The organism is Pseudomonas sp. StFLB209, assembly GCF_000829415.1.
In the GTDB taxonomy this organism is placed as follows: domain Bacteria; phylum Pseudomonadota; class Gammaproteobacteria; order Pseudomonadales; family Pseudomonadaceae; genus Aquipseudomonas.
In genome coordinates, this window is record NZ_AP014637.1 from 5,213,903 (window position 1) to 5,329,245 (window position 115,343).

Below are 115,343 nucleotides of genomic sequence, written 5' to 3' on the forward strand. Positions count from 1 at the left end.
ACCGGGGTCTGCGGGTCGGGCTTGAGCACCACCGCATTACCCACCGCCAGCGCCGGAGCCACCGAGCGCAGCGACAGAATCAACGGAAAATTGAACGGCGAAATCACCCCCACCACCCCATGGGGCTGGCGCCGCGCATACGACAGCCGCCCGGCCGCGCTGGGCAGCACCAGACCGTGGGGTTGCGACAACAGGCCTGCCGCCTGATGCAACAGGACAATCGCCTCACGTACTTCATGCTCGCCTTTGAACAACGCCCCGCCAGTCTCCCGCGCCACATACAGCGCCAGTTCAGCGAAATTGCCTTCGGCCACCTCCGCAGCCTTGCGAAAGATCTGCGCCCGCTCGCGAGGCCCGAGTGCCGCCCAGGCCGGCTGCGCCAAGGCAGCGCTGCGACAGGCAGCGGCGACATCATCGGCATCGGCCATGGCGCAGTACATCAGCGGCTCGCCAGTGGCCGGCTCGACAACCGGATCAACCAGACCGGACCCGCGAATCCAGTCACCGTTGAACAGGCATCCGGGCACCAGCGCCGGTTGCAGCAAAGAGGGGGTGTGTGACTCTGACATGGCAACTCCTGATTCTTATGATTGTGTTCGGCTGCGCCGCACCAGGGTCAGAGCAAGGGCTGTGCCGTGTTGCTCAGCACCTTCACGTATAAATGCCCAAAGGCTCTGCACCAAGGCTTTGCATGCAGCGGCCCTGCTGCACAGTGCAAAGCGGCTGCCGGGGCATCAGCGCGCGGACTTGTTCATTTGATAAAGTTATGTTTAATAACTATCTGCGTAGTTGCTCATATCAAGCACTCAGCCATCCAGGGGCATAACAATGACTAATCCCCGCAGCGCCCAACCCGTTACTGCTCCACCGCGTGGTGACAGCCGCCAGTTAAGCGCCAGCAGTTCGCCCACTACCGCGGAACTGACCGATTGTTTGTTTTTCAGTCCTGAAGACGGACGGATCTGGCTCAATGACCAGCGCATGCTGTTGCTGCACAGCTCATCGTTCGGCGCGCTGCGCAGCGAGGTGATCGCCCGGTTGGGGCTGGAGCAGGCGCGTGGGCTATTCACCCGCACTGGCTATGCCTCGGGCCTGCGCGATGCCCGGCTGATCCGCGAGCGCTGGCCGCAGGCCGATGCCGCTGCGGTGTTCCGTGCCGGCACCCACCTGCACACCCTGGAAGGCATGACCAAGGTCGAACCGCTGTATTTCAAGTTCGACGCCGAATCGGGTTTCTACGAAGGCGAGTTTCTCTGGCACCACTGCTGCGAAGCCGATGAACACCTGGCCGTGCACGGTGTCGCCCAGGACCCGGTGTGCTGGACCGAAACCGGTTACGCCATGGGTTTTGTCAGTGGCTTGTTCGGGCAAATGGTGATTTTCCGCGAGGTGCAGTGCCGCGGCATGGGCCACGCCAGTTGCCGGGTGATCGGCAAGACCGCTGCGCAGTGGAACGATGCCGGGCAAGACCTCAGCTACCTGAATGTCTCGTCGAGCTTGAGCCATCCTGATCCGGCCCCCGCGCCTGTGCCACACGCCGCGGTCGGCCCGCACCCGCCGCTGATCGGCGCCAGCGCGGCCTTCAATGCTGCCACCCAGGCTCTGCAGCGGGTCGCCAAAACCCCGGCCAGCGTGCTGATCAGCGGTGAGTCGGGGGTGGGCAAAGAGTTGTTCGCCCGCCAGTTGCACCAACTCAGCCAGCGTCGCAACGGCCCGTTCGTGGCGCTGAACTGCGCAGCGATTCCGGACAACCTGATCGAAGCCGAGTTGTTTGGTGTCGAACGCGGCGCCTACACCGGGGCCACCCATTCAAGACCCGGACGCTTTGAACGGGCCGCCGGCGGCACGTTGTTTCTCGATGAAATCACCTGCCTGAGCCTCGCCGGCCAGAGCAAGCTGCTGCGCGCCCTGCAAGAGCGGGAGATCGAGCGGGTCGGTGGCGTGCACGGCATCAAGGTCGATGTGCGGGTGGTGGCGGCGACCAATATCGACCTGCGCAAGGCCGTGGCTGACGGCAGCTTTCGGGAAGACCTGTTCTATCGGTTGAACGTCTACCCGATTGCCTTGCCGCCCTTGCGCGAGCGCCGTGATGACATTGCGCTGCTGATCGACGCCTTCCTGACCCGCTTCTGCCGGGACTATGAGCGCACCCCGGCCGGCCTGACCATGCGTGCCCTCAAGGTCCTGCTGCGCTATGACTTTCCCGGCAATGTGCGGGAACTGCAGAACCTCATCGAGCGCGGCCTGATTGCCAGCGATGAAGGTCAGCCCATTGATCTGGTGCATCTGTTTCGCAATGAGCCGCTGCCCGGCGACCCGTATGGGGTGGATGATCACGGCAGCCTGTCCAACAGCATGCCACCTGCCCCAACAGCAGCAGTTGCCCCGCCGCTGCTGGAAACCCTTGGGCAACTGGACCCGGCTTTTACCCTGCACGGCCTCGAATCACGGCTGATCAACGAGGCCTTGCAGCGCAGTGCAGGCAATCTGGCGGCAGCGGCCAGGCAATTGGGCCTGAGCCGGGCGCAGTTCGCCTATCGCCTGAAAAAGCACCAAGCGCCTGACTGAGCCGCTACGGCGCAGCCTTAACGCCTTTATTTGTCGCTGTACCTGGCTCACGGCTTTTGAACACCAGCAGGAAGCACACCAGCACGACCGTCGCAAAGGCCGCCGGGAACAGCCAGATGCCCTGCCAGTCATGGCTGCCAGCGCCGATGGCGTAGTGATCAGTCACTCGCCCCGCCACCCAGAAGCCGATCAGCATGCCCAGGCCATACGTGGCCAGGGTAATCAGGCCCTGGGCGGAACTCCTGAACCGCTGCGGCGCCCTGGCGTCGGTGTAGATCTGCCCGCAAACAAAGAAGAAGTCGTAGCAGATACCGTGCAAGGCGATGCCGATGAACAGCATGAACGCCAGCTCGCCGTTATTGCCGTAGGCAAACAGCAGGTAACGCAGCGACCAGGCCAACATGCCCACCAATAGCGCGAGCTTGATCCCGAAGCGCTGGATGAACAACGGCAACAGCAGCATGAACAGCACTTCAGAAACCTGCCCGATGGCCATTTTTGCGGTCGGGTTGGCCATGCCGGTCTGGGCCAGGAACGGGTTGGCGTTCTGGTAATAGAACGCCAGCGGAATGCAGATCAGGATCGAGACGATGAAGAACACCAGGTAGTTGCGGTCCTTGAGCAGGCTCAAGGCATCCAGCCCCAGGTTCTGGCGCACGCCGGCATTGCCTGCCGTGGCCTGCACCGGCGGCGTGCTCGGCAAACTCAGGCTGTACAGCCCCAGCAGCAGCGAAGCCAGTGCCGACATCAGGAAAGTGTTGCGCAGCGCGCCGGACGCGATCGCGCTTTGGGCGTCCCAGGCGAACACGAAGCTGATCAGCAGACCGGCCACGATCCAGCCGACCGTGCCCCACACCCGGATGCGCGAAAACTCCAGCGCCGGGTCGCGCATCTGGCGGAAGGCAACCGAGTTGACCAGCGCCAGGGTCGGCATATAGACCATCATGTAGGCCAGCACATAGGGGTAGAAGCTGCTGAAGTCTTCTGCCCGGTACAGTTGCAGCAACAGCACTGCACCGAGCAGATGCAGCACCGCAAGAATGCGTTCGGCGTTGAAGAACCGGTCGGCGATCAGGCCGATCACAAAGGGCGCGATGATCGCGCCCCAGGACTGGGTGGCGAACGCCATGCCGATCTGCCCGCCCGAAGCCCCAAGGCTGCTGCCCAAAAAGGTGCCCAGGGTGACGAACCAGCCGCCCCAGATAAAGAACTGCAAGAACATCATTACGCTCAGTCGCGCATTCATTCTGGTCATGACAGTACCGCCTTATTGTTGTTGTAGGTTTGCCAAGCAGCGTGCCGGCCTCAGGCCTCGGGCAAGCCCAGCAGGCGCCGATTGGACGCCGCATCGGCGGACACGCCGGCAAAGTCATCGAACGCCTTGCGGGTCTTTTCAATCATGTGCCGCTCGATAAATGCCACCCCCTCGGCGGCGCCCTGGCGGGCGTCCTTCAGGCAGCACTCCCACTCCAGCACCGCCCAGCCGTCGTAGCCGTACTGGGTGAGTTTGCTGAAGATCGACTTGAAATCGATTTGCCCATCGCCCAGCGAACGAAAGCGCCCCGGCCGCTGCACCCAGTCCTGATAGCCGCCATACACCCCGGAGCAGGCATCGGGGCGGAACTCGGCATCCTTGACGTGGAACATGCGAATCCGCGGGTGGTAACGGTCGATAAAGCCCAGGTAGTCCATCTGCTGCAGCAGCAAGTGGCTGGGGTCATAGAGGATCGCCGCCCGCGGGTGGTGATTGACCGCCTCCAGAAAGCGCTCAAATGACGCGCCGTCGTGCAGGTCTTCGCCGGGGTGAATCTCGTAGCACAAATCGACCCCGGCCTGCTCGAAACAGTCGAGGATCGGCAGCCAGCGTTTGGCCAGTTCGGCAAAGCCCAGCTCGACCAGCCCGGCCGGGCGTTGCGGCCAGGGGTAAACAAACGGCCAGACCAATGCCCCGGAAAATGTCGCGTGAGCGGTCAGGCCCAGGCGCTGGCTGGCGCGGGCGGCCAGTTTCAGTTGGTCAATGGCCCAGGCCGTGCGCTCGGCCGGTTTGCCGCGCAAATGGGCCGGGGCAAAGTCATCAAACAACTCATCGAAGGCCGGATGCACCGCCACCAGTTGGCCCTGCAAGTGAGTCGACAACTCGCTGATCTCGACACCAGCCTCGGCACACACCGCCTTGAGTTCATCGCAATAGGCCTGGCTTTCGGCAGCGCGCTGCAGGTCGATGAAACGCGCATCCAGGGTCGGCAACTGAATCGCCTTGTAGCCCAGTGAAGCCGCCCACTGCGCGATATTGGCCAGGTTGTCGAACGGCGCTTGATCGGCGATGAACTGCGCAAGAAAAATTCCTGGCCCGCGCAGGCCGTCAGAGGTTTTGAGTGAATCAGTCATGGTGTGCTCCGTTGCGGCAGCTCGCTCCACTTGGCCGTGCCGTGATGGTTGGCGATAGCGGTCTCGATAAAGGCCATGCCGCGCAGGCCGACCTCGATACCCGGTACACCGGGAACCTGATGACCGCTCACGTGGCTACGAATCGCCGTGGCGAAGTCGCCGTACAAATTGGCCATGGCTTCGAGATAGCCTTCTGGGTGCCCGGCCGGCAGGCGCATGCGCTGTAGCGCCGCTGCGCACAACCATGGCTGGCCAAGGCCGGCGCGCAGGATGCGTATGGGTTGGTCCAGCGAGCGCTGAATCAGGCTGGCCGGGTTTTCCTGCTGCCACTCCAGCCCGCCCAGCTCGCCGTAGACGCGGATTTTCAGCGGGTTCTCTTCGCCGGCGCAGACCTGGCTTGCGATCAACACGCCGCTGGCGCCATCGGCCATGCGAAATAGCATCGCGGCGTCATCGTCCAGTTGCCGGCCCTCAATGTGGGTGCCGAGCATCGCGCTCAACTGACGGATTGGCTGGTCAGCAACAAACTCGGCCAGCGCAAAAGCGTGGGTGCCGATGTCGCCAATGCAGCCGCCCAGCCCGGAGTGCTCCGGCTGGTCGCGCCAGGCCGCCTGCTTGTTACCCTGCCCGGCCACATCCTGACTGAGCCAGCCTTGCGGGTACTCGACCAGCACCTTGCGGACCTTGCCGATAGCCCCGCTGCGCACCATCTCGCGCGCCTGCCAGACCATCGGGTAACCCAAGTAGGTATGCGCCAGGCCGTACAGACGGTTGCTGCGTTCGGCCACCTGCTTGAGCGCCAGCAACTCGTCGAGGTTCAGCGCGGCGGGCTTTTCACTGAACACATGAAAGCCCGCCTGCAGCGCCTGGCTGGCGATTGGCGCGTGCAAGTGGTTAGGGGTGACGATCACCAGCAGCTCCATGCGCTGTTCGGCAGGCAACGCCTGTTCGGCCAGCAACATCTGCTGCCATTGGTCGTAACACCGCGCAGCCGCCACCCCCAACACCGCGCCCGTGGCCTGATTGTTGGCCGGGTCGCGGCTGAATGCACCGCACACCAGTTCGAAACGGCCATCGAGCCCGGCGGCCTGACGATGCGCCTGAGCGATGAACGCCCCGGCACCGCCACCGACAAAACCCATTCTTACTTTCGGCACTGCAGTGTTCATCCATTCTCCGTTTGCAGGGTGTGGCTAGACTATTGAGCTCGTAACGCACAAAATGTAACCGGTTACATTGATGCAGAAATCTAGGCCCGTCATGCCGGTCTGTCAATGCTCGCCTTAACGACCTGAGCGTTTCAGGCTAAAGGCCAGCTGCGGTAAGCTCGCAGCCTACGCGTTCTGAAAGAGGTGCTCGTGTCCAATATCCGTGAAGTCGCCCGGCTCGCCGGGGTCTCTGTCGCCACCGTGTCCAGAACCCTGAAATACCCCGAGCGCGTGCTCGCCCAGACCCGTGACAAGGTCAACGCGGCAGTCAAACAGGCCGGCTACCGGCCCAACCAGATGGCAGTGCAATTTCGTTCACGCAAGACCGGCAATCTGGTGATTCTGGTGCCGACCATCGCCAACACCTTCTTTGCCCGGGTCATCAGCGGCGCACAACAGGCGGCCCAAGCGGCCAACTACCGCTTGTTGCTATGCGACACCCAGGGCCGCGAGGCCGTCGAACGCGAGTTCGCCGAGCTGGTGTACGCCCACCAGGCCGACGGGGTGATTCAGTTGCGCGCCTACGATCCCTATCAACAGCCACTGCCCGGTGTCGAATTACCGCCCATCGTCAATGCCTGTGAAGTCGACGCCCAAGGGCGTCATCCGACCATCAGCCTGGACAATCGCGCCGCCGCCAGGGCCGTAACCCAACACCTGATCGAGCTGGGCCACCGGCGCATCGGCCTGATCAAGGGGCCAAAAAGCAGCCCGCTGACCCGCGAACGTGTGGCCGGTTATCAGGATGCCGTGCACCAGGCCGGCATCGCGCCAGACCCGGCGCTGATCTGTCATGGCAACTTCAGCCTGCAGGCCGGCTATGACGGCGCGGCGAACCTGCTGCAACTGGCCGAGCGCCCGACCGCGCTGTTCTGTGAAAACGACGAAATGGCGATTGGCGCGCTCAAGCAGATCAAACAACAGGGCCTGCGCGTACCCGAAGACATCTCGCTGGTCGGTTTCGACGACATCCCGTTCGCGGCCTACTGCGACCCGCCGCTGACCACCATCGCGCAACCGGCAGAAGCCTTCGGCCAACTGGCGGTCGAAATGCTCATCGCCCTGATCGAGAAGAAGCCGCTGACCGCCCAGCACGTAACCCTGCCGTTCGAGCTGACACTGCGGCAAAGCACAGCGCCGCCTTCAAGCTGAACGAAGCGGGTCGAGAATGCTCTAGAACAAGCATCTACATCCGGGTGCCTCTAAAAACGTAGGCGAGGCAGTCAGCGCTAGGCGAAATCAGGCGAGAAAGCGGAGTTTACGGGTTGTAAATGAGCATTTTGAGCCTGATTTCAACAACGCGATGGCAACGCAGGTAGTTTTTAGAGGTGCCCACATGACGGTGCGGGCCTGATGCCGTATGGTGCCCGGCCTCGCTGTCTTGCGTACCACCGTTGTAATGAGGTTCATCCGTGTCAACAAGTCATGAAAATACCCCCTCCTCCGGCATGCGCCTGCTGATTCTGATCGCCCTGTCGATGGGCAGTTTCGCCATCGGCACCAGCGAATTCGTGATCATGGGCTTGCTGCCGGAAGTCGCCCGAGGGCTGGCCATCACTGAGCAACAGGTCGGCCATCTGATCAGCGCCTATGCCTTGGGCGTGGTGATCGGCGCCCCGGTGCTGGCGATTCTCGGCAGCCGCCTGAAACGCAAAACCCTGCTGGTGGCGCTGATGCTGTTTTACGGCGTCGCCAACCTGGCCAGCGCGATGGTCAGCGATTACCACGGCGCGCTGCTGGCGCGCTTTATCAGTGGCCTGCCACACGGCGCCTATTTTGGCGTCGCCGCCCTGGCTGCAGCGGCCATCAGCCCGTTGCACAAACGCGGCGCGGCGGTCAGTGCAGTGATGATGGGCCTGACCCTGGCGATCCTGATCGGCAATCCGCTGGCCACCTGGCTGGGGCAGATCCTCGACTGGCGCTACGCCTTTGTAGTGGTGGCGGTGATTGCCGGGCTGACCAGCATGCTGGTGTACGCCCTGCTGCCGGGCGGGCCGAAACCTGAAGCCAGCAGCGTGCGCGGTGAACTCAAAGCCTTCTTCCAGCCGCAGATTGGCGTCTTGCTGCTGATCGCCTCGGTCGGCTTTGCCGGTATGTTCTGCGTGTTCAGCTACCTGGCGCCCACCTTGCTGCAGGTCACCGGCGCTTCGCCAAACTGGATTCCGGCAGCATTGGCCAGTTTCGGCGCCGGCGCGGTGCTGGGCAATATCGTCGGCGGGCGGTTGTTCGACCGCTACGGCGTGCAGGCGATCGGCATCGTACTGGTCTGGTCGATCGTGGTGATGCTGGCTTTCCCGTTGGCGGCGCAGTCGATCTGGACCCTGCTGCCGGGCATTGCCTGTGTCGGCACCATGATCGCCCTCGGTCCGGTGCTGCAAACCCGCCTGATGGACATCGCCAAGGGCGCGCAAACCCTCGCTGCGGCCTCCAACCATGCCGCGTTCAACCTGGCCAACGCGCTGGGGCCATGGCTGGGCGGCATGGCCATCGCCGCCGGCTGGGGCTGGACCTCGACCGGCTTCGTCGGCGCTACCACCGCGCTGCTGGGCTTGCTGGTGTATGTGGCGGCGGTACGCGGCAAGACGGCCGGCTAAGGGGGAGTTGACGACACCGCTCATGGCCGCGACCATGAGCGGCTTGCCAGCGTTGATATTCAGCGTAACGATTCATCGTCTGGCAACTTTCCAACCCCGCAGCGGAAGCCCCGGCAATGACCACCTCACACACCTGCGACCTCTCCTCGCCCACCCAGGCGGCAATCATCGACGGCAAGCGCTTTGCCGAGCAGGTGCGTCAGGAAGTCGCCGAGGGTGCCCGAGCGTTTCGTGACACTTACCAGCGAGGACCGGGCCTGGCCGTGGTGCTGGTTGGTGACGACCCGGCCAGCCAGGTTTATGTAAAAACAAAAATGAAAAAGGCCGCCGAGCTGGGCATTGAGTCGTTCCCTCACCTGTTACCGGGCAGCACGCCTCAGCAAGAGTTGCTGGCACTGATCGACATCCTCAACCATGACCGCAGCGTGCACGGCATTCTGGTGCAATTGCCGCTGCCCGCCCATATCGATGAAGCCCGAGTGATCGCCGCCATCGCTCCGGCCAAGGACGTCGACGGCTTTCACCCGGTCAACGTTGGCCGCCTGGCGCAGGGCAAACCCGGCCTGACGCCCTGCACACCGTTGGGCTGCCTGATGCTGCTCAAGGACCGACTCGGCGACCTGACCGGCAAAAAAGCCGTGGTGGTCGGGCGCTCGAACATCGTCGGTAAACCCATGGCCAGCCTGCTGTTGCAGGAAAACTGCACGGTGACCATCGTTCACTCGCGCACCCAGGACCTCAATGCCGAGTGCCGTCAGGCCGATATCCTGGTAGTCGCCACCGGCCACGCCGAACTGCTCGGTGCCGAGGCCATCAAGCCTGGCGCTGTGGTGATCGACGTCGGTATCAACCGCATCGAACGCAACGGCGCGCCGGTACTGGTAGGCGATGTGGACTTTGCGGCTGCCAGCCAGGTGGCCTCGGCCATCACCCCGGTGCCAGGCGGCGTCGGGCCGATGACCGTGGCCTGCCTGATGAAAAATACTCTGACGGCAGCGCTGGCGATTGAGGCGGCCGTTTAAGATTGATGCTGGTCAGTAGCGCTAATGCCAGATCTTTCGGCCGAGCTTGGTTCTAGTGGGAGGGGCCGGCCGGCTCCCTCCCACCGAGTCCGCAGTGCTTATCTGAACAGTAGTCGGTAAACATCAATCAGATCGATATTAACCTTCGTCCCATTCGATTCGTTAATAGTCCGCGCGCACAACAGAATCCGCCCCATCACCCTTTTTACCTGCGGCGGATTCTCCATGGCTCAGTCACTTCACTTTTTGCGCTACCCCTTAACCGCACTGGCCATGGTGGTACTCACCGCCTGTGGTCGCGCCCCGGAAGCCACTCAGGCGCCAGCCGCCCCCAAGGTCAGTGTGGCCAAGGTGCTGGAGCAGCCGATCAACGAGTGGGACGAATTCACCGGGCGGCTCGAAGCGCCGGAAACCGTTGAGGTCCGTCCACGAGTCTCCGGCCAGATTGATCAGGTGGCCTTCACCGACGGCGCGCTGGTCAAGAAAGGCGACCTGCTGTTCCAGATCGACCCGCGTCCATTCCAGGCTGAAGTGCGCCGTCTCGAAGCCCAACTGCAACAGGCCCGGGCCGTGGCCAGCCGTAGCGAGAACGAAGCCGAGCGTGGCGACCGGCTGCGCGCCAACAACGCGATTTCTGCCGAACTGGCTGATTCGCGGACCACTTCGGCACAGGAAGCCAAGGCCGGCGTGGCAGCGATTCAGGCGCAACTGGACCTGGCGCGCCTGAACCTGAGCTTCACCAAGGTTACCGCACCGATCAGTGGCCGGGTCAGCCGCGCCGAGATCACCAGTGGCAACATCGTCACCGCCGACGTCACGGCCCTGACCAGCGTCGTTTCCACCGATAAGGTCTATGCCTACTTCGACGCCGACGAACGCGTATTCCTCAAGTACAACGAACTGGCCCGTCAGGGTCAGCGCGGCCAGAGCACCCCGGTGTATCTGGGCCTGTCCAACGAAGCGGATAACCCGCACCTGGGCCAGATGAACTTCGTCGATAACCAGGTCAACCCGCGCACCGGCACCATTCGTGGCCGGGCAGTGTTCGACAACACTGACGGGCGCTTCACCCCTGGCCTGTATGCGCGCCTGAAGCTGGTGGGCAGCGGCACCTACTCGGCAGTGCTGATCCAGGACGAAGCGGTCGGCACCGACCTGGGCAAGAAGTTCGTGCTGGTCATGGACCAGAACAACACCCCGGCTTACCGCGCCGTGGAGCTGGGTCCAAAGCTTGAAGGCCTGCGCATCGTGCGCAGCGGCCTGGCCAAGACCGACACCATCGTGGTCAAGGGCCTGCAACGTGTGCGTCCCGGCCAGCCGGTGGACCCGCAGGTCACGCCGATGGCCAGCGACCAGACCCTCGCGGCCCTGCGCCAACAACGTGAGGCGCTGGAAGCCAGCAACATGACGCCTGTCAGCACCAAGACCACCGTCAAACTCGCCAGCGTCACAGCGCCACGCGGTTAAGGGATACGACCGATGAACTTCTCGACATTCTTTATATCCCGGCCGATCTTCGCCGCCGTGTTATCGCTGCTGATCCTGATCGCCGGTTCCATCTCGCTGTTCCAGTTACCGATCAGCGAATACCCGGAAGTGGTACCGCCCACCGTGGTGGTGCGCGCCAACTTCCCCGGTGCCAACCCCAAAGTGATCGGCGAAACCGTGGCCTCGCCACTGGAGCAAGCCATCACCGGCGTGGAAAACATGCTCTACATGTCGTCCCAGGCCACCGCCGACGGCAAGCTGACCCTGACCATCACCTTCGCGCTGGGCACCGACCTGGACAACGCCCAGGTGCAGGTGCAAAACCGCGTGACCCGCACCGAGCCCAAGCTGCCCGAGGAAGTGACGCGCATCGGGATCACGGTGGACAAGGCCTCGCCCGACCTGACCATGGTCGTGCACTTGACCTCGCCGGATGACCGCTACGACATGCTCTACCTGTCGAACTACGCGGTGCTCAACATCAAGGACGAGCTGGCGCGCCTCAATGGCGTGGGCGATGTGCAGTTGTTCGGTATGGGTGACTACTCGCTGCGGGTCTGGCTGGACCCGAACAAGACCGCTTCGCGCAACCTGACCGCCACTGACGTGGTCAACGCGATCCGTGAACAGAACCGCCAGGTCGCCGCCGGCCAGTTGGGCGCGCCACCGTCGCCGAATGCCACCAGCTTCCAGATGTCGATCAACACCCAAGGCCGCCTGGTCAGCGAGGAAGAGTTCGAGAACATCGTTATCCGCTCTGGTGCCAACGGTGAAATCACTCGCCTCAAGGATGTGGCGCGCATCGAGCTGGGTTCGAGTCAGTACGCGCTGCGCTCACTGCTCAACAACAAACCTGCTGTCGCCTTGCCGATCATGCAGCGCCCCGGCTCCAACGCCATCGACATTTCCAACCAGGTCCGGGCCCGCATGGCCGAACTGAAGAAGGAATTCCCGCAGGGCATGGACTACGAGATCGTCTATGACCCGACCATCTTCGTCCGCGGCTCCATCGAGGCGGTGATCCACACCCTGTTTGAAGCGCTGATTCTGGTGGTGCTGGTGGTGATCCTGTTCCTGCAGACCTGGCGCGCTTCGATCATCCCGCTGGCGGCCGTGCCGGTGTCGCTGATCGGCACCTTTGCGGTCATGCACATGTTCGGCTTCTCGTTCAACGCCCTGTCGCTGTTCGGCCTGGTGCTGGCGATCGGGATCGTGGTCGACGACGCCATCGTGGTGGTAGAGAACGTCGAACGTAACATCGAGCTGGGCCTGGAACCGGTGGCTGCCACCCACAAAGCCATGGGCGAAGTGACCGGGCCGATCATCGCCACGGCGCTGGTACTGTGCGCGGTGTTCGTGCCGGCGGCGTTCATTTCCGGGCTGACCGGCCAGTTCTACAAACAGTTCGCCCTGACCATCGCGATTTCCACAGTAATCTCGGCATTCAACTCGCTGACCCTGTCGCCGGCCCTGGCGGCGGTACTGCTCAAAGGTCACAACGCACCGAAAGACCGCTTCTCGCGCCTGCTTGATCGTCTGCTGGGCGGCTGGCTGTTCAAGCCGTTCAACCGAGTGTTCGAAAAAGCCAGCCATGGCTACGTGGGCACTGTGGCGCGGGTGATCCGGCGCAGCGGCATTGCCATGGTCGTGTATGCCGGGCTCATGGCCCTGACCTGGCTGGGCTTCTCGACCACCCCGACCGGCTTCGTGCCCAGCCAGGACAAGCAATACCTGGTGGCCTTCGCGCAACTGCCGGACGCAGCGAGCCTGGACCGCACCGAAGAGGTGATCAAACGCATGTCCGATATGGCCCTCAAGCAACCTGGGGTGGCCAATGCCGTGGCCTTCCCCGGCCTGTCGATCAACGGCTTCACCAACAGCCCGAACAGCGGCATCGTATTCGTGACCCTGAAGCCCTTTGATGAACGCAAGGACCCGAGCCAATCGGCCAACGCCATTGCCGGTGCGCTGAACGGCCAGTTTGCCTCGATCCAGGAAGCCTACATGGCGATCTTCCCGCCACCACCGGTGATGGGCCTGGGCACCATTGGCGGCTTCCGCCTGCAGATTCAGGACCGTGGCAACCTCGGCTATGACGAGCTGTACAAAGAAACCCAGAACGTCATCGCCAAGAGTCGCAGCGTGCCGGAACTGGCCGGGCTGTTCACCAGCTACACGGTGAACGTGCCGCAGGTCGATGCCGCCATCGACCGTGAGAAAGCCAAGACCCACGGCGTGGCGATCAGCGATATCTTCGACACCCTGCAGGTTTATCTGGGCTCGCTGTATGCCAACGACTTCAACCGGTTCGGCCGTACCTATCAGGTCAACGTCCAGGCTGAACAGCAGTTCCGTCAGGATGCCGAGCAGATCGGTCAGCTCAAGGTCCGCAATAACCTGGGCGAGATGATCCCGCTGGCGACCTTCGTCAAGGTCAGCGACACCGCAGGTCCCGACCGGGTGATGCACTACAACGGCTTTATCACCGCTGAAATCAACGGCGCGGCCGCCCCCGGCTACAGCTCCGGCCAGGCCGAAGCGGCGATGAACAAGCTGCTGCGCGCAGAACTGCCCAACGGCATGACCTACGAGTGGACCGACCTGACCTATCAGCAGATCCTGGCCGGCAACACCGCGCTGTTCGTGTTCCCGCTGTGCGTGCTGCTGGCGTTCCTGGTACTGGCGGCACAATACGAGAGCTGGAGCCTGCCGCTGGCGGTGATCCTGATCGTACCGATGACCCTGCTGTCGGCGATTGCCGGGGTGATCATTGCAGGGAGTGACAACAACATCTTCACCCAGATCGGCTTGATCGTACTGGTCGGCCTGGCGTGCAAGAACGCAATCCTGATCGTCGAGTTCGCCAAGGACAAACAGGAAGAAGGCCTCAGCCCGCTGGACGCGGTACTGGAAGCCTGCCGCCTGCGGCTGCGGCCGATCCTGATGACCTCCTTCGCGTTCATCATGGGCGTGGTGCCGCTGGTGCTGTCCAGCGGCGCCGGTGCCGAAATGCGTCATGCCATGGGCGTGGCGGTGTTCTCCGGGATGCTCGGGGTGACCTTCTTCGGCCTGTTGCTGACCCCGGTGTTCTACGTGCTGATCCGTAACTTCGTCGAGCGTCGCGAGGCCCGCAAGGCGGCCCGCATCGCCCAACAACCGACTCACTCCGTGGAGGCGCATTGATGAGTGCCCTGAAACTCTTCGCCCCTTCCTTGCTGGTGCTGGCGCTGGCGGCCTGCGCCGTCGGCCCGGACTACAAGGCCCCGACCACAGCTGACGCCAGCGCCCAGGCCGCTGGCGCCCAGGCGGCCTATGACCGCAGCCGCAGCGCCGCCAACTGGTGGCAGCAGTTCGACGATGCGACCCTGAACAAACTGGTCGAGCAGTCTCTGGCCGGCAACCGTGACCTGCGGGTGGCGTTCGCGCGCCTCAAGGCCGCCCGGGCGATCCGCGATGACGTCAGCAACGACGCCATGCCGGTGATCACCAGCCGCGCCAGCAGCCAGATCGGCAAGGGCCAGGTCCCCGGCCAGACCGAAGACCGGGTTAACAGCGAACGCTACGATCTGGGCCTGGACATGGCTTGGGAAGTCGACCTGTTCGGTCGCATCCAGCGCCAACTGCAAGCCAGCGATGCCGACCAGCAGGCGGCCGAAGCCGAGCTGTACCAGTTGCAAGTGACCCTGATCGCTGATGTGGTCGATGCCTATGGCCGCCTGCGCGGTGCCCAGCTGCGTGAAGCCATTGCCCGCGACAACCTGAAAAACCAGCAGGACTCGCGCAACGTCACCACCCAACTGCGTGACGCCGGGGTGGGAAATGAACTGGACGTGGTGCGCGCCGATGCACGCCTGGCCGCAGTCGAGGCCAGCGTGCCGCAACTGCAGGCCGAACAGGTGCGCCAGCGCAACCGCATCGCGACCCTGCTGGGCGAACGCCCCGATGCACTGAGTGTCGATCTGAGCCCGGCCGGGCTGCCAGCGATCAGTAAAACCCTGGCCGTCGGTGATCCGACCCAGGTGTTGCGCCAGCGGCCTGACGTCTGGGCCGCCGAACGGCAACTGGCGGCGTCCACCGCACGCATTGGTGTGGCCACCGCCGACCTGTTCCCACGGGTAAGCCTCAGCGGTTTCCTGGGGTTTACCGCCGGGCGCGGTTCGCAGATCGGTTCTCAGGCGGCCAAAGCCTGGAGCCTGGGCCCGAGCATCACCTGGGCGGCCTTCGACCTGGGCAGCGTCCGTGCCCGGATTCGCGGTGCCGACGCCGACGCCGAAGGCGCGCTGGCCAGCTACGAGCAGCAGGTATTGCTAGCCCTTGAAGAGTCGCAGAATGCGTTCAGCGATTACGACAAACGCCAACAGCGCCTGCTCGCCCTGCTGCGCCAGAGCAACGCGAGCCGCGAGGCGGCCCGTCTGGCCTCGGTGCAATACCGCGAAGGCACGGCGGATTTTCTGGTCCTGCTCGACGCCGAGCGTGAGCGCCTGGCTGCCGAAGACGCCCAGGCTCAAGCGCAGATCGAGTTGTATGAAGGCATCGTCGCCATCTACAAAGCCCTGGGCGGCGGCTGGCAACGGGCCTGATGGCCCGGCTTCTTGTTTTTGCTGCTCGAACCGAGATAGTACTGACACCGCCGAACGCGACTTGGGTGCAGGCCGAGGGTAGGCGTCGATTCGGGGGAGAAACCGACATGGATGTCGGTTTCAGGTGCGCTGGGCAGGACGCCCATCGCGCCGGCCCCCGAATCGGCGCCGGACGGAGGGAAGTCTGCCCGCAGGGCAGACCCAAACCAGGAGCAAGCGGTTTTCCCCTATTTTGCCAAGCACAAAATAGGGTCGCCCGTCGGGGCGAAACCCGCAGTTCAGACAACCGCGGCAACGATCCTTACATTGGACCCAGCCATTGGCACGAAAAGCCACACGGTGGCTTACCGCGCCGCCGTCAAACCCACCGGCGCCGGCACCGCTCTGGCCTTGGCCTGCAACTGGGTCTGAAAGCGCTGCCATTCGCGGTTGATTTCCGAGTACGGCATGAAAATGCTGACCTGGGCTTGCGCCGGCAAGTCGGCGCGTTTGAGCGCCTGCAGGTCGTCGCCTTCCAGATAGGCCACGCTGATGCCCACCGCCTGACCATCGGCGGCAAACACCGGTCCGCCCGACATCCCCTTGACGGTAGGGCCATTGTGGGTGGCGTACATCACTCCCCCATCATTGGCATCCAGACGCACCATGGCACTGAGCGCATGGCCCTGCCCCTGAGTCGGAAGATACATCGAGTTGAAACCCACCGCGGTGACTTGCTCACCCGGTTTGTACTGGCGCCATACCGGCGCCTGTTCAGCCTTGTGGCGGAAAAACTGCACATCGCCACGGCCCTGGAATACCGCGCCCGGTAAATACGGCAAGTGTTTTACCGTAACGGCATAGTCATCGTTCCACTGCACTGCGGTACCGAGCATCAATAATGACAACGGCCCGCCAGCATGGACGAGAAATGCCTGTTCTTGAATGGGATCCTTGGTTAACGCGGTGGACATTCCATTGCAACCACCCAGCAGCATGCATGCTGCCAATAGAGGCTTGCAGGAAATCATTTTGACTCACGGCAGGAGATGAAGACGGCGCAAATATGTCACTGTGCTACCATCAAATCAATATGCCATCACGCGCCGCTGGTCGGCTGTGTCAATTGCCGTCTGGCCTCATCAGGCAAACCGCCGGGGCCACTGGTAACACGCTCTGGCGGGTGCGTGGAAGCTTACAAAAAATGACTGAAAAGGCGACAAACGGTAAGCCGGACACTGTGCCCGGACGTCATCCGGGGCTTTCCTGGAGTACCAGATTCACCAACATAAATCGGTAATGCACTTTGCTGTAAGGTGTAATAACCCCAACTAAACATGGAAAATTACAGCCCCCCACTGAAACTAGCGAAGACCAAAAACGCTATGCTTAGAACCTTTAAATGAGTAATACCGGCACAGAAACGGTTATGCTGTTGTTCCGCGCCTTGAGCACTTACCCCCCTGTTAGAAGGACCTGCCTATGTATCCTCTGCCCGAGAAGTCTCTGGCCATGCATGACGTCGTGCCCCGTCCCGCCTGTTCCCAATCTACGCGCATGGGTCAGGCTGATCGCGCGCACTAATCACGACACTTGTAACTCAGGGATGAAACGATGAATTCACGTGCGCTGTTCCCTCACCTCGGCAAGGTCATTGCCAGTACCGGCAGCCGGCATTTTCCGCGCATGCTGCATGATCTGATCCACAGTCATCTGGCCATCGATGCCACGCACATTCGCCGCCTGCCACTGGACCCGGTGCAACAGGCCAGCTCCCCCGATGAAATCGACTTCTGCGCTTCGGCCCATGCCGAGCAGACGCCAACCGCGTCGCACACAGAGGCCGCGCAACTGCATCTGAGCCGCCACAAGGACGGTTTCCGCTACGAAATTTCCTTGTACCGCAGCCGCGAGCCGCAGGGCTTTTCGGCCCAGGAGCGCACGCTGCTGCAGGATATCTCGCCGCTGTTGCTGCCCATGGTCGAAAAACACATCAGCGCCGTGCAACCGGCCGATACTCAAGCGCCAGTCGATGACAGCAGTGAACCGCAAACGCTGCGCCTGCGCTTCATCGAACGCCTGCAGCAAAGCGGCCTGAAACTGTCGGCCCGCGAGATGGAAGTCTGTGTCGGCCTGCTGGCCGGGCGCACCGCACCGGAGCTGGCTGTTCAGCTGGACCTGAAAGTCAATACCATCGAAAGCTATCTCAAACGCGCCTCGATCAAACTGGGCATCAGTGGCCGGCATTCACTCAAACGCTGGATGTACTCGGCAGACGACACACCGCTCGCTGGCGAGCGGTACGTTCAATAACGCTGCCGCCTCTGCGCCGCGCTCTCGCGCAGCAAACACGGACCCCGTAGGACCGGCCGGGCGGCGATCCGCTTTAGCCGGGAAGCCTTCGCTGCTGAAGCAGCTCCTACGGAATAACCATTAAAAATCAATGGTTTGTAATGTTGTTTGATGAGAGCCGCTTTAGCGGCGAAGCTTTCGCGGCCAAAGCGGATCGCCGCCTGGCCGCTTCTGCCAAACAGCATTCGATCAATCCCGCGCCAGCGCATCAATCGGATCCAGGCGCGCCGCGTTGCGCGCCGGGACGAAGCCGAACACCACACCAATCAGGGTCGAACAGGCCACTGCGGTGATGATTGCCCCGCCCGAAAACACCATCTCCCACTCCTTGATGAACACCGTAAACAGATGCCCGAGCCCGTAGGACAGCGAGATACCAATCGCCCCGCCCAACAGGCAGACCATCACCGCTTCGACCAGAAACTGCTGGCGGATGTCTGACTGACGCGCGCCGACTGCCATCCGAATGCCGATTTCCCGGGTCCGCTCGGTCACCGACACCAGCATGATGTTCATCACCCCGATACCGCCGACCAGCAACGAGATCACCGCAATCAGCGACAACAGCAGCGCCAGGGAGCGGCTGGTCTTCTCCACGGTCTGCATGATGCTGTCGAGGTTATTGGTAAAGAAATCCTTGGTGCCGTGGCGCTGCTGCAGCAACTCGGTGACTTTCTCTTCGACCAGCTTGCTTGGCTGACCATCGCGGATGCGCACGCTGATGCTGTCCAGGTGGCGCTGGCCCAGCAGCCGGCCGGCGGCGGTCTGGTAAGGCACCCAGACGTTCAGGGCCTTGCTGGCGGCGAACATGTTCTTGTTGTCGGCGGTGACGCCGATCACCGTCACCGGCAAGTTGTCGATCAGGATCACCTGGCCCAAGGGGTCGATCGTGTTGCCGAACAACCGCTGGCGCGCGTTGTGATCGATCACAACCACCTGGGCCTGACGCCGGGCGTCGCTTTCACTGAAGGTGATGCCCGCCTCCATCTTGATCCCGCGCACCTGGAAATAACTGTCGCTGACCCCGTTGACCTGGGCATCGAGGTCGATATTGCGATAGCGCAGCAGCAGGTTGCGGTTGACCACCGGCGTTGCGCTGTCCACGTAATACAACTGCCCCAGCGCCTGCACGTCCGAAAGCTGCAAGGTCTCGATGGCCGCCGCCCGGCTGTCGCCAAAGCTGGCGCCGGGGTACACATCAATGGTGTTGCTGCCGATCGCCTGGATGTCCTTGAGCACGTAGCGCTTGGCACCTTCGCCGATGGCCGAGATCGACACCACCGAGGTGATGCCGATAACGATGCCGAGCATGGTCAGCAAGGTCCGCATGCGATGCGAGATCAGCGCCACCCAGGCCATGCGGAACGCTTCCTTGAACAAACCGACGCTGGCCACCATGCGCCGTGCAACCCCCGCCGCTGGCTGCTCCGTCGCCGGTTTGTCATGCGCCGAAAGCTGAGCATCGTTGCGCCGGTCGCTGATGATCACCCCGTCGCTGACCTCAATGATCCGCTCGGCATTGGCGGCCACCTTGGGGTCGTGGGTCACCAGAATGACCGTGTGCCCGGCAGCATGCAGCTCCTGGAGGATCGTCATGACCTCCTTGCCGCTGGTGGTGTCCAGTGCGCCAGTGGGTTCGTCCGCCAGGATCACCTCCCCGCCGTTGACCAGCGCCCGGGCGATACTCACCCGCTGCTGCTGGCCGCCGGACAGCTGGCTGGGGCGATGATGCACATGGCCGCTCAGGCCCAGTCGTTCGAGCAACCGCCGGGCCCGGCTGTGCCGTTCTTCGGGCGCGGTGCCGGCATATATCGCTGGCATTTCGACGTTGTGCATCGCGCTCAGGTGCGGCAACAGGTGATAGCGCTGGAAGATGAAACCGAAGTAGTCACGGCGCAATTCGGCCAGTGCCTGATCATCGAGCTCACGGGTTTCCTGGCCATTGATCCGGTAGCTGCCGGCGCTGGGTTGGTCCAGGCAACCGAGGATGTTCATCAGCGTCGATTTACCCGACCCCGAGGCACCGATGATGGCGACCATTTCGCCAGCATGGATGCTCAGGTCGATGCCCTTGAGGGCAATGAACTCACGGTCGCCGGCCATGAAGCTGCGGGTGATGCCTTTGAGGTGCAGCAAAGGTTGCTTGCCGTGCGCCATGCTCAGGTGTCCTTGTTGGCGTTGATCGGGTCGCCAATGACCACCCGATCGCCTTCAGCCAGGCCGGATTTGATCTCGACCCTGACGTTATTATTGATGCCGGTCTGGACGCTGCGGCTCTGGGCCAGGCCTTTGCCGTCCAGCACCCGCACGTTGTAGCTGCCATCGGCGCTGCGCGCTCCGAGGGCGGCCACCGGCACGTTGAGTACCGCCTTGGCGGTGTCGAGCACGATATGCACCTGGGCAGTCATGGCGATGCGCAGGCGGTGGCCGGGGTTGGGCACGTCGAACAGGGCGTTGTAGAACACCGCGACGTTCTGTTTGGCGCTCTCGCTGTCGGCCTTCTGGAAGTCCTGCGGGGCCGGTTCGATACCGCGCAAGGTGGCGTAGTAGCGTTTGTCTTCACCAAGAATGGTGAAGTACACCTGCTGGCCGGGGCTGATGTGGATGACGTCGGCCTCGGAGACCTGAGCCTTGACGGTCATGGTGTCGAGGTCAGCAAGTTTGAGCAGGACCGGTGCCAGTTGGTTGGCAATGACGGTCTGGCCTTCCTGGGTGACGATCGCGACAACATCGCCGTCGATGGGCGCGTTGATGCGGGTGTAAGCCAGGTTGATTTTGGCCGTATCGATCTGGATCCGCGCATCTTTGATCTGGGCCTTGAGCGATTGCAGGTTGGCCTGCTGCACTTCGTGGTCGGATTCGGCGTTCTCGAATTCCTGGCGAGAGATGGACGAGCCGCTTTCAAGAATGGTGTAGCGTTCAAAAATGCGTCGGGTTTTCTTCAGTTGCGCTTCGGTCGCGCGCAGTTGGGCCTGGAGGTTTTCTTCGGCAATCTGCGCTTGTTGCAGGGTATTGCGCAGGATCTGTGGGTCGATTTCAGCGAGCCACTGGCCTTTCTGGACTTTGTCGCCGAGTTTGACCTTGAGGGACTTGAGCTGGCCGGAGACCTGGGCACCGACGTCAACCTGTTTGATGCCTTCAAGGGTGCCGCTGGCCAGCACAGCGTTTTCGATGTCGCTGCGTTCGACCGGGGCACTGAGGTATTGAGGGGCGTCGGCAGGTGCTTGTATGGCGTACAGAGCCAGGCCAGCCGCTACGGCAAGGGCCAGGCCAAGCGCGGTTTTGCGCAATGTTGAAGTTTGCATAGATCACTACCGTTCCAGGCTTTGCATGGGTGTTGCTGGGGTGTTGTGGGTTTGTTTGCTGATTGCTGATTGGTGGTCTTGCGGTCTTGTGATTGATCCGAAATACCGGTGCCTGAACCTCGGGTTCCGCCCCGACGGGCGGGTTACTTTGTTGCGGCAAAGTAACCAAACCGCTTGCTCCGGGTTTGGCCCCTTCGGGGTTCCCTCGCGCAGGCGCCATTCCAGGGGGGCGCCGCAATGGGCCATCCATGGCCCGGTGCGGCTAAACCGGCATCCATGCCGGTTTTCCCCCTTCCATGACACCTGCACTCGGCCAGCACCAACGTCGCGTTCGGCGGCGTCTGTGAGATCCCGGTTCGAAGAGCAAGAGCTGGCGTCAACACTGTCCGAATAAACACCGCGAACCCGGTGGGAGCGAGCTCTGCTCGCGAAGGGGCCAGCAAAAGCGGCACATCTGCTGTGGATGTCACCCTGTATCGGTCGTGGTCCGGCATCCCGGCAAGCCAACTCCCATCGGGCTACCAGAACAATGCTGGAGCAAGAATGGATTCGCATTCCAGGTTTCATGACAACACCTCACCTTCGGTGACGGTCTGTCCATCGTGCCACCAGGCGGCGAGGCTATAGACGTTGGGGGTTTTGAGGATGGTGAAGTGGTTGCCGGGGCCGTACCAGACGGCCAGTTCCGGGGTGAGTTTTTCCCAGCCGTTGAGCATGTTGGTTTGCTCGCGCTGGTTGCCGGCGCTGTCCAGCACCGGGTCGTCGACCAGCACCAGGCGCAGCGGGCCGTCGTAGCGTTGGGTCGGGCGGTAGCGGGTTCGCAAAGCGCTGGCGTAGGTGCGCGCCGGGCCGTGCATGGCGTCGGGAGCCGAGTGGCGCGACAGCACGCCAGCGCTGACCAGGCCCTGGTGCAAGAGCTGCAACTGGCTGGCGTCGTCGGCGTCGGCAAACACCTGCGGGTCAATGCCCAGCGACTTGCCCGAGGCCAGTTGCAAGGCTTCGATCAACCGCTGCAAGGCGGCGGTGGTGGTGTAGGACCGCCCCGCCACACCGCTGCTGCCGGGCGCTTCGCTGTCGATCAGGGTCAGCGAGGTGATTTCCCGGCCACGGCGTTGCAGTTCGGCCGCCATTGCGTAAGCCACCCAGCCGCCGAATGAATGCCCGACCAGGTTCAGCGGCCCGTGCGGGTAGACCTGTTCGATGGCTTGCACGTAGAAGCGCGCGGCCGCTTCGACTCGGCTGTGGGGCACCGAGGTACCGTCCAGGCCACGCGGTTGCAGACCGTGGATCGGCCATTCCGGACCCAGCGCTTCGCTCAGGCCAATAAAGCTGGTGATGCTGTCGCCGGCGCCCGGCACGCAGAACACCGGTGCATGGCTTGGCTGGCCGCTCTGGATGGTGACCAACGGCTGGTACGCCGCAGCCTGTGGCTGCCCGGCCCGCGCCTGCTGCGCCCGGCTCATGGCAGCGCTCAGCGCCTGGCCCAGCACCTGCACATGGGGTGCCTGCATCATGCTCTGGTGATCGCCCGGCACCTCGATGCAGCACAATTGCCCGGCCGCCAGTTGGGTTTCCCAGCCCAGGCTCGGGCTGCGCTGCGACAGCGGGGTCGGCCGCTCGGCGGCGCAGAACAGGTGGACCGGCAGGTTGATCGGGTTGATCCGGTAATGCGCCAGCGCATGCCCGTGGGCCACTTCCCGGGCCATGAACTGTTGCAGGTCCGCTGCACTGGCAGCGGCCAGGTCCGGATACAGCAACTGCTGGTCGCGGCAGCGTTGCAGCAGTTCGTTGAACTCAAGCCCCGCCGGTAACCGATCAAGGTCCTGCAACGGCTGCCGGCCAGCCTCGCCCTGGCTCAGCCAATGCATGCGGCAGTGCAGCAGCAGTTGTTGTTGCAGCACATCGACGCCGGACCAGCGCGCCTTGCCCTGGTCGGTCCAGCGCGGCACATAGGTGTCGAGCAGGCCGAGGAACTCGACCTGCTGGTCCATGCCCAGCAGTTGCAGGGCGACCTCAAAGGCCAGCACCCCACCGAATGACCAGCCGGCCAGACGATAAGGCCCTTCAGGCTGGGCGCTGCGGATCACCGTCACCAGCCGTGCGGCCAGGCATTCCATGGTCTGCAGTTGCGGCTGGCCCAACGCGATACCCGGCAGGCCGTAGATCGGGAAGTCGCCGTCGATGTGCCGGCCCAGCGCCGGGAAATACACATCCAGGCCGCTGAACTCATGAACCAGAAATAACGGCGTGCCGCTGGCCCCGCCGCGCACGGTAATCAGCGCCTGATTCTGCTCCGGCAAGCCGCTGCGTTGCGCCAGCAAGGCGGCCACAGACTCGACACTGACGTGCTGGAACAGCTCGGCCAGGGTGATACTCAGCCCGGCCTGCTGCAATTGGTTGACCAGCCGCACGGCCAGCAATGAATGACCGCCCAGCTCGAAGAAACTGTCATGGCGGCCCACTTGCGGCACCTGCAACACTTCGCGCCAACAGGCCGCCAGTTGCTGCTCCAGCTCGCCTTGCGGGGCCTCGAAAACGCGGCTGACAAAGGCTTCCGGGGACGGCATCGGCAATGCCTTGCGGTCGACCTTGCCGTTGTTGGTCAGCGGCAACTGGCTCATCCGCACCCAGGCGGCCGGCACCATGTACTCCGGCAGACGCGCCTGCAGCCAGGCCCGCAGCGCAACGTTATCAGGGCATGCGCCGGGCTGCTCGGCCACGGTGTACCAGGCAACCAGCCGCAGGGTGCCAGGTTCGATCTGGCGGGCCAGCACCACCACGTCCTTGACGCCCGGACAGGCGGCCAAGCGTGCTTCGATTTCGCCCAGCTCGACACGGAAACCACGAATCTTGACCTGATCGTCATGCCGACCGATGTATTCCAGCTGGCCGCTCTCCAGCCAGCGGACCTGGTCGCCCGTGCGGTACATCAGCGCGTCGGCCTGTGGGCTGAATGGGTCACGGAGGAATTTCTCGGCGGTCAGCTCAGGGCGGTTCAGGTAACCGCGCGCCACCCCGTCGCCGCCGATATACAACTCACCGGGCACCCCCAACGGCACCGGCTGCTGCCGCGCATCCAGAACATAGACCGTGCTGTTGGCAATCGGCCCGCCGATCGGTACGCCCTGGGCGTGCTCATCCACCGCCTGCACCTCGTAGGTGGTGGCGTAGGTGGTGGTCTCGGTCGGCCCATAGCAATGCACCAGTCGCAGCTGCGGCGCCACGGCCAGCAGCCGCCTGAACATCGCCGGCTCGGCCCGTTCACCGCCACACAGCAGAATCCGCAGCCCGGCCAGTACCTCGGGCATCAACTGCACGTACTGATTGAACAACGCGGTGGTGACGAACAGGATGCTGACTTGCTGCTCGCGCAGGCAATCGGCGAAGCGTTGCGGGTCGAGCAAGGTGGCGTGGTCGACCACCACCACGCAGCCGCCGTTGAGCAACGCCCCCCATACGTCCATGGTGCTGGCGTCGAATGCCGGGTTGGAGGCGAAGGCCACCCGGTCTTGGGCGTTGAAGTCGGCATAGTTGCTGTTGAGCACCAGCCGGGTGATGCCGCGATGGGCGATCAGCACGCCCTTGGGCGTGCCGGTGGAGCCGGAGGTGTACATGATGTACACCGGCGCAGCCGCGTCCTGCGCCAGTTGCGGGTTATGGACCGATTGGTCGGCAAGTGGCAACTGGTCCAGATCCAGGCGCCGGGCCGGGTACTCCAGCGCGGTGTCGCTGCGGGTCAGCAACGCCACGGCCTGGCTGTCCTGGACGATAAACGCCTGGCGCTCGGCCGGCGCATGAATGTCCAGCGGCACATACACCGCCGCGCATTTGCTGATCGCCAACTGGCTGACCAGCAAGTCGATGCTGCGTGGCAACAGGATTGCCAGATGATCGCCGGGTTTGACTCCGATACCGATCAGGTAATGCGCCAGGCGGTTGGCACGGGCGTTGAGTTGCTCGTAGCTTAAGGTCTGCGACCCGTCCACCACCGCCGTGGCCTGCGGTTGCTGCGCGACCTGCCGTTCAAACGCCGCATGGGCCGTCAGTTCGCGTGGGTAGTCACGGGCGCTGGCATTGAAATCCACCAGCAAGCGTTGGCGTTCAGCCGCTGGCAGCGGATCCAGCGCCAGCAGCGCCGACTGCGGTGCCTGCTCCAGCGCCAGTGTCAGTTGCTGCAAGACCTCAGCCATTGCCCCGCACACCCGGCTGGCATTGATGCCCGGCGTGGTCAGGGCGGTCAGGCTCAAGCCGCTGCCCAGATCATCGACACTCAAGGTCAGCGGGTAGTTGGTGCGTTCTTCACTGTGCAGCACTTCGATGCCTTGCCAGGCCTGTCGGCCCTGGCTGGCCGCATCGGCCGGCTCGGCGCTGTGCCGGTAGTTGAGCAAGGCGCTGAACAGCGGCGTGCCGGCGGCCAGGCCGCTGCAGCGCTGGGCCAGCGCCAACGGCGCGTGTTCGTGGCGCAGCAAGCGGGTCAGCCCGGCGTGTACTGCGCGGGCGGCGACCTCGACGCTATCCTCGGCAAGCCTGACGCGCAGCGGCAGGGTATTGATGAACACCCCCAGCGCCCGTTCGGCACCCTCGCCGCCCTGCAGACGCCCCAGCAACACGGTGCCAAACAGCACATCATCCCGCCCCGCTAGCTGCCCCAGCAGCCGTGCCCAGGCCAGATGCACCAGGCTGGCAGTGCTGACGCCCAGCCGCCGGGCCTGCTCGCGCAGGCGCACACTCAAGCCGTCGTCGACCCGCTGCTGTGCCCGGCCGGTCGGCCCGGCGGCAAGCTGCGCGATACCGAACGGCAAGGTCGGCTCATCGACATCAGCGAGCATCTCGCTGAACAGCGCACGGTGTTGTTCCTCGCCCAGCCCCTGACGGCTGAGCGCGACGTAAGTGCGATACGGCACCGGGGCCGGCAGGCTCGCTTGCTCGTGCACCAACAGCGCCTGCATTTCATGGCGCAACACCTCCAGCGCCACGTGGTCCATGACCAGATGATGGAATAGCAGCAAGGCCACTACTCGCTGGCTGCCCGGCTCTTGCGCCTGCACCAGACGCAGCAGCGGCGCCTGATCCAGCGGCATGCGGTAGCTGTGGCTGGCGTAACGGGCCTGCAACTGTTGCAACAGCCCGGCCTCGCCCGGCGCGGCGTGGAATGTTTCGCGAATCAGCGTGGCCTGGCGCCAGACCACCTGCACCGGCTCCGCCAGAGCGTCCCAGAACATCGAACTGCGCAGGATATCGTGGCGATCGATCACTGCCTGCAAGGCCTCGGCAAACGCATCGAGACGTTGCGGGTCGGCAAACGCGAACTGCGCCTGCAACACATAGGGGTCGCCCTCACCGGCGGCCAGGTGGTGGTAGAGAATCCCGGCCTGCAACGGCGCCAGCGGATAGATGTCCTGCACATTGGCAGCGCCGCCAGGGACGCTGGCAACGATGCGGTTGATATCGCTCTGTTGCAGCGCCAGCAGTGGTAACAACTCGGGGGTGATCTGGGTGCAACCTGCCGGGATCCGATTGGCCGGTACATCAGCCTGCGGGCCACGGCTCAGGGTCGCCGCCAGCGCCGCCAGGGTCGGCTGGCCAAACAACACCTGCACATCCGTGGCCAGCCCCAACCGGCGCAGGCGCGCCACCAGGGTCACGGCCAACAGCGAATGCCCGCCCAGCTCAAAGAAGTGATCCTGGCGTCCGGCCCGCTCCACCCCCAGCAACTCGGCCCACAGCCCGGCCAGGGTGATTTCCAGCTCGCCCTGTGGCGCCTGGTATTCACGCACCGCCAGCGATTGCGCATCCGGCGCCGGCAGGGCCTTGCGGTCCAGCTTGCCGTTGGGGCTCAGCGGCAAGGCCGCCAAGTGCACGAACTGCGCCGGAACCATGAACTCCGGCAGGCTTGCCAACAGGTGCGCCCTCAAGGTGGCGATTTCCAAGGCATGGGCAGCGGTGTAGTACGCCACCAGACGCTTGTCGCCCGGCACGTCTTCGCGGGCAACCACGACTGCTTCATTAATTTCAGACTGATCGGTCAGGCGTGACTGAATCTCGCCCAGCTCAATCCGCAGACCACGGATCTTCACCTGGTCGTCATTACGCCCCAGATATTCGATGGTGCCATCGGCCAGATAGCGTGCGACGTCGCCGGTACGGTACATGCGGCCGTCCGCAAACGGGTCATTGAGGAAACGTTCGGCATTCAGCTCCGGGCGGTTCAGGTAACCGCGCGCCACCTGCACGCCACCGATGTACAGCTCACCGACCACACCCAGTGGCACCGGTTGTTGCTGGCTGTCGAGGATGTACATGCGGGTATTGGCAATCGGCTGGCCGATCGGCGTGTTGTCCGGGGTCTGCTCCAGCGGCCCGGCGCAATCCCAGGCGGTGACGTCCACTGCCGCTTCGGTGGGGCCATACAGGTTGTGCAGTTCGCTGTGCGGCAACTGCGTCTTGAAGCGCCGCACCAGGTGGCCCGGCAGGGCTTCACCGCTGCACACCACGCGCTTGAGCGACGTGCAATCGCCCGCCTCGCCATGGGCCAGGAACACCTCCAGCATCGAGGGCACGAAATGCAGGGTGGTGATCTGCTGCTGATCGATGATCCGTTTCAAATAGGCCGGGTCTTTATGGCCCTCCGGCTTGGCCATGACCAGTTGCGCGCCAGTGATCAACGGCCAGAAGAACTCCCACACCGAGACGTCGAAGCTGAACGGGGTCTTTTGCAGCACACGGTCGCCAGCCGTCAGACCGTAAGCGTCCTGCATCCACAGCAGGCGGTTGACCACCGCAGCGTGCTCGTTCATCACCCCTTTGGGCTTACCGGTGGAACCGGAGGTGTAGATCACATAGGCCAGATTTGAGGCCGATGCATTCGCGAGCAAGCTCGCGCCTACAGGTGCTCCAGCGACAATTGTCTCCAGATTGATGACCGGGATGCCGCTGACGGGCAACAGATTGCGGGTCGCTTGATGCACCAGCAACACCACCGGCTCGCTGTCTTCGAGCATGTGCTGCAGGCGCTCCAGCGGATACGCCGGGTCCAGCGGCACATAGGCGCCACCGGCCTTGAGAATGCCCAGCAAGCCGACCACCATCTCGACACTGCGCTCGACACAGATCGCCACCCGCGCATCGGGCTGTACGCCCTGCTCAATCAGCACCTGAGCCAGGGCATCGGCCCGCGCCTCCAGTTGCGCGTAGCTGAGCACCTGCTCACCGGCCTGCAATGCCGTAGCATTCGGGGTGCGCTGCACCTGGGCAGAGAAAAGCCCGTGCAGGGTCTGCTCAAGATCGTAAGGTACGGCGGTGGCATTGAAGCCTTCCAGCAACTGCCAGCGTTCCTCGGCCGTGAGAATGTCGGCATATTCCAGCGCAGCCTGCTCGGCATCCAGCATGGCCTGCAGGGTGCGCTGCAAGTAGCCGGCATAACGCTCGATGGTCGTGGCATCAAACAAGGCGCTGGCGTATTCCAGATTGCCGCCAATACCGCTGGCGGTTTCGCCCAGGTTCAGTGACAGGTCGAACTTGGCCACCTGGCTGTGCTGGGCAATACCTTGCAGATGCAACTCGCCCAGCATCGGCTGGCCATCGGCGCTACCGTCCAGCCCGCCATCCAGCCCCGAGTCCCAGCTCAGCAAGGTCTGGAAGATCGGGCTGTAAGCCAGGCTGCGGGCCGGGCGCACAGCCTCGACCACCTGCTCGAACGGCAATGCCTGATGCGCCTGGGCCTGCAATACCCGGTCCTTGACCCGTGCCAGCAGGGTCCGGGTGTCAGGCGCGTCGCTGATGTCGATGCGCAGGGCCACGGTATTGACGAACAACCCGATCAGGTTATCGATTTGTGCAGGATCACGGTTGGCCACCGGCGAGCCGATCACCACCTCTTGCTGACCGGACAAGCGCCCAAGCAACTGTGCCCAGGCACTGAGCATGACCATATACAGGGTCACCCCGTGACGCCGGGCCAGGGCCTTGAGCCCGGCGCTCAGCCGGGCATTGAGTTCGAACGGCACACTGGCGCCGCTGTAGTCCTGCTGCGCCGGGCGTGGGCGGTCGGTGGGCAGCAGCAGTTGCGCCGCAGCCCCGGCCAGGGTCTGACGCCAGTAGTCGGCCTGCTGGCTGAGCACTTCACCGCTGAGCCAGCGCCGTTGCCACACGGCGTAGTCACCATATTGCAGCGCCAGAGGCGGCAACGGGTCGGCCGCCCCCTGGCTGAAGGCTTGATACAAGGCGGCCAGTTCACGGGTCAGCACGCCCATCGACCAGCCGTCAGCGATGATGTGGTGCAAGGTCAACAACAGCACATGCTGGTCGTCGGCAATGCGCAGCAGCTGACCACGAATCAGTGCGTCGTGCTGCAAATCGAAAGGCCGCGCCGCCTCCTCACGCATCAGCGCATCGATATCCAGCCCCTGCGCGTCACTGACGCGCAGCAGCGCCCCGCCTTCGGCCGGGCTGATGTGCACCCGCGGTTCATCGTCATGGGCGACAAACCGGCTGCGCAACGTCTCATGGCGGGCCACGATACGGCTCAGCGCGCGTTGCAGGGCATGCTCATCGAGCCGGCCACTCAGGCGCAGCCGTACGGCAATGTTGTAGGCCGCACTGGCGCCCTGCATCTGGGCGAGGAACCACAGCCGCTGCTGGGCAAACGACAACGGCAGCGGCTCATTGCGCGCCACCGGCATAATCTCTGGCTGGCTGCTGCGGCTGGCGCGGCTCAGCGATTGGGCCACGGCAGCAAGCTCGCCATTGGCGAATAGCTCGCCCAGGCTCAGCTCCACCCCCAGCCGCTGGCGCACCTGGGCAGCCAGACGCATGGCCAGCAGCGAATGCCCGCCCAGTTCGAAGAAGCGATCATGGCGGCTCACTCGCTCCACGCCGAGCAACTCGCCCCAGATCTGCGCCAGCGCGGTTTCCAGTTCGCCCTGCGGCGCCTGGTAACCGTGGCTGAACAAGGCACTGCGCTGCGGACGCGGCAAGGCACGGCGATCGACCTTGCCGTTGGCGGTCAGCGGCAGCGCGTCAAGGCTGACAAACGCCACCGGCACCATGTACTCCGGCAATACGCCGAGCAGTTGCTCACGCAACACAGGCGGCTCCATGACCTGGGCAGCGGTGAACCAGGCCACCAGCCGGCTCTGGCCGGGCTCGTCTTCCAGCGCCAGCACCACCGCCTCTTTGATGCCCGGTACGTGCGCCAATGCGCTTTCAATCTCGCCCAGCTCGATGCGTACCCCGCGAATCTTCACCTGATCGTCATTACGCCCCAGATATTCGAGGTTGCCATCGGCCAGCCAGCGCACCAGGTCGCCGGTGCGGTACATCCGCCCGCCATTGAACGGGTCAGTCAAAAAGCGTTCGGCGGTCAGGTCTTCTCGGTTCAGATAACCGCGCGCCACACCGGCGCCGCCGACATACAGCTCACCGACCACACCGATTGGCACCGGCTGCTGTTGCTCGTCCAGCACGTAAGCCCTGGCATTGGCCATCGGCTTGCCGATATGCAGCAGCTCACCCACCTGCATCACCCCAGAGGTCACCACCACGGTGGCTTCGGTCGGGCCGTAGTTATTGACCACCGCGAAGCCCGGATCACGCTGGAACTGGCGCAGCCGGTCGCCACCGATCAACAGGGTCTTGAGGGCCGGATGCGGCTGTTGCTGGCTGAAGGCGTATTCGGCCACCGGGGTCGGCAGGAAGCTGACGTCCAGCGGCTGGGCACGCCACCAGTCGAGCAAGGCTTCGATGTCCTGTTCGCCGTCCTGGGTCGGGGCCAGATGCAAGGTCGCGCCGCTGCACAGCGCCGGCCAGATTTCCCAGGCCATGGCATCGAAACCGAAGCCGGCCAGGCTGGAGGTATGCTTGCCCACGCCAAGGTCAAAGGCCTCGCAGTGCCAGTCCACCAGGTTGTTCAAGGTCTGGTGCTCGACCATCACCCCTTTCGGCAAACCGGTGGAACCAGAGGTGTAGATCACGTAGGCCAGGTTATTGACCGTGGCCCGTTGAGTCAGCTCGCCGTTCAGTTGCGCTACAGGCAGACGGTCCAGCTCAATCACCGGCACCGACAACACCGGCAGCCGGCCAGCCAGCTCACTCAAGGTCAGCACCACCTTGGGCTGGCTGTCACTGAGCAGGTAAGCCAGCCGCTCGGCCGGGTGCGCCGGGTCGACCGGCACGTATGCGCCGCCGGCTTTGAGCACCGCCAGCAACCCCACCAGGGTGTCGAGGCCACGGCGGGCCACCACGGCCACCCGCTCATCGGGCTGCACGCCCTGCGCCAGCAGTTGGGCCGCCAGGCCGTTGGCGCGTTGCTCCAGTTGCCCGTAGCTCAGGCTCTGGCCCTGATACACGGCGGCTACGGCGTCGGGCCGTTCGGCAGCCTGCGCGGCCACGCGCTGGTCAATGGTCAGGTGCTGCGGATAATCCGCGGCCGTGGCGTTGAAGCCATTCAATAGCTGGCGGCGCTCAGCCGCCGGCAGGATCGGTAAGCTATCAATGGCGATCTGCGGGGTCAGCTCCAGCGCCTGGACCAGTTGCTCCACGGCGCAGAGCATGTACTGGCAGACTCGCGGGCCGTCGATGCCCGCCGTGCTCAGCAGGCTGAGACTGAACTCACGACCCAGGTCATCGACGCTCAGGGTCAGCGGGAAGTTGGTGCGCTCGCGGCCATGACGGGTGTCGATGCCCTCCCAGGCCGCCAGCGCCTCGGCATTGGCGCCGGCCACGGTGCCGCTGGCGCTGTGTCGGTAGTTGAGCAACGCGCTGAACAGCGGCGCCGGTGCCGCCACGCCGCTGCAGCGTTGGGCCAGGGCCAGCGGTGCGTGCTCGTGGCGCATCAGGCTGATCAGCCGGGCATGGGTGGTTTTCAATGCCTGGTCGGTGGCCGCGCCGTCGATATCCACCCGCAATGGCAAGGTATTGATGAAAATGCCCAGCGCCCGGTCAGTGGCTTCGGCGCCTTGCAGGCGGCCCATCAACACCGTGCCGAACACCACCCGGGCCTGGCCACTGAGCACGCTCAACACCCGCGCCCAGGCCAGATGGAACAGGCTGGCGGCGCTGATACCCTGCTGGCGCGCCTGTTCACGCAGGCGCAGGCACAGTGGCGGCGGCAGGTTCAGGCCGGTCTCGCGGGTCGCGCTGCCGTCGCCTTGCAGGTCATGCAGACCGAACGGCAAGGTCGGCTCGTGGACCGCACCGAGCATGTCGCGGAAAAACGCCTCGTGATCGGCCTCACTGGTGCCCAGCCGGGCCTGGGCCACGTAATTGCGAAATGGCACCGGCTTGCCCAGTTTGCCGCCCTGGCCACTGAGAAACGCCTGCATTTCATGGCGCACGACATCCAGTGCACTGTGGTCCAGTGCCATATGGTGAAACAGCAGCACCGCGCTGATCGTGCCGTTTTCTGGGTGACGGCTGAAGCCCAGTTGCAGCAGCGGCGCCCGGCTGACGTCCAGCCGCAAACGGGTCGGCTCGAAGTGCGCTTGCAGCGCCGCATCGGGCGTCTGGCCGGGTGCAGCGAGCACTTGCTGCTGAATCAGAAAGGCCTGGCGCCAGACCACTTGCACCGGTGCTGGCAGGCCCTGCCAGAGCACCGCGCTGCGCAGAATGTCGTGGCGGTCGATCACCGCCTGCAAGGCCAGCACAAAGGCGTCCAGGCGTTGTTCGCTGGCAAACACAAACTGCGCCTGGAGCACATAAGGGTCACCGCCACTGGCGCTGACATGGTGATAAAGAATGCCCTCCTGCAGCGGTGCCAGCGGGTAGATGTCCTGCACATTGGCCGCCCCGCCCGGCACCGTGGCGACGATGGCGTCGATCTGGGCCTGGTCCAGGCTTACCAGGTTAAGCATCGCCGGGGTGATCCGGGTGGTTGCTTCGGTAATGGCATTGGCCGGCACCGTGACCTGGCCGGTGTTGCCGGGGTCGTATAGCCCTGCGCGAATCAGCTCCAGCAACGCCGGCTTGTGCGCGCGCAATATCGCCAGCATGCCCGGCTCGCTGAGCGCCTGCCGGTTGCCTTGCACCACCAGTTGGTCATCCTTGAGCGCCAACTGGATGTCCTTGGCCTTCAGGGCCGCCAATACGTCATTCAGGCTCACAGGACGATCTCCATTCTTTCCGTAATTGCCGCGTAGCCGGCCAGGGTCGGTTGCTCGAACAACGCCCTGACATCGGCCTCGATTCCTTGCTGTTGCAGACGGCCGATCAGGGTCACCGCCAATAACGAATGCCCGCCCAGCTCGAAGAAGTGATCCTGCCGTCCGACCCGCTCCACCCCCAGCAGCTCGGCCCACAGCCCGGCCAGGGTGATTTCCAGCTCGCCCTGTGGCGCCTGGTATTCACGCACCGCCAGCGATTGCGCATCCGGCGCCGGCAGGGCCTTGCGGTCCAGCTTGCCGTTGGGGCTCAGCGGCAAGGCCGCCAAGTGCACGAACTGCGCCGGAACCATGAACTCCGGCAGGCTTGCCAGCAGGTGCGCCCTCAAGGTGGCGATTTCCAGGGCATGGGCAGCGGTGTAGTACGCCACCAGACGCTTGTCGCCCGGCACGTCTTCGCGGGCAACCACGACTGCTTCATTAATTTCAGACTGATCGGTCAGGCGTGACTGAATCTCGCCCAGCTCAATCCGCAGACCACGGATCTTCACCTGGTCGTCATTACGCCCCAGATATTCGATGGTGCCATCAGCCAGATAGCGTGCGACGTCGCCGGTACGGTACATGCGGCCGTCCGCAAACGGGTCATTGAGGAAACGTTCGGCATTCAGCTCCGGGCGGTTCAGGTAACCGCGCGCCACCTGCACGCCACCGATGTACAGCTCACCGACCACACCCAGTGGCACCGGTTGTTGCTGGCTGTCGAGGATGTACATGCGGGTATTGGCAATCGGCTGGCCGATCGGCGTGTTGTCCGGGGTCTGCTCCAGCGGCCCGGCGCAATCCCAGGCGGTGACGTCCACTGCTGCTTCGGTGGGGCCATACAGGTTGTGCAGTTCGCTGTGCGGCAACTGCGTCTTGAAGCGCCGCACCAGGTGGCCCGGCAGGGCTTCACCGCTGCACACCACGCGCTTGAGCGACGTGCAATCGCCCGCCTCGCCATGGGCCAGGAACACCTCCAGCATCGAGGGCACGAAATGCAAGGTGGTGATCTGCTGCTGATCGATGATCCGCTTCAAATAGGCCGGGTCTTTATGCCCTTCGGGCTTGGCCATGATCAGTTGCGCGCCGGTGATCAACGGCCAGAAGAACTCCCACACCGAGACGTCGAAGCTGAACGGGGTCTTTTGCAAGATCCGGTCTTGCGCCGTCAGGCCATAGGCGTCCTGCATCCACAGCAGGCGGTTGACCACCGCCGCGTGCTCGTTCATCACCCCTTTGGGCTTACCGGTGGAACCGGAGGTGTAGATCACATAGGCCAGATTTGAGGCGGATGCATTCGCGAGCAAGCTCGCGCCTACAGGTGCTCCAGCGACAATTGTCTCCAGATTGATGACCGGGATGCCGCTGACGGGCAACAGGTTGCGGGTCGCTTGATGCACCAGCAACACCACCGGCTCGCTGTCTTCGAGCATGTGCTGCAGGCGCTCCAGCGGATACGCCGGGTCCAGCGGCACATAGGCACCGCCAGCCTTGAGGATGCCCAGCAAGCCGACCACCATCTCGACACTGCGCTCGACACAGATCGCCACCCGCGCATCGGGCTGTACGCCCTGCTCAATCAGCACCTGAGCCAGAGCATCGGCCCGTGCCTCCAGTTGCGCATAGCTGAGCACCTGCTCACCGGCCTGCAATGCCGTAGCATTCGGGGTGCGCTGCACCTGGGCAGAGAAAAGCCCGTGCAGGGTCTGCTCAAGATCGTAAGGTACGGCGGTGGCGTTGAAGCCTTCCAGCAGTTGCTGACGTTCTTCGTTGTCCAGCACCGGCAGGGTATTGACCGACCGCCGCGGCTGCTGCTCAAGAGCCTCGACCAGCTCGCTCAGGGCCTGCTGCATGTAGCCGCACAGGCGCTCGGCACCGATGCTGGCCGGCGTCAAGACAGTCAGTCTAAAACCATCACCCAAATCGTCGGCATTCAGGGTTAGCGGGTAGTTGGTGCGCCCTTCATGCTTGAGGGTGACGATGCCTTGCAAGGCTTGTTGCTGGCTGGCGTGGTTCTCGCTGTGACGGAAGTTGAGCATCGCGCTGAACAGCGGTAGCGGCGCGGCCACCCCGCTGCAACGCTGGGCCAGGGCCAACGGCGCGTGTTCATGCACCAACAGCGCACTGAGCCGGGCATGGGTGCTTTTGAGCGCGTCACGCACACCGGCGCCGTCAAGGTCGACCCGCAGCGGCAAGGTATTGATGAACATCCCCAGGCCGCGATCAGCGCCGGCACCGCCTTGCAGGCGGCCAAGCAACACGGTGCCGAACACCACGCTGTCCTTGCCGCTGGTGGCGCCCAGCACCCGTGCCCAGGCCAGGTGGAACAGGCTCGCCGCACTGACCCCGGCCTGTTGCGCCTGACTGCGCAGGCGGCTGGCCAGGCTGGTCGCCAGCTCCAGCTGGAATTGTTCGATATCGGCGCCGTCACCCTGCACGTCACGCAGGCCAAACGGCAGGGTCGGCTCGTCGATGTCGCCAAGCATGTCGCGGAAAAACCCTTCATGCTCCTGCTCACTGACCCCATGACGGGCCTGGACCACATAGTTGCGATAGGGAATTGCCTGGCCCAGCGAGGCGTCCAGGCCCAGCAGGCTGACCTGCATTTCCTGGCGTACCACCTCCAGCGCGGTATGGTCCAGCGCCAAGTGATGGAACAGCAGGATCGCGACCACCCGCTGATTGGCCGGATCATTGGCCAGCACCAACTGGACCAGCGGCGCCTGGCTGATGTCCAGGCGGTAATCGCGGGCGTCGAAGCGCGCTTGCAACTGGGTCAGCACATCGCCGGCGGCCGGGTTGAGCTGCACTTCCAGCAACGGCAATGGCGCCTGGCGCCAGACCACTTGCACCGGGGTCGGCAGCCCCTGCCAGAGCACCGCAGTGCGCAGGATGTCATGCCGGGCGATGGCCGCGCGCAGCGCGTCAGCAAAGGCCAGCAGGCGTTCATGGCTGTCGAACGCCAGGCACGATTGCAGCAGGTACGGGTCACCCTGGCGGGCACTGATGTGGTGATAGAGGATGCCTTCCTGCAACGGCGCCAGCGGGTAGATATCCTGCACATTGGCCACGCCGCCCGGCACGCTGGCGACAATATGGTCGATGGCTGACTGATCGAGCTGCACCAGCGGCAGCAGGTCGGGGGTGATGCGTTGCGTATCAAGCGTGATCAGGTTGGCCGGCACCGCCACTTCACGGCTGTTGCCCACGGCGGCGGCCAGCGCGGCCAGGGTCGGCTGGTTGAACAGCACCCGCACATCGCTGGCCAGCCCGGCCTGGCGCATGCGCTCGACCAGCGTGACCGCCAGCAACGAATGCCCGCCCAGCTCAAAGAAATGATCGAAACGCCCGACCCGCGGTACCTTGAGCACCTCAGCCCAGATCGCTGCCAGGGCCGTTTCGGTCTCGCCTTGCGGCGCCTGGTACTCACGGCTGAGCAACGCCTCCTGATCCGGGTCCGGCAGCGCCTTGCGGTCGAGCTTGCCATTGACGGTCAGCGGCAGGCTGTCGAGCTGTACCCAGGCTGCCGGTATCAGGTAATCGGCCAACCGGCCTTGCAGGTAATCACGCAGCGCCTGCAGGTCCACAGGCTGTGTGGCAGTGAACCAGACCACCAGTTGCCCGCCGCGTACCAGCGCCACCGCATCCTTGACGGCCGCATGGCTGCTCAGTGCGGCTTCAATCTCGCCCAGCTCGACCCGCACCCCGCGAATCTTCACCTGGTCGTCATTACGGCCCAGATATTCCAGATTGCCATCGGCCAGCCAGCGCACCAGGTCGCCGGTGCGGTACATCCGCCCGCCATTGAACGGGTCAGTCAAAAAGCGTTCGGCGGTGAGGTCTTCACGGTTCAGATAACCGCGCGCCACACCGGCACCGCCGACATACAGCTCACCGACCACACCGATTGGCACCGGCTGTTGCTGCTCGTCCAGCACGTAAGCCCTGGCATTGGCCATCGGCTTGCCGATATGCAGCAGCTCACCCACCTGCATGACGCCGGAGGTCGCCACCACCGTGGCTTCGGTCGGGCCGTAGTTATTGACCACCGCGAAGCCTGGATCACGCTGGAACTGGCGCAGCCGGTCACCGCCGATCAACAGGGTCTTGAGGGTCGGGTGCGGTTGTTGCTGGCTAAAGGCGTATTCCGCTACCGGGGTCGGCAAGAAGCTGACGTCCAGCGGCTGAGCCCGCCACCAGTCGAGCAAGGCTTCGATGTCCTGTTCGCCGTCCTGAGTCGGGGCCAGATGCAGGGTCGCGCCACTGCACAGTGCCGGCCAGATTTCCCAGGCCATGGCGTCGAAACCGAAGCCGGCCAGGCTGGAGGTGTGTTTGCCCACGCCAAGCTCGAAGGCTTGACAGTGCCAGTCCACCAGGTTTTTAAGGGTCTGGTGCTCGACCATTACACCTTTGGGCAGGCCGGTGGAGCCGGAGGTGTAGATCACGTAGGCCAGGTTATTGACCGTGGCCCGTTGAGTCAGCTCGCCGTTCAACTGCGCTAAAGGCAGACGGTCCAGTTCGATCACCGGCACCGACAACACCGGTAGCCGGCCAACCAGCTCACTCAAGGTCAGCACCACCTTGGGCTGGCTGTCACTGAGCAGGTAAGCCAGCCGCTCGGCCGGGTGCGCCGGGTCGACCGGCACGTATGCGCCGCCGGCTTTGAGCACCGCCAGCAACCCCACCAGGGTGTCGAGGCCACGGCGGGCCACCACGGCCACCCGCTCATCGGGCTGCACGCCCTGCGCCAGCAGTTGGGCCGCCAGGCCGTTGGCGCGTTGCTCCAGTTGCCCGTAGCTCAGGCTCTGGCCCTGATACACGGCAGCTACGGCGTCGGGACGCTCGGCAGCCTGCGCGGCCACGCGCTGGTCAATGGTCAGGCGCTGCGGATAATCCGCAGTCGTGGCGTTGAAGCCGTCCAGCAGCTGTTGGCGCTCAGCGGCCGGCAAAATCGGCAACTGCTCCAGCGTCTGCGCCGGATCAGCCCGCAGCGCCTCGCTCAATTGCTGTACGGCCGCCTGCATATAGCCGCAGATGCGCTCGGCGCCGATGCTGCTGGCAGCCAGCACGGTCAGGGCAAAGTCTTCGCCCAGGTCATCGACACTCAAGGTCAGCGGGTAATTGCTGCGCTCTTCACCGCCCAGCAGTTGCACGCCTTCCCAGATCCCCTGGCCGTCGCGCGGCTGGTGTTCGACGGCGCTGTGCCGGTAGTTGAGCAAGGCGCTGAACAGCGGCGAACCCTTGGCCACGCCGCTGCAACGCTGGGCCAGCGCCAGCGAGGCATGTTCGTGACCGAGCAAGGCGGTCAGGCGTTGATGGGTGGTCTTGACCCCGTCACGCAGCGCCGCACGGGTGTCGACCCGCAGCGGCAGGGTATTGATGAACACCCCCAGCGCCCGGTCGGCGCCCTCGCCGCCCTGCATGCGGCCGAGCAATACGGTGCCGAACACCACGTCACGCCGGTTGGCCAGAACCCCCAATACACGCGCCCAGGCCAGGTGCATCAGGCTCGCGGCACTGACCCCGAGCTGACGGGCCTGCTCGCGCAGTTGGCGGCTCAAGGACGGCGCCAACGGCAGGCGCGCCTCCTCGATGCCACGCCCGTCGCCTTGCACGTCCTGCAAGCCAAACGGCAGGGTCGGCTCGTCGATATCGCCCAACAGCTCACGGAAGAACAGCTCATGCTCCTGCTCGCTGGCGCCAAGCCGGGCCTGGGCCACGTAATTGCGGTATGGCACAGGCTGGCTCAGCGACTGGGCCTGGCCGAACATCAGCGCCTGCATTTCCTGACCGACCACCTCCATGGCGGTATGGTCCAGGATCAGGTGGTGAAACAGCAGAATCGCGACCACCCGCTGGTTGACCGGGTCATCGGCGTAAACAATGCGCAACAGCGGCGCCTGGCTCAGGTCGAGCCGGTAGTGGCGGGCGTCGAAACGCGCCTGCAACTGGTTGAGCACATCACCGTCCTGCGCCGCCAGCGGCACGTGCTGCACCGGCAGCTCGGCGTGGCGCCAGACCACTTGCTGGGCGGCGGGCAAGTCCTGCCAGAGCACCGCAGTGCGCAGAATGTCATGGCGGTCGATGACCTGCTGCAACGTCGCGGCGAAGGCCTGTAGACGTTCGACACTGTCAAACGCCAGACGCGACTGCAACAGGTACGGATCGCCGCGTTCGGCGCTGATGTGGTGGTACAGAATGCCTTCCTGCAGCGGTGCCAGGCCGTAGATGTCCTGCACATTGGCCGCACCGCCCGGCACGCTGCTGACGATCCGGTCGATCGACGGCTGGTCCAGCACGGTCAGCGACAACTGCTCCGGGCTGATATGTTCAGCGCCGCGCGCAATCAAGTTGTCCGGCACCAGAACTTCCCGGCCACTGCCCACCGCTGCCGCCAGCGCCGCCAGGCTTGGCTGGCTGAACAGCGCACGCACGTCGCAGCTCAGGCCGATCTGGCGCATGCGCTCGATCAGCGTCACGGCCAGCAGCGAATGCCCGCCCAGCTCGAAGAAGTGATCGAAGCGCCCAACCTGCTCGACCTTGAGCAACTCGCTCCAGATCGCCGCCAGGGCAATCTCGGTATCGCCCTGAGGCGGCACGAACGCGCGGCTGACCAGCGCCTGCTGGTCCGGGGCCGGCAAGGCGCGGCGGTCGAGCTTGCCGTTGCGGGTCAGTGGCAGACTATCGAGCTGCACATAGGCAGCCGGCACCATGTAATCGGGCAACTGGCTGTGCAGATGCTCATGCAGTTCGGCCAGCAACGGCGCAGGCGCGCCGGCCTGAATAGTGAAGTACGCCACCAGGCGTTTGTCTCCCGGCGCGTCCTCGCGCACCAGCACCGCCACGTCGCGCAATGCCGGCAGCGCCGCCAGCCGCGCTTCGATCTCACCCGGCTCGATACGGAACCCGCGAATCTTCACCTGCTGGTCGTTACGGCCCAGATACAGCAGGGTGCCATCGGCCTGCCAACTGACCAGATCGCCGGTGCGGTACAGCTTTGCCTGGGGCTGGTCGCTGAACGGGTCGGCAATGAAACGCTCGTCAGTCAGTTGCGGCTGGTTCAGGTAGCCCTTGGCTACGCCGTCACCGCCCACGTACAGCTCGCCCACCGCACCGACCGGCAACAACTGCTGGCGCGCGTCGAGCACATAAACCCGGGTGTTACCAATCGGCCGACCAATCGGGATGCTGCCCGGCCCGGCCTGGGTGATGAGCTCAGTGGTGGTAAAGGTAGTGGCCTCGGTCGGGCCATAGCCGTTGAGCAGGTGCTGCGGCGCGCCGTCGCGCAGGACCCGGGCGATCACCGCCGGGTCGAGCACGTCACCACCGACCATCAGGTAGCGCAACCGGCTGAACGCTGGCAGCAAGTCTGCGGCGTATTGATGAAACAGCCCGGCGGTCAGCCACAGGACACTGATGGCCTGCTGCTCCAGCAACGCGGCAAAGTCCTGGCGCGACAGCACGGTGTCCTGGCCGACCACCACCACACAACCGCCGTTGAGCAGCGGCGCCCAGACTTCCAGGGTGCTGGCGTCGAACGCCGGGTTGGAGGCAAAGGCCACCCGGTCCTGCGCGTTGAATTCGGCAAAGCCGTTATTGAGCACCAGCCGGCTGATGGCCCGGTGCGGCACCAGCACCCCTTTGGGCGTGCCGGTGGAACCGGAGGTGTACATGATGTAAGCCACGCCTTCGGCTGATTGCATCAGATGCGGATCGTGGGCCGGGTAATCGTGCAGCACCTGCTCGTCGAGATTCAGGCGCCGCGCCGGGTAATCCACGGGCTGACCGCTCTCGGTCAACAACAGCACCGCCTGGCTGTCCTGAACCATGAACGCCTGGCGTTCGGCCGGGGCGTTGACATCCAGCGGCACGTACACCGCCGCGCACTTGCTGATTGCCAGTTGCGCCACCAGCAGCGGCAACGAACGCTCCAGCAACACCGCCACGCTGTGCCCGGACTGCACGCCCAGGCCGAGCAGATGATAGGCCAGGCGGTTGGCCTGCTCATTGAGCTCGCGATAGCTCAACTGCTGCGCGCCATGCACCGCCGCCACCGCCTGCGGCTGGCGGGCAGCCTGCAGCTCGAACAGCCGGTGCACGGTTTGCTCGCGGGGATAGTCACGCCCGGTCAGGTTGAAACCGCTCACCACCCGCTCGCGCTCGGCCGCCGACAGCACCGAAACCTTGTGCACGGCACGGTGCGGGGCCTGCTCCAGAGCCAGAACCAGGTTGTCCAGCGCCGCATGCAAGGCTTCACAGACCCGCACCCCGTCCACGCTGGCCAGCGCTTGCACGGTCAGGCGCAGGCCGCTGCCGAAATCATCGACGTTGACCACCAGCGGGTAGTTGCTGCGCTCCCGGGAGCTGAGTACGTCAATGCCTTGCCAACCGGCGGCGCCGCTGTCTGGCGTGGTGCTGTGGCGATAATTGAGCAAGGTGCCGAACAGCGGCTGGGCCGCCGGCACCGCGCTGCAACGCAGCGCCTGGGCCAAGGATGCCTGCTCATGACCGAGTAACTCGGCCAGGCTTTGATGGGTGCTGCGCAGCGCCTGCAATACCGGGGCGGCATTGACATCAATGCGCAGCGGTAAGGTGTTGATAAACATGCCCAGTGCCCGGTCCGCGCCCTCGCCGCCCTGCAAACGGCCCAGCAGCACGGTGCCAAACACCACCTGCTCGCGCCCGGACAGGCGCGCCAGCACCAGTGCCCAGGCTTGATGCACCAGGCTCGCGATACTGATGCCCAGGTGCCGGGCCTGCTGACGCAGGCGTGTATCCAGTGCAGCATCGACCGGCAGGTGGCTGTCGACAATGGCACTGCCGTCGCCGTGAACATCCTGCAAACCATAGGCCAGGGTCGGTTCGTCGATGTCACCGAGCATGGTCCGGAAGAACGCTTCATGAGCCTGCTCATTGGCACCCAGTCGTGCCTGGGCCACGTAGTTGCGGTATTGCGCTGGCGGCGCCAGCGGCTGGGCAACCCCGGCAAGCGCCGCGCTGATTTCGGTAACCAGGGTTTCGAGCGCCGTGTGGTCGAGGATGATGTGATGCAGCAGCAAAATCCCGACCCAGCGCTGGTTGGCCGGGTCGCGGGTATAAGCCAGCCGCAGCAGCGGCGCCCGGCTCAGGTCCAGGCGGTAATGACGGGGGTCGAAACGCGCCTGCAATTGCGTCAGTACATCACCCTGCAAAAGCGCTTCGTCGATTCGCTCAAGGGCCAGTGGCGCACTGCGCCATACCACTTGCACCGCTTCTTCGAGCCCTTCCCAGACCACGCTGCTGCGCAGAATGTCATGACGGGCAATCACCGTGTTCAGAGCGGCGACAAAGGCTTTGATCCGCTCGATATCGACAAACGCGAACTGCACCTGCAACACGTAAGGGTCACCGGCAGCGCTGGCAAGGTGGTGGTAAAGAACCCCCGCCTGCAACGGTGCCAGGGCGTAGATGTCTTGCACATTGGCCGCGCCGCCCGGCACGGTGGCCAGCACTTGGTCGATCTGGGCCTGGCTCAGGCTGGCCAGCGGCAGCAGGTCCGGGGTGATGTGCTGCGCATCGGCGGCAATGCGGTTGGCCGGCACCGCGACCTGCGGCGCAGCGTACTGTGAATCCCCCACCGCCGCTGCCAGCGCAGCCACATTCGGTTGGCCGAACAGCACCCGCACATCGGCGTGCAATTCGTGCTGGCGCATGCGCTCGACCAGCTTGACCGCCAATAACGAGTGACCGCCCAGCTCAAAGAAGTTGTCATGCCGCCCGACCCGCTCGATCTGCAGCAGGTCCTGCCAGAGCCCGGCGATCAGTTGCTCGACCTCACCTTGCGGGGCCTCGAACTGCTGGCGGGCAAACGCTTCGCTGTCCGGGCGCGGCAGCGCCTTGCGGTCGAGCTTGCCGTTGGTGGTCAATGGCAAGGCATCCAGGCGCACAAACGCACCGGGCACCATGTAGTCGGCAAGGTTTGCCAGCAATTGCTCGCGCAGTTCAGCGACCGTCGGCGCTGCACCCTCGGCGGCGATCCAGTAAGCCACCAGACGCTGGTCGCCGGGATTGTCCTGGCGCGCGATCACCACCGCGTCACGCACGCCGGCACAGGCGGCCAGCCGCGCCTGGATTTCGCCCAGTTCGATACGGAAACCGCGAATCTTTACCTGATCGTCATTGCGACCCAGATAGTCTAGGTCGCCCTCGGCATTCCAGCGCGCCAGGTCGCCGGTCCGGTACAAGCGGGCCTGCGGGTCGCTGCTGAACGGATCGTTGATAAACCGTTCGGCACTCAGTTGTTCGCGGTTCAGGTAGCCGCGGGCCACCCCGGCACCGCCGACGTACAGCTCGCCCACCACGCCGACCGGCAGCGGCTGGCGTTGCTCGTCCAGCACATACAGTTGCAGGTCGGGAATCGCCCGACCGATCGGGCTGACCCCGATCAGTTGCGCGTCGGCCGCCTGCAACGGCCGGTAGGTAACATGCACGGTGGTCTCGGTGATGCCGTACATGTTCACCAGCCGCGTGCCGGCATTGCTCAGATTGGCGTACCAAGGCTTGAGCATGCCCGGTTCCAGCGCCTCGCCACCGAAGATCACCTCACGCAGCGAATGCTTGAACGGGCTGCCCTGCTGGGCGGCGATCAGCTGGCGGAACGCGCTGGGGGTCTGGTTCAGCACGCTGACGCCGGCCTCGCAGAGCAAGGCGTAACACGCCTGCGGCTCACGGCTGATACGTTGCGGCACGATCAGCAACTGACCGCCGTAGGCCAATGCCCCCCAGATTTCCCAGACCGAAAAGTCGAAAGCAAAAGAATGGAACAGCGCCCAGACATCCTGCTGGTTGAAGTCGAACCACTCACGGGTGGCCGAGAACAGCCGGGTGACGTTGCGGTGTTCGACCATCACCCCTTTGGGCAGGCCGGTGGAGCCAGAGGTATAGATGACGTAGGCCAGATGCTGGCGGCCCAGGCCGACGACCTGCGGATTACTGGTAGGCTGGCTGGCAAGCCCGGCGTCGCCCAGCTCAATGATCGGCAGGCCGGCTGAGGTGACTCGCTCACGGCTGTCGCCCTGGACCAGCACTGCCAGCGGCGCGCTGTCTTGCAGGGTGAAGACGATGCGTTCCTGCGGGTAAGCCGGATCGATGGGCACATAGCCAGCGCCGGCCTTGAGCACCCCCAGCAGGCCGACGATCATTTCCACGCCACGCTCGACACAGATCGCCACCCGTTGATCCGGCCCGGCGCCCAGCGCCAGCAGATGATGGGCCAACTGATTGGCGCGGCTGTTCAATTGGCCATAACTGAGCCGCTGCCCCTCGAAAATCAGCGCCGTGGCCTGCGGCCGGGCTGCGGCGTGGGCTTCGAACTGCTGATGGATCAGTGGCAGGTCGGCAAACTGCTGCGGTGCCGGGTTCAGACCGTGCAGCAAATGCTGGCGCTCTTGGGCCGGCAGAATGTCCAGGTCATGCAGCGCGCTGTCCGGCTGCTGCTCAAGGGCCTGGCTCAGGCTGTGCAGCGCGGTCTCCAGGTAATGGGTGAACCGCTCGGCGCCAATGCGGGTATCGGCCATGGCGGTGATGCGCAAGTCTTCGCCAAGGTCGTCGATGTTCACCGTCAGCGGGTAATTGGTGCGCTCTTGGGCCCCGAGAATCTGGATGCCTGGGGCGACGTCGATGATCTGCGCGCCGTCGACGGCATCGCTGTGCCGGTAGTTGAAAATCGCGCCGAACAACGGGGTCGGCACGTTCACCGCACTGCAACGCTGGGCCAGCGCCAGCGATGCCTGTTCATGGCCGAGCAAGGCGGTCAGCCGCTGATGGGTGGCCAACACCGCGTCGCGCACGCCCTGCCCGCCAACATCAACCCGCAGCGGCAGGGTGTTAATGAACATGCCCAACGCCTGCTCGGCACCGGCGCCGGCGTCCATGCGGCCAAGCAGCACGGTGCCGAACACCACCGCCTCGCGGCCGGACACCACGCCCAGCACCCGGGCCATGGCCAGGTGCATAAGGCTTGCCACACTCACCCCGGTCTGGCGAGCTTGCGCACGCAGCGTGCGGCTCAGGCCGGCGTCGAGCATCAGCCTGGATTCTTCGATGTCCTTTACATCCGCTTCCTGCAAACCGAACGGCAAGGTCGGTGCATCAATGTCGCCGAGCATGGCAGCGAAAAATTGCTCTTGGGCGCCAATGTCGTTATTGAGCCGCACTCGAGCCAAGGCATCGCGAAACGGCACGGCCGCCGGCAACTGATCGGCCTGGCCGGCGAGCACCGCCTGAATCTCGCGCCGCACCACGTCCAGCGCGGTGTGATCCATAACCATATGGTGGAACAGCAACAAGGCCACCACCCGCTGATTGGCCGGGTCCTCGGCAGAAACCAGCCGCAGCAGCGGCGCCTGGCGGACATCCAGACGCAACTGCCGCGAGTCATGCCGGGTGCGCAGTTGCTGCAATACATCGCCGTCAGTGGCCAGGCTCAGCGTCTCAAAAGCCAGGGTTGCCCGGCGCCAGACCACCTGCAGCGGCTCGTCGAGCCGGTCCCAGACGATGGCGGTGCGCAGGATATCGTGGCGATCGATCACCCATTGCAGCGCCTGGGCAAAGGCTTGCAGGTGCTCGGCACTGGCAAAGGCGAACTGCGCCTGCAGCACGTAAGGGTCGCCCTGCCCGGCAGCCAGGTGGTGATAAAGCATGCCCTCCTGCAACGGCGCCAGCGGGTAGATGTCTTGCAGGTTGGCCACACCACCGGGCACCGTCGCGACGATGCGGTCGATGGCCGCCTGATCCAGCTGCACCAGCGGTAGCATGTCCGGGGTGATCCGGTAGGCCGGGCTCAGCCAGTTGCCACCGCGCAGGGCGAGCATGTCCAGCAGCCCGGCCTTGTGTTCGGCCAGGCTGTCCCACAGCGCATCGTCTAGCGTTTCATCGTTGCCCAGCAACATCAGATCGGCGCCTTCACGTTGCAGACCGATCGCGTGGGTGGAAAGAACAGCCATTAATTCGCGCAAATGCATGGGAAGAACCTGCCGTGAAATCGTTGACGGAAACAGCCGGGCGGGCGTTTTCCAACTGCAAAGCCAACGCGAGCCATCCTGGCCCGCTACCGGGGGAGAAAACTAAAGCATCCGGCAGTGGCACTCTGACAGGGGAAGCAGGGACAAACCGCAGGATTGGGTTGAACGCATCGGGCCAGAGCGGTTCGTGGCCTTTGGGGCGGCATGGGCGGCGGGTGATTGGCCGCGAAAAAAAGCCCGCCATCAAGGCGGGCAAGCTCGCACATCCGTTCGGCTTACTTTTTATTGGCCATCTTGGCGGCCTGAGCAGCACCTTGTTCGGCAATCACGGTGAGCTTTTCGTCGGCGCCCTTTTCCTCGACCAGAGTGTCCTTAAGCAGCTTTGCCGCCTCGTCGAACCCCAGTTGCCTGGCCATGGCGATCAAGGTGCCGTAGCTGGCGATCTCGTAATGCTCGACCTTCTGCGCCGCGCCGATCAGGGCGGCATCGAGTACTTCGCCCTTCTCGATTTCTTCGAGCAGGTCTTTACTCTCTTCAACCAGCCCTTCCATCGCGACGCACTTGATGCGCTTGAGCTTGAGCCCGGTGACCTCGACCAGTTGATCGATCCGTTCGATCTGGCCACGGGTTTCTTCCAGGTGCGTTTCAAAGGCCTCTGCCAGTAACGGGTTTGTGCAAGCGCGTGCCAGGCGTGGCAGCGCTTTGGTGATCTGTTTTTCTGCGCTGTAAACATCGGAAAGTTCGTGCACAAACAGATCCTGAACCGTAGTACGGGTAGCTTTAGACATGACAATTCTCCAATAAAAATACGATACAACCGATAAACACCGGCTCACCTTAGTTACAAATACTCAGCCACTGCCAATAAAACACCTGACAGCCCATCACTGTTTAGCGCGTGCATCAACACCGGGTTTAGCCGCAAAAAAAAACAAGTACACAGGCTCAGTAAAAGTGCCGTCAAAAAAGCCAGGCGAGGCAAGCATTGCAAGGTAAATACTGGCCGCAATGGACTACCTGAATTCGCTCACACGCAATGCGCTGTGTTTAGTTACGACCGAAGCTGACCGGCGAATCGTTCATCTTTCGATATTTATAATGACGGACGGCAAGACAAGCGGCGCCTTGGTCAATTGAACAGTGTCCAGTGGCAAAAGCCCACTCACCAACAACTGTCTATTTCAACTTTAATAACGGCCTGAAAGCCTGAAAAAGTTAAGCGGACAGCCCGGTTGGTTACGTGAATACCCCCGGCTCAGCTTTCCTTGCGCCAGCTCTCCAGGGTTCCGTGATGCTGTTGAGTCAGCTCCTGCTTGAGCTGGAACACCAGATCCACGATGGCCCGACTGGTGGTCAGACTGGAGGCGTCAATCTCATGGGCAATGAACGATGGGTGGCCCTTGCCCGACTGGTAGACCGAAACGGTCATTTTCTGGTTGTTGTCGATGGTGCAGATGCACCTCAACGGAAGAAAGCCAGACTCGATGATCTGGCGAAGCTCTAGGGGCGACATCACGGCTGCTCTCCCGGACGGGTGGATGATCCATAAGCAGTCGAAAGGAAATGTGCAGTGTTTGTTCCATGAACTGGACAGGCGGGCGCTGATTCCAGCAAACACCGGATTGCAGGACTAATTCGCGGCTGAAGCCGCTCCTACCCGGACCGCCCCCCCCGGCGCGAACACGCTCAGGACGGAAACCGCTCGCTGCAATACGCTGCGAGCATGTCACGCAGCCAGGGGGTCATCATCTGCTTGCCCAGCGCATCGCCCAGCAAGCCCATGTCATCGGACACGCAGGCAGCGATCTCGGCATTACGAGTAATACGAAAACAGCTTTTGAACACGTACTCGCGCAACTGTCTGACCTGCTCAGCCGCCTCTGGCGAAACATGTTCATGGCAATCGACCATGGTGCAGGCCTGCACCCAACTGCTGTCGAACGAAGCGCTGTCGCGCAGGTCAAGCACGGCATCCCAATTATCGATATTGCCCAGCAGGCGCTGGAAAAAATCGTCCTGGCGCACGACAGCCGTGAGCTCGGCAAGGCTTTGCATAATCAGTGCATCGCTCCATCAGAGGGCAGGATTCAGCCCTTGCCCGCCAGCAACTCCAGCACCTGCGCGTGCAGCGCCGGATCACCGCAAGCCACCACTGGGCCGCCATGCTGCGCCGTGCCGCCGGTCCAGCTGGTCATCACGCCACCCGCGCCTTCGATGATCGGCATCAGTGCCTGCACGTCATAAGGTTTGAGGCTCGCTTCGATGATCACATCGACATACCCGCTGGCCAGCATGCAGTACGCATAGCAGTCACCGCCCCAACGCATCAGGCGGGTCTGGCTGGCGACCCGATCAAAGGCTGCACGCTGCGCTTGATCGAACATGTCTGGCGTCGTCGCCATCAGCGTCGCTTGCGACAGGCTCGCGCAACGGCGGGTCTTCAGCGGCGCGCCATTGCACCAGGCGGCGTCGCGGGTGCCGACATAACGCTCGCGGGTGAACGGCTGGTTCATGACGCCCAGCACCGGCTGCTCGCCGTCATTCAACGCAATCAGCGTGCCCCACAGCGGCAGCCCGGTAATAAAGGCACGGGTGCCGTCGATCGGGTCCAGTACCCAGGTCAGGCCGCTGCTGCCGGCCACCGCCTCTTCTTCTTCACCGAGAATGCCGTCGTGCGGGTAACGGGCCTGGATCAGCTCGCGCATCACCCGCTCTGCCGCCTTGTCGCCCTCGGTCACCGGATCGAACAACGCCCCGCCCTTGTCTTGCACCGCCAGCGGCGCACGGAACCACGGCAAAATCGCCAGGCCCGAGGCATTGGCCAGTTGGTGGGCGAAAGTCAGGTACTCCTGGAGTTTTTCTTGCGGCAAAGACATGAGCGATTCCCGGGCTTGATGCGAATAACGGGGGCAGATTCAGACACGCCCGCCATGACAGGCGCGCATCATAGCCCGAGCGCATCAGGAATGCAGGCCCGGCGTCTTATCCGAGCGGTTCCACGGATACCCCTTGGCCATCAGCAGCATCTCTTTGGCCTGATCGAGAAAATCACTGATCAGCCACGGCTTGGGCATGAACCGCGCATTGGCCGGCAACTCGTCATTGCGCACGGCGCGATGTCCGGATGTCACCAACACCGGAATCTGCGGCCAGCATTCAGAAATCAGCCAGGCCAGCTCGAACCCGTCGATCTTGCCCGGCATCTTGATGTCGGTGATGACCAGCCCGATGTCGGGGTGCTCCTGAAGAATCTTGAACGCTTGGTCGGCATTGGGCGCACCCAGTGCCTTGATCTCTCCAAGCTCAAGAATCTCCTGGGCCAGTTCCAATAACACCGGCTCGTCTTCCACTACTAATACGTACTGTTCCATAGACTCGGCTCCATCAGTTGTTACCCATGTGAAGCCTTGACTGGACAAACGGTTCAGAGAATTTTGCCGAACGGTCGTGACCGTGGGTTTGGGCAAAGGTGGTGGTGACGGGCGTGGATTCCGATGAGTGGATAATGGCCTGATGCCTGGTCTTTGAGATGCTCAATCATGCCTGAACAGTCCCGATGGTTCCTGTCGGCAAGAACCATCGGCCGTCACGCGCCTTGACTAGAACGCATACACCAGTATGGCCGTGGCGCTGCGCGGGGTGCCATACCAGCCACGTGAACCAATCGCGGTGTAGTATTTCTCGTCAAACAGATTATTGAGGTTGAGCGCAACACTGGTTTGCGCGGTGAACGCGTATTGCGCCATGACGTCGACAATGCTGTAGGCATCCTGGCCGAATGTTTCGTCATTGGGGCCGGCGCCCTTGTAGTACTCCGCCCCTTGCCAGCGCACACCGCCACCCACTTTCAGTTGTGGCATTGACTGCAGGCGATAGCTGGTGAACAGCTTGAGGGTATCCCTGGGCACTTCAGTGCGCAGGCGCTGGCCATCCGAGTCCTCAATCACCGCGTAGGTGTAGCTGGCAGACACTTGCCAGTCAGGAAGGATTTCGCCAGCCATTTCCATCTCGAAACCACGGGTCTTGGTACCAGACTCGGCACGGTAGGCCTGATTGCCGTCCGGCGCCAGGTTGCTGCCGTCGGCCACCGCGAGGTTGTCCTGGCGGACCTCGAACACACTCAAGCCTGCGGTCAGACGCTTGTCCCAGAACTCGCTCTTGAGACCCAGCTCGTAATTCACGCCCTCTTCCGGATCAAGGTAGCTGCCAGTGACCGTCCTGTTGCTTTGAGGCTTGAAGATCGTGGTGTAACTGGCGTAGGCCGACCAGTTCTCGGACAGGTCATAGACCAGCCCCAGATAAGGCGTGACCACCCCGCTTTCGCCACGTGAAGTGCGGGTGACACTGCCGGTCGACAAGCGTTGGGAGAGGTCGTCACGTTGCCAGTCGATCACCCGTGCTCCGGTAATCAACGCTAGATCATCGGCCAGGCTCCAACGCACCGAAGCCACCAGCCCGGTCTGGGTTTCGTCCTGCGCCGTGCGCGAAGAGCGGGTATGGATCGCGCTCGGGGTCGCCAGCGAACCGTCCCATGTATAGATGTTGTCGATGGTCTGAAACGACCACAGCGGGTAACCGTAACTACGGTAGTAGGCTTTGTAGTGGCTGGCTCCGAGGTAGAGCTGATGCTCGCGGGACAACAACTGGAACGGGCCGGACGCCGACAGTTCGAACGAGGTCTGGCGCGGCTCCCCTGCCCAGCGGCCAGTCCAGGTACTGATGCCGCTGCCATCGGGGTTGACAGTACCGCTGGCAGCGGTGGCAAAGGCATCGTCATAGCTGCGGCGGCTATGCTCGGCGTTGAGTTTCAACTGCCAGCCATTTCCGAGCTCATGGTCCAGGCTGGTGAACAACGTCTTGCTCCGACGTTTGTGGTAGCTCCAGTCCGACGCCGAGTTGAACGAGCGCGAAGGCTTGAAATGACTGCCATCAGTGTTGTACATCGGGAAGCCGTGATTGCCGGCGCCTTCGTTGTCCATTTCCTGGTATTCAGCCCCCACGGTCAGCATCGTGCTGTCAGTCAGGTCCCACTCCACCACCCCGTAAGCCACCTGCTTTTCCAGGGACTGGCGGTCGACATGGCTCTGGCCATCGCTGGCCGAGGCAACCAGGCGCCCGCGCACATGACCGCTGTCCGATAGCTTGCCGGACAGGTCCAGCTCAGTGCGGTAGGTGTCCCAGGAACCGGCTTTGAGGGTCAGCGAACGCTGCGGTTCGAAGGTCGGCTTCTTGCGAATCAGGTTGACCGTCGCGCCGGGGTCCCCGGTTCCGGACATCAGCCCGGTGGCCCCTCGCACCACCTCGACCCGGTCATAGCTGACCATGTCGGCAAGGTCGTCGCGAAATCCGAAGGTATCCGGGCGGTTGAAACCGTCAACCTGAATACTGCCGACCTCAAAGCCGCGCACATAGATATGGTTGGCGTCGCTGCCAGCCGGCCCCATGCTGTCGACGACCACACCGGGCGTCTGCTCCAGTACCTGAGTAACATCGGTCAGGTTCTGGTCGTCAATCTGCTGGCGGGTGACCACACTCACCGACTGCGGTGTCTCGCGTGCCGACAGGCGCAGCCCGGTCGCGGTATTGGCAGAACCTGTGGTGTAACTGCCAGTGCCTTCAGTGGTGGCCCCTAACTGCACGCTCGATACAGTGGTCGCGCCCAGCTCCAGGTGCGGGTTGGGCCAACAGGTAACGCTTGTCTGCGGCGCGCTGCATCTGCAGCCCACTGCCCTGCAGCAGGCGCGCCAACCCTTGCTCGGGCTCGTAACTGCCCTGCAACCCCTGACTGCGCAGGCCGGCGGTTTGTTCGTTGCTGAAGCTGACCGTCACCCCGCTGACGGTGGCGAACTGGTTGATGGCAGCGGCCAGCGAACCCGCCGGGATGCTGTAGGCGACCGGGTCTGCCCAGGCATTGACCCCCACCAGCATCGCACCTGAAAGGCCCGCTGCCAGGGTGGCCTGACGAACACTGATGGCGAGGGGAGAAAAACAAGCGGACATCCATTGACTCCTGTTCCGTGGACGTTCGATTACCAATGCGAAACGCATCGATAACGAGAATCCTTCGCATGAAAGGGGCGCAATGTTCTGTAATGTTTTGCTGGTTTGTCAACTGGCGATCAGGATTTTGCCACTTGGCAATATGCCACCACGAAGTGTCTGGTTCGGGGTTATCGCAGACTCCGGCGACCGTTACTGCTGACCTATGCGGTCCAGCTCGTGCTTGAGCTTCTCCGCTGTGAGGGCCGAATGATCCAGGCGCAAGAATGCTTCTAAACGCTTTTTGATCTGGTCGACTGTCGCGTCAAATGCGGCCTGAACATCGCTGTCTGATCCTTGCACGGTAGAAGGATCGGCAAGGCCCCAGTGGCTTTTGACAGCGGCTGCGAAATAGACCGGGCATGGTTCGCCTGCGGCCTGGTCACACACGGTGATCACCACATCCGGTGGTGAATCCGAAAAAACCTCTGAGCCTTTGCTGTAAAGACCGGTGGTGTCGATACCCAGCGCCTGTAGCGTGCTGACGGCGCGAGGATTGAGCTGGCCGCTTGGCAAGCTGCCTGAACTGACCGCAGTCAATCCACTCGGAGCCAGGTGGTTGAACAGCCCTTGCGACAGAACACTGCGGCAACTGTTGGCCGTGCACATAAACAACACTTTCATGGCTTTCTCCTAGGGGATGCTCAGCCGCAACGCCAGTGCCGCGAGCGTTACCAGCAAGATAGGGAGGGTGAGGATGCTGCCAACTTTGAAGTAGTAGCTCCAGCTGATACGGATGTTCTTTTGCGCCAGGACATGAAGCCACAGCAGTGTGGCCAAGCTGCCGATGGGGGTGATCTTCGGACCCAGATCGCAACCGATGACGTTGGCGTAGATCATGGCCTCACGCACCAGCCCCGTAGCGTTGCTGCCCTGGATGGACAGAGCGCCGATGAGCACACTCGGCATGTTGTTCATGATCGACGACAGCAGCGCAGCGGTAATGCCCGTGCCCAAGGTGGCCGCCCACAGTCCATGCCCGGCGAACGTATCAAGCAACCCGGTGAGGGCGTCAGTGAGTCCTGCATTGCGCAGGCCATAGACCACCAGGTACATGCCCAGTGAAAACACCACGATCTGCCAGGGCGCGTGCCTGATGACTTTTTTTGTCGAGATGATGTGGCCTCTTGCAGCGATAGCCAGCAGGATTACCGCACACCCTGCAGCGACGGCGCTGATGGGGATGCCTGATGGCTCCAGGGCGAACAGCCCGAGCAACAGCAGGCCAAGCACCCACCAGCCAGCAATGAAGGTCGCCCGGTCACGAATAACCGCCTCTGGTGCCTCAAGCTGACCCACGTCGTAGCGGGCGGGGATGTCCTTGCGATAGAACATCCAGAGCATCACCAGCGTCGCCGCCACCGCCACTAGATTCACCGGCCACATGACTGACGCGTACTCTGCGAAACCCACGCCAAAGAAGTCGGACGAAACGATGTTGACCAGATTGGACACCACCATGGGCAGACTGGCGGTATCGGCGATAAAGCCTGCGGCCATCACAAACGCGAGGGTCGATGCAGGACTAAAACGCAGCGCCGTCAGCATCGCTATAACGATGGGGGTGAGGATCAGTGCGGCGCCATCGTTGGCAAACAATGCCGAGACGCTTGCCCCGAGCAGGATCATCAGCGCAAACAGACGCCCGCCTCTGCCGCCCCCCCAGCGGGCGACGTGAAGCGCTGCCCATTTGAAAAAGCCTGCCTCATCAAGCAGCAGACTGATGATGATCACGGCAATGAAGGTCGCGGTGGCGTTCCAGACGATGTGCCATACAACCGGCACATCCTCCCAACTGACCACACCCGTCAGCAATGCCAGACAGGCACCCGCTGCTGCGCTCCAGCCGACGCCCAAGCCCCTTGGTTGCCAGATAACGAGCACCAGCGTAACCACAAAAATCGACGCAGCGATAAACATGGGGATGTTCCAGATCAAGAGGTCAGCAGCAGGAGGTTTGGCGTACGGGCCTGTCGTGCATCGAAGCCAGCCGTCCTTGCTGGTCTTTGACCCAGCGCTGGTGGGCGTGCGTTGTGACCTTCAGAACATCCAGCGCCCACTGTTCAAGCTCGGGGTGCAGCCGGTAGTAAACCCACTGACCCTGCCTGCGGTCTGCGAGCAAGCCACAGGCACGAAGTTGGGCCAGGTGCCTGGATACCTTCGGCTGATTGTCATCCAGCGCCCAGATCAGCTCGCACACGCACAGCTCACCCTCAGCGCAAAGCATCAGCATGATCCGCGCGCGGGTTTCATCCCCCAGGCATTTGAAGAACGTGTGTGGTGCAAGAATCATCGGCGAGCAGCCTGCATATGCGGATAAACGAATATGCGGATGTAATCACATTTGACCCGTTTGTACAAATGCCTGGCGAAGATAATTATCGGCCACGTCCGGGATGCTCGGTCAGGCCAGCATTGAGACTGGCTACAACGCTTATAACCGGTGCGACTCGTCACTCTCCTTTGCCAACCGCGCTGCCCCGGCCCTTTCCATCACGGCCAGCCCGAGCACAGCGATCGAAAACACAATCAACAACCACACGACAGAGTTTTCAATCGATTGAAAAGGCGATTCGAGCAGTTCCATGGCGTTATTCCTGTTCCAGGGCTGGGGTATTGCGACGCGCCTTGGTTCAGGTAGCCCGCGAAGTGAGATGTACGGCGACGGCTCAAATAGAGCCTTCAGGCCACCGGACCCGGCCATGATGACCAACCCCGTATATTTCCAAAAAGAATTATTGGTTATTTTTAAATAACCGAAATTTACTCCCCGCAGTAAATCCGAAATGGCATAAAAATCCAATTTTTGATTCTTTTTCAAATTTTCCCGCATCAGGCACAGTACTTCCCCACTCTTCTTGTTACCCGCCAGGAGCCGCCCTGCCCCATGCATCTGGATCTGCGTCAATTGCGTCATTTCATCGCTCTGGTCGAATACCGTAACTTCGGCCTGGCCGCGCAGGCGTCGAATATCTCGCAGTCGGCGTTCAGCCGCAGTATTCAGGGGCTGGAGCAGAGTTTCGGGGCGCGGTTGATTGATCGCACGCGCAATCTGGAGCCGACCAAGAAGGGCCTGATTGTGCTGGAGCATGCGCGGTTGATGGTGGGCAATGCCCATGATCTGCTCAATGCCGTGCGTCAGTTCAATGAGCGTGAGGCCGGTGAGTTGTCGTTTGCCTGCGGCCCGGCGCCCGCGGCGTGGTTGATGCCGCAGGCGCTGGGGTTGTTTACCCGGCGGCTGCCGAAGGTGCGGCTGCGTTTTCATGTCGATAACTGGCAGGCGCTGGGGCAGCGGTTGCTGGCGGAGGAATGCGAGTTTTTCGTCGCCGATGCGCGTAATTTCGAGCATGACCCGGATTACCGGGTGGAGCTGCTCAGTTCGCATCGCTGGGGCTTTTGCTGCCGCAGCGATCATCCGCTGGCGGGGTTGGAACAGGTGACGGTGGAGCAGTTGTTCAGTTATCCGCTGGCAGGTTCGGTGCGCCCGCCCAACCTGCGCAAGGCGCTGGTGGAATTGAGCGGGCGGCCGGATTTTCAGACCAGTATCGAGTGCGACAACGGCTATAGCCTGATCAGTGTGATTCAGCATTCCGATGCCATTGGCACCACCAATGTCAGCAAGAGCAATCCGTACCTGCGCCAGGGCTTGAAGATTCTCGATGTGCAGGGGCTGGATCCGCAGTTGCCGGAGTTTTATACCCACTACGGGATCGTCAGCCGGGCCGGTTACAAGCTGTCCTTTCTGGCCCAGACCTTGATCGAGTGTTTCCATGAGGCGGATCGGGCGATGCAAGTGTTGGAAGCTGAAGAGCACCTCTAAAAACTACCTGCGTTGCCATCGCAGCGGCGGCTGCCTCGCCTACGTTTTACAGGCACCCTGTAATAATGCGATTACACACAACCCCTCGAAATGCAGGGTGGCGCTTTGCCCGACACCCATTTAAACTTGCAATAAAAACTGCGCACTATCGGCATACCTACTTTCATCCCTTGTACGCGCAAATGAAAAAAATGCTTCAGAACCCAAGCAAAAAGGAATTTTTGATTGAACAAGTCATTCGTGGGACTCGCAGCAATCGCGATAGTGGTCGCCTATCTTATTTATTCTTTAATTCTCAACCCTATCCGTTACGGGTCAAGCAATCCATTCTCACAACTTCACGACCTTATATCTTTATCCAGGCACACCACTCACACGTCACCCGACAAAGACCTTCCCGACCCGTACAAAAATAAAAATAATGAAGCCCCGCAAGTTACCGTGTTTTATGGAACCAATCGAAAATCAACAGACCAAGCCTGTAGTTTTGGTGCAGAACGGTCGAAACACAACGTGATTACTTATGGCTCTTGCACGATTTCCATACCTCCAGACCATCGGATGGGTGTCATTGAGGCACCCTCCATGCTCTGGGGAAAGGAACGGCCTGAAAAGCACGTCATGCTGGTGAGCGGACAGTCACTGAATCGGTCCGAGTTCAGGGCCATGGTTTCAAATCTGAGCAAAGACTCAGGAGCATCGCTGGTTTTTGTGCATGGTTACAACGTTCCATTTCTGGACGCTGCCAAGAGAACCGCGCAAATGACGTACGACCTGAAATTCCAGGGGGCGCCTGTCTTTTTCAGTTGGCCTTCAGCGGGATCAGAGGGGGCCTACATGGCCGATGAAGCAACGGTGGAATGGTCATACCCCTCGCTTTACACATTTCTGAAAGACTTATTGGATGACGAGAACACCAGGAACGTCTACCTCATCGGCCATAGCATGGGAACCCGTGCTCTGACCCATGCGCTCACCCGCCTCTATACAGAGCAACCCAAACTGGCAGAGAAGCTACGAGAAGTGATCCTGGCAGCCCCGGATATTGATGCCGCTACTTTTATAGATAACATTGCTCCGTCAATCGTAAAAAAAGGGGCTCCCGTCACCTTGTACGCATCCTCTAATGACCGGGCGCTCCAGGCATCAAAAACATTTCATTCTTTCAGAAGAGCGGGTGATTTCGCCACCCCCGTGACATTGATCGACGGGGTTGAATTAATAGATGCAAGCCCCATAAAAACAGATTTTATTGCGCACTCCTATTACGGAGACAGCTCATCGATAATTGCAGATATTTATGAAACACTGCAAGGCAAGCGACCCTCACATCGATTTAACCTAACTACCATAAAAGTCTCTGAAGGCAGCTACTGGAGAGTTAGGAACTAATTCATATAACGTGATCACCCCACATGTCGGGCCGCGATATTGTTTTCAAATCTCAATCACCCTGAAGCGGCTGATGGCCTGGCGTGACCAGACCGAGCGAAAGCCGAAGTAGCCGTCTGTGGATCGCCCGTCCAGCGCTTGCTGGAACATCAGCCGGTCATCGACCCAATAGGCGGTCTTGTCGGCGCTGACTTCAACCCGAATGCGGTAAATGCGTCCGGCTTCGAGCAGGTAGTCGGGTTGCAGGTGTTCGCCCAGCAAGTGACGCTCGCCGCTGCCGTCGTACCAGCGAAAGCGCGTGGTGCTGTTGCCGTTGCCGCCCATGCCCACGTACCAGCTGGCCATGTTGTCGTAGGCTTCCAGCACGCCGTTGCGTCGCGCCAGGCGCAAGTGCCCGTCTGGCAGGTCCGGTTCGTGGGCGCCCCAGAACAGGTTCATGTCACTGAGGCGGTCGTTGGCCTGGCCGGCCACCAGCACCTGGCGCAGAAATTCGATGCGGTAGGCACCGCGCAGCGGCCGGTCGAGCCAGACGGTCATGCCGGCGCGGGTGTCCATGATCAGCCGTTGTTGCTCGACGTACACCGCCGAGCCGGCTGGGTCCTGGGTTTCGATGCGCCAGCGCTGGGGGTCCAGTGCGCTGAAGTCATCCTGCTCGATGGCCGCGGCCGGTTGAGCGATCTGGGAAAGCATGGTTACGCCCTCTGAACGGGTAGATAGGTCAGGCATCGTGGTTAAAGGCCAGCAGGGCCATGGCGGTAAGACCCCATTGCGCCACGGCATTGGTCGACAGGTTGGCCGCTGCGGAGGTGCCAGCCTGTTCGTCGATCCGCGACACCGGGTCCGGTTCATCGAGCGGGTACAGGTAGGCCGGCACCTCGACGCGGTTCAGGCGCTCGTTGGGTTGGGGGATGCCGCCTGAGCCGGCGAAAAACTCCTTCCAGGCCCGTTCACGCAGGCCGCTATCGTTGAGCCGCCAGCCAGCGAACGCGGTCAGCCGGGCATGCCCTTGGGCCAGGTTGAGGTGGGCCAATGGCTGGCCGAGCGCCTTTTGCTTGTCAGCCGGTGCCGCGTTGTAGAGCCGGCAGTAGTCGAGCCAGGCTTTTTCGAAGCCGGCCGAGGGCAGCAGTTGCAGTAGTTCGCTGCAGATTTCTGCCAGGCCGAACACGGCTGACAGGTGCGAGACGCTGAGCTTGCCAGTGGTGTTGGACTCGAAGCGGCCACTGTCGAGGTGCATGCTCGCCACGCCGGTAAAAAACCCGTGGGGCTGGGCGGCGATGGATTCCATGCTGGTGAGCAGGCGTTTGCCGATGGCCGGGTCGCCGCTGCGCTCCCACTCGGTGAGCCAGGCGGCGGCGATGGCGCCCCAGTCAGTGCCAAAGCTGATACTGGCGTAGCCTTCGCGCGGCTCCGCCTGCTGACCAATCTTGCGCCCGGGCACCACTTCGCGCAGGGTGCGCAGCGCCTCGTTCTGCTCGCGCAGCAGGTCGCCGACCCGCTCGTCAGCGGTCAGGTAATAAAGAAAACGCCGGTTGGCGGCGGTGGAGATGCGCAGTTGCTTGGCGCTATCGCCCCAATGCTGGACGTTGTGCCGCGAGCCCAGTGGTGCGAAGCGGCCCAGGTGGTGCACATCGACTTCACCGGTGTGCCGAGTCATGGCCTCGGCCATGCGGAACACGTCGTGGCGGCCGCTGCGCAAAAAGTAGTACCACAACCACAGATCGGTGCTCAGTTCCGAGTTGTCCCAGGCGTAGCCGCCGACGTCGTAGCGCCACACGTGGCGATGCTCGTCGTAGGTGTGCATGACATCGCCGTAGTCCCAGAAGCCGTACCATTTGCGCTGTTCGACTTCGTTTTTGTAGAAGTCGAAGTACCAGCCCAGTTGCGACTCAAGCTGTTGCTCGCGTGCCCCGCCCTTGCCCGCCGGCGCCCAGCCGGGGCCGAACACCTGTGCGGCGTGCAGGTGCTGCGGGCTGGCCAGCAGTAGCGGCGGCTCCTGAATACGCCGGGCGATCTGCTGCAATTGGCGGTTGCTGGGGGTGGCAGCGACCAGTTGCAGTTCCAGCTCACTGGTGCGCGCCACGCCCAGTGGCGTGTTAAAGCCCGGTTCGTAGTCTTCGTAGGTGATTTCCAGCGCTTCACGCTGTTTGACGAAGCTGTCCTGGCCTAGGCCGTCGTGGTACGGGCGCAGGTCCATGGCGCTGGCCTGGGGCGCCCACAGCCAGAGGGTGATCTGCGCCTGCTCGGTGTGCGCATCACTGATGTCCAGTTGTGCCGGGTAGCTCTGCCAGAAGTTGCGCAGGCCGAACACCACCCCGCCGCTCGGCGAGCCGAGGTAACCGACTCCTGCAGCACGCTGGCCACTGGCGCTGTGCAGCCAGCTGCGACCGCTGGCGGTGCGTTTGCTGATCTGGAAGCCGTCCGGGTGCGCCTGTACCAGCCGGTAGCTGCCGAACGCCGGAATGTAGTGCAGACGGTTGCCGACCTCCGGGGCGAACTGCTCCACCGGGCCGGTGCTGCGGCCTTCGACCTGGGCGCGCAAGATCGCCTCGCCGGCGTCGCGGCGCAGGCCGGTGAGGCCGCGCACCGCTTCGCTGAACACCCCGCCGTTGGCACCGACAAAGCGCACGTGGCGGTCATGCAGCGGCGCTTGCTGAGGGCTGTCGAAACGCAGCCCCACGCCCTTGATGAAGTCCTGTTGCGCATCGCCGTCGAACACCAGGGTGTGCAGGATGCGCAGGCTGTCACTGTTGGCGTAGGCATACAGGCGCACCACGAACGGCAGCAGGCTGCCCTCGCCGCCCTGTAGTTGATGGGTGCCGTGCAGCGCGACGACGGTGCGCAGCGGACCGTTCTGCTCCAGCAGCACGCGCTGCACCTGGCTGCGGTAGTGACGCAGCGCGCCGCCGGGCTGGTCCGGGTCGCTCTGCACTTGCAGCAGCAGATGGCCGTTGCGCAGCAGGGCCTGGCCTTGGCGTTGCACGTTGGCGAGCAGCACGTCGCCCTGGCGCGGGATGACGCAACGTAACAGGCCGGTGTCGATCACGATGCTGCCCGGCTGCTCATCGGCCAGTGGTTTACCGGCCGGTGCGCCACGGGCCGGGCGCAGCTCGAACTGCTCAGCCAGTGGTGCGCCGGGTGCCAGAGCATGGGCGGTCCATTTCAGGCTGCCATCCGGCCAGTAAGCCAGCGGCCAGCTCTGTACAGCGGTCGAGCCACTGCCGTGAGCGTGCAAGGCGAACTGGCTACCGGCCGGCACTTGCCCACGCGCCCACGGCGTGCCCCAGGTCACCCCGGCAAAGGCGTCCGGGCGCAGGCCGCCCAGCCAGGCCAATGGCGCCGACGCGGGCGCCAGCGCCGGGTTGGCGGCCTGCGCCTGAGCAAGCAACGGTGCGGCGCCGGCCAGTATCGCGCTGGCCTGGATGAAGCGGCGGCGGTCAATCAGCGGGCCGCGCATCAGAAGTCATAACCTACGGTCACACCCAGGGTGCGCGGCTCGCCGAGCACACCAAAGGCCGAGCCATAGTCACCGGCGCTCATGCTGCGGTAGTAGCGCTTGTCGGTGAGGTTGTTGGCCCACAGTGAGGCATTCCAGGTGCCGTCGGCGTATTTGCCAGACAACCCGGTAGACAGGTTGAGCAGGCCGTAGCCGGGAATCCGGGTGAACGCCGAGTTGTCCACCGAGCCGTAGGCCCAACTGCGGTACGACCAGCGCGCCTGGGCGAACGCCTGCAGGGCGGCGAAGGTCTGCCACTCGTAGCGGCTGGTCAGGTTGTAGGTGACCTTGGGCGAGCGGAATACCCGTTCGCCGTTCATGTTGCACGAGGACGGCGCATTGGGCGCCAGGGTGATTTCCGCCGGGCAACGGCCGTCCGCGAAGTCCAGGTACTTGTTGTCCAGCAGCGTGCCATTGAAGTTGAGGCTCAGGCCGTCCAGCGGCTTAAGGGTGATGTTGGTCTCCAGCCCGCGCGAGCGCATGGTGCCGGCGTTGATCAGGTAGCTGCTCTGACTTTCCAGGTCATAGGCGGTGGTCTGGAACTGCTCGACCTGCGACCAGAACAACGCCGCATCGATGCTCAGGCGCTGGTCCAGCCACTGGCTCTTGAACCCCAACTCCGCGCCACGGGTGCTTTCCGGTTCCAGCAGCAGGCTGTCGAAACCGGCTCTGGCCGCCGCGCCCGACGACACGTTCATGCCGGGGGATTTCTCGGCGTAGGCCAGCGTGGCGTAACCCTGCAGGGTCGGAGTGAAGTAGTAGGTGGCGTTGAGCATCGCCGCGGGCAGCACCTCGTACTGGTTCAGCTCGCCAGAGTCGAAGTCGTTCTTGTTGACCCGGCGGAACGAGCCGGATTTTTTCTCATAGGTGGCGCGTAACCCGGCGGTCACATCCAGTTTGGGGCTCAGGTGCCAGGTGCCCTGGCCAAATACCGAGAACATCGTGTCGTCGATCTGGCCCCAGCGCTGCACCAGCTTGCCAGTATTGCTGGTGTTGCCGTAGTACTGGGTGACCTGAGCGCTGCTGCCATAGTAGTCGTGGGCGTAAGTGTCGAGGTTTTCGCCCCAGTACACCGCGCCCAGGGTGTAGTCGAAGAACTCGCCCTTGGGTGAGTCCAGACGAATCTCCTGCGACCACACCCGGTCGCGCACATCGGCACCGCTGCCGGCATACAGCTTGATGTCAGTGCCGTCGGTGTTGTTCGGCTGGTAGCCGAAATAGCGGTAAGCAGTGGTCGAGCGCAGGTTGTAGCCGCCGTCAAGCTTCCAGTTGGCCTCGACCGACAACCCGCCCTGATTGACGTAGGCGCGGTTCTCGTCGTCGGTATTGACCCGATAGCCGCCGCCCACCACCCGTGCGCCGACCAGGTTGGTGCGGGTGATGTAAGGCACGCTGCCGTTGATGCTGTGCGCCGCATCGAGCACCTGCACCGGGTAGCTGGTGGCCTTGTTGTAGTCGGCGATCACCCGCAGGCTGAAATCATCGCTCGGCACCCACAGCAACTGGCCGCGCGCGCCGTCCTGGTTGCTGCCGCCCAACTGGTGGCCGCTGTACTCGTTCTTGATGTAGCCGCCCTTCTCGGTGTGCGACACGTTGATGCGCCCGGCCAGGGTTTCACTCAGCGGGCCTGAGAACATCCCTTGGGTCTGGGTGTAGCCACGCTGGCCGAGGGACTGGCGAATCGAACCCTCGGGGCTAAAGGTCGGTTTGCGGGTATAAATGTCCACCGCGCCGCCGGTGGTATTGAAGCCGCGCAGGGTGCCTTGCGGGCCGCTCATCACCTCGGCGCTTTCGATGTCCAGCAGGTCATTGGAGAGCATGCCGGGGCGGCTCAGGTACACGTTATCGAGAAACAGCCCGACACTGCTGGGCATGCCGATGTTGATCTCGCTGCCGCCGCCATCGCCGACGCCGCGAATGGTCATGCGCGTGTCGAAGGCGTCGACAGTCGCCACGTCCAGGCCGGAGGCCACCTGTTGCAGGTCTTCAAGGCGATAGACGCCCTGCTGCTCCAGGGTCTTGCCGCTGAGTTTGCGCACCGAAGCCGGCGGTTGCTGAGCGTCGGCCTGGCGCTCGCCCTCCACCTGTACGGTCGACAGCGTGACCGGCTCGGCCAGGGTCAAGGCCGGGGCCAGCACCAGCGCGCTAAGCCAGGGAAGGTGTTTGTACTGCGGTAGAAGGTTCATGGCGGTTTCCAGAGGACGAGTTCAGGCCAGCCGGCCGCTCGGGGCGCCGGCACAGGAATGACGAAACTATTGGGCGGAGCTGTTCAAAAAGCGTGGCTCAAGCCACTGCTGCAGATCGATATCGCGACGAATCAGGCGCGCTTCTTTGGCACTGTCGATGGCCTGGCGCAGTTGCGCGACGAAGGCCGGATCCAGCTCCGGCGACAACAACTGCGAAAGCGGCGGCGCACCCTCCAGGTCACTGCGCAACAGGTCGATGGGGTAATCGGCCTGCTCGCTGAGCAGTTGCAGGTAAGCTTCGCGATGGTCCGGGGTACTGGCCCAGGTGGCGGCCTCACGCTGCACCTGGACGATGCTCTGCACCCAGTCGGGGTGTTTTTCCAGCAAGCGCCCGGAGACCAGCACCAGCCCGGCCAGCTCACCGGCGCCACCGAGGCTGCGGGTCGACACCGGTATCTCGGCCAGGCCGCGCCGTTTGAGGGCCAACACGTTGGCGCCGCCCCAGGTGGCGTCAATCTGCCTGGCCGCCAGGGCCGCGCTGGCGGCGGCGAAGTCCAGGTTCACCACTTTAAGGTCCTGCTCGGTCAGCCCGGCGGTGCGTAGTGCGCCAATCAACGACAGTTGGGCGGCGGTGCCGCGAAACACCGCGACGCGCTTGCCCTTCAAGTCGCCCAGCGAATGAATGTCCGAACCCGGCGCCACTGCTAGGTGATGCGCGATGCCGCGCGCCGCAACCGCCACCACGCGGGTGTCCAGCCCGCCGGACTTGCCGACGATGCTGCCCAGGTCTCCGAGGTACGCCATGTCGATCTGGCCGTTGGCGAACGACTCGTTGATCAGTGGTGCGGCGCCCTTGATGAAGTGCCATTTGACCTGCACGCCCTTGGGCGCCAGAGCCTTTTCCAGGCGTTGTTGGGCATGGATCACATCCACCAGCGCGCCGCCGGCCGGCTTGCCGCCGGCACCGATATCGGACACTGCAACATTGAGCTGCAGGGCTTCAGCCATGGCAGCTGGACTGCTCAGGCCAAGGCTGAACATGAGGGTCAGGGCTATGCGGAAAACAACAGACATCTTCGGCTCCGGATTCAATCGCCAGCACACAGGCTGGCTGCACGGCGCCTTTTAATCACGGCGCAATGCCTGCCGCTAAATACCTAAAGCGCCCTTGCTTATGCCCTGATGGCATAAACGGCTTAATCCGTGGTGCGCAGCGGTTATGTGCAAAGCGCAAAAAAATCTTGATGAAAACGCATTGGCCGTCCGTACAAGAAGCGGGTTTACTGCGCAGCCCTCGTGCCCAATGGACGCCGCGTACACGCCAGGCAGTTGCTGCTGTGTTGAAACCCGTCGCGGGCGAACGGTGCTGCTCACATTTAGGCTCATCGCCTTTTTCATCTGATGATCAATCGCCCATGACAGCACTGCCTGCCTTGACCCAGCCCGCCAACCGCGTCTCCCCGCTGCTGATCACCATCGCCATGGCTCATGCCATCAACGACCTGTTCCAGGCCGTGCTGCCATCGCTGTATCCAGTGCTGCAGAGTCAGTACGGCCTGAGTTACGCGCAACTTGGCCTGCTGACGCTGATGTTTCATCTCATCGGCTCGCTTTGCCAGCCGCTGGTGGGCTGGTACACCGACCGCCGCCCCTGCCCCTGGCTGCTGCCCTGCGCCATGTTGTGCATGGGCGCGGGCATGGTGCTGCTGGCCTACGCCGAGGGCTTTACCGGCTTCATGCTAGCGGCGGCCCTGGTCGGCCTGGGCTCATCGATCTTCCACCCCGAAGGCTCCCGCGCTGCACGGGCCGCTTGCGCTGGCCGGCCGGGACTTGCGCAGTCGGTGTTCCAGTTGGGCGGCAACCTTGGCTCGGCGGCCGCACCACTGTTGCTGGCCACAGTCCTGCTGATGCCGATTGCTCAGTTAGGCTGGTGGATGGCCGCCCTGGCGGTGGCCGGCTGGTTGCTGTTGCGCAGCGTGGTGCGCAGCAATAGCAATGCCCGCCTGATGCCGGTAAGCCCACCCTCGCCACTGGGGTTGCTGCCAGCCAGACGCAAGGTTCAGGCGCTGAGTTTGCTGGTGGTGCTGGTGCTGTCCAAATATGTTTACCTGGCCTGCATCGCCAACTTCTATACCTTCTTTCTCATCGAGCGCTTCGCCATGGACATTCGCCAGGCGCAGCTGTACCTGTTCGCCTTTCTGGCCGCCATCACCCTCGGCAGCCTGCTCGGCGGGCCGCTGGTGGATCGTCTGGGCCGGCGCAGGGTGATTGTGCTGTCGATACTCGGCGCCTGCCCCTTCGCCTTGGGCCTGCCCTTGGCCACGCCAGGGCTGGTACTTGGCCTGTCGCTGCTGATCGGCGTGATCATTGCCTCGGCCTTCGCCGCCATTTTGCTGATGGCTCAGGACCTGCTGCCCGGCCGCATCGGCCTGGTAGCGGGCGCGTTCTTCGGCCTGACCTTTGGCATCAGCGGCATCGGTGCAGCAGGGCTGGGGGTGATGGCTGACCGCTGGGGCGTGATTGCCATCTTCGGTTACGCCAGTTGCCTGCCACTGCTCGGCCTGCTGGCTCTGGGGTTGCCCAGGGACGACGATGAGAAACCGCTTTTTATATTCCGGGATGGAATCAGCTAGAACGCTAAAGCCTTTCACCCTGCCATCAAGGCTGGTTATAAAAAATGCTGTTAATACTTTTGGCAATCATCAGGAGCCTGTAACCATGAGCCTGCAGCTCTACGTAGTACGCCACGGCCAGACGTGGGCCAACCGTGAGGGGCGCTACCTCGGCGCACTGGATGCAGAATTGACTGAAGAAGGCCGCCAACAAGCCGAGACCTTGCGCAACGCGTTACCCGCGCAGATCGACGTGCTGGTCAGTTCGCCGCTGTTGCGGGCACGGCAAACCGCCGAGATTCTCAATCAGTCGCTGAGCCTGCCCCTCAATGTGGATAGCCACTTTCGTGAGCGTAACGTCGGCGTATTCGAAGGGCTAACCCAGGCTGAGGCCCGGACCCGCTATCCGCAGTTGTGGGCGCGCAATATCACCCGGCAATGGCAGCAAGCACCCGATGGCGGCGAGACCATTGCCGAGGTGGTCGAGCGGGTACGGCTGGGCCTGAATGGACTGGTCGAGCGCCATGCGGGCGGCACCGTGGTGCTGGTGGCACATGGTTTCGTGGGCAAGACCGTGCGGGCGCTGGTGCGCGGGGACTTCTCGGATTTCTTCGACTGGCAGCTTGAAAATGGGCAGCTGCTGGCATTGGAGAATGTGGGCGGTATTGCTTTGCCTAATGAAGCGTTGACATCCTCCCCGGCCTGAAGGCCGGAGATTCCTGCGGCGCTCAGGCGCGGCATCGAGCCGCCCCCGAGTCGCTTCGGTGGGTTCCTGCTGCTGGCGCCATGACCTCTGCGCTCACTTCACAGGCTAACCGGGCGTGTCCCGCCCTTAGTACATTCATCGCGCCGACCACATCGGCGTTGCCTTCGAAACCACATCCCACGCACCCGAACAGCGCTTGCGTCTGGCGGTTGGCCGCCGACACATGGCCGCAACAGGGGCACGTGCGGCTGGTATTTTGCGGCGGCACGGCAATCAGCCAGCCACCGCACCACGCCAACTTGTAGTCCAGTTGGCGACGGAACTCGAACCAGCCCTGATCGAGGATGGCCCTGTTCAGGCCAGATTTGGCCCGAACGTTTCTTCCCGGTGCCTCGGCCGTACCTGCCGCCGATCTGGACATATTGCGTACCTGCAAGTCCTCGATACACACCATCGCGTGGTTTTGGCTGATCGTGGTGGAGCACTTGTGCAGGTAGTCGCGGCGGGCATTGCCGATGCGCGAGTGAATGCGCTGGACGCGGGCTTTCGCTTTCTTCCAGTTGCGGCTGAATCTGACCTTGCGGCTCATCGCCTGCTGCGCTTTGCACAGCGCGGTTTCATGGCGTTTGAAGCTGTTCAATGGTGCGTAGAACGAGCCATCCGAAAGCGTGGCGAAGCGGGCAATGCCCATGTCGATGCCAACTGCCGCACCCTGTGCCGTGGGCTGCTCATCGATCTGGCGTTCGGTCTGGATACTCACGAACCACTTGCCACACGACTGGCTCACGGTGATGTTCTTCACAGTACCCAGCGTCTCGCGGCTGTTGCGGTAGCGCAGCCAGCCCAGCTTGGGCAGAAACAGGCGACTGTTGGTCTGGTCGAGCTTGATCTGTTTCGGGTCGGGATAGCGGAAACTATCGCGCTGCCCCTTCTTCTTGAGTCGGGGAAAGTCGGCTCGTCTGGCGAAGAAGTTGGTGTAGGCCCGTTCCAGATCCTTGAGGCTCTGTTGCAACGGGTGAACAGGCGCATCGGCCAGCCATGCGGTTGGCGGGCTATTGCGCCATTCGGTTAGCAACTTGCACAGGCCCGCATAGCCGAGCTTGTTCTCGCCTTGCTCGTGACGTTCCTTCTGCAACGCCAGCGCCTTGTTGAATACGAAGCGACAGGAGCCCGCAAAGCGGCGCATTTGCCGCTCCTGTCGGCCGTCTGGCATGAGTTCGTACTTGAAGGCTTGAAGTCGTTGCATGTTGCTCTTGAGCCATGAGCAATGAAGACGCCATTAGGCGCGGACGGCACGGTGTTTTCAAGCTGCATGCCCATGGGGTCTTTGTAACGAAACATCGCCGCAGAAGGGCATCTGTGTCGCCATGTTACTGCGCATCATCCTGTGGCGGTGCGTACACCGAACAGCAGCAGACACCCCACTGCAACCAGGGACGGCTACGCCGTCCGCGCTATCCTTCCCCGCCCTGAACGGCGGGGCTTGTCGCGCCCCGATGGTCATTTGAAATCGACTGAGCGCTTTTGCAGCCCATTCGCCAGCAGAACTTGCCTCCCACCCGTCCTGCGTCGTGCCTACTGCTTGAGCTCGACACGGCCCCGGTGGGAGATTCTATGGTTATGAGCAAGCCCGTTACTTCAGTTTTGAATGCAGCATCGCATTCGTCGGCTGAGCCGACTCCCACCAGTTCGGCGTAATGCCTACTTCTTGAGCACGACACAAAACCGGTGGGAGTGGCCGACCGGCGCTCCGGTTGCCGACGAATGCTCTTCAACCGGCAAAGAACCGGTTCTGAGGCCTCGGCAACCCCAGGTTCTCGCGCAAGGTCTTGCCCTCGTACTCGCGGCGGTAGATCCCGCGACGCTGCAGCTCTGGCACGACCTTGTCGACAAAGTCCTCCAGGCCGCCCGGCAGCCACGGGAACATGATGTTGAAGCCGTCGCTGCCGCCTTCTTCCAGCCATTGCTGCATTTCATCAGCAATGCTTTGCGGTGTGCCGACAAAGGCAAGGCCGGCGTAGCCGCCCAGCCGCTGGGCCAGTTGACGCACGGTGAGTTGTTCGCGGTCGGCCAGGGCGATCACCCGTTCGCGGGCGGTCTTGCTGTCGTTGGTTTCAGGAGTCGGCGGCAGGTAACCGTCGGGGTCGAAGCGTGATGCGTCGGTGCCCAGGGCGATGGACAGCGAGGCGATGGCGCTCTGTTCATGCACCAGGCTGTCGAGCCGGGCGCGAATGGCCCGGGCCTGTTCGAGGGTATCGCCAACCACGACAAAGGCTGCCGGCAAGATTTTCAAATGCTCGGGGTCGCGGCCCAGCCCTTTCATGCGGCCTTTGACGTCGGCATAGAATGACTGCCCTTCTTCCAGGGTCGAGGGCGCGGCAAAGATCACCTCGGCAGTTTCTGCCGCCAGTTGCCGGCCCGGCTCGCTGGAGCCGGCCTGGACGATCACCGGCCAGCCCTGAACCGGACGGGCGATATGCAGCGGCCCCTTGACCGAGAAATACTCGCCCTGGTGGTTGAGGGTGTGCAGGCGCTGCGGATCGAAGAACTCGCCGGTCTCAACGTTGCGGATAAAGGCGTCGTCGGCCCAGCTGTCCCATAGCCCGGTCACCACGTCATAGAACTCCCGCGCCCGTGCATAGCGCTGGCCATGGTCGAAATGCTGTTCCAGGCCGAAGTTCAGCGCGGCATCGGGGTTGGCGGTGGTGACGATATTCCAGCCGGCCCGGCCCTCGCTCAGGTGGTCCAGCGAGGCAAAACGCCGGGCCAGGTTGAAGGGTTCCTCGAAAGTGGTCGACGCCGTGGCCACCAAACCAAGATGCTCAGTGACCTGGCTGAGCACCGACAATAAGGTCAACGGTTCGAACGAGGTCACGGTATGGCTGCGCTTGAGCGCTTCCAGCGGCATGTTCAGCACCGCCAGGTGGTCGGCCATGAAAAACGCATCAAAGCGCCCCTCTTCGAGCTTGCACGCCAGTTGCTTGAGGTGCTGAAGGTTGAAGTTGGCATCCGGCCACGCACCGGGGTAGCGCCAGGCGCCAGTGTGGATACTGACCGGGCGCATGAACGCGCCCAGTTTGAGTTGACGCTGAGTGCTCATCAGGCAGCCTCGTGAAGAATTTGCCTGTCAGCATCTGGATTGGCGACTGGTTGGTCCAATAACCAATCGATCGATGTTATGCGCTTGGGCTATATAGCGATCAGGCTATCAGTACGCACTGGCAGTATCCTCAACGAAAGATGCCGCCAGTAATTCTCGGGTGTAGGGGTGCTTGGGCGCAGAAAAAAGCTGCTCGGTAGCGCCTGCTTCCACCACGACACCATTTTTGATTACCAGCACCTCATGGGCCAGAGCGCGTACCACCGCCAGATCATGGCTGATGAACAGATAGGACAGGCCGTGTTCTTGCTGCAAACGGCGCAACAAGTTAACCACTTGCTTCTGCACGGTCCGGTCCAGAGCCGAGGTCGGCTCGTCCAGCAGAATCAGTTCTGGCTTGAGTACCAGCGCCCTGGCAATTGCAATACGCTGGCGCTGTCCTCCAGAAAATTCATGAGGATAACGGTGGCGCATCGACGGTTCCAATCCCACATCGACCAAGGCATCGATAACCTGCGACTCACGTGACTGAGCATCAAGATCAGTATGCACGCGCAAACCCTCTTCAAGAATCTGCTGCACGCTCATGCGGGGACTGAGACTACCGAACGGGTCTTGAAAGACAACCTGCAGCCGGCGCCGCCAAGGACGCAACGCCCTGCCTTGCAAAGCGTCCAGTGCCTGGCCCTGAAAGCGGATGCTGCCCCGCGAACTGATCAGGCGCAATATGGCCTGGCCCAAAGTGGACTTGCCCGATCCAGACTCACCGACAATGCCCAGCGTGCGGCCCGCTTGCAGATTCAGATCGACACCATCCACCGCTTTTATAGGCGGCCGGCGGCGCAGCAGTCGGCCTTGGGCAAACCAGACTTTCAGACCTTTTACCTCTAAAAGGGTCTGGCTTTCAGCTAATGGCAGCGCTTGGCCCTGCGGTTCGGCATCCAGTAACTGGCGACTGTACGGATGCCGGGCAGCGCTGAACAGTTGGGCACAATCAGCCTGTTCAACAATTTCTCCGGCGCGCATCACAGCGACGCGCTGGGCAATGCTTCGCACCACATTCAGATCGTGACTGATCAACAGCAGGGCCATGCCCAGGCGTTGCTGAAGTTGCTTGAGCAACATCAGGATGCGCCGCTGCACGGTGACATCCAGTGCAGTGGTCGGCTCGTCGGCAATCAGCAATTGTGGCTCGCACGCCAGAGCCATGGCGATCATCACGCGCTGGCGCTGGCCACCGGAAAGCTGGTGAGGGTAGGCTTGCAAACGCTGTCGAGGCTCACCAATACCAACCAACTCCAGCAGTTCGACTACCCGTTCGCGGGCTTCACTGCCCACCAGTCCCTTGTGCAGTAGCAGTGTCTCTGCCAACTGACGCTCGATGGTGTAAACGGGATTGAGAGAAGTCATCGGCTCCTGGAACACCATCGCGATTCGGTCACCGCGAATCTGTTGCAAACGCTGCGGATGTGCCCCGATCAGTTCCTCGCCCTGATAACGAATGCTGCCACGGCTCTGGGTCAGATGGGCAGGCAGCAGTTGCAGGATAGAGTGGGCTGTCACCGACTTTCCCGAGCCAGACTCCCCGACCAGCGCCAGGCATTCGCCGGGCAGAATCTGCAGATCGATGCCGCGCACGGCCTGATGGCCTTCGAAGGCGACGTGCAGGTCACGTATTTCAATCAAGGGTTCAGTCACATCAAGCTCTCGGATCAAAGGCATCCCGGCAGGCTTCGCCGATGAATACCAAAAGGGACAGAATCAGCGCCAAGGCAAAGAACGCCGTCAGGGCCAGCCAAGGGGCCTGTAAATTGTTTTTGCCCTGGCTGATCAGTTCACCCAGCGAAGCGCTACCCACAGGCATGCCAAAGCCCAGGAAATCCAGAGCGGTGAGTGTCGATATGGCGCCGGTCAGGATGAACGGCAGGAACGTCAACGTGGCATTGAGCGCATTGGGCAAGATATGCCGCAGCATGACGTGGATATCGCTGACGCCAAGTGCTGTGGCAGCCTTGACGTATTCCAGGTTGCGCCCGCGCAAGAATTCGGCACGTACTACATCCACCAGGTTCAGCCAGGAAAACAAGGCCATGATCCCCAGCAGCCACCAGAATCCAGGCTCCACGAACCCTGAAAGGATTATCAGCATGTAGAGCACCGGCAGTCCTGACCAGACCTCCTGTAACCGCTGCCCCAGCAAATCGACCCATCCGGCATAAAACCCTTGCAGCGCACCGGCAACAATGCCGACCAGTGCGCTGACTGCGGTCAGTGCCAAAGCAAACAGTAAAGAAACCCGCGTGCCATAAATCACCCGGGACAGTACATCCCGGGCCTGATCGTCGGTGCCTAGCCAGTTCTCACGGGTCGGGGGGGTCGGTGAAGGTCGCGTGAGGTCGTAGTTCACAGTCTCGGCGCTGAACGCAATCGGTGCAAAAAGCAGCCAGCCGCCCTGCTCTTCGATCAATGCCCGGACATGGCTGTCCCGGTAATCGGGCTGGAATGGCAGTGCCCCGCCAAAATCCCGTTCGGTGTAGCGCTGCACAACAGGGAAATACAACGACCCCTTGTAAGAAACCAGCAAGGGCTTGTCATTGGCGATCAACTCACCGCCCAGGCATAGAACCAGCAACGCGACCAGTATCCACAATGACCACCAACCTCGGCGGTTGCTTTTGAAGCGTTTCCAGCGACGCTGGCTTGGCGCAGTAAGTACCTGCATCACAACGCCCTCGTATTGAAGTCCAGGCGCGGGTCCACCAGCCGGTAACACAGATCGCCCAGCAGCCTGATCAAAAGACCCACGAGGGTGAAAATGAACAGCGTGCCAAATACGACGGGATAGTCGCGTGACACAGCCGCTTCATAGCTGAGCCGCCCCAGACCGTCGAGAGAAAAGATCACTTCAATCAATAGCGAGCCGCCCAGCAACAAAGTGATCAGTGCTTGTGGCAGGCCTGCGACAATCAGCAGCATGGCATTGCGAAACACATGACGCTGCAGCACATCCCGCTCGCTGAACCCTTTGGCGCGGGCGGTTACCACGTACTGTCGGGTGATTTCATCCAGAAAGCTGTTCTTGGTCAGTATCGTGAGCGTGGCGAAACTGCCGATCACCAGCGACGCGACTGGCAAAACCAGGTGCCAAAAATAATCGACAACCTTTGCCGCTACCGACAGCTCGGCAAAGTTTTCCGAGACCAGCCCGCGCACCGGAAACCAGCTCAGCAGGCTACCGCCACCGAACACCACAATGAGCATCAACGCGAAAAGAAACGCGGGCATGGCGTGGCCGATGATAATGACCGCGCTGCTCCAGATATCAAAGCGGCTGCCGTGCCGAACCGCTTTGGCAATGCCCAGAGGGAGGGAAATCAAATAGGTCAGCAGCATGGCCCAGAATCCTAGCGACAAGGTTACCGGCAGCTTTTCAAGGATCAGGTCGGTGACCTTCGCACCACGAAAGAAACTCTCGCCAAAATCCAGACGGGCATAGTTGCCCAGCATCAACCACAAGCGCTCATTCAAGGGTTTGTCGAAGCCGTACTGGCGCTCGATCTCGGCGATCAACGCCGGGTCCAGGCCACGTCCTGCGCGTGACTCGCCACCCACGGTTTCCACTGCCGCACCGCCTGGAGCGCCCATGCCGCCAATCCCTTGCAAGCGGGCCATGGCCTGCTCTACCGGACCACCAGGCGCGGCCTGAACGATGAAAAAATTGACCAACAGAATGCACAACAAGGTCGGCACCATCAGCAGCAAGCGCCGCACGCTATAAGCCAGCATGAGCAGACTCCCGATTCAAGCGAAGGGCTTGTGCAGTACTCAGCGCGGTGGCGCTGATTTCCCACCAGGTATCGATGCCTACATCATTGCGTGGAGCAATCGCAGGTCGCCCAAACCGGTTCCACCACACCGTCGATGTTCCTGGCGGGTAGTAGTTGGGAATCCAGTAGTGTCCCCATTGCAGAACCCGATCCAGCGCGTGAGCATGAGCGACCATGTCTGCGCGATCATTGGCCCGCACCAGCCCTTCGATCAGTGCATCGACCGCAGGGTTGCGCAGCGCCATGTAGTTGTTGGAACCCGGGTCATCAGCACTCTCTGAGCCATACAAATTCATCAACTCCCGGCCCGGTGACGGGTTGACCGGATACCCGGTCACGATCATGTCGTAGTCTCGGGCGCGCAGCCGATGGGTGTACTGGGCGGAGTCGATCATCCGGATATGCAGCCCGATACCGATTTGTGCCAGGTTGCGTTTGTACGGCAACAGCAAACGCTCGAAGCCCTTCTGGGTCGCCAGAAAGGTGAACACCAGCGGCTCACCACGGGCATTGACCAACCGGTCGCCCTGCGCTCGCCACCCCGCTTGCTCCAGCAACGCCAGCGCCTGTAATTGCTGACTGCGAACATTGCCGCTGCCATCACTGGCCGGGGGGGCGAAAGCCTTATCGAACACCTCATCGGGGATCTGCCCGCGCCAGGGCTCCAGCAACTGCAGCTCACGTGTACCTGGCAAGCCCTGGGCGGCCAGTTCACTGCGGGAAAAGAAGCTGCGTTGGCGGATGTACATGCCCTGCATGATTTGCCGGTTGGTCCACTCAAAGTCCCAGAGCAGAGTCAGGGCCTCACGCACCCGACGGTCCTGGAAAACCGGCTTTTGCAGATTGAACACAAAACCTTGGGTACCCTGCACAGCCTGAGGGGCAAGGTGTTCGCGTTGCAGGCGTCCGTCGCGCAAGGCATCGGCGTCGTAGCCCACGGTGTAGTGAGTTGCCGAAAACTCGCGGTTGTAGTCATAGCCCCGCGCCTTGAGGATTTGCCGTGATACATCCGTGTCACCAAAAAACTCCACGCGCAGGCTATCGAAGTTGTACTGCCCGCGATTGACCGGCAAGTCTTTGGCCCACCAGTCCTTGACCCGCTCCAGAGTCACGCTGCGCCCGTTGTCGACGGCGCTGATCCGGTAAGGCCCGCTGCCCAGCGGCGGCTCGAAACCTGCCCCGTTGGCGAAATTGCGCTGTCGCCACCAATGCGCCGGCAAGACCGGCAACACGGCGATATCCAACGGCAAGGTACGATTGTCGGTTCGGGCAAAGACAAACTTCACTTGCCCAGGCGACTCGACGATGACCTCTTGCACATCGGAAAACTGCTGGCGGTACTTGAGGCTGCCCTGGGTCATCAGTAACTCGAATGTGTAGCGCACATCTTCTGCCGTCACCGGACTGCCGTCATGAAAGCGTGCCCGTGGGTCCAGGTTGAAGCGCAGCCAGCTACGATCGCTGGCCAGCTCCATTGATTGCGCCAGCAGCCCATACACGGTGTAAGGCTCGTCCTTGGAGCGGTACGCCAACGGGATGTAGAGCCAGCCATCGAGTTGGGTAATCCCGATACCTTTGTCCACATAAGGAATCAAATGGTCAAACTGGCCGTTCTCCATGGACGAGCGGCGAAAACTGCCGCCTTTGGGGGCATCAGGGTTCACATAGTCAAACTGCTTGAAGCCAGGTGGGTATTTGGCAGCCTCGCCATACACCGTCAAGGCATGGACCGGTTGCGCCGACGCGCCAGTCGCCCAGCCACTCAGCACCGCCACCAGCACAATCAAACGAAACAACATCACGAAAAACACTCCTTGCCCGCATTCGAGCACAACCAGGTCAGCAGCCAATCAGCTGCCGAGCGGGCCGTGATCATCAGAAGTTGTAAGTCACCCGGCCGTACAGGGTGCGTCCGAAGGGGTCGGAGTAGCGCGGGTCATAGCCGCTCTGGAAGGTGGTGGTCTGATTACTGAAAGGCGGCTCGCGGTCGAACAGGTTTTGTACACCCAGCGTGAGTTGTGCGGTGTCACGCCAGGTGTAGGTGCCTGCCAGGTCCCACACGTTCCATGAACCTACCCGACCATGGCTGTCTCGGTCAGCGTCATGGTACCCACTGGTGTAGCGATTAGTGAGCGAAGCCCCCAAAGGCCCCTGGCTCCAGGTTCCGGTCAACGAGTGGCGCCAGCGAGCAACGGCGCCTGCGGAAGAGAAACTGCCACCGCGGAAATCACCGACCTTATCCAGATACTCACCGTCCAGTTGCTGCTGGAAGTCGTAGCGATTGACGTAAGTGCCTTGCAGGTTCAAGCCAAACTGCCCCAGTGCGGAGACTGGAAACCGGTAATCGACGCTGACATCCACGCCATTGGTCTTGACCTTGCCAAGGTTCGCCAACCCGGTGACAACATGATCAATAGAGCCATCGGCGTTGCGCACGATGCGCTCAGGGTACAGATCCGGTCTGGCAAACACTTCAGACTCGGGGAACTCGGCAATCTGATTGGCGATCTTGATCCACCACAGGTCAAGGCCCAACGACAGATCAGCCACCGGCTGGTAGACAAAACCGAAGGTCAGATTGCGAGCGGTTTCAGGATTGAGATCAGGATTACCGCCATTGCGGCTGAAGAACTGTTGTGCACAGTCGCGGTTGGCAATACCTCCGTTACTGGGCGTACCGCCCGCGCATAGCCGCGGATCGTTGTAGTTGGCAACGGTAAAGGTGGTGGCCGTGGGGTTATACAGCTCATACAGTGAAGGCGCACGGAATCCCTCGCTGTAGGCACCGCGTACCACCAGCTCACGAAAAGGCTGGAAGCGGAACGAGTACTTGGGGTTGGTGGTGCTGCCAAAGTCGCTGTATTGGTCATGGCGTATGGCCGCCGACAACTCAAGGCTGTCGAGCACCGGCACGTTAACCTCGGCGTACTGGGCCTGTACCGAGCGTGAACCGGCGACACGGGCTGCCGGGTCAACGCCCAGGCTTTGCACGTTGGACGCAAAGTCGGCGAAGTCTTTGTGGAAATCCTCCTTGCGGTACTCGCCGCCTACGGCCAGTGCCGCAGGCCCTGCGCCGAACCAGTCGCCAATTTCACGACTGGCTCGCCCGTCGATGGTCTTGACCCGACCGACAGCGCTGCCGTAATCGCCGGTGACCGCGTTGGCGCCCAACAATGCCGCCCCGGCACTGGACTGTGCTCCGAAGGGATTGATGATGCCATTGGCAATGCCGTTGGCCACGGCGCGATCGTCGACATAACCGCCCAGAATGGTCTGCACCACTTTGTTCTGGTTCCAGGAAGCGCCCAGATTGTAGTCCCAACCGCCCAGTGTGCCGTCAAAGGCCAGCAGCAGACGCTGACTGACGTTGTCATCTTCGTGGCGGCGTGCGCCAACCTCGCTTTCACGCCAGTTCACATTGACCGGCTGACTCGGGTCCAGGGCAAACCCGGTAGGCCCTGGGGTGATGCCGTTGCCTGGATAAAACGCTGTGCCCGGGTTGACCTGCAGTCCGGTCAAAAGCCCAGGGCCAATTTGGGTAATGTTCTTGTTGCGTGCCAGGAAGTACTCAAAGCTGACGTTGTGGTCATCGGCCAGTTTGCCCGTGGCTTTGCCGAAGAACGAGGTTTTCTCGGTTTCCGGGACCAGGTCCAGATAATTCCATACGCTCTGGCGGCAGATGCCACTGCGTGAAATCAGGCCTGGTGCGTCACAGCCCGTGGCCGCCAGTGGATTGGTGGCATTGGAGCCTTGACTCCAGTTGGCAGGAGACGCTGTACCCGAGGAGTAATCCAGCCCACGTCCGGGCTGATAGTTATAGGTGTAGTCGCGGTCTTTGGCTTTAAGGCTTTGCTGCTTTTCGTAGCTCAGTACCCCGAAGATATTGAAGCGGTCGTTCTCCAAGTCACCGAATCCCCAACTGCCGCTGAGGTTGGTGGTATCACCGCCGCCATCATGGGTGGGGGTACTGCCACCCAGATTCAGCTGGCCGTCGGTCAGGCTCTTTTTGGTGATGAAGTTGATCACACCGCCAATGGCATCGGTGCCATATAGCGCCGAGGCACCATCGCGCAGGATCTCGACCCGTTCGATTGCTGCAAAAGGAATGGTATTGAGGTCGACACCGGAACCATCGTTGGCGTTGTTGCTTAAACGGCGCCCATTGAGCAGCACTAGCGTCTTGTTGGCACCGATTCCGCGCAAGTCAGCAAAAGCCGCCCCGCCACTGCTACTGCCTACCGAGCGGCCAGAGCCTACCGAAGACTGGTTGGCTGCAATACGGTTCACCAATTGCTCAGTGGACGTCACGCCCTGCTTTTTCAGCTCTTCGGCACGCAATACGGTGACCGGCACCGCGGTTTCGGCATCCACCCGGCGGATCGCCGTACCCGTCACTTCGACCCTTTGCAACTGGGGTATGGCACTGGCGTTCGAGGCGCTGGCCGGGGCTGCGCTCGCCACCGTCCCTGGCTGGGCTGTCAGCACGATGCCGCCCTGCTGTTGCTGCTCACGCAGGTGAGTGCCCTCAAGCGCCAGCTGCAGAGCCTGCTGCTGGGTCAGCTCACCCTTGATGGCAGGTGCCTGGTAACCCGCTACCAGGCTTTGATCGAAGGAAATCGGCTGACCGCCCTGGCGAGTAATGCTCAGCAACGTCTGATCCAGCGGCCCGGCCGGAATATCGAAACTGCTGGCGCAAGACAGGCCGCTGACAAGACTGGCAGCCAAGGTCATGACCAGCCGGGTTGACTCCACTTTTCTAATTCGCATTGCCTCGATCACTCCCTATCAGATTCATGCATCTGCCAGGTTGTGCGGCGAAGCTCGCGATTTTATAGGGCTTTTTTTAGAACGTTGCTTTATTAGCTTATGCTTCTTCAGCCGCCAAAATGGTAGCTGACGTCCAGCCATACCTGGCGGCCATAAGGGTCGTAATTACCCGTGGGGTAATTGGGCCAGCCCGCTGAATCGTCTTTCTTGACCTTGTCGAGCACGTTGTTGACGGTGAGCCCTACGGTAGCCTGCTTGTTCAAGCGATAACGTGCACTTGCATTAAACGTCGTCCAGGGTGTCAGTCGCCCATCCCCTGCCGAATTGGTCACACTGCCATAACGTACGCCCAGCAGCGTGGCGGTAAAGTCCTGATAGTCCCAGGTCAGGCTGGCGTTGACCTTGCTGCGCCAATCATAGTTGTTGCTACTGGAGCGCAGGTTATCGGTTTCGGCCTCCTGCGACTCCTTGTAATAATGCGACAGCACCAGGCTGTAGCCCAGGCTGGAACTGAACGCTCCGTAACGCCCAGCCCCCCAACGGATGTTGCTGCGCAGGTCCAGACCACTGACCCGCTCGCTGGCCGCATTGATTGCGTTGATCTGCACCCGTTGCAAACGATTGGGGTCGACAGCTGCACTGCCTGCATTACGCTGGATGCGCGCCAATACCTGCTGGCAAGTGGACGAATCAAGCTGCCCGGTGAGGCATTGATCTTCCTGTTGGAGCAGGCGATTGATATCCAGGGTGGTCAAAAGGTCGTCAATCTGGACCCGCCAGTAATCTGCGGAGAAATCAAACTGGCTGGAAGGCGACCAGACAAACCCGTAAGTCCAGGACTTGCCACGCTCTGAAGCCAGGTCCGGGGTGCCGCTTTGGGTGTAGTCGACACGCCCCCGCTCACAGGCGCTCTCCACCCCTTGCCGGCAACCGTAGTAATCGACTTGGGCCGGTGTATAGCCATTGGTGTCGGCCTGATACAGGTAATTGAGGTCCGGGGCACGGAAACTGGTGCCATAACTGCCACGCACCAACAGGCTCGACACCGGGCGCCACTCAAGCCCGAGGTTATACGTCTTTTGTTGCTCGGTACGGCCACTGAAACGGTACTGGTCCCAGCGTCCGGCAGCTGAGGCCAGCAGGCTGTCGTTTATCGGGATGCTCAGTTCGGCCCCTGTCGCATAACGATCTCTTGAGCCTCCAGCGTCGGAGGCTGGCGAGGTGGCGTAGAAACTGCCATCGCTGAGCCCGTCATCGACGTTGACCTGGTAAGACTGCTTGCCCACTTCCGCGACCCCGGCAAAGCCTACCGGGCCTGCTGGCAAATCGAACAACTCGCCATTGAGACTGGCACTGAATGTCTGTGACACTGACTTGCTTTTCTGCACCAGGCTGCCGCGTAACCGCTGCCACTCATCTTCGCTCAATGGCCGGTCCAGCCGCGAGGCATCCGGTGCATACACCGGATAACCATCCTGCGTGCCCAGTTGCGGCCCGAGATAAAAATCACTGATGCTGCTCAAGGGCGTATAGCGCGTGGTCCGATTGCTGATGTATTCGGAACGGTTGGCTGCGACCTGGTAGCTCCAGCCACTGTCCCCGATGCTGTCCTCCAGCCCCAGCGTACCGGTCCACGAAACCTCCCGCCATTTGCTGTTATTGGTGCTCTTGCCGCCAATCTCTTCACTGGCAAAGCTGCGATACCAACGCTCCAGATCACCGGTGTTCTGGTTGATGAAGTCAGGCGAGGTGAAGCTTGGACCACGAGTATTGTTCTGGGTATGGTCAAAACCGAACATCAGGTCGGCAAAGACCTTGCCGGTGTCGCTGAAATGCCAGGTACCCCGGGTATAGCCATCGTAGTTTTCCTTCTGTGTCTGGAGTGTCCAGTAATCGTTGTAATACTGATCGGTGGTGCAACGCCCGCCGCTGCCAGTCAACTGACCATTGAAAATTCCGCCATAGCCAGCACAACCTGGCCCCAGATACTGGCCCGTGCTCAGGTTGCGACGGTAGCCCACATCACGTTGCGCACTACGGTCCATGAAGTCGCGCTGGTTGCCCCAGATTGGCTGGCGCTTGGTCAGTTCCAGACCGAAGATGCCATCGAAGTCGCCCCAACTGTCACCACCGGTAATCTGTAACCGTTGATTGTCACCGCCACCGCGTTCGACATAGCCACCGCGCAGGTTGACATCCACGCCCTGGGTCTTGTCCTTGAGAATAATATTGACTACCCCGGCGATGGCGTCAGAACCATAGACCGCCGAGGCCCCGCTGCTGAGGATCTCGATCCGCTCGATCATCATCGAAGGGATGTTCGCCAGGTTGGTAAAGTTGACGCTGCCGCCATAAGCGGTGGGGTAATCTGCGACCCGTCGGCCGTTGATCAGCACCAGCGTATGATTAGGACCCAAGCCACGCAGATTAAGCGCGCTGGCCGCAGGCTGAAAGGTATTGCCGTAGTCCTCGCCCTGGGTCATGCCGGTGTTCTGCGTCTGAGACGCGACGGCATCATAGACATTGCGATAACCCCGGGCCGCGATTTCCTGGCTGCTGATAACCGTCACCGGTGAAGGCCCTTCGTTCTGCGCGCGCGGAATCCGCGATCCGGTGACCGTTACCCGCTCCAGTTCGACATCCCCAGGGACCTGAGGGCGCTGGCTGGATGCCGAGGAATTGGACGGGCTGGCCGCTGTCCGACGCAACACCCAACCACCCTCACCCGGCACAGCCTCCAGACTGGCGCCGTGCAATGCCTGGCGCAGCGCCTGCTCGACCGTCAGGACGCCATGCACAGGCTGGCTGCCGACCCCTTGTACCAAGGTTTGGGAAAACGACACGTTCACGCCGCTTTGCCGGGAAATGCCGAGCAAGACCTGATCCAGAGGACCACCAGCAATATCGAAATCGTAGGTCTGTGCCTGGTAGGCAGGCGCAGCAGGTGATGATGCCTTGGTCTGCGCCTGCAACCCACTGGCCTGCCCGGCAGCAACCAGCCCGACCGCCAGCGCCAGTGCTGCATATGCGGTATCGCGAGATATTTTTTTGGTCATGCCTGCAAGCTCCCCATCGTTAGAGTGTTCGATGGGAATGAGCAATCAGAGCAGTGATTTTATAGGGCAACCGTTAGATTGATCGGCTCTGTGCTTAGAACAGGTATCTGCTCATTTGCTGTGACTCAGATGCGCTCCACGGCCAGTTTCTACTCAACCCGCTTGCCTGACTGTCAACCCGTTTCAGTTGACAGGCCTCTACGATTACCCAGTACTCAAGAGTCGTTAGTCCTTCAGCAGATCGATACTGACCCAATAGGGCGTGTGGTAATCCACCCTGATCGGCAGCGAGCGTTGCAACAGTCGCAACGACAAGTCGGTATCGTCCAGCGGGTAGATCCCGCTCAGGCGTTGGGCAGAGGCTTCGGGGCTGACGCGGATGATGCCGGGGCGGTAGTTGCGCAAGGTTGCGATCACTTCGCCCAACGGCCGGTCGCGCACTTCCAGCAAGCCGTTGGTCCAGGCTGCCTCGTCGCCCGCCGCCGGCGCCAGATGCAGGATTCGCTCAGCGTCGAATGTCGCCCGCTGGCCCTCACGCAACAGCTGCACCGTGCCGTGACGGGTGGTGATTTCGACTTCGTTGTGAAGCATGACAATGTGCGTGCGCTGCCCATCCTCGCGGACCAGAAAGCGCGTGCCCAAGGCGCGCATCTGCCCTTGTGCGGTCTGTACCACGAAGGGCCGAGCCGGGTCCTTGGCCACATCAACCCAAAGCGCCCCTTCGAGCAGTTGCAGGCTACGCAGGTTTTGGTCGAAGCGTGTCAGCACACTGCTGCGTGCGTCGAGGGTCAGCGCACTGCCGTCGGCCAGGGTCAGGCTCGTACGTTGCCCCGTGCCGGTGACGAGCCTGTCAGGTTGCAGCCAACTTGCGGGGAATCGGGTCACCAGACATGCGGCGACTGCCAGCCCTGCCAGGGCCAGACTGTTGCGCAGGAAGCGACGACGCCCGGAAGGAGCGTTGAGCGTGTGCAGCAAACTTTCGCGGGACATGCCACGCACTTTAGGGCTCTGCAGAACAGCGATACCCGCCCCCATGCTATCGAAGATCTCGGCGCGGCGTGGATCCTCACGCCACTGGTTGAATGCCTGAAACTCCTGTGGGCTGACATGCCCAGACTGCAACAAAGCCATCCACTGGGCGGCCTCATCAATGATGACTTCATCCACGAGCGAAGCTTTCATCCTGACAAGCGGGCCATATAGCAACGCTTGAAGCCCTCTGCCATGTACTGCTGCACGCGACTGGTAGAGACCTGCAACAACTCGCCAATCTGTGCGTAAGTCAGCCCGTCCAGTTGGTGATAGAGAAATGCCGCCCTGGCCTTGGCGGACAGTCCACTGAGCAACCGGTCAATTTCCAGCAGGGCCTCAATCAGCACCAATCGCTCTTCCGGCGAAGGGTGCAAAGCTTCGGGGGCGTGAGCCAAGGTCTCCAGGTAGGCGCGCTCGAGGTCCTGTCGCCGCCAGCCTTCGTACATCAGACGCTGAGCGATGATAGTCAGCATCGCCCTCGGTTCCTTGATTGCCGAGGGATCCGCCAGGTCAAGAACCCGTACGAAGGTTTCCGAGGCGATGTCCTGAGCGCCATGCGGGCAGCCCATCGCTCTCGCGACTCTGGCGCAGAGCCAGCGGTAATCACTTCTGAACATCTGATCAATCAGACCATAGCGCAGGTTCTGATCAATGCCCATCGAATGCTTCATACCAGCGCTCAACTGCAATCTGTTTGCGATGGAGTTTTCCATTCGCTTGAACGGCGCACTGTGCATGAAGACTGGAAGTCAACGGAAGTAATAAAAGATTACTTCCATATACAAAAAATGAATATCAGCATAAACGCTACCGCGCCTCACTGATGGCCGAATCAGGCAATCCCGTTCGGCCCATCCAGCACCTGCCGGACCTTGCGCGCCAGGTCGTGGGGCATGCACGGTTTGGACACCACATCGAACTCCGAGCCGCCAATGTCGGTGCGCTCGATGGAGTTTTCCGCGTAGCCGGTGGTGAGCAGGACCTTGACTCCCGGATAACGACGCCTCACCTCGCGGGCCAGCATCACGCCGTTCATGCCGCCGGGCATGATCAGGTCGGTAAACAGCAGATCATAGCGGGCGCCGGATTCGAACTTGCTCAACGCTTCGCGGGCGTTGTAGACGATTTCGGTGGTGTAGCCGTAGTCGTCCAGCACCATACGCGCCAGTTCTGCGACGTCCGGGCGGTCTTCGACGATCAGGATGCGTTCGCTGCCCTGGCGCCGCTCGGGCACGTAATGGACTTCATGGTGAGCGACGCTGGCCTCATCGACCGGGAAGTACAGACGCAAGGTGGTGCCAACGCCCTCTTCGGTGTAGATGCGCGCGGCACCGCCGGACTGTTTGGCAAAGCCATAGACCATCGACAGGCCGAGGCCCGAGCCCTTGCCTTCGTCCTTGGTGGTGAAAAACGGGTCCATGACCCGCTCACGGATGCTGGCCGGCATGCCGATGCCGTTGTCGGTGATCGCAATGCTCACGTAATGCCCCGGCAGCAGACCGTCATGGGACATGCCGGCCAGGTCATGAATTTCCAGGTTGCGGGTTTCGATGAAGATTTTCGGCTCAGGCCTGCCGACCAGCGCGTCGCGGGCATTGGCGAAGATGTTGAGCAACGCGACTTCGGCCTGGGTCGGGTCGATCCGGCAATTGCCCAAGGTCGGGTCAAGATCGGTTTCCACCTGCACATCGGCACTGAAGGTGCGCTCGATCATCGGTTGCATGGCGCCCACCAGGCCATTGAGGTTGAGCACCCGACCATGCAGTTTCTGCTTGCGGGCGAAGGCCAGCAATTGCTTGGTCAGGGTGCTGGCGCGCTCCACGGCGGCCTTGGCGTGGTAGACGCTGCGCTGCACGCGCTGGCTGTCAATCTGAGGTTTCTCGGCAGCGCTGCCGATCAGATCGATGTAGCCGCCCATGACCTGCAGCAAGTTATTGAAGTCGTGAGCAATGCCGCCGGTGAGTTGCCCGAGGGCTTCCATTTTCTGGGACTGGCGCAGCGCGTCTTCGGCATCACGGCGGCGGCTGACATCCAGTTGCGAGGCGAAGAAATAGATCAGGTCGCCGTTCTCGTTAAAGATCGGCGAAATAAACAATGCGTTCCAGAAACTCGAACCGTCTTTGCGGTAGTTAAGAATCTCGGTCGACACGTCCTTGCGCTGAGCAATCGCCTCGCGCACGCTGCGGACCATTTCAGGGTCGGTTTCAGGCCCCTGCAGGAAGCGGCAGTTGTGCCCCAGCACCTCCTCGCTGCTGTAGCCGGTCATGTTCAGGAAGGCTTTGTTGGCAAACAGGATCGGATTGTCCGGCCGGTTCGGGTCAGTGACGATCATCGGCATGCGGGTGGTTTCCACGGCAGCGAAGAAGATGTTCTTGCCCAGCTGGGATATGTCCCCGGTGGCCGCATTGTCGACCCGTATCTTGTTGTCCGCCACGCTGTGTTTCCCCGATGTCTGTTCGTCTTACTGGCTACGACTTGTCGAGCAGTAAAAGAGTTCGCTCAAGTGCCAGCATGACGTGACGCCAGCCGCCGGCCCGGCATCGAATGACCATCCCTTTTTAGTTTATTGTCCCAAGGAACCCTGCGATGCGTGTGCAGCCTGCCCTTCCCCTTGCGCTCAGCGCCACGTTGCTTGGCGCGCCTTGCGCACTGGCGGCAGAGGGTGCCGTGACCCTGTCGGGCATTGCCGTCAATGCCACGGCCGCCAGCCCCGTCGAAACCGCCCAGGAGCAATTGCGCCAGGTGGCGGGCGCCACCAATGTGGTGGACATGAGCCAGGTCGATCAGGGCCGGGTCAGCAGCAGCGAAGATGTGTTCCGCTATCAGCCGGGCATCTATGCGCGCACCGCGCATAACGAAGGCAGCAAGATTTCCATTCGTGGCTCGGGCCTGAACCGTGCCCCTGGCGGCCATGCCTCGGGGCTGTTCGAGATGCTCGACGGTCTGCCGCTGACCGGCCCCGGCGGCACCCCTTATGAACTCAAGGAACCGCTGTGGCTGAGCCGGGTCGAGGTGTATCGCGGCGCCAACGGTTTCGACCAGGGCGCGCTGTCGCTGGGCGGTGCGATCAACTATGTAACCCGCACCGGCCGTGATGCTTCGCCGCTGCAACTGCGCTACGAAGTTGGCAGCCATGGCTACAGCAAACGGCAGATCAGCTCCGGTCAGGTGCTGGGCGATCTGGATTACTACGTCAGCCTGACCGACTCCAGCACGGACGGTTTTCAGGACCAGACCGCAGGTGGCAGCAAGGGCATCGCCGCCAACCTCGGCTACCGGCTCAGCCCGAACCTGGAAACCCGGTTTTATTTGCGTTACCGGGAAAACGACTACGAGACGCCAGGACGCCTGACCCGCGAGCAGATCCGTCACGACAGCCGCGCGGCCAGCCCGCTTAATGTGGCCCGCGACAACAAACGTATTCAGCCGGGCAGCACCTGGCTGGCCAACAAGACCACCTATTACATCGATGACAGCTCACGCATCGAGGCCGGGCTGGTCTATCACGACTACCCCATGGACCTGCGCGAAGGCACCAACCGCCTCAAGGTGGCCTACACCGACATCAGCGGCACCCTGAACTATGTACGCCAGGACACGCTGCTGGGCATGGCCAGCCAGACCACCGTCGGCCTGCGCCATACCAAAGGCCTGCCGAACAATGGCAGCTCGGAGTTCGTGCGCATTCCCACCGGCAATACCGCCGGCTACGCACCGGGCACCCGCACCCGCGACTTCAGCTATCTGGGCTCGGACACCACGCTGCATATCGCCAATGAGCTGGAGCTGGCACCGGACCTGTGGCTGAGCACCGGGGTTGCCGCGCTGTACACCCGCCGCGAGACCGAAGTCACCTACCCCGACGCCCGCGACCCGCTGAGCATGAGCGAGTGGGACTACGCCGCACGGCTCAGCCTGCGTTACCAGATCAACCCGGACCTGCAGGTGTACGGCAACCTGAGCCGCTCGGTGGAGCCGCCGCACGCCTGGTCGATGATCTGGGGCTCGAACAAGTACTTCCCGGCCGGCAGCGGCGCCTCAACCGGCCTGCAAAGCGGCGGCGTGAAGCTCGACAACCAGACCGCGACCACTCTGGAACTGGGCAGCCGCGGCGACAGCCGGTTCGGCCAGTGGGACCTGGCCTGGTACTACTCGCAGGTTCGTCATGAACTGCTCAGCGTCGAGATTCAGGCGGCGACCCAGACCACCTCGTCGATCATTGCCGAGAACAACGCCAGCCCGACCGTGCACCAAGGCATTGAGCTGGGCCTGCACAGCCCGCTGTGGCAAGGTCCGGCCGGCAAGGTCGAACTGCGTCAGGCCTACACCTGGAACGACTTCCGCTACCGTGATGACCCGCGGTTCGGCGACAACCGCCTGCCGGGCATCCCACAGCACTACTACCAGGCCGAAGTGCGCTACACCCACCCCAGCGGCGTGTATGTCGGGCTGAACACTGAGCATGCGGCGAAAGTGGCGGTGGACTACGCCAACTCGTTCTACGCCGACCGCTACACCCTGATTGGCGCGACGCTGGGCTACAACTCGCCGGACCAGAAATGGCAGACCTGGCTGGACCTGCGCAACCTGACCAACCAGCGCTACGCCACGACCGTGACGCCAGGCTACGACGATCGCGGGGTTGATACCGCCCGCTCGACACCGGGCGAAGGCGCCGGGGTTTATGCCGGGGTTTCGTGGAGTTTGTAGGACCCGGCGATCCGCTTTAGCCGCAAAACTGTTCAGATAAGCACTGCGGACCAAGGTGGGAGATTCTATGGTCCTGTGCAAGCCCGTTATTTCAGTTGTGAACGCAACATCGCATTCGTCGGCTGACCGGGGCGCCGGCCGGCCACTCCCACCGAGGTGGCGTGATGCCTGATACTTGAGCACGACGCAAACCCGGTGGGAGCGAGCTCTGCTCGCGAAGAGGCCAGTAAAAGCAATACATCTGCTACGAGTGGTGGCCGATTACCTGATCGAACTGTTCGAGTAGCGTGTATCGAACTCGATCCGGCCCATTAAGCGTTGACATCCTCCCCGGCCTGAAGGCCGGAGATTCCTACGGCGCTCAGGCGCGGCATCGGCCGCCCCCGAGTCGCTTCGGTGGGTTCCTGCTGCTGGCGCCATGACCTCTGCGCTCACTTCACAGGCTAACCGGGCGTGTCCCGCCCTTAGTACATTCATCGCGCCGACCACATCGGCGTTGCCTTCGAAACCACATCCCACGCACCCGAACAGCGCTTGCGTCTGGCGGTTGGCCGCCGACACATGGCCGCAACAGGGGCACGTGCGGCTGGTATTTTGCGGCGGCACGGCAATCAGCCAGCCGCCGCGCCACGCCAGCTTGTAGTCCAGCTGGCGGCGGAACTCGAACCAGCCCTGATCGAGGATGGCCCTGTTCAGGCCAGATTTGGCACGGACGTTTCTTCCCGGTGCCTCTGCCGTGCCTGCCGCCGACCTGGACATATTCCGTACCTGCAAGTCCTCGATACACACCATCGCGTGGTTTTGGCTGATCGTGGTCGAGCACTTGTGCAGGTAGTCGCGGCGGGCATTGCCGATGCGCGAGTGAATGCGCTGGACGCAGGCTTTCGCCTTCTTCCAGTTGCGGCTGAATTTGACCTTGCGGCTCATCGCCTGCTGCGCTTTGCACAGCGCGGTTTCATGGCGTTTGAAGCTGTTCAGGGGTGCGTAGAAGGAGCCATCCGAAAGCGTGGCGAAGCGGGCAATGCCCATGTCGATGCCGACTGCCGCCCCCTGTGCCGTGGGTTGCTCATCGACCTCGCGTTCGGTCTGGATGCTCACGAACCACTTGCCACACGACTGGCTCACGGTGATGTTCTTCACCGTGCCAGGCACCTCGCGGCTGTTGCGGTAGCGCAGCCAGCCCAGTTTTGGCAGAAACAGGCGGCTGTTGGTCTGGTCGAGCTTGATCTGTTTCGGGTCGGGATAGCGAAAACTGTCGCGCTGCCCCTTCTTCTTGAATCGGGGAAAATCGGCTCGCTTGGCGAAGAAGTTGGTGTAGGCCCGCTCCAGATCCTTGAGGCTCTGTTGCAATGGGTGAACAGGCGCATCGGCCAGCCATGCGGTTTGCGGGCTATGGCGCCACTCGGTCAGCAACTTGCAAAGGCCCGCATAGCCGAGCTTCTTCTCGCCTTGCTCGTGGCGCTCCTTCTGCAACGCCAGCGCCTTGTTGAAGACGAAGCGACAGGAGCCCGCAAAGCGGCGCATTTGCCGCTCCTGCTGGCCGTCTGGCATGAGTTCGTACTTGAAGGCTTGAAGTCGTTGCATGCTGCTCTAGAGCCATGAGCAATGAAGGCGACATTAGGCGCGGACGGCACGGTGTTTTCAAGGTGCATGCCCATGGGGTCTTTGTAACGAAATACCGCCGTATAAGGGCATCTGTGTCGCCATGTTACTTCGCCTCATCCTGTGGCGGTGCGTACACCGAACAGTTGCAGCAGCCCCCACTGCGACCGAGGACGGCTACGCCGTCCGCGCTATCCTTCCCCGCCCTGAACGGCGGGGCTTGTCGCGCCCCGATGGTCAATCAGCCAGCCACTCCTGCAGCAACTGCGTGGTGCGCTCAGGATGTTCCAGCGGCGGTAGATGCCCACACTCGGCAAGTGTCACCAACCGTGAGCCGGCGATTTGTTCATGGATGAACTGTGCCTCAGCCGGCGGAGTGATCTGGTCGTCCTCGCCCACGACCACCAGGGTCGGCACCTTAATGTGCGCCAGTAACCCTGAATAGTCGGCACGCTCGATGATCGCCTGCTGCTGGCGAATGAAGCCGTCGCGGCCAACCTGTTGCGCCATGTCCCTGACCTGTTGCGCGGCAGCTGTACCCAGACTGTTGCGGTGGATCAGCTTGGGCAGCAACTGCGGCGTGACGCCCTTGAAGGTGCCCATCTGCGCCAGCTCCAGCAAGCCGCGACGTACCCTGGCCCGGTCGGCACTGTCGGGCCGCGCCATGGTGTCAAACAATGCCAGGCGCACTACGCGCTGCGGCGCCTGGCGCAGAATCTCCATAGCCACATAACCGCCCATGGACAACGCCGCCAGGGCGAATTGCGGTGGCGCCGCTTGCAGCACCCGTGTGGCCATCGCCGCAACCGAAGTGTCTTGGGTCAGGTCGGGGATCTGCACATGGCGGTCGCGAGCGATCAGCGCCTGCTGCTGCGCCCACAGGCGGGCATCGTTGAGCAGGCCGGGGAGCATGACGAGAGGAAGAGTCAAAGGAGCAGTCCAGTCGGGCGAAGGGCCACAGTTTAAACCGCCTGTGCAACAGAGCAACCGTCTGGCCTGCCCTTTTCAGCGCCTTTGAGCAGGCACGCAGAAAAGACCCTTGATTGCTCAAGAGCCTTTTGCGCAATTGAATTGACGCGGCTTACAGCGGCGGCGGGATGGTCGCCAGCAAGCCAATCAAAATGGTCACAGCCAAGAACCCAAGCATGAAAAACGCCATCTTGCCCATCAGATTGCTCCCATAGCCCTAAAAGATCATGGGGCCATGATGCCGCAGCCACTGATCCGGTTACAGATTCAGAAACCTGAATAAAAACCGGATCAGATGGCCGACTGTTCTGCGGCCAGTTCCTGCTGGTCCAAGTAGCGGTTGCCGATCCGCGCATGGGGCCGGCCACCATCGGCGGCGCCCAGCACCACCACGATTTCGTCGGCGCGTGGCGCGTCGTCGATGCGCAACTCCAGGGTCAGATAGTGGGAGCGCAAGCCCTCATCGTCCTTGTGCATCATCGGCACCTGAATGGAGGTGCCCGCCCCGCCGCGCTTGTTGGTGAACACCAGGTAACTCTTGGCGTCCACCGCCTCACGAAAGTGATTGCCGAAGCGCAAGGTGTGGATCACCGCCGAGGCATGCTCGATTTCGCCCGCCTCCCCAACCACTGCGGCCTTGCCATAGGCCTCAATGCGCGCAGCACCACCGATGGCCTGGGCCAGTTGCGCAACGATCAGTTGCCCAAGGTCCGAACAATGCTCACGAATCTGCGGTTTGAAGTCCTCGACAAAGCCGCGACCGTGCCAGGGGTTAGTGATGATTGCCGCCACCGCGACCATGTTCAGTGGCGTCTGCACTGCTTTGCCACCTTCGATGAAGATCTGTTCTTTATACGTGACGAGTTTGCGGATCTGAAATGCCATGGAGCCTCCGATTTATGAACACCGTATTACGGTATACCAATGTTCTGTAATCCATAGGCACGGATAACAGGCTCAGATCCGGGCGTTTTTTGCAGAGCAGCGTCTTCAATGCCTCCGATTCAGCTTCATGCCAAACAAGTCATCTGATCCGTAAATAAATATCGAAAATGCATCTGGTGTCGTTTTTTTCCCGCAGGCATGCTGACGCCTCGATCCGCATGACACGACCTGCCCATGAAGCGCTACGAACAACTTGCCGAAGACATCGCCCAGATGATCCGCAACCGGACCCTCAAGGGCGGTGAGAAGCTGCCATCGGTGCGGGTCGCCAGCCAGCGCTTTGCGGTCAGCCCCTCAACCGTGTTCCAGGCCTATTACCGGCTTGAAGACCGCGGGCTGATCCAGGCGCGGGAGCGTTCGGGCTATTACGTGCGTGAACATGCCAGCCGCTCGCTGAGCGAACCGGCCATTCATCTGAGCCCTTCACTGGGCACCGAGGTGGATGTCAGCGAGCTGGTGTTTTCGGTGCTGGGCAGCTTGCAGGACCCGCAAACCGTGCCGTTTGGTTCGGCGTTTCCCAGCCCGGACCTGTTCCCCCTGCCGCGCCTGGCCCGCTCCATGGCCCACAGCGTGCGCGGGCTGCTGCCCCATGCGGTGATCGCCGACATGACCAGCGGCAACCAGGAACTGCGGCGCCAGATCGCGCTGCGCTACCTCAACAGCGGCGTGCACCCGGAACGCGAAGAACTGGTCATCACCAATGGCGCGATGGAAGCCCTGAGCCTGTGCCTGCAAACCGTGACCCAGCCGGGCGACCTGGTGGCTATCGAGGCTCCGGCGTTTTATGCCTGTTTGCAGATGCTCGAACGCCTCAAGCTCAAGGCCGTGGAAATACCGGTGCACCCGCGTGACGGCGTGGACCTTGAGCAACTGGCCGACCGCCTCGGGCAATTGCCGATCAAGGCCTGCTGGTTCATGAGCAGCCTGCAGAACCCGCTGGGCGCGAGCATGCCCGATGCCAACAAACAGGCGCTGTACGAGTTGCTCAAGACCCATCAGGTGCCGCTGATCGAAGACGATGTCTATGCCGAGCTGTATTACGGCAGCCGCGCGCCACGCCCGGTCAAGAGCCTGGACACCGAAGGCCTGGTGATGCACTGCGGTTCGTTTTCCAAATGCCTGGCACCGGGTTACCGGGTCGGCTGGGTGGCGGGCGGACGCTATGCGCAAAAAATCAGCCGCCTGAAACTGATGACCAGCATTTCGCCCTCGGTGCCCGCGCAAGCGGCCATTGCCGATTACCTGCAACACGGCGGTTTCGACCGGCACCTGCGCAAATTGCGCCATACCCTGGAGATGCAACAAGGCGCGATGCTCGCCTCGGCGGCCCGGCACTTTCCGGAACAAACCCGGGTCACCCGGCCAACCGGCGGATACTTTCTGTGGTTTGAGTTTCCCGAACGGGTCGACTCGCTGAAGCTTTACCAAATGGCGCTGGCGCAGGGCATCAGCATCGCGCCAGGGCCAATGTTCTCGGCGCAGCGCGGCTTCAGCCACTGTGCGCGGCTCAACCATGGCTACCCGTGGACCCCGCAGCGCGAAGCGGCGATGGGGGTACTGGGGCGGATTCTGCAGGCGTTCTGAGCTGATTTTTTATGCGTTGAGCATGCCTTCGACCTGCGCCAGGCTGACCTTGGGAATCACCCGCTCGGGGATTCGCGAGCGTGGCGACAGGTTGTACACCGCAAAGTCCTCGCCCACCACCTTGTCAGCCATGATCTGCAACGACGGCAAAATTCGCCGCTGAAAATGCTGGTCCAGGCCGCAGGGTGAATTGGCCGGATCGTTCGGGCTGGCCTCGTAAAAGCGCCCGGCCGACTGATCCAGATCCACGCCCACCAGAAAGACCTTGCGAAACCCCGAGTGATAGGCGATTTGCAGCGCCAGATACGCCACCGTGCGCGCATCAAAAAAGCCTTGCGACAGGTCCTTGCTGAACCCCAGCGAACGGGCACGGCGGCTCCAGAAAGCGCCGCTGCGCACCAGGTTGCGCTCGCGGCGCAGCAACGTACGCAACAGCGACGGCGGCCCGGCCTTCTTCAGAGGCAGGACTTTATCTGCCGACAGCGCAGGCAGGTCGTCCAGCAGCTCGTCCCATACAGCCAGGCGCTGGCTACGCTGAACGGCCTCGTTGAACAACTGCGGTTGCTGGCGTGGAAAATCCTTGTCGGTGCAGGCGTAACAGAAAGGTCGGATGCTGGTGCGGGCGAACATCGAGATCGCGCCGTTCATGGTAATCATCGGCACCTTGGCAAAACGCTCAATAGGAAAGTCCCGCGCCGATGGGCCGGAGGCGACGATAAATACGGCGTTGTGCTCGCCGCTGCCTGTGCTACGCCGTACAAGCGGGTGGTTGCTGGCCAATGGCACGATGCTGCTCCCTGGTCTGGCCGGATACCCGACGCTTCAAATCTGGCCGACAGGTATAAACGTCATTCTTTTCCGGGCAATCGCCGCTTGGTAGTGCTCTGCTACACAGCTGACACATTCGCTGATCTGCCTGCGCGACCGACCTCGTAGGAGCGGCTTTAGCCGCGAAAAGCTTCGCTGCTAAAGCCGCTCCTACGAATCAAGCGCAACCCGGTCCCAAGGTGCAACATCGCCGCCAAATCGCTCGGCCAGAAACTCGATAAGCAAGCGCAGCGGTAACGGCTGGTGGCGCCGCGACAGGTAGACGGCGTGGATATTCATGGTATCGAGTGCATAGTCGGGCAACACCACCTGCAGTGTGCCGCGGGCCAGCGCCTCGCCCACGTAATAGGTCGGCAGCATCGCAATCCCCGCACCCGCCAGTGCGGCGGCCAACACGATGGAGGTTTCGTTCGCCGTCAGGCTGCCTCGCGCTTGTACGACTGTCAGTTGCTCGCCCTTGCGCAGGTTGTAACTGGTCGCAAAGCCATGACTGTGCAGAATGCTTTTATGCGCCGCCAGATCCTCGGGGCTTAAAGGCGTACCGACCCGGGCCAGATAAGCCGGCGACGCGCACAGGACCGATCGGCAGACCGCCAGACGCCGAGCGACCAGTTCGTCATCGATGCGCTGGCTGAGGCGAATGGCCAGATCGATGCGGTCCTGGACCAGATCGACCGTCCTGTCGACCATCACCAGGTCAATCTCGACTTTGGGGTGCAGGGCCTGAAACTCCACCACCGCTGCGGTCAATTGCGCCTGCGCGAACGACGGCGCCGAGGTCAGCCGCAGCCGCCCCTGCACCTCGCCGGCCTGACTGGCTTGCGAAACAATGTCGCCGGCCAGGCTGACCATTTCCCGGCAGCTCTTGAGCGCCTGCTCACCGGCATCGGTCAAGGCCAACCTGCGCGTGGTGCGGTGTAGCAGACGCACGCCCAGCCAGGCTTCCAGCCCTTCAAGGTAGCGGCTGGTCATGGCCCTGGACATGTCCAAAGCCTCGGCGGCAGCGCTCATGCTGCCCCGCTCGACAATCTCTACAAACACCCGCATGGCGGTAAGACGATCCATTGATATGCTCGATCCGGTTGACAAACTATTGCCTGAAGCGAAGTTTATCTGCGCCTATTGAATCAATACAGTGCTCTCCACCCGCAGCAGCCGCTGCAATCCAGCTTGGAGAACACCTTTGATGACGATCCCGCGCCTTTTCACCCGTCTGGCTGCCGTCGCCGCACTCTCGCTGTCGGCCGCTGCGGCCGCTCAAGCCGACCCACTGGACCTCAAGGTCTACCATGCCGATGCCAACAGCTTTAACGTCAACGCCGTGCTGGTCACCGGCAAGACTGACGCGCTGCTGGTCGACACCGGTTTCACCCGCGCTGACGCGCTGCGCATCGCGGCCATGGTGCTCGACAGCGGCAAGACCCTGAAGACCATCTACATCAGCCAGCCTGACCCGGACTACTACTTCGGCATTGATATCCTCAAAGGCTACTTTCCGGATGCCCAAGTAGTTGCCACTGCGCCAACGATCAAAAAGATCGAGGCGACCCTGCCGACCAAGCTGAGCTTCTGGCCCGCGAAAATGGGCGCCAATGCCCCCGCACATGTCAGCCTGCCTGCCGTGCTTGAAGCCAACGCGCTGACGCTGGAAGGCCAGACCCTGGAAATCCGTGGCGCCGACGGCCGCCTGCCGCATCGCAGCTATGTGTGGATTCCCTCGATCAAAGCCGTGGTCGGCGGGGTCAATGTGTACGCCGGGCTGCATGCCTGGACCGCCGACGCTGCCAGCGCTGAAGACCGCGCGGCCTGGTCGGCCAAGCTTGCGGACATCGCCGCCCTGAAACCGGCCATCGTGGTGCCAGGGCACGCTGCACCGGGCGCCGCGCAGGACGTTTCGCAAGTGACCTACACCCAGCAGTACCTGCAACGCTGGGACACCGAACTGAAGAAAGCCAAAGACAGCGCCACGCTGATCAAGGCCATGCAAACCGCTTATCCCAATGCCGGGCTGGGCATCGCCCTGGATATCGGCGCCAAGGTCGCTACCGGCGAAATGAAGTGGTAAGGGAGCGCGCATCACGCGCCAGTCAGGCGTCAGCTCTTAATCGACGCTGCTGTATATCGATGGCAATCCCGCACACCCCTTGCCGGGCACCGGCGCGACGCTGGCAGAGCTTGATTCGCAGCTAGACGCAATACTGTTCTATTAAACCTGTGGGAGCTAGCTTGCCGGGGTGCCGGACCACAGCGAAGGCGGCGGCACATTCGCAGCAGATGCTGTGACTTTCCTGGCCCTTTCGTCGGAGTGCCGCCCAGACCAAGGTCGCTCCCCCAGAGATCTGTGGTGCTTATCTGAACAGTATTGCAGCTAGACGCGCATTCGGTGGGAGGCAGCTCAGTTGGCGAATCCAGTCCATTGCCCGGCCAATCCGCCCCTCGTGTCAATCGCGGATGATGGCCAGCGCATCGGGCTCCGGCCCGGCCTTCCAGCGCTGCTGAATAGTCCATGTAGCGGTGTCGATCACCGCCACATGGTCACCGCCACTGACCGCCACAAAGGCGCGCTTGCCATCGGGAGCAACAATCGCACCGATCGGCAATGCCGCTTCACCGAGCATGGTCTTGCGGTAGCTCACGCCCTCCTGGGCCAGGGCGATGCGCTTGATTTCCTTCTTCTGTGCTACATCAATAACCGACAGTTCAGCCGAACGCGCATTGGTGACCAGCGCGTGTTTGCCATCCGGGGTCATGACGATGCGGATCGGAAACTGGCCGGTCTTGATCCGCTCGGTGACCTTCAGACTCTGCGTATCAACAAACACCACTTCATCGGCTTCGCGGTTGCTGACCAGCACTTCGCGGCCATCCTTACTGATCGCAATACCTTCACTGCCTTTGCCGGTCTCGACGTCGGCGATCTTCTGGTACTGCTCAAGATCCACCACCGACAGGCTGCCGCCGTCAACATGGGTCACATAAGCACGGCTCGCATCCGGCGACAGCTCGACCATATGTGGCTTGCCACCGCCAATGGCGATGCGTTGCACCACCTCGCCCTGTTTCAGGTCCACCAGCAACAGGCGCTCGCTGCCCTCGGTGGTGACTGCAATGCGCTGGTTATCCGGCAGAAAGCGGATGCCGTGAGGAAAGGTGTTCTCGCCCAGGTCCACGGTGCGCTGCACCTTGCGCGTCGGCCAGTCGATCACCGTCAGGCTGTTGTTGGGCTTGCCCGGCGCACCGTAATTGCCAACCACAGCCAGTTTATTGTCACGCGACACGATGACCTCATGAGGACCGGTGCCCACCGGCAGACGCAACAGTTCCTTGCCATCGGCCATGCTCAGCGCCGAGACGCTGGCGCCGTCCTTGTTGCCGACCAACAGCACCTCGGCAGCCTGGGCCAGTGGCGCGCCCAGCAACAGGCCGGCCAGGCAGGCACGACGCAGGAATGGGGGGATTGAATGCAACATCGACAGTCTCCTTGCAGCAGTGAAATTCCATGATTGAAAAGCCGGATTTCGACTCGCTGCCTGCACTGTGAGTTCGCGACTAGAGCGTTTGCGGATGTTGCAGAGGTTGACATCCTCCCCGTCCTAAAGGGCTGGGATTCCCACAATTGGACGCTCATGCCCGAGCGCGAGAATGTTCTTTGCGGCGTTGACGTCGCGGTCGTGGGTGACACCGCACCCACAACAAGTCCATTCCCTTATTCCAAGCCCTGCGATACCTCTGGGCCTCGAGTCCGGCAATTGCTTGCAGCTCGAACAGGTTTGGGTGGTGTTTCTCTCGCTGACAACCTTGAAAACCGTGCCTGCGTGATCGCATTTGTATTCCAGCATGGTTTTCAATTGGCCCCAGCCGGCGTCCAGCACCGACTTGGCCATCCTGGTTTTCGCGAGTTTCAGTGAGTTCACATCGCCCACCACAATGACGCCACAACGCGCGACCAGCGCGTTGCTGAACTTGTGCAGGGCATCCTTGCGGCGGTTCGCAATTTTGGCGTGAATCGCCCGCACACGGGCCTTCTTGCCGGCGCGCTGGGCCGTGCCCAGCGACTTTTCAAGGTCTCGGTAGAAGCGTCCGCTTTCGAGCCTGTCACCGTCGCTGCAAGTGGCCGTGGTTTTCAACCCAAGGTCGATACCCACGGCATCCTGGCCCGGCGACAGCTGGCGGTCGACCTCGACCACGACGTTGAAATACCAGCGTCCACGGCTGTCCTCGTTGAAGCTACCGGATCTGAATTTAAAACCCGCCAGGCCGTAGCTGTCCCAGACCTTGAAGTGCTGTTTGTTAAAGACGACCTGGCCGTTTTTCCAGACAGCAGCGCCGGCCTTGAGGGGCACCCAGCCCAGGCTGCGCCGAGCACCGCCCGAGCAGCGCCAGCGGAGCTGGCGCTTTTTGAACTGCTTGCGCCGTGTGACATATTCGTCGGCAACAGCCTGCACCGATTGGCTGTGCAGTCCCAGGTCTTTGCCAGCCCCGTTGGTGTACTTGTGAATGTCGAACGCCGACAGAAAACGACCATGCTCACGAATCGAGCGACTACTCAACTCGTTTACGTAGTTCCACACAAAATTCACAGCACGAGAAGCTTCACGCAGTTGCGCTGCATGCTTGTCTCGCACTCGAATCTTGAGGGTTTTGGTCGCTTTCATTTCAGTCATGAAACACAGGATGGGGCGGTTTTATGGATGTTAACCCCTATGACCGCTTCGCGGTGGCGCTTTCATCCCCCACCTGAAGGAAGGGGCTTTTCGCGCCAGCTTGGTAAGCCCTCATTCTTCGAAAGCACGACGAAGTATGGCAACGACCTGCTCACGCCCTGGCCCGACAACCGGTGGTTTGGTCGGGTTCTCCCCAAACTCGCGCCAAATGAACAGAGTCAGTTCGGCACCGTCGGTCTTCGGGCTGGCAGCGGGAGGGTAATCGAACGCTCTGAGCGCCCGGTAGCGCTCATCCTTCCAGAACAGTTCTTCGACCCAGGCATAGACAGGGATGCAATGAAAATGAATAGGCCAGCCCGCCTCATGACCGTAACGGCTGATATACAACTGCTCAGGTTGCAACTCGCTCTGCATGATTCGCTGAACCTTGGCGAGCAGCACACCCAGTTCAGCCTGGGCGATCTCAGGCAAATCGCCCAAGGCACCTGCAGTTTTGGCACCGAGCATCAGATAGCCTGGCAGCGCAGAAGCCATGTGATGGTTGAGAACCCAGTGCCCGGTTTCAAAAATGATCAGGTGTTCAGGAATGTGCATCGCGGACCAGAAGGAGCTATGGGGTTGGCAGAATATCAGCAGTTGTTCGAGGGATGATGCCCAGCCGCATCGAACTGCCCCAGCCACCAGCGCAACCGCCAGGGTATGATTTGCACCTCGGCGCGAATGCCCGCTTTGGCGTAAGGATCTTCTGCCTCGAAGCGTTCAGCCTCTTGCCGGTTTTCGGTGTCGATCAACGAAGCACCGCCGATGATCCGGGTGCCAGTCTCATCCAGCAGCGCGCCGGATGACAGCAACTTGCGGCCATAGGTCGCCAGGTACTGGCGGTGCGCATCACGCACCTGCTCACGTGCCTGGTCCTTGCCCGGATGGTCATAAGCGATGATCAAGTACGGCATACCGTCCTCCATTTCGTTGCGGCTGATTCGCCCGCTCAGGCACTGCGCCTGTTACGGCCAGCGTTGAGCAGCAAGCCGGCCAGCCAGGCGGCCCCCAGCAGCGGCCAGAGCATGAACAACTGCCCGGTGATGACCAGCAGGACCACACTGCACAGTGTGCCGCTGAGCAAACCGGCCCAGGCCCATTTGGACCACCGCGGATACCCGAATGATTTTAAAAAATGATAGTAAAGCCGCCAGCCCGTTACGATGCCGAACCAGCCGCCACCGAGCAAAACCGCCAGCCCCACGCGGCGGAGCATGTCCTCGATAGACAGCACAGCCTCTTCAACGACAAAGGACACCAGCAGACCCAGCGCCAGCAGGCCATAGACCCCGGCCAACAGCGTCACCGGGAGCATGACCACAATGGCCACGACTCGCAGCATCAGCACGGTGAAAACCGAGCGTTGCCTCATGAAGCCAGCAACGCCACCAGCCGCGCCTCGATACCCGAATCCAACACCTCCAGCAGCGCCACGGTCACCGGCAATTTGAAGCGTCGCGGCCCGGCACTGCCGGGGTTAAGGAACAGCCGCTCGCCGCGCCAGTCAATCAAGGGTTTGTGCGAGTGGCCGGTGATGACCAGTTTTATCGCCGGATCAAGCGGCGCAGGCACATCAGCGATATCGTGAACCAGCAACACCTGCCACGGCCCCAGATCGAACAGTGATTGATCCGGCAGGTTCTGCGCCCAGGCAAAGTCCAGGTCGTTATTGCCGCGCACCACATGCAAGGGTGCGTTACGCGCCAGGTGTTCCAGCACTTCGGGCTTGCCGATATCCCCGGCGTGGATGATCCGCTCACAGCCCTGCAAGGCCGCCACGGCCTCGGGACGCAGCAGGCCGTGGGTATCGGAAATGACGCCGATTTTCATGGGTTCTCCATCATCAGGATCAACCGCGCCAGACCTCACGTTTGGCCAGGGCACACTTGAATTGCATATGGATCTCATCAGGCCATTCAAAGCTTGGCTGGTCAAGTTGGCGCATGGTGGCCTTGATGAAAGCCTGCCCTTCAACACCGGTGCGACACACCCAGTTCAGGCCAATCACACGGGTGACCTTGCCTTCGTCGTTCACGCTAATGCGGTAGTCAGCTTCAACATCGCCACCAAACTCGGCCTTGAGGCGCAGGTTGAGCCGCTCGACTGTTGCACGGTCGGGCAGGCTGTTCGAAAACTGCTGGTAGCCGGTGTACATTCTCCAGGGGTACGACCAGTCGAGCCGGGTCCCAACGGCAAACAGTGCCACCAGCACCAAAAGAGTCAGTAACAAGCGCGTCCTGCGAGGCATAACGAAGTCTCCATGACAAAGACCTGGGTGTATCGGCTTGCGGCAATGGGGCTTGAGCGCTTGCGGATTTCATGAACTGGCTGCAGAAACAGGCTATCTTCACGCCCTCTTCCATTGCTGACAGGCAGCGTCGCTCTCTATGCCATCCATCCTGAAAAAACCGGCTTTCGCCATTGTTGCAGGCATCCTGTTCGTGCTGTTCGACCAGTGGGTCAAACTTGTCGCCCTCGCCCGCCTGCCCTACGAGCACTTTCGCTACGGCTCCGACAGCCTATGGCTGGACGTCGCTCTGAGCCTGAATCCCGGCGCCTTTCTGAGCCTGGGCGCCAGGCTGCCGCCGATGCTCAAACAAGGCATTTTCATCGTCGGGGTGGGTGTGGTGGTGGCCTGGGCGCTCTGGTGGGCGTTGTCGCGCTGGCAGGCTGCACCTGCCAAAGCCGCAGCGGTGTACCTGATTGCTCTGGGCGGTGCTTCAAACCTGTTCGACCGCGCCTGGCGCAACGGCCATGTGGTGGATTACCTGGTGCTGAACGTTGGCAGCCTGCATACCGGCGTGTTCAATATTGCCGACATGGCCATTATGGCCGGTGCGTTTTATCTGCTATTTGCAGGTTTCGGCAAACCCCGTACAGCCTGAGTCAGGAAACCCGGTACACCCTGGGCCCAGCCTGGCAGACCCGGTTTCTGCCCTGCTGCTTGGCCTGGTACAGCAACTGATCGGCGCTGGCCAGCAACTGGGCAGCGTTACTGGCCTGAAGACTGTCGCTGCTGACCACACCGGCACTGATCGACACATGGCCGAGCGGGCTGGCAGCGTGTTCCAGGCAGTCGGCAGCAATCGCTGCGCGAACCCGCTCGGCGACAGCAGCGGCATCGGCCAGTGCGCTGCCGGGCAGCAGGATCACAAACTCTTCACCGCCGTAACGCGCGGCCATATGATCGGGGCGTTCAAGGTTGTCACGCAGCAGGCGGGCGACCCGTTTCAGGCACTCATCGCCTTGCAGATGGCCGTAGCGATCGTTGTACTGCTTGAACCAGTCGATATCCAGCAGGATGACACCCAGCGGCAGCCGGTTGATCCTGGCATGAGCCCACTCGCGCTCCAGCGCCAGGTCGAACGAGCGGCGGTTGGCAATGCTGGTCAGGCCGTCGGTGCGGGCAATCTGTTCCAGTTCACGGTGCGCAGCACTGAGGCTGTGCTCGGCACGCAACAGCCGCTGAATCTGTTGCCAGATCAGGTAGCCGAGCAAAGCCACTACCGTCACCATCAAACCGGTCAGGGCGAAGGAACGCCACACATAGTTCCACCACTGGGCGTACACCGCATCGAGCGACAGGCCCGCAGCCGTTACCAGCGGCAAGCCGGGAATACGCTGATAGGCATACAGCCGCTCGACCCCGTCAACCACGGAAGTGACCACGGCGCTGCCATGATCAGCCAGCGGCAAGTACCTGCTGAAGATCTCGCCCTTGGCGATATTGGTACTGATGATCTTTTCCAGCGTCGGGCGACGTGCCAGCAGGTCGCCATTTGCCAGGGCCAGGAAAATCACGCCCTTGCCATCAACGTCCAGCCGTTCAAAGAAGCTCTGGAAATACGCCACCGGCACAGTGGCCAGAACCACGCCGGCAAAGCTGCCATCGTCATGATTGAGGCGTCGGCTGATCGGTACGATCAGATCGCCTGTCGTGCGGCTGGCGACAATCGAGCCGATATGGACCGCCGCACTGGGGTTGTCCCGGTGCCAGATGAAGTAGTCGCGGTCGCTGTTGTTGCGGCTGCTCTGGGTCTGGGTGAACGAGTTGGCGATCCAGTTGCCGTGTTCATCGTAGATGAACAGCCCCTGCACGCCCTCCACATCCACCACGTTGCGGGCCATCAGTTGTGAAAGACGCAGCCGCTGCGGCGCACCCCAGCCATCGACCTCGATGCGTTCAGCAATGTTCTTCAGAGTGCTGTCAGCCTGGCGCACGGTGTCGGTAGCGTGTTGTTCGGCCGCCCGGACGATGTTGAACACCGCACTGCGGGCATTGGCCAGACGCTCATCCGCCGACTGTTTGACCTGCCAGAGCGTGGCCAATAGCAGCGAGACACAGACCAGGCAGATGAAGACCACGATCCACATCGACAGCGCTTTGGGCGTCAGGCGTCCAGACAGGAAGGCAGTTGGGTTCATAAATCGTCGTCAAAGTTCTGGCAGTTACGCTACGCACTGCAGGTTTCATACCCTGCGGCATCTGAACGAAAAAAAATCTGCGCACGCATACGGGCCTGTTGGCGGCTAATGTGCTGACGACTTCAAGAGCGATTATTTAGAGATTCGGCCCGGCTGAGCCTGAGAGAAAATGGCAGGGGCGGCTGGATTCGAACCAACGCATGGCAGGATCAAAACCTGCTGCCTTACCGCTTGGCGACGCCCCTGTAGCGACGAGTGCGAAACACTCTGCTGAAGATTCCTGCAAGCCTGTTTGGCGGGCTGTGCTGGAATGAGCGGCAATTTACCAACATTATTTACGTCTGTGAAGCCCTTTGTTTAAAAAAATTACTTTTAAAACAGCTGGTTACTGTTTAACCAGCTGTATGCACAGGCTTTCACAGGAATTTGGCCGCTGCAACCAGGCCAATCGCCCTTCAACTGACAGCGGGCGCCAGGGTCTTCTCGAACACCGCGACCCCGTCCAGATCCCTCAGGGTTACGGTCAGCGCGGCGCTTTGCCCGTCAATATTGACCTCCCCGAAAAACTGAAAGCCGGCAAACGGCGAGGTGTTCTGCGCTGGTGGGGCCTTGTGGAATACCAGTTCCGGGCCAAAGGTCTTGTCCAGCGGGTTGGGGCCGAAGCTGCCAGCGTTCAGGGGACCGGCGACAAACTCCCAGAACGGGTCGAAATCCTGGAACACCGCGCGCTCAGGCTGGTAATGGTGAGCCGCGCAGTAATGCACGTCGGCGGTCAGCCATACGCAATCGCGAACCTGCTGGGCCTTGAGAAAGCCAAGCAGCTCGGCGATTTCCAGCTCCCGTCCGGCCGGCGCACCGTCCTGCCCGTTGGCAATGGCTTCCCAGCGCGGTACGCCGGGGCTGACTTCGCCGTCCGGCACACCCAGCCCAATGGGCATGTCGGCCGCAATGATCTTCCACTGCGCTTTAGAGGCTTTGAGTTCGCGCTTGAGCCAGTCCAGTTGCTCGCGCCCTAAAAAAGCCGTGCCTGAGCCAGGCTTTTCACTCAGATTGGCGTCGTTGGCATCACGGTAACTGCGCATGTCCAGCACGAACACATCAAGCATCGGGCTATAGCCAATCTTGCGATACACCCGCCCGCCGTTGTCAGCCTGCTGCAGGCGCATCGGCGCGTATTCGAGAAACGCCTGACGACCGCGCGCCGCCAGCAGCTTGATGTCCTTGACCTTGTAGCGGTCATCGAGCTGCTTGCCCGGTGACCAGTTGTTGGTCACCTCATGATCGTCCCACTGCCAGATCTGCGGCACCTGGGCATTGAAGCGGCGCAGGTTTTCATCGATCAGGTTGTAACGATAATTGCCGCGGTACTCGTCGAGGGTCTCGGCCACCTTGCTTTTCGCCTCGGTGGTGATGTTGCGCCAGATCCGCCCGCCTTCGGTACTCAGTTGCGCCGGCACCGGACCGTCGGCGTAAATGGTGTCGCCGCTGTGAATAAAGAAATCCGGCAGACGCAGGCGCATCGCTTCATAGATACGCATGCCGCCGATGTCCGGGTTGATACCAAACCCCTGCCCCACCGTGTCGCCACTCCAGACAAAACGCAGGTTGCGCCGTTGCTGCGGGGTACTGCGCAAGTGGCCAAACTCCGGCTCGCTCAGCACACCGGACTGCGCATCCTCGAACTGCACGCGATAGAAGATCGCCTGATCGGCCGGCAATTCGCTCAGGTCGACCCTGGCGGTGAAGTCACTGCGCGCATCGGCCAGCGCCGAGACCAACCGGCGCGGGTTGCTGAACATGCTGCGGGTGTCCCATTCCACAATCAGCCGCGCAGGCCGGTCACAGCGACTCCAGACCACGGCACGGTCGCCGGAAATGTCGCCGGACTGCACGCCATCGGTGATCTTCGGTCGGTCCCGATTCGAAGCGATCACTGCCGGTGCCAGGCCCGGCAAGAGCAGACCGGCACCGGCCACTTGAATGATGCGACGGCGTGTGGGGTCGAACAGGGTCATGGAGAAGCCTCTTGCAGATGTGAGGCTTCACGCTAACAGCCAGGCTTGGCAGGGATGTGACAGTGTTTCGTTGCGCTCTGGCCTACAGGCAATACTGCTCAGATAAGCGCCGCAGCCCTTGTGGGAGCTAGCTTGCTAGCGAAGACGGCGGCGTGTTCGCAGCAGATGCGGTGACTTTACCGGCCTCTTCACGTGCGACCGGAACGCCGGCCGGCTGCTCCCACAGAGACTTGCAGTGCCTAAACGCCCTCCCACAAGACCGCGCTCCCGACAATTATTCCGTCGGCATCTCGGTGTCGATCATCTCCGGCACCTTGGCCAGCGGGAACTGCCGCGCCTGGCCGGGTTGTGGTCCGCGCCTGGCCGGCAACGGCTCCAGCACCTGTGGGTGCCCGGTCTGCAAGGCGCGCTCGATGGCCGCGACCACCCGAACATCGCGCCAGCCTTCCTGGCCATCGGCCTCCGGTACTTCGTTGTTAAGTATGCAGTCAGAAAAATACGCAGTTTCACCGGCAAACTGATCCACCACCGGATGGGTGACCCTGCGGCTCTCGTCCTGCAAATGGGCACGGTAAGCAATGCCGACCCCTTCGCCGTAACCGAAACAAGGTGAAGCCTCGACCTCGCCTTCGCTACCGATCAGCTGGAAGCGCTCGCTGTCCGGCAGGCTGTAGCTGACCGTGAACTGCGCCAGGCGCTCATCCGGAAAGCGCAATGAAACGGTCACCGTGTCCCAGGTGCCGATATCACGGCCCGGCGTCTTGACGCCCACTGCACTGACCTCAATCGGCTCGGCCGCGAACAACTGGCGCACCATGTTCAGCGGGTACGGCCCCATATCCGGCACGGGACCTGCGCTAAAGCCATGTTGGGTACGGTGATTACTGAGTTTGACGGTCTGGGTGAAGGTCGAGGTAAACAGCCGAGGCACACCGAACTCCCCTGCCCGCACCCGCTCGATGATCTCCAGCGTGCCCGGCTCGCTGTGCAGCCGGTATGCGATCATCAGCTTGCTGCCAGTACGGTTGGCCGCTTCGATCATCGTGTGGCAGTCAGTCTCATTGGTGGCCATGGGCTTTTCCAGCAGCACATGGATGCCCGCCTCCAGAGCCGGCAGCACGAACTCCAGATGGCGAAAGTTGGGGGTGGCCACGTAGACCGCATCAATCTCGCCGGACTTGAGCAGCTTGCCATAGTCCTCATAACGGTAGGCCTTGATGCCATACAGCGTCGCCAGCCGATCAGCCTTGTCCGGGTCACCGGTCACCAGCGCCGTCAGCGTCGAATTACCGGTCTGGCCGACACCGGGCATGAATGCCCCTTGAGAAATCGACCCGCCGCCTACCACACCGTAGCGAATCTTGCCGTCTTCACTTGGCATCCTGACTCTCCTGGATCGCGGGCATCCGGTTGGCTGCCCTGTCTTGAATGGGGCCAGTGATGGGCGGGGAAGTTCAGAGAATCTTGTCGGCGGCTGGATATGCGGCGATCACAGCATTTCAACCAGAAGCCTGCGAACAGCCAGGTTCACAGGCTTCTGCTCAAGTCATCAGGCGTCGAGGCGCTTGGCCTGCTCCACCCCGGCACTGCTCAGTTTGATAGGAAAGGTGATCTGCGGCTCGTCCTGTTCGGACGTGACCGGCTGACCATGGATCAGGTTACGTGCCTGCAAATCCTTGAGGGTTTGGGCGACGACCTTCTCACCCCGGTAGTTGTCCAGAATTTCCTTGCCCAGCCCGGCCGGGTGGGCGTGCAGTAGACGGGTAAGAACTTCGCGCTCCAGTTCGTTATTGCTCATGGTGACCTCTCTGGTTGCAATCGACGTTTGTACACCTTCGATGATCGGGTGCCACATCAGGTCTGACCCGAGCGGCCAACAGAGATTCAGACAGATTGCCGCAGGTTTGCCGTACACAGAAAAACGCCCGCACATGCGGGCGCTTTCAAAGGCTCGGTTTGCGTTATTGGGTATTGCTGCCACGCAAGTGCGCCAGCAGTACCTGCAGCGGATGCAGTACCACCTTGCCATCCTGGCGCTTGACCTGGCTGCGGCACGAGTAGCCGTCGGCGACCAGCCCGCCATCTTCGCCGTGTTTGGCGACCAGTGGCTGCCAGGACTGTTGGTAGATGATCGCGGAGGTCTGCACGTTACGGGTTTCGTGGCCGTAGGTGCCCGACATGCCACAGCAGCCGCTGGGCAACACGTCGAGCTTCAGGCCCAGGCGGCTATAGGCTTTCTGCCACAGGCCGACGCTGCCCGGTTCGTTGGTTTTCTCGGTGCAGTGCGGCAGGAAGCGGAACACCTGGCCTGACGCTTCACGCTCCGGCAGTTGGGCATCGACCAGCCACTCCTGAGGCAGCAATACCGTCGGTGCCTGTTCGCCGAGGGTTTTGCTGTATTCCTGGCGATAGACCAGGGTCATCGCCGGGTCCAGACCGACCAGCGGGATGCCGTAGGCCTGCAGAGTCCGCAGCGACTGGCTGTTGTAGGCAGCGGCTTTTTCAAAGGCAGCCATGAAACCCTGCACCTGCAGCGGCTTGCCGTTCGGCGCGAACGGCGCCAGGTACACCTGATAACCCAGGCGGCTGATCAGTTCCAGCCAGTCGGCAGCCAGATGGGTTTCGAAGTACCGGGTGAAAGCGTCCTGCACCACAATCACGGTGCGCTGGCGCTGTGCGTCGCTCAGCCGCGCCAGGCGTTCCGGGGTGGCGATGGCCACATTCCAGCGCGCGCAGGCGGCGCGAAAATCCATCAGGCTCAGCAGCGGGCTGTCGACCATACCGGCCACGTGTTCCAGCAGGTAACGCACCGGTTTGGCGGCCATGATGGCGTTGTACAGCTTGGGGAAGCGCGCCATGTACGGAATGGTGAATTCCAGCGAACCGATCAGGTAGTCCTTGAGCGGGCGCAGATAACGGGTGTGGTACAGCTCCAGAAACCGCGAGCGGAAGTCCGGCACGTTGACCTTGATCGGGCACTGGCCCGCGCAGGATTTGCACGCCAGGCAACCGGCCATGGCCTCGTACACCTCGTGAGAGAAGTCCTGCTCGCCACGGCGTCGGCCCAGGCTGTTGCGCACCTTGCTGACCAGCCCGGTGAAGAAACTGGCCGACCGCGCCCGCACGCTGGCAGCCAGCACGTCGATGTTTTGTTCGCCTTGCAGGCGCAGCCATTCGCGGATCAGCGAGGCACGGCCCTTGGGCGAGTGGATGCGGTTGCGGGTGGCCTTCCACGACGGGCACATGGCGTCGTTGGGGTCGTAGTTGTAGCAGGCACCGTTGCCGTTGCAGTGCACGGCGCTCTCGTAGTGCTGCCAGACCCGCTCGTCAATGGTGCGGTCCAGGTCGCCACGCAGTTGCACTTCGTCAACCAGGGTCAGTTTTGCCTCCGGGCGCGTGGCCGGGGTCGCGATCTTGCCGGGGTTGAGCTGGTTATGCGGGTCGAAGGCCGCCTTGAGCGCCTGCAACGACGGGTAAAGCTCGCCGAAGTAACCCGGCACATACTGCGAGCGCAGACCCTTGCCGTGCTCGCCCCACAACAGGCCGCCGTGTTTCTGGGTCAGTGCGGCAACCTGATCGGAAATCGGCCGGATCAGGGCCGCCTGGGCCTGGTCTTTCATGTCGAGGATCGGCCGCACGTGCAGCACCCCGGCATCAACATGGCCAAACATGCCGTATTGCAGGCCGAAGCTGTCGAGCAGGTCGCGAAATTCCTGAATGAAATCGGCGAGTTTTTCCGGCGGCACGGCGGTGTCTTCCACGAACGGCTGCGGGCGTGCTTCGCCCTTGACGTTCCCCAGCAGGCCCACCGCACGTTTACGCATGGCATACACGCGGTTCACCGCCGCGCTGCCCACCGCCAGGGTGTGGCCGAGGCGTACCACCGAGGTATCCGTTTGCAGGTGTTCGATGAACTCATGTACGCGGCGCTCGACGTCGTCCAGCTCATCACCGCTGAATTCGATCAGGTTGATGCCCAGTGTCGGGGTGTCGGGGTCAGCCGGGAAGTATTCAGCCACGCCGTGCCAGACGATGTCTTGCATGGCCAGCATCAACACCTTGGAGTCCACGGTTTCGATCGACAGCGGCTTGTGCGCCATCAGCGCCTTGGCATCGCGCAGCGCTTCCATGAAGCCGGCATAACGCACGTTGACCAGAATCGAATGCTTGGGAATCGGCAACACGTTCAGGCGCGCCTCAACGATGAAGCCCAGCGAACCTTCCGAACCACACAGCACGCTATTGAGGTTGAAGCGGCCATCCTGCTCACGCAGGTGCGCCAGATCGTAGCCGGTCAAGCAACGGTTGAGCGGCGGAAAAATGTCCTTGATCAGTTGCGCCTTTTCATCGGCGATACCCTGGGCGCAGCGGTACACCTCGGCGGCACGGCCGCTGCCGGCTTTGGCGGTGTTGAGGGTGTCTTCGTCAATCACATGGCTGTACACCGAGCCGCCGCCGAGCAGGACGGTGTCCAGGTCCAGCACGTGGTCACGGGTCTTGCCATAGGTGCAACTGCCCTGGCCGCTGGCGTCGGTGTTGATCATGCCGCCGATGGTGGCGCGGTTGGAAGTCGACAGTTCAGGGGCAAAGAACAGCCCGTGGGGCTTGAGCGCCGCGTTGAGCTGGTCTTTGACCACCCCGGTCTGGACCCGTACCCAGCGCTCTTCGACGTTGATTTCCAGAATCCGGTTCATGTGCCGCGACAGGTCGACCACCAGCCCGTCGGTCAGTGACTGGCCGTTGGTGCCGGTGCCGCCGCCGCGTGGGGTGAGGACGATCTGCTGGAATTCCGGGCTGCCGGCCAGGCGGGCAACGATCTCGACGTCATCGCGATCACGGGGAAATACCGCTGCCTGGGGCAGGCGCTGATAGATCGAGTTATCAGTGCCCAGTACGGTACGTGAGCCATGATCCCTGGCAATTTCTCCGGCAAAGCCTGACTGGCCAAGGGCGGTAAGGAAGCGCTCGTAGAGATCGGCCTGTCCGGTGGCGGGTTTGAGCTGGGCAATCATGGCGGTATTTCCTGATGCTAAGACTTTTTATATGCAGAACACGTAGCCCGGGACCAAGCCCGGATACGCTGCTATTCACGGTTAGCCGCGATTTTGCGTAAGATCCATGCGCACGGCAAATGTAAATCCTGGCCGTTTTGCATGACTTTTATGAATGAGCCCTGTGCATGAATCCGCGTCGTCTTACCCCGTCCATGTCATTGCTGATCGCTTTCGAGGCGGCGGCCCGGCATGGCAGCTTCACCAAGGCCGCCGATGAGCTGGCGCTGACCCAGAGTGCGGTGAGCCGTCAGGTTCAGGCACTGGAGGCGCAGCTGGAGGTCGAGCTGTTCAAGCGCGATGGCCGGCGCATCGAACTGACCACCGCAGGCGCGCTGTACCAGCATGAACTGGCCGCCGCACTGGGGCGCATCCGCAGCGCCACCTTACAGACCATCGCCCACAAGTCGCAAAGCGGCACCTTGAGCCTGGCAGTGCTACCGACCTTTGGCTCGCGCTGGCTGCTGCCGCAGATGCATGACTTTTATGCCCGGCACCCCGGCTCGGTGGTGCATATCCATTCGCGCATTGCCTCAGGCGACCTGAGCGCCGCTTCGGCGGATATGAATGCGCTGATTTGCGTCGGTAACGGCAGTTGGCCGGGGTACATTGCGCATCCGCTGATGGCCGAGGAACTGCTGGTGATTGCCAGCCCGAGCGCCCTGCCCGACCATGCCGGCATGCGCCCTGCGGATGTCGCCCAGCGTTCGCTGCTAAGCGTGGTATCGCGGCCCAACGCCTGGTCGGACTGGTTTGAGCATCATGGGCTGGACCACCACATCATGCGCCCGGGGCCGAGTTTTGAGGTGACCTCGCATTTGATTCAGGCGGTAGCGGCCGGGATTGGCATTGCGCTGGTGCCCAGTGTGCTGGTGCGCGATGAGCTGGCACGTGGCGAGCTGGTCAGCCTGTTTGCACCGATGGACAGCGGACGCCGCTATTACCTGGCCTATCCGACCCGCTTCCAGAACCTGCCGGCGTTGGTGGTGTTTCGGGATTGGCTGTTGAATAGTTTGTAGGAGCGAGTCTGTCTGTTTTCAGTACCCACGCTCAAAATCCACTACATCACCCAGCGGCTGGTCTTTGTGATACCGCAGCAGGTTGGCGACGAAGTGTTCGACGATGTTGTGCCAGATCACGCCGCTGGCCGGGGATACGTGGGGCGACAGGCGCACTTTGGGGTGTTTGTAGAAGGGGTGGTCAGCCGGGGTCGGTTCTACGGCGGTGACGTCGAGGGTGGCGCGGCTGAGCTGGCCGGCGTCCAGCGCGTCGAGCAGCGCGGCTTCGTCGATCAGGCTGCCGCGGGCGATATTGACCAGGTGCAGGCCCGGTTTGGCGTGGCTGAGCAGAGCCTTGTCGACCAGTTGCCGGGTGGATGAGGTGGCCGGTGCGGCCAGTACCACGTGGTCGGATTCGGCGAACAGTTTTTCCAGGCTTTCGGCGCGTTCGACTCCCGGTACATCGAAGGGTTTGCCCGAACGGTTCACCGCGATCACCCTGACCCCAAGCGCTTGGGCCCGCACTGCCAGGTCACGGCCGATGGCCCCAAAGCCGACGATGCCCAGCGTGCTGCCGCTCAGTTGTTGCAGCGGGAAGCGCTGCCACTGTTCGGCGCTGTCGATCCAGACCTGCGGAAACTGTTTGACCTGGGCCAGGATCGCCGCCAGGGCGAATTCGGCCACCGCCACCGAGGCTGTGCCGCGCGCCGACGACACCGGCAATTGATCGAACAGCCAGGCCGGGTAGCCGTCGATGCCCGACGAGGTCAGTTGCACCCACTTGAGGTTGAACGGCCAGCCCGCCGGCTGCTCCGGCAGTTCCTGAGTGAGAAAATTACCGAAGAACGGCCGGGTCAACAGAATGCTCGCCTCGGGCGGCACCTGCGGCGCGCCCTGGCCGATGGCAACGATGGTGTACTCCGGCAGGCGCTGGCGCAGCAGCGCGTTGATTTCTTCATCGTGCTGGCTGGCGATCACGGTGTGGGACATGGATCAGTTCCTGTTTGATTTGCTTGATAAAGCGATGCTAGCAATCCGCGCGTGATGCCGAAAATGAATTAAAAATCTAAGCTAATATGCATTTCCATAATTAAGCGCCAACGCAGCTTCAGGTACTTGAGTATCGAGCCAGAGCCTTCCCGGCACATCAGCGAGCAACTTCGCGGTGTAGTCGGACGACGGCGCCTGAAACACCTGCTCGCAGGCGCCCTGCTCCACCACCTTACCGTCGCGCATCACCACGACATGATCGGAAATCTGCCGCACCACGGCCAGGTCATGGGAGATGAACAGATAACTCAGGCCCAGACGCTGCTGCAATTGCCCCAGCAGCTTGAGGATCTGCGCCTGCACCGAGGCATCCAGCGCCGACAGCGCTTCGTCGAGCACCAGCAGCTCCGGCTCCAGCGCCAGGGCACGGGCAATCGCCACGCGCTGGCGCTGACCGCCAGACAACTCGCCGGGCTTGCGCTGCAACAGATGGGCCGGCAGTTCGACCTGCTCCAGCAGACTCGCCGCACGCGCCCGGCGTGCAGCGCGCTCGCCAATGGCAAACGCATGCAGCGGCTCGCTGATGATCTGCTCCAGGGTCCAGCGCGGGTCAAGTGACGCATAAGGGTTCTGGTAGACGATCTGAATGCGCTGGCGCAGGGGCTGCCAGGCGCGCCGCGACAGGCGGCTCAGGTCTTGCCCGGCAAACAGCAGTTGGCCACGGTCGGCCCGCTCCAGGCCGAGAATCAGCCGCGCCGTGGTCGACTTGCCCGACCCCGACTCGCCCACCAGGCTGGTGGTGCCATGGCGTAGCACATTGAAAGACACCTCATCGACCGCTGCGCGCCCAGGCACGCGCCAGTTGGAGAAATCCTTGCGCAGCAGATGCACCTGCAACAGCGGCTCGGCACGCAACACCCTGTCACGGCGCGCTTGCGGTGCATCGCTCAGGGTCGGTGCCGCATCGAGCAATTGCCGGGTATAGGCGTGCGCCGGGTGCTGGAAAATCTGCTGCGCCGGGCCGCTTTCAACGATGCGCCCGCGCTGCATCACGATCAGCCGGTCAGCGCGATCCAGCGCCACCCCAAGGTCGTGGGTAATCAGCAATACCGCTGTGCCGCGCTGGCGGGCCAGGGTTTGCAGACGATCAAGCACCTGGCGCTGCACGCCGACGTCCAGCGCACTGGTGGGCTCATCGGCAATGATCAGCGGTGGGTCGTTGGCCAGCGCAATGGCGATCAGAATGCGCTGGCGCATGCCGCCCGACAACTGATGCGGATAGCTGCGCGCCACCCGCTCGACTTCATTGAGGCCAACCTGCGCCAGCAACGCTGGCACCCGTGCGCGGGCCTCGCGGCGCGCTACACCGTGTACGGTCATGGCCTCGCTGAGTTGCTGGTCGATGCGTTTTACCGGGTCCAGCGACAGGCCGGGGTCTTGCGGCACAAAGCCCACCAGCCGGCCGCGGCGCTGACGCCACTGGCGCTCGCCCAGGCCGACCAGCTCTTCGCCGGCCAGGCGAATACTGCCGGCTTCAATCACCGCGTTACTGGCCAACAGGCCAATCAGCGCCCCGGCCGTGGTGGACTTGCCCGAACCGGACTCACCAACCACTGCGACGATTTCCCCCGGATGGATGGCAAAACCCACCTGATCAATGCCCTCGACCCGCCCGGCGGTGCTGCAGTAACCGATGCGCAGACCTTCAACCTGCAAGATTGGCTGGCTCATGGGTGTTCTCCCTGAATGTCCTGAATGGCCCGCGCCAACTGGTTGGCCGCCAGCACCACCGAAGCCAGCACCAGCCCCGGCAGCGTGGTGTACCACCAGGCCGCGACCATATAGTTGCGTCCTTCGGAAATCAGCAGCCCCCACTCCGGTTGCGGCGGCGGCGCGCCAAAGCCGAGAAAGCTCAAGGCCGACACCGACAGCACTGCCGCACCAAACTCCAGCGCCGCCAGGGCCAGTACCGGCGCGGCGGCATGGGCAAGGATATGCCCACGAATGATCCCCCATGGCCCGACCCCGCTCACCAACGCCGCCTCGACAAACAACCGGCTGCGCCAGTGCAGCACTTCGCCGCGCACTAGGCGGGCAAAGGTCGCCACTGACGACAGGCCCACCGCCAGGGCGATGTTCAGGGTGCCGAAGCCCAGTACGGTGATGATCGCCATGGCCAGCAACAGCGACGGAATCGCCATCAACACCTCGACCATGCGCATCAACAAGGCATCCAGCCGACCACCGAAATAGCCGGCGACCGTGCCCAGTAAGATGCCCACCAACAAGGCGATCAGCACCGCCAGCGCGGTGGCTTGCAGCGATAACGCCGCCCCATGCACGGCGCGGCTGTAAAGGTCGCGGCCCAGATGGTCAGTGCCGAACCAGTGCTGCGCGCTGGGCGGTTGCAGCGCTTCGGCCGGCAGCCCCAGCAACGGGTCCTGGGTGCTGAATAAAGTCGGCCAGAGCGCCCAGGCCAGGGCCAGGCTCAGCACGACGATGCCCAACGGCAGCAACGGCCGTTTGCGCAGCACCGGCCGCACGCGGGCCAGCCAACCGGTACCGTTTGCGGCATATAGAACGGTGGTAGTCATGGGGCACCTGCGCGGATACGTGGATCAAGCAACGGATACAGCAGGTCCACCAGCAGGTTGACCAGAATGAAGATCACCGCGGCGAGCAGCACCACGCCTTGCACCATGGGAATGTCCTGATTGCTCACCGCCGCCTGAGCCAAACGCCCGACGCCCTCACGGGAGAACACGGTTTCGGTGACCACCGACCCCGCCAGCAGATTGCCCACCAACACTCCGGACAGGCTCAACACCGGCACCGCCGCGTTGTGCAGCAGGTGCACGAACAGCAAGCGCCGGCGGCTCAGCCCCTTGGCCAGCAGGCTTTCGGCGAACGGCTGGCGCGAGACATTGACCAGTGAGCGCAGCAGCACCTGGGCAATCACCGCCGCGGTGGGAATGGCCAGGGTCGAAGCTGGCAACACCAGCGCAGCAAAACCCTGGTTACCCATGGCCGGAAACCAGTGCAGCTTGAACGAGAAGCCTTGTAACAGCAGCAGCCCGACCCAAAACGTGGGCAACGACACCGACAACGCCGGCAGCCCGAGCAAGGCGTCGCGCAGCCAGCGCCAACGCACCAGGCTGGCGGCCAGCGCCAGACCGATACCGCCCAGTAACGCCAGGCACAACGCCAGCAGGCTCAACTGTGCGGTGGCAGGCAATGCCTGGAGCAAAGCCGCCGCCACCGGCTCGCCGCTCTGGATCGAATGACCGAAGTCCAGTTGCAGGGCTTTGTACAAGGCAATGCCGTACTGCACCGCCAGCGGCTCGTCCAGATGGTATTCGGCGCGCAACGCCAGAATCTGCGCCTGATCCGCCGCCGAGGGTTCACCACTCTGGTTAAGCATGATGCTTACCGGGTCACTGGGCAGCGCATAGAGAATCACGAACGACACCGTGAACGCTGCCCACAGCACCACTGCGCTCTGCCACAGACGGTGCAACGCGGCAGCGATCGTCTGACGCCAAAACAATCCCTGGCCTGGCGCGCCAGGGCTGGCGGTTATCGTTGAAAGGTCAGTCATTGGGTTACCTATTGGAGAGCCCCTTGGAGAGCCGTGGCCCGTTCGCTGCTGAAGCAGCTCCTACGGAGGCGCGTACGGCGTTCATGGCATCTGCAGCCAGGTATCGAAGAACTGCAAGCGCGACGAAGCCTCGTAATGCAGGCCATGTACCCGTTTGCCATGGGCGATCACCGTGGCCAGTTCGATCAGCGGAATCACCTGGCCCTGTTCGATCAACTCACGGCTCACCGCGTCGACCCGTTGCTGGCGCAGCGCCGGGTCGAGGGTGGCCGC

General features: G+C 62.2%; 72 protein-coding genes, 1 tRNA gene and 2 pseudogenes (2 of these 75 running past the window's edge). 17 read left to right on the forward strand and 58 right to left on the reverse strand.

Translation table 11 applies throughout. From position 1 onward, the window contains the following. Positions 1–569, reverse strand: the 5' end (the start) of a protein-coding gene (locus PSCI_RS23370) for a benzaldehyde dehydrogenase (protein WP_045491608.1). It extends 907 nt beyond the left edge of the window; 569 of the gene's 1,476 nt are visible here — the first part of the coding sequence; the start codon lies at positions 567–569; its stop codon lies beyond the left edge, outside the window. Between the two features lie 259 nt (positions 570–828). On the opposite strand from PSCI_RS23370, the gene PSCI_RS23375 reads away from it, so the two are divergent. Continuing rightward, the gene (locus PSCI_RS23375; RefSeq protein ID WP_045491610.1) at positions 829–2,568 is read left to right on the forward strand and encodes a sigma-54-dependent Fis family transcriptional regulator; all 1,740 of its coding nucleotides are present in this window, start codon (positions 829–831) and stop codon (positions 2,566–2,568) included. Between the two features lie 4 nt (positions 2,569–2,572). Here PSCI_RS23375 and PSCI_RS23380 read toward each other — a convergent pair whose 3' ends face one another. From PSCI_RS23380 to PSCI_RS23390, 3 genes are read right to left on the reverse strand one after another with little or no spacing between them, the layout of a single operon-like run. Then, positions 2,573–3,823, reverse strand: a complete 1,251-nt coding sequence (locus PSCI_RS23380) for an MFS transporter (protein ID WP_045491612.1) — start codon at positions 3,821–3,823, stop codon at positions 2,573–2,575. 50 nt (positions 3,824–3,873) lie between these two features. Beyond that, positions 3,874–4,956, reverse strand: a complete 1,083-nt coding sequence (locus PSCI_RS23385; protein ID WP_045491615.1) for a sugar phosphate isomerase/epimerase family protein — start codon at positions 4,954–4,956, stop codon at positions 3,874–3,876. Beyond that, the gene (locus PSCI_RS23390; protein ID WP_045491617.1) at positions 4,953–6,125 is read right to left on the reverse strand and encodes a Gfo/Idh/MocA family protein; all 1,173 of its coding nucleotides are present in this window, start codon (positions 6,123–6,125) and stop codon (positions 4,953–4,955) included. The genes PSCI_RS23385 and PSCI_RS23390 overlap by 4 nt, the downstream gene beginning before the upstream one ends. A gap of 189 nt (positions 6,126–6,314) precedes the next feature. Between PSCI_RS23390 and PSCI_RS23395 the strand changes: the two genes are divergently transcribed. From PSCI_RS23395 to PSCI_RS23420, 6 genes are all read left to right on the forward strand, one after another. Next, complete coding sequence (locus tag PSCI_RS23395; protein WP_045491619.1) at positions 6,315–7,316, forward strand: LacI family DNA-binding transcriptional regulator; 1,002 nt, start codon at positions 6,315–6,317, stop codon at positions 7,314–7,316. A gap of 296 nt (positions 7,317–7,612) precedes the next feature. Further along, complete coding sequence (locus tag PSCI_RS23400) at positions 7,613–8,758, forward strand: MFS transporter (RefSeq protein ID WP_045491621.1); 1,146 nt, start codon at positions 7,613–7,615, stop codon at positions 8,756–8,758. A gap of 116 nt (positions 8,759–8,874) precedes the next feature. Next, positions 8,875–9,780, forward strand: a complete 906-nt coding sequence (folD, locus tag PSCI_RS23405) for a bifunctional methylenetetrahydrofolate dehydrogenase/methenyltetrahydrofolate cyclohydrolase FolD (protein ID WP_045491623.1) — start codon at positions 8,875–8,877, stop codon at positions 9,778–9,780. Between the two features lie 225 nt (positions 9,781–10,005). After that, a complete protein-coding gene (mexE, locus tag PSCI_RS23410; RefSeq protein ID WP_045491625.1) occupies positions 10,006–11,247 on the forward strand; it encodes a multidrug efflux RND transporter periplasmic adaptor subunit MexE in 1,242 nt (413 codons plus the stop codon). Between the two features lie 12 nt (positions 11,248–11,259). After that, complete coding sequence (locus tag PSCI_RS23415; protein WP_045491627.1) at positions 11,260–14,451, forward strand: efflux RND transporter permease subunit; 3,192 nt, start codon at positions 11,260–11,262, stop codon at positions 14,449–14,451. After that, positions 14,451–15,848, forward strand: a complete 1,398-nt coding sequence (locus PSCI_RS23420) for an efflux transporter outer membrane subunit (protein ID WP_045491629.1) — start codon at positions 14,451–14,453, stop codon at positions 15,846–15,848. Before PSCI_RS23415 ends, PSCI_RS23420 begins: the two co-directional genes overlap by 1 nt. A gap of 344 nt (positions 15,849–16,192) precedes the next feature. Here the strand turns inward: PSCI_RS23420 and PSCI_RS23425 are convergent, their stop codons facing one another. Continuing rightward, positions 16,193–16,801 carry a S1 family peptidase gene (locus PSCI_RS23425; RefSeq protein WP_231906484.1) on the reverse strand — a complete coding sequence of 203 codons (609 nt, stop codon included), beginning with the start codon at positions 16,799–16,801 and terminating at the stop codon, positions 16,193–16,195. 640 nt (positions 16,802–17,441) lie between these two features. Between PSCI_RS23425 and PSCI_RS23430 the strand changes: the two genes are divergently transcribed. Next, on the forward strand, positions 17,442–18,140 hold the full coding sequence (locus tag PSCI_RS23430; RefSeq protein ID WP_045491634.1) for a helix-turn-helix transcriptional regulator: 699 nt from the start codon (positions 17,442–17,444) through the stop codon (positions 18,138–18,140). Here the strand turns inward: PSCI_RS23430 and PSCI_RS29280 are convergent. The 15 genes and pseudogenes from PSCI_RS29280 to PSCI_RS30285 all read right to left on the reverse strand — a co-directional run. Further along, a complete protein-coding gene (locus PSCI_RS29280) occupies positions 18,134–18,388 on the reverse strand; it encodes a hypothetical protein (protein WP_144403315.1) in 255 nt (84 codons plus the stop codon). The two genes, PSCI_RS23430 and PSCI_RS29280, sit on opposite strands and share 7 nt — an antisense overlap. Beyond that, positions 18,369–20,336, reverse strand: coding sequence for a MacB family efflux pump subunit (locus tag PSCI_RS23435; RefSeq protein ID WP_045491636.1), 1,968 nt, complete (start codon positions 20,334–20,336; stop codon positions 18,369–18,371). The genes PSCI_RS29280 and PSCI_RS23435 overlap by 20 nt, the downstream gene beginning before the upstream one ends. Before the next feature lie 2 nt (positions 20,337–20,338). Next, positions 20,339–21,484, reverse strand: coding sequence for a macrolide transporter subunit MacA (gene macA, locus PSCI_RS23440; RefSeq protein WP_045491638.1), 1,146 nt, complete (start codon positions 21,482–21,484; stop codon positions 20,339–20,341). 563 nt (positions 21,485–22,047) lie between these two features. After that, positions 22,048–33,582, reverse strand: coding sequence for a non-ribosomal peptide synthetase (locus PSCI_RS23445; protein WP_045491640.1), 11,535 nt, complete (start codon positions 33,580–33,582; stop codon positions 22,048–22,050). Beyond that, entirely contained in the window at positions 33,579–46,622 is a 13,044-nt protein-coding gene (locus PSCI_RS23450; RefSeq protein ID WP_045491642.1) for a non-ribosomal peptide synthetase, read from the reverse strand. Before PSCI_RS23450 ends, PSCI_RS23445 begins: the two co-directional genes overlap by 4 nt. Before the next feature lie 275 nt (positions 46,623–46,897). Continuing rightward, positions 46,898–47,410, reverse strand: a complete 513-nt coding sequence (locus tag PSCI_RS23455; RefSeq protein ID WP_045491644.1) for a YciE/YciF ferroxidase family protein — start codon at positions 47,408–47,410, stop codon at positions 46,898–46,900. Between the two features lie 467 nt (positions 47,411–47,877). Beyond that, complete coding sequence (locus tag PSCI_RS23460) at positions 47,878–48,135, reverse strand: DUF1652 domain-containing protein (RefSeq protein WP_052483492.1); 258 nt, start codon at positions 48,133–48,135, stop codon at positions 47,878–47,880. 173 nt (positions 48,136–48,308) lie between these two features. After that, on the reverse strand, positions 48,309–48,677 hold the full coding sequence (locus PSCI_RS23465) for a hypothetical protein (protein ID WP_052483494.1): 369 nt from the start codon (positions 48,675–48,677) through the stop codon (positions 48,309–48,311). 32 nt (positions 48,678–48,709) lie between these two features. Beyond that, positions 48,710–49,498, reverse strand: coding sequence for a histidinol-phosphatase (hisN, locus tag PSCI_RS23470; protein WP_045491650.1), 789 nt, complete (start codon positions 49,496–49,498; stop codon positions 48,710–48,712). Between the two features lie 84 nt (positions 49,499–49,582). After that, a complete protein-coding gene (locus tag PSCI_RS23475; protein ID WP_045491653.1) occupies positions 49,583–49,993 on the reverse strand; it encodes a response regulator in 411 nt (136 codons plus the stop codon). A gap of 228 nt (positions 49,994–50,221) precedes the next feature. Next, positions 50,222–52,622, reverse strand: a pseudogene (locus tag PSCI_RS23480) (TonB-dependent siderophore receptor). A 192-nt stretch (positions 52,623–52,814) separates the two neighbouring features. Beyond that, positions 52,815–53,285, reverse strand: coding sequence for an arsenate reductase ArsC (locus PSCI_RS23485; protein WP_045491656.1), 471 nt, complete (start codon positions 53,283–53,285; stop codon positions 52,815–52,817). 9 nt (positions 53,286–53,294) lie between these two features. Next, positions 53,295–54,581: an arsenic transporter gene (locus PSCI_RS23490; RefSeq protein WP_045491659.1), complete on the reverse strand. Its 1,287-nt coding sequence runs from the start codon at positions 54,579–54,581 to the stop codon at positions 53,295–53,297. Positions 54,582–54,603: 22 nt separating this feature from the next. Next, positions 54,604–54,954 carry a metalloregulator ArsR/SmtB family transcription factor gene (locus PSCI_RS23495; protein ID WP_045491662.1) on the reverse strand — a complete coding sequence of 117 codons (351 nt, stop codon included), beginning with the start codon at positions 54,952–54,954 and terminating at the stop codon, positions 54,604–54,606. A gap of 200 nt (positions 54,955–55,154) precedes the next feature. Further along, a pseudogene (locus PSCI_RS30285) lies at positions 55,155–55,248 on the reverse strand (MotA/TolQ/ExbB proton channel family protein); the annotation flags it as partial. A 300-nt stretch (positions 55,249–55,548) separates the two neighbouring features. Between PSCI_RS30285 and PSCI_RS23505 the strand changes: the two are divergent. Both PSCI_RS23505 and PSCI_RS23510 read left to right on the forward strand, forming a co-directional pair. Further along, complete coding sequence (locus PSCI_RS23505) at positions 55,549–56,481, forward strand: LysR family transcriptional regulator (protein WP_045491667.1); 933 nt, start codon at positions 55,549–55,551, stop codon at positions 56,479–56,481. Between the two features lie 225 nt (positions 56,482–56,706). Beyond that, a complete protein-coding gene (locus PSCI_RS23510; RefSeq protein ID WP_144403317.1) occupies positions 56,707–57,873 on the forward strand; it encodes an alpha/beta hydrolase in 1,167 nt (388 codons plus the stop codon). 45 nt (positions 57,874–57,918) lie between these two features. Here PSCI_RS23510 and PSCI_RS23515 read toward each other — a convergent pair whose 3' ends face one another. The 4 genes from PSCI_RS23515 to PSCI_RS23530 form a co-directional block, all read right to left on the reverse strand. Beyond that, on the reverse strand, positions 57,919–58,563 hold the full coding sequence (locus PSCI_RS23515) for a DUF6250 domain-containing protein (protein WP_052483495.1): 645 nt from the start codon (positions 58,561–58,563) through the stop codon (positions 57,919–57,921). A 28-nt stretch (positions 58,564–58,591) separates the two neighbouring features. Then, entirely contained in the window at positions 58,592–61,327 is a 2,736-nt protein-coding gene (locus PSCI_RS23520) for an exo-rhamnogalacturonan lyase family protein (protein ID WP_045491674.1), read from the reverse strand. Continuing rightward, positions 61,327–63,552, reverse strand: coding sequence for a TonB-dependent receptor (locus PSCI_RS23525; RefSeq protein WP_045491676.1), 2,226 nt, complete (start codon positions 63,550–63,552; stop codon positions 61,327–61,329). Before PSCI_RS23525 ends, PSCI_RS23520 begins: the two co-directional genes overlap by 1 nt. Before the next feature lie 66 nt (positions 63,553–63,618). Beyond that, positions 63,619–64,626 carry an ABC transporter substrate-binding protein gene (locus PSCI_RS23530; RefSeq protein ID WP_045491678.1) on the reverse strand — a complete coding sequence of 336 codons (1,008 nt, stop codon included), beginning with the start codon at positions 64,624–64,626 and terminating at the stop codon, positions 63,619–63,621. A 341-nt stretch (positions 64,627–64,967) separates the two neighbouring features. Between PSCI_RS23530 and PSCI_RS23535 the strand changes: the two genes are divergently transcribed. Both PSCI_RS23535 and PSCI_RS23540 read left to right on the forward strand, forming a co-directional pair. Next, a complete protein-coding gene (locus tag PSCI_RS23535; RefSeq protein WP_045491680.1) occupies positions 64,968–66,185 on the forward strand; it encodes an MFS transporter in 1,218 nt (405 codons plus the stop codon). Between the two features lie 85 nt (positions 66,186–66,270). Further along, entirely contained in the window at positions 66,271–66,870 is a 600-nt protein-coding gene (locus PSCI_RS23540) for a histidine phosphatase family protein (protein ID WP_231906488.1), read from the forward strand. A 22-nt stretch (positions 66,871–66,892) separates the two neighbouring features. On the opposite strand, the gene PSCI_RS23545 is transcribed toward PSCI_RS23540, so the two are convergent. The 11 genes from PSCI_RS23545 to PSCI_RS23595 all read right to left on the reverse strand — a co-directional run bounded on the left by PSCI_RS23545 (position 66,893) and on the right by PSCI_RS23595 (position 85,086). Then, entirely contained in the window at positions 66,893–68,116 is a 1,224-nt protein-coding gene (locus tag PSCI_RS23545) for an RNA-guided endonuclease InsQ/TnpB family protein (RefSeq protein ID WP_045491682.1), read from the reverse strand. A 525-nt stretch (positions 68,117–68,641) separates the two neighbouring features. Continuing rightward, on the reverse strand, positions 68,642–69,970 hold the full coding sequence (locus tag PSCI_RS23550; RefSeq protein ID WP_045491684.1) for an LLM class flavin-dependent oxidoreductase: 1,329 nt from the start codon (positions 69,968–69,970) through the stop codon (positions 68,642–68,644). 108 nt (positions 69,971–70,078) lie between these two features. Further along, positions 70,079–71,668: an ABC transporter ATP-binding protein gene (locus PSCI_RS23555; RefSeq protein WP_045491686.1), complete on the reverse strand. Its 1,590-nt coding sequence runs from the start codon at positions 71,666–71,668 to the stop codon at positions 70,079–70,081. A 1-nt stretch (position 71,669) separates the two neighbouring features. Further along, on the reverse strand, positions 71,670–72,692 hold the full coding sequence (locus tag PSCI_RS23560; protein ID WP_045491688.1) for an ABC transporter permease: 1,023 nt from the start codon (positions 72,690–72,692) through the stop codon (positions 71,670–71,672). After that, positions 72,692–73,756 (reverse strand): microcin C ABC transporter permease YejB, encoded by a 1,065-nt coding sequence (locus PSCI_RS23565; RefSeq protein ID WP_045491690.1) that lies wholly within the window; start codon positions 73,754–73,756, stop codon positions 72,692–72,694. The genes PSCI_RS23560 and PSCI_RS23565 overlap by 1 nt, the downstream gene beginning before the upstream one ends. Further along, on the reverse strand, positions 73,743–75,596 hold the full coding sequence (locus PSCI_RS23570; RefSeq protein ID WP_045491692.1) for an extracellular solute-binding protein: 1,854 nt from the start codon (positions 75,594–75,596) through the stop codon (positions 73,743–73,745). The genes PSCI_RS23565 and PSCI_RS23570 overlap by 14 nt, the downstream gene beginning before the upstream one ends. Positions 75,597–75,672: 76 nt before the next feature. Further along, entirely contained in the window at positions 75,673–78,564 is a 2,892-nt protein-coding gene (locus PSCI_RS23575; protein ID WP_231906490.1) for a TonB-dependent receptor, read from the reverse strand. 107 nt (positions 78,565–78,671) lie between these two features. After that, entirely contained in the window at positions 78,672–81,620 is a 2,949-nt protein-coding gene (locus tag PSCI_RS23580; RefSeq protein ID WP_045491694.1) for a TonB-dependent receptor, read from the reverse strand. A gap of 225 nt (positions 81,621–81,845) precedes the next feature. After that, entirely contained in the window at positions 81,846–82,802 is a 957-nt protein-coding gene (locus PSCI_RS23585) for a FecR domain-containing protein (RefSeq protein WP_045491696.1), read from the reverse strand. Next, entirely contained in the window at positions 82,799–83,311 is a 513-nt protein-coding gene (locus tag PSCI_RS23590) for a sigma-70 family RNA polymerase sigma factor (protein ID WP_045494812.1), read from the reverse strand. The genes PSCI_RS23585 and PSCI_RS23590 overlap by 4 nt, the downstream gene beginning before the upstream one ends. A 173-nt stretch (positions 83,312–83,484) precedes the next feature. Further along, a complete protein-coding gene (locus tag PSCI_RS23595; protein WP_045491698.1) occupies positions 83,485–85,086 on the reverse strand; it encodes a hybrid sensor histidine kinase/response regulator in 1,602 nt (533 codons plus the stop codon). Between the two features lie 152 nt (positions 85,087–85,238). On the opposite strand from PSCI_RS23595, the gene PSCI_RS23600 reads away from it, so the two are divergent. Then, on the forward strand, positions 85,239–87,362 hold the full coding sequence (locus PSCI_RS23600) for a TonB-dependent receptor family protein (protein WP_045491700.1): 2,124 nt from the start codon (positions 85,239–85,241) through the stop codon (positions 87,360–87,362). A gap of 261 nt (positions 87,363–87,623) precedes the next feature. Here PSCI_RS23600 and PSCI_RS23605 read toward each other — a convergent pair whose 3' ends face one another. The 3 genes from PSCI_RS23605 to PSCI_RS23615 form a co-directional block, all read right to left on the reverse strand. After that, positions 87,624–88,946 carry an RNA-guided endonuclease InsQ/TnpB family protein gene (locus PSCI_RS23605; RefSeq protein ID WP_084710092.1) on the reverse strand — a complete coding sequence of 441 codons (1,323 nt, stop codon included), beginning with the start codon at positions 88,944–88,946 and terminating at the stop codon, positions 87,624–87,626. A gap of 255 nt (positions 88,947–89,201) precedes the next feature. Continuing rightward, the gene (locus PSCI_RS23610; RefSeq protein WP_331711510.1) at positions 89,202–89,894 is read right to left on the reverse strand and encodes an alpha/beta fold hydrolase; all 693 of its coding nucleotides are present in this window, start codon (positions 89,892–89,894) and stop codon (positions 89,202–89,204) included. Between the two features lie 330 nt (positions 89,895–90,224). Then, positions 90,225–90,818, reverse strand: coding sequence for an amino acid synthesis family protein (locus tag PSCI_RS23615; protein ID WP_045491705.1), 594 nt, complete (start codon positions 90,816–90,818; stop codon positions 90,225–90,227). Positions 90,819–91,052: 234 nt separating this feature from the next. Between PSCI_RS23615 and mapR the strand changes: the two genes are divergently transcribed. Continuing rightward, a complete protein-coding gene (gene mapR, locus PSCI_RS23620) occupies positions 91,053–92,462 on the forward strand; it encodes a GntR family transcriptional regulator MpaR (protein ID WP_045491707.1) in 1,410 nt (469 codons plus the stop codon). A 9-nt stretch (positions 92,463–92,471) separates the two neighbouring features. Here mapR and PSCI_RS23625 read toward each other — a convergent pair whose 3' ends face one another. Both PSCI_RS23625 and PSCI_RS23630 read right to left on the reverse strand, forming a co-directional pair. Next, complete coding sequence (locus PSCI_RS23625) at positions 92,472–93,248, reverse strand: lipopolysaccharide biosynthesis protein (protein WP_231906491.1); 777 nt, start codon at positions 93,246–93,248, stop codon at positions 92,472–92,474. 192 nt (positions 93,249–93,440) lie between these two features. Then, positions 93,441–94,355: a LysR family transcriptional regulator gene (locus PSCI_RS23630; protein ID WP_045491709.1), complete on the reverse strand. Its 915-nt coding sequence runs from the start codon at positions 94,353–94,355 to the stop codon at positions 93,441–93,443. A gap of 121 nt (positions 94,356–94,476) precedes the next feature. Between PSCI_RS23630 and PSCI_RS23635 the strand changes: the two genes are divergently transcribed. Continuing rightward, on the forward strand, positions 94,477–95,355 hold the full coding sequence (locus tag PSCI_RS23635; protein ID WP_045491711.1) for an MBL fold metallo-hydrolase: 879 nt from the start codon (positions 94,477–94,479) through the stop codon (positions 95,353–95,355). A gap of 376 nt (positions 95,356–95,731) precedes the next feature. Here PSCI_RS23635 and PSCI_RS23640 read toward each other — a convergent pair whose 3' ends face one another. From PSCI_RS23640 to PSCI_RS23670, 7 genes are all read right to left on the reverse strand, one after another. Continuing rightward, on the reverse strand, positions 95,732–96,760 hold the full coding sequence (locus PSCI_RS23640) for a YVTN family beta-propeller repeat protein (RefSeq protein ID WP_052483497.1): 1,029 nt from the start codon (positions 96,758–96,760) through the stop codon (positions 95,732–95,734). A 123-nt stretch (positions 96,761–96,883) separates the two neighbouring features. Continuing rightward, positions 96,884–97,945 carry an RNA-guided endonuclease InsQ/TnpB family protein gene (locus PSCI_RS23645; RefSeq protein ID WP_045491713.1) on the reverse strand — a complete coding sequence of 354 codons (1,062 nt, stop codon included), beginning with the start codon at positions 97,943–97,945 and terminating at the stop codon, positions 96,884–96,886. A 120-nt stretch (positions 97,946–98,065) separates the two neighbouring features. After that, positions 98,066–98,548 (reverse strand): hydrolase, encoded by a 483-nt coding sequence (locus PSCI_RS23650; protein ID WP_045491715.1) that lies wholly within the window; start codon positions 98,546–98,548, stop codon positions 98,066–98,068. A gap of 35 nt (positions 98,549–98,583) precedes the next feature. Beyond that, on the reverse strand, positions 98,584–98,907 hold the full coding sequence (locus PSCI_RS23655) for a YciI family protein (protein WP_045491717.1): 324 nt from the start codon (positions 98,905–98,907) through the stop codon (positions 98,584–98,586). 35 nt (positions 98,908–98,942) lie between these two features. Next, complete coding sequence (locus PSCI_RS23660; protein WP_144403319.1) at positions 98,943–99,365, reverse strand: hypothetical protein; 423 nt, start codon at positions 99,363–99,365, stop codon at positions 98,943–98,945. Continuing rightward, on the reverse strand, positions 99,362–99,823 hold the full coding sequence (locus PSCI_RS23665; RefSeq protein WP_045491723.1) for a metallophosphoesterase family protein: 462 nt from the start codon (positions 99,821–99,823) through the stop codon (positions 99,362–99,364). Before PSCI_RS23665 ends, PSCI_RS23660 begins: the two co-directional genes overlap by 4 nt. A 19-nt stretch (positions 99,824–99,842) precedes the next feature. After that, a complete protein-coding gene (locus tag PSCI_RS23670) occupies positions 99,843–100,241 on the reverse strand; it encodes a hypothetical protein (protein ID WP_144403320.1) in 399 nt (132 codons plus the stop codon). A 139-nt stretch (positions 100,242–100,380) separates the two neighbouring features. On the opposite strand from PSCI_RS23670, the gene PSCI_RS23675 reads away from it, so the two are divergent. Next, complete coding sequence (locus PSCI_RS23675) at positions 100,381–100,878, forward strand: signal peptidase II (RefSeq protein ID WP_045491729.1); 498 nt, start codon at positions 100,381–100,383, stop codon at positions 100,876–100,878. 1 nt (position 100,879) lies between these two features. On the opposite strand, the gene PSCI_RS23680 is transcribed toward PSCI_RS23675, so the two are convergent. The 6 genes from PSCI_RS23680 to ydiJ all read right to left on the reverse strand — a co-directional run bounded on the left by PSCI_RS23680 (position 100,880) and on the right by ydiJ (position 109,445). After that, a complete protein-coding gene (locus tag PSCI_RS23680; RefSeq protein WP_045491732.1) occupies positions 100,880–102,418 on the reverse strand; it encodes a sensor domain-containing diguanylate cyclase in 1,539 nt (512 codons plus the stop codon). A gap of 170 nt (positions 102,419–102,588) precedes the next feature. Continuing rightward, positions 102,589–102,663, reverse strand: a tRNA-Gln gene (locus PSCI_RS23685). Positions 102,664–102,873: 210 nt separating this feature from the next. Further along, positions 102,874–104,433, reverse strand: a complete 1,560-nt coding sequence (locus PSCI_RS23690; RefSeq protein ID WP_045491735.1) for an alkaline phosphatase D family protein — start codon at positions 104,431–104,433, stop codon at positions 102,874–102,876. Positions 104,434–104,707: 274 nt separating this feature from the next. Continuing rightward, a complete protein-coding gene (locus PSCI_RS23695) occupies positions 104,708–105,814 on the reverse strand; it encodes a Gfo/Idh/MocA family protein (protein WP_045491737.1) in 1,107 nt (368 codons plus the stop codon). 168 nt (positions 105,815–105,982) lie between these two features. Then, on the reverse strand, positions 105,983–106,231 hold the full coding sequence (locus tag PSCI_RS23700) for a hypothetical protein (protein WP_045494821.1): 249 nt from the start codon (positions 106,229–106,231) through the stop codon (positions 105,983–105,985). Between the two features lie 163 nt (positions 106,232–106,394). Next, positions 106,395–109,445, reverse strand: a complete 3,051-nt coding sequence (gene ydiJ, locus PSCI_RS23705) for a D-2-hydroxyglutarate dehydrogenase YdiJ (RefSeq protein ID WP_045491739.1) — start codon at positions 109,443–109,445, stop codon at positions 106,395–106,397. Between the two features lie 167 nt (positions 109,446–109,612). Between ydiJ and PSCI_RS23710 the strand changes: the two genes are divergently transcribed. Then, positions 109,613–110,503, forward strand: coding sequence for a LysR substrate-binding domain-containing protein (locus PSCI_RS23710; RefSeq protein ID WP_045491742.1), 891 nt, complete (start codon positions 109,613–109,615; stop codon positions 110,501–110,503). An 18-nt stretch (positions 110,504–110,521) separates the two neighbouring features. Here PSCI_RS23710 and PSCI_RS23715 read toward each other — a convergent pair whose 3' ends face one another. The 5 genes from PSCI_RS23715 to PSCI_RS23735 form a co-directional block, all read right to left on the reverse strand. Then, positions 110,522–111,472, reverse strand: coding sequence for a D-isomer specific 2-hydroxyacid dehydrogenase family protein (locus PSCI_RS23715; protein WP_045491745.1), 951 nt, complete (start codon positions 111,470–111,472; stop codon positions 110,522–110,524). Positions 111,473–111,553: 81 nt separating this feature from the next. Beyond that, positions 111,554–113,203 carry a dipeptide ABC transporter ATP-binding protein gene (locus PSCI_RS23720; RefSeq protein ID WP_045491748.1) on the reverse strand — a complete coding sequence of 550 codons (1,650 nt, stop codon included), beginning with the start codon at positions 113,201–113,203 and terminating at the stop codon, positions 111,554–111,556. After that, the gene (locus PSCI_RS23725) at positions 113,200–114,066 is read right to left on the reverse strand and encodes an ABC transporter permease (protein WP_084710095.1); all 867 of its coding nucleotides are present in this window, start codon (positions 114,064–114,066) and stop codon (positions 113,200–113,202) included. Before PSCI_RS23725 ends, PSCI_RS23720 begins: the two co-directional genes overlap by 4 nt. Then, entirely contained in the window at positions 114,063–115,070 is a 1,008-nt protein-coding gene (locus PSCI_RS23730; RefSeq protein WP_084710097.1) for an ABC transporter permease, read from the reverse strand. Before PSCI_RS23730 ends, PSCI_RS23725 begins: the two co-directional genes overlap by 4 nt. 81 nt (positions 115,071–115,151) lie before the next feature. Further along, positions 115,152–115,343 carry the 3' portion of an ABC transporter substrate-binding protein gene (locus PSCI_RS23735; protein WP_231906493.1) on the reverse strand. The gene runs 1,395 nt beyond the window's last position, so 192 of the gene's 1,587 nt are visible here — the last part of the coding sequence; its start codon lies off the right edge, out of view — the gene reads right to left on this strand; it ends in the stop codon at positions 115,152–115,154.

Excerpts from the sequence above, each read along its gene's own strand:
- PSCI_RS23400 (WP_045491621.1), top strand. The coding sequence starts at position 7,613 with ATGCGCCTGCTGATTCTGATCGCCCTGTCGATGGGCAGTTTCGCCATC.
- macA (WP_045491638.1), bottom strand. The coding sequence starts at position 21,484 with ATGCAAACTTCAACATTGCGCAAAACCGCGCTTGGCCTGGCCCTTGCC.
- PSCI_RS23655 (WP_045491717.1), bottom strand. The coding sequence starts at position 98,907 with ATGCCGTACTTGATCATCGCTTATGACCATCCGGGCAAGGACCAGGCA.
- PSCI_RS23570 (WP_045491692.1), bottom strand. The coding sequence starts at position 75,596 with ATGTTGTTTCGTTTGATTGTGCTGGTGGCGGTGCTGAGTGGCTGGGCG.
- PSCI_RS23525 (WP_045491676.1), bottom strand. The coding sequence starts at position 63,552 with ATGAACCTTCTACCGCAGTACAAACACCTTCCCTGGCTTAGCGCGCTG.
- PSCI_RS23670 (WP_144403320.1), bottom strand. The coding sequence starts at position 100,241 with ATGCCTCGCAGGACGCGCTTGTTACTGACTCTTTTGGTGCTGGTGGCA.
- PSCI_RS23430 (WP_045491634.1), top strand. The coding sequence starts at position 17,442 with ATGAATTCACGTGCGCTGTTCCCTCACCTCGGCAAGGTCATTGCCAGT.
- PSCI_RS23460 (WP_052483492.1), bottom strand. The coding sequence starts at position 48,135 with ATGTCGCCCCTAGAGCTTCGCCAGATCATCGAGTCTGGCTTTCTTCCG.
- PSCI_RS23630 (WP_045491709.1), bottom strand. The coding sequence starts at position 94,355 with ATGGATCGTCTTACCGCCATGCGGGTGTTTGTAGAGATTGTCGAGCGG.
- PSCI_RS23475 (WP_045491653.1), bottom strand. The coding sequence starts at position 49,993 with ATGGAACAGTACGTATTAGTAGTGGAAGACGAGCCGGTGTTATTGGAA.
- mexE (WP_045491625.1), top strand. The coding sequence starts at position 10,006 with ATGGCTCAGTCACTTCACTTTTTGCGCTACCCCTTAACCGCACTGGCC.
- PSCI_RS23520 (WP_045491674.1), bottom strand. The coding sequence starts at position 61,327 with ATGCGCGGCCCGCTGATTGACCGCCGCCGCTTCATCCAGGCCAGCGCG.
- PSCI_RS23575 (WP_231906490.1), bottom strand. The coding sequence starts at position 78,564 with ATGCGAATTAGAAAAGTGGAGTCAACCCGGCTGGTCATGACCTTGGCT.
- PSCI_RS23420 (WP_045491629.1), top strand. The coding sequence starts at position 14,451 with ATGAGTGCCCTGAAACTCTTCGCCCCTTCCTTGCTGGTGCTGGCGCTG.
- PSCI_RS23550 (WP_045491684.1), bottom strand. The coding sequence starts at position 69,970 with ATGAGCACTCAGCGTCAACTCAAACTGGGCGCGTTCATGCGCCCGGTC.
- PSCI_RS23535 (WP_045491680.1), top strand. The coding sequence starts at position 64,968 with ATGACAGCACTGCCTGCCTTGACCCAGCCCGCCAACCGCGTCTCCCCG.
- folD (WP_045491623.1), top strand. The coding sequence starts at position 8,875 with ATGACCACCTCACACACCTGCGACCTCTCCTCGCCCACCCAGGCGGCA.
- PSCI_RS23490 (WP_045491659.1), bottom strand. The coding sequence starts at position 54,581 with ATGTTTATCGCTGCGTCGATTTTTGTGGTTACGCTGGTGCTCGTTATC.
- PSCI_RS23450 (WP_045491642.1), bottom strand. The coding sequence starts at position 46,622 with ATGCATTTGCGCGAATTAATGGCTGTTCTTTCCACCCACGCGATCGGT.
- PSCI_RS23580 (WP_045491694.1), bottom strand. The coding sequence starts at position 81,620 with ATGACCAAAAAAATATCTCGCGATACCGCATATGCAGCACTGGCGCTG.
- PSCI_RS23465 (WP_052483494.1), bottom strand. The coding sequence starts at position 48,677 with ATGCAAAGCCTTGCCGAGCTCACGGCTGTCGTGCGCCAGGACGATTTT.
- PSCI_RS23695 (WP_045491737.1), bottom strand. The coding sequence starts at position 105,814 with ATGCCAAGTGAAGACGGCAAGATTCGCTACGGTGTGGTAGGCGGCGGG.
- PSCI_RS23730 (WP_084710097.1), bottom strand. The coding sequence starts at position 115,070 with ATGACTGACCTTTCAACGATAACCGCCAGCCCTGGCGCGCCAGGCCAG.
- PSCI_RS23725 (WP_084710095.1), bottom strand. The coding sequence starts at position 114,066 with ATGACTACCACCGTTCTATATGCCGCAAACGGTACCGGTTGGCTGGCC.
- PSCI_RS23375 (WP_045491610.1), top strand. The coding sequence starts at position 829 with ATGACTAATCCCCGCAGCGCCCAACCCGTTACTGCTCCACCGCGTGGT.
- PSCI_RS23660 (WP_144403319.1), bottom strand. The coding sequence starts at position 99,365 with ATGAGGCAACGCTCGGTTTTCACCGTGCTGATGCTGCGAGTCGTGGCC.
- PSCI_RS23680 (WP_045491732.1), bottom strand. The coding sequence starts at position 102,418 with ATGAACCCAACTGCCTTCCTGTCTGGACGCCTGACGCCCAAAGCGCTG.
- PSCI_RS29280 (WP_144403315.1), bottom strand. The coding sequence starts at position 18,388 with ATGCGCTGGCGCGGGATTGATCGAATGCTGTTTGGCAGAAGCGGCCAG.
- PSCI_RS23545 (WP_045491682.1), bottom strand. The coding sequence starts at position 68,116 with ATGCAACGACTTCAAGCCTTCAAGTACGAACTCATGCCAGACGGCCGA.
- PSCI_RS23515 (WP_052483495.1), bottom strand. The coding sequence starts at position 58,563 with ATGCTTTCCCAGATCGCTCAACCGGCCGCGGCCATCGAGCAGGATGAC.
- PSCI_RS23615 (WP_045491705.1), bottom strand. The coding sequence starts at position 90,818 with ATGGCATTTCAGATCCGCAAACTCGTCACGTATAAAGAACAGATCTTC.
- PSCI_RS23415 (WP_045491627.1), top strand. The coding sequence starts at position 11,260 with ATGAACTTCTCGACATTCTTTATATCCCGGCCGATCTTCGCCGCCGTG.
- PSCI_RS23385 (WP_045491615.1), bottom strand. The coding sequence starts at position 4,956 with ATGACTGATTCACTCAAAACCTCTGACGGCCTGCGCGGGCCAGGAATT.
- PSCI_RS23675 (WP_045491729.1), top strand. The coding sequence starts at position 100,381 with ATGCCATCCATCCTGAAAAAACCGGCTTTCGCCATTGTTGCAGGCATC.
- PSCI_RS23530 (WP_045491678.1), bottom strand. The coding sequence starts at position 64,626 with ATGTCTGTTGTTTTCCGCATAGCCCTGACCCTCATGTTCAGCCTTGGC.
- PSCI_RS23600 (WP_045491700.1), top strand. The coding sequence starts at position 85,239 with ATGCGTGTGCAGCCTGCCCTTCCCCTTGCGCTCAGCGCCACGTTGCTT.
- PSCI_RS23435 (WP_045491636.1), bottom strand. The coding sequence starts at position 20,336 with ATGGCGCACGGCAAGCAACCTTTGCTGCACCTCAAAGGCATCACCCGC.
- PSCI_RS23650 (WP_045491715.1), bottom strand. The coding sequence starts at position 98,548 with ATGCACATTCCTGAACACCTGATCATTTTTGAAACCGGGCACTGGGTT.
- PSCI_RS23485 (WP_045491656.1), bottom strand. The coding sequence starts at position 53,285 with ATGAAAGTGTTGTTTATGTGCACGGCCAACAGTTGCCGCAGTGTTCTG.
- PSCI_RS23390 (WP_045491617.1), bottom strand. The coding sequence starts at position 6,125 with ATGAACACTGCAGTGCCGAAAGTAAGAATGGGTTTTGTCGGTGGCGGT.
- PSCI_RS23645 (WP_045491713.1), bottom strand. The coding sequence starts at position 97,945 with ATGAAAGCGACCAAAACCCTCAAGATTCGAGTGCGAGACAAGCATGCA.
- PSCI_RS23495 (WP_045491662.1), bottom strand. The coding sequence starts at position 54,954 with ATGATTCTTGCACCACACACGTTCTTCAAATGCCTGGGGGATGAAACC.
- PSCI_RS23605 (WP_084710092.1), bottom strand. The coding sequence starts at position 88,946 with ATGCAACGACTTCAAGCCTTCAAGTACGAACTCATGCCAGACGGCCAG.
- PSCI_RS23665 (WP_045491723.1), bottom strand. The coding sequence starts at position 99,823 with ATGAAAATCGGCGTCATTTCCGATACCCACGGCCTGCTGCGTCCCGAG.
- PSCI_RS23710 (WP_045491742.1), top strand. The coding sequence starts at position 109,613 with ATGAATCCGCGTCGTCTTACCCCGTCCATGTCATTGCTGATCGCTTTC.
- PSCI_RS23715 (WP_045491745.1), bottom strand. The coding sequence starts at position 111,472 with ATGTCCCACACCGTGATCGCCAGCCAGCACGATGAAGAAATCAACGCG.
- PSCI_RS23380 (WP_045491612.1), bottom strand. The coding sequence starts at position 3,823 with ATGACCAGAATGAATGCGCGACTGAGCGTAATGATGTTCTTGCAGTTC.
- PSCI_RS23720 (WP_045491748.1), bottom strand. The coding sequence starts at position 113,203 with ATGAGCCAGCCAATCTTGCAGGTTGAAGGTCTGCGCATCGGTTACTGC.
- ydiJ (WP_045491739.1), bottom strand. The coding sequence starts at position 109,445 with ATGATTGCCCAGCTCAAACCCGCCACCGGACAGGCCGATCTCTACGAG.
- PSCI_RS23640 (WP_052483497.1), bottom strand. The coding sequence starts at position 96,760 with ATGTTGCATTCAATCCCCCCATTCCTGCGTCGTGCCTGCCTGGCCGGC.
- hisN (WP_045491650.1), bottom strand. The coding sequence starts at position 49,498 with ATGTCTTTGCCGCAAGAAAAACTCCAGGAGTACCTGACTTTCGCCCAC.
- PSCI_RS23540 (WP_231906488.1), top strand. The coding sequence starts at position 66,271 with ATGAGCCTGCAGCTCTACGTAGTACGCCACGGCCAGACGTGGGCCAAC.
- PSCI_RS23425 (WP_231906484.1), bottom strand. The coding sequence starts at position 16,801 with ATGTCCACCGCGTTAACCAAGGATCCCATTCAAGAACAGGCATTTCTC.
- PSCI_RS23455 (WP_045491644.1), bottom strand. The coding sequence starts at position 47,410 with ATGTCTAAAGCTACCCGTACTACGGTTCAGGATCTGTTTGTGCACGAA.
- PSCI_RS23590 (WP_045494812.1), bottom strand. The coding sequence starts at position 83,311 with ATGGGCATTGATCAGAACCTGCGCTATGGTCTGATTGATCAGATGTTC.
- PSCI_RS23560 (WP_045491688.1), bottom strand. The coding sequence starts at position 72,692 with ATGCAGGTACTTACTGCGCCAAGCCAGCGTCGCTGGAAACGCTTCAAA.
- mapR (WP_045491707.1), top strand. The coding sequence starts at position 91,053 with ATGAAGCGCTACGAACAACTTGCCGAAGACATCGCCCAGATGATCCGC.
- PSCI_RS23635 (WP_045491711.1), top strand. The coding sequence starts at position 94,477 with ATGACGATCCCGCGCCTTTTCACCCGTCTGGCTGCCGTCGCCGCACTC.
- PSCI_RS23690 (WP_045491735.1), bottom strand. The coding sequence starts at position 104,433 with ATGACCCTGTTCGACCCCACACGCCGTCGCATCATTCAAGTGGCCGGT.
- PSCI_RS23565 (WP_045491690.1), bottom strand. The coding sequence starts at position 73,756 with ATGCTGGCTTATAGCGTGCGGCGCTTGCTGCTGATGGTGCCGACCTTG.
- PSCI_RS23585 (WP_045491696.1), bottom strand. The coding sequence starts at position 82,802 with ATGAAAGCTTCGCTCGTGGATGAAGTCATCATTGATGAGGCCGCCCAG.
- PSCI_RS23700 (WP_045494821.1), bottom strand. The coding sequence starts at position 106,231 with ATGAGCAATAACGAACTGGAGCGCGAAGTTCTTACCCGTCTACTGCAC.
- PSCI_RS23505 (WP_045491667.1), top strand. The coding sequence starts at position 55,549 with ATGCATCTGGATCTGCGTCAATTGCGTCATTTCATCGCTCTGGTCGAA.